The organism is Gilliamella mensalis (assembly GCF_900103085.1).
GTDB classification, from domain to species: Bacteria; Pseudomonadota; Gammaproteobacteria; order Enterobacterales; family Orbaceae; genus Gilliamella; species Gilliamella mensalis.
Genome location: NZ_FMWR01000003.1, coordinates 57,672 through 173,014 on the forward strand (window position 1 = coordinate 57,672; position 115,343 = coordinate 173,014).

At 34.8% G+C, this 115,343-nt stretch carries 96 protein-coding genes, 3 tRNA genes and 1 pseudogene (1 of these 100 only partly in view); 23 read left to right on the forward strand and 77 right to left on the reverse strand.

Translation table 11 applies throughout. From position 1 onward, the window contains the following. On the forward strand, positions 1-515 hold the 3' portion of the coding sequence (gene pntB, locus BQ5209_RS01710) for a Re/Si-specific NAD(P)(+) transhydrogenase subunit beta (RefSeq protein ID WP_085246850.1). Its footprint begins 880 nt before the window's first position; 515 of the gene's 1,395 nt are visible here — the last part of the coding sequence; its start codon lies off the left edge, out of view; it ends in the stop codon at positions 513-515. Between the two features lie 57 nt (positions 516-572). Here pntB and BQ5209_RS01715 read toward each other — a convergent pair whose 3' ends face one another. From BQ5209_RS01715 to oxyR, 3 genes are all read right to left on the reverse strand, one after another. After that, positions 573-1,601 carry an alpha/beta hydrolase family protein gene (locus BQ5209_RS01715; RefSeq protein ID WP_085246851.1) on the reverse strand — a complete coding sequence of 343 codons (1,029 nt, stop codon included), beginning with the start codon at positions 1,599-1,601 and terminating at the stop codon, positions 573-575. Between the two features lie 191 nt (positions 1,602-1,792). Beyond that, a complete protein-coding gene (gene fabR, locus BQ5209_RS01720; protein WP_085246852.1) occupies positions 1,793-2,437 on the reverse strand; it encodes an HTH-type transcriptional repressor FabR in 645 nt (214 codons plus the stop codon). A gap of 39 nt (positions 2,438-2,476) precedes the next feature. After that, complete coding sequence (oxyR, locus tag BQ5209_RS01725) at positions 2,477-3,403, reverse strand: DNA-binding transcriptional regulator OxyR (protein WP_085246853.1); 927 nt, start codon at positions 3,401-3,403, stop codon at positions 2,477-2,479. 433 nt (positions 3,404-3,836) lie between these two features. Here oxyR and pcnB point away from each other — a divergent pair, with 433 nt between their 5' ends. The 6 genes from pcnB (at position 3,837) to sppA (ending at position 12,478) form a co-directional block, all read left to right on the forward strand. Then, entirely contained in the window at positions 3,837-5,171 is a 1,335-nt protein-coding gene (pcnB, locus tag BQ5209_RS01730) for a polynucleotide adenylyltransferase PcnB (protein ID WP_085246939.1), read from the forward strand. 75 nt (positions 5,172-5,246) lie between these two features. Continuing rightward, on the forward strand, positions 5,247-7,613 hold the full coding sequence (gene lptD / locus BQ5209_RS01735) for an LPS assembly protein LptD (protein WP_085246854.1): 2,367 nt from the start codon (positions 5,247-5,249) through the stop codon (positions 7,611-7,613). A 78-nt stretch (positions 7,614-7,691) separates the two neighbouring features. Further along, complete coding sequence (surA, locus tag BQ5209_RS01740; RefSeq protein ID WP_085246855.1) at positions 7,692-9,005, forward strand: peptidylprolyl isomerase SurA; 1,314 nt, start codon at positions 7,692-7,694, stop codon at positions 9,003-9,005. Then, positions 8,998-9,795, forward strand: coding sequence for a 16S rRNA (adenine(1518)-N(6)/adenine(1519)-N(6))-dimethyltransferase RsmA (gene rsmA / locus BQ5209_RS01745; protein WP_085246856.1), 798 nt, complete (start codon positions 8,998-9,000; stop codon positions 9,793-9,795). Before surA ends, rsmA begins: the two co-directional genes overlap by 8 nt. 4 nt (positions 9,796-9,799) lie before the next feature. Next, the gene (apaH, locus tag BQ5209_RS01750; RefSeq protein ID WP_085246857.1) at positions 9,800-10,618 is read left to right on the forward strand and encodes a bis(5'-nucleosyl)-tetraphosphatase (symmetrical) ApaH; all 819 of its coding nucleotides are present in this window, start codon (positions 9,800-9,802) and stop codon (positions 10,616-10,618) included. 9 nt (positions 10,619-10,627) lie between these two features. After that, on the forward strand, positions 10,628-12,478 hold the full coding sequence (gene sppA, locus BQ5209_RS01755) for a signal peptide peptidase SppA (protein WP_208609914.1): 1,851 nt from the start codon (positions 10,628-10,630) through the stop codon (positions 12,476-12,478). Between the two features lie 62 nt (positions 12,479-12,540). Here the strand turns inward: sppA and BQ5209_RS01760 are convergent, their stop codons facing one another. From BQ5209_RS01760 to moaC, 5 genes are all read right to left on the reverse strand, one after another. Beyond that, the gene (locus BQ5209_RS01760) at positions 12,541-14,385 is read right to left on the reverse strand and encodes a sulfatase-like hydrolase/transferase (protein WP_085246858.1); all 1,845 of its coding nucleotides are present in this window, start codon (positions 14,383-14,385) and stop codon (positions 12,541-12,543) included. A gap of 174 nt (positions 14,386-14,559) precedes the next feature. Continuing rightward, positions 14,560-15,258, reverse strand: coding sequence for a Bax inhibitor-1/YccA family protein (locus tag BQ5209_RS01765; protein ID WP_085246859.1), 699 nt, complete (start codon positions 15,256-15,258; stop codon positions 14,560-14,562). A gap of 59 nt (positions 15,259-15,317) precedes the next feature. Beyond that, positions 15,318-15,764, reverse strand: coding sequence for a molybdopterin synthase catalytic subunit MoaE (gene moaE, locus BQ5209_RS01770; RefSeq protein WP_085246860.1), 447 nt, complete (start codon positions 15,762-15,764; stop codon positions 15,318-15,320). Position 15,765: 1 nt separating this feature from the next. Then, a complete protein-coding gene (moaD, locus tag BQ5209_RS01775; RefSeq protein ID WP_085246861.1) occupies positions 15,766-16,011 on the reverse strand; it encodes a molybdopterin synthase sulfur carrier subunit in 246 nt (81 codons plus the stop codon). Positions 16,012-16,021: 10 nt separating this feature from the next. Then, the gene (gene moaC, locus BQ5209_RS01780; RefSeq protein WP_085246862.1) at positions 16,022-16,507 is read right to left on the reverse strand and encodes a cyclic pyranopterin monophosphate synthase MoaC; all 486 of its coding nucleotides are present in this window, start codon (positions 16,505-16,507) and stop codon (positions 16,022-16,024) included. A gap of 216 nt (positions 16,508-16,723) precedes the next feature. Between moaC and priA the strand changes: the two genes are divergently transcribed. Beyond that, positions 16,724-18,892, forward strand: coding sequence for a primosomal protein N' (priA, locus tag BQ5209_RS01785; protein WP_085246941.1), 2,169 nt, complete (start codon positions 16,724-16,726; stop codon positions 18,890-18,892). Positions 18,893-18,935: 43 nt separating this feature from the next. Here priA and BQ5209_RS01790 read toward each other — a convergent pair whose 3' ends face one another. From BQ5209_RS01790 to accD, 21 genes are all read right to left on the reverse strand, one after another. Continuing rightward, positions 18,936-19,247 carry a ComEA family DNA-binding protein gene (locus BQ5209_RS01790; RefSeq protein WP_085246863.1) on the reverse strand — a complete coding sequence of 104 codons (312 nt, stop codon included), beginning with the start codon at positions 19,245-19,247 and terminating at the stop codon, positions 18,936-18,938. A 153-nt stretch (positions 19,248-19,400) separates the two neighbouring features. Then, positions 19,401-21,260 (reverse strand): SurA N-terminal domain-containing protein, encoded by a 1,860-nt coding sequence (locus BQ5209_RS01795; RefSeq protein ID WP_085246864.1) that lies wholly within the window; start codon positions 21,258-21,260, stop codon positions 19,401-19,403. A gap of 132 nt (positions 21,261-21,392) precedes the next feature. After that, on the reverse strand, positions 21,393-23,828 hold the full coding sequence (gene lon / locus BQ5209_RS01800) for an endopeptidase La (protein ID WP_085246865.1): 2,436 nt from the start codon (positions 23,826-23,828) through the stop codon (positions 21,393-21,395). 199 nt (positions 23,829-24,027) lie between these two features. Next, a complete protein-coding gene (gene clpX, locus BQ5209_RS01805; protein WP_085246866.1) occupies positions 24,028-25,299 on the reverse strand; it encodes an ATP-dependent protease ATP-binding subunit ClpX in 1,272 nt (423 codons plus the stop codon). 10 nt (positions 25,300-25,309) lie between these two features. After that, positions 25,310-25,912: an ATP-dependent Clp endopeptidase proteolytic subunit ClpP gene (gene clpP, locus BQ5209_RS01810; RefSeq protein ID WP_085246867.1), complete on the reverse strand. Its 603-nt coding sequence runs from the start codon at positions 25,910-25,912 to the stop codon at positions 25,310-25,312. 93 nt (positions 25,913-26,005) lie between these two features. Then, positions 26,006-27,307 carry a trigger factor gene (gene tig / locus BQ5209_RS01815; RefSeq protein WP_085246868.1) on the reverse strand — a complete coding sequence of 434 codons (1,302 nt, stop codon included), beginning with the start codon at positions 27,305-27,307 and terminating at the stop codon, positions 26,006-26,008. Between the two features lie 107 nt (positions 27,308-27,414). Beyond that, positions 27,415-28,443 carry a UDP-3-O-(3-hydroxymyristoyl)glucosamine N-acyltransferase gene (gene lpxD, locus BQ5209_RS01820; protein ID WP_085246869.1) on the reverse strand — a complete coding sequence of 343 codons (1,029 nt, stop codon included), beginning with the start codon at positions 28,441-28,443 and terminating at the stop codon, positions 27,415-27,417. Between the two features lie 2 nt (positions 28,444-28,445). Beyond that, positions 28,446-28,931 carry an OmpH/Skp family outer membrane protein gene (locus tag BQ5209_RS01825; protein WP_167370295.1) on the reverse strand — a complete coding sequence of 162 codons (486 nt, stop codon included), beginning with the start codon at positions 28,929-28,931 and terminating at the stop codon, positions 28,446-28,448. A 34-nt stretch (positions 28,932-28,965) separates the two neighbouring features. Continuing rightward, positions 28,966-31,389, reverse strand: coding sequence for an outer membrane protein assembly factor BamA (gene bamA, locus BQ5209_RS01830; RefSeq protein ID WP_085246871.1), 2,424 nt, complete (start codon positions 31,387-31,389; stop codon positions 28,966-28,968). A gap of 25 nt (positions 31,390-31,414) precedes the next feature. Further along, positions 31,415-32,734 carry an RIP metalloprotease RseP gene (gene rseP / locus BQ5209_RS01835; RefSeq protein WP_167370296.1) on the reverse strand — a complete coding sequence of 440 codons (1,320 nt, stop codon included), beginning with the start codon at positions 32,732-32,734 and terminating at the stop codon, positions 31,415-31,417. 13 nt (positions 32,735-32,747) lie between these two features. Further along, entirely contained in the window at positions 32,748-33,590 is an 843-nt protein-coding gene (locus BQ5209_RS01840; RefSeq protein WP_085246873.1) for a phosphatidate cytidylyltransferase, read from the reverse strand. After that, positions 33,584-34,315 (reverse strand): undecaprenyl pyrophosphate synthase, encoded by a 732-nt coding sequence (uppS, locus tag BQ5209_RS01845; RefSeq protein WP_085246874.1) that lies wholly within the window; start codon positions 34,313-34,315, stop codon positions 33,584-33,586. The genes BQ5209_RS01840 and uppS overlap by 7 nt, the downstream gene beginning before the upstream one ends. Positions 34,316-34,367: 52 nt before the next feature. Continuing rightward, complete coding sequence (gene crp, locus BQ5209_RS01850) at positions 34,368-34,997, reverse strand: cAMP-activated global transcriptional regulator CRP (RefSeq protein WP_065585730.1); 630 nt, start codon at positions 34,995-34,997, stop codon at positions 34,368-34,370. Between the two features lie 89 nt (positions 34,998-35,086). Then, positions 35,087-35,293, reverse strand: coding sequence for a YheU family protein (locus tag BQ5209_RS01855; RefSeq protein WP_085246875.1), 207 nt, complete (start codon positions 35,291-35,293; stop codon positions 35,087-35,089). Between the two features lie 141 nt (positions 35,294-35,434). Next, positions 35,435-36,487 (reverse strand): hypothetical protein, encoded by a 1,053-nt coding sequence (locus BQ5209_RS01860; protein WP_085246876.1) that lies wholly within the window; start codon positions 36,485-36,487, stop codon positions 35,435-35,437. A 140-nt stretch (positions 36,488-36,627) separates the two neighbouring features. Continuing rightward, entirely contained in the window at positions 36,628-39,306 is a 2,679-nt protein-coding gene (locus tag BQ5209_RS01865) for an inverse autotransporter beta domain-containing protein (protein WP_085246877.1), read from the reverse strand. 489 nt (positions 39,307-39,795) lie between these two features. Continuing rightward, the gene (gene purF, locus BQ5209_RS01870) at positions 39,796-41,313 is read right to left on the reverse strand and encodes an amidophosphoribosyltransferase (protein WP_085246878.1); all 1,518 of its coding nucleotides are present in this window, start codon (positions 41,311-41,313) and stop codon (positions 39,796-39,798) included. 18 nt (positions 41,314-41,331) lie between these two features. After that, positions 41,332-41,817, reverse strand: coding sequence for a CvpA family protein (locus BQ5209_RS01875; protein WP_085246942.1), 486 nt, complete (start codon positions 41,815-41,817; stop codon positions 41,332-41,334). Positions 41,818-41,878: 61 nt separating this feature from the next. Next, a complete protein-coding gene (locus tag BQ5209_RS01880; protein ID WP_085246879.1) occupies positions 41,879-42,463 on the reverse strand; it encodes an SPOR domain-containing protein in 585 nt (194 codons plus the stop codon). A 12-nt stretch (positions 42,464-42,475) separates the two neighbouring features. Beyond that, on the reverse strand, positions 42,476-43,747 hold the full coding sequence (folC, locus tag BQ5209_RS01885; RefSeq protein WP_085246943.1) for a bifunctional tetrahydrofolate synthase/dihydrofolate synthase: 1,272 nt from the start codon (positions 43,745-43,747) through the stop codon (positions 42,476-42,478). A gap of 6 nt (positions 43,748-43,753) precedes the next feature. After that, positions 43,754-44,644 carry an acetyl-CoA carboxylase, carboxyltransferase subunit beta gene (accD, locus tag BQ5209_RS01890; protein WP_085246880.1) on the reverse strand — a complete coding sequence of 297 codons (891 nt, stop codon included), beginning with the start codon at positions 44,642-44,644 and terminating at the stop codon, positions 43,754-43,756. A gap of 292 nt (positions 44,645-44,936) precedes the next feature. On the opposite strand from accD, the gene tmaR reads away from it, so the two are divergent. After that, the gene (tmaR, locus tag BQ5209_RS01895; protein WP_034910282.1) at positions 44,937-45,257 is read left to right on the forward strand and encodes a PTS system regulator TmaR; all 321 of its coding nucleotides are present in this window, start codon (positions 44,937-44,939) and stop codon (positions 45,255-45,257) included. A 59-nt stretch (positions 45,258-45,316) separates the two neighbouring features. Here tmaR and yciH read toward each other — a convergent pair whose 3' ends face one another. The 12 genes from yciH to BQ5209_RS10690 all read right to left on the reverse strand — a co-directional run bounded on the left by yciH (position 45,317) and on the right by BQ5209_RS10690 (position 55,659). Beyond that, complete coding sequence (gene yciH, locus BQ5209_RS01900) at positions 45,317-45,637, reverse strand: stress response translation initiation inhibitor YciH (RefSeq protein ID WP_085246881.1); 321 nt, start codon at positions 45,635-45,637, stop codon at positions 45,317-45,319. A 7-nt stretch (positions 45,638-45,644) separates the two neighbouring features. Beyond that, the gene (gene pyrF / locus BQ5209_RS01905) at positions 45,645-46,349 is read right to left on the reverse strand and encodes an orotidine-5'-phosphate decarboxylase (protein WP_085246882.1); all 705 of its coding nucleotides are present in this window, start codon (positions 46,347-46,349) and stop codon (positions 45,645-45,647) included. A 941-nt stretch (positions 46,350-47,290) separates the two neighbouring features. Next, positions 47,291-48,274, reverse strand: a complete 984-nt coding sequence (holB, locus tag BQ5209_RS01915; protein ID WP_085246884.1) for a DNA polymerase III subunit delta' — start codon at positions 48,272-48,274, stop codon at positions 47,291-47,293. Further along, complete coding sequence (gene tmk, locus BQ5209_RS01920; protein WP_085246885.1) at positions 48,271-48,912, reverse strand: dTMP kinase; 642 nt, start codon at positions 48,910-48,912, stop codon at positions 48,271-48,273. Before tmk ends, holB begins: the two co-directional genes overlap by 4 nt. A 618-nt stretch (positions 48,913-49,530) precedes the next feature. Beyond that, positions 49,531-49,824 (reverse strand): type I-E CRISPR-associated endoribonuclease Cas2e, encoded by a 294-nt coding sequence (cas2e, locus tag BQ5209_RS01925; RefSeq protein WP_085246886.1) that lies wholly within the window; start codon positions 49,822-49,824, stop codon positions 49,531-49,533. A 2-nt stretch (positions 49,825-49,826) separates the two neighbouring features. After that, positions 49,827-50,744, reverse strand: coding sequence for a type I-E CRISPR-associated endonuclease Cas1e (cas1e, locus tag BQ5209_RS01930; RefSeq protein ID WP_085246887.1), 918 nt, complete (start codon positions 50,742-50,744; stop codon positions 49,827-49,829). Between the two features lie 10 nt (positions 50,745-50,754). Then, positions 50,755-51,429, reverse strand: a complete 675-nt coding sequence (cas6e, locus tag BQ5209_RS01935) for a type I-E CRISPR-associated protein Cas6/Cse3/CasE (RefSeq protein ID WP_085246888.1) — start codon at positions 51,427-51,429, stop codon at positions 50,755-50,757. Continuing rightward, positions 51,430-52,173 (reverse strand): type I-E CRISPR-associated protein Cas5/CasD, encoded by a 744-nt coding sequence (gene cas5e / locus BQ5209_RS01940; protein WP_085246889.1) that lies wholly within the window; start codon positions 52,171-52,173, stop codon positions 51,430-51,432. A gap of 12 nt (positions 52,174-52,185) precedes the next feature. Then, positions 52,186-53,250 carry a type I-E CRISPR-associated protein Cas7/Cse4/CasC gene (gene cas7e / locus BQ5209_RS01945; RefSeq protein ID WP_085246890.1) on the reverse strand — a complete coding sequence of 355 codons (1,065 nt, stop codon included), beginning with the start codon at positions 53,248-53,250 and terminating at the stop codon, positions 52,186-52,188. A gap of 5 nt (positions 53,251-53,255) precedes the next feature. Then, positions 53,256-53,873, reverse strand: a complete 618-nt coding sequence (gene casB / locus BQ5209_RS01950) for a type I-E CRISPR-associated protein Cse2/CasB (protein WP_085246891.1) — start codon at positions 53,871-53,873, stop codon at positions 53,256-53,258. A 26-nt stretch (positions 53,874-53,899) separates the two neighbouring features. Beyond that, the gene (casA, locus tag BQ5209_RS01955; protein ID WP_085246892.1) at positions 53,900-55,417 is read right to left on the reverse strand and encodes a type I-E CRISPR-associated protein Cse1/CasA; all 1,518 of its coding nucleotides are present in this window, start codon (positions 55,415-55,417) and stop codon (positions 53,900-53,902) included. 71 nt (positions 55,418-55,488) lie between these two features. Further along, entirely contained in the window at positions 55,489-55,659 is a 171-nt protein-coding gene (locus tag BQ5209_RS10690) for a hypothetical protein (protein ID WP_167370297.1), read from the reverse strand. Positions 55,660-56,286: 627 nt separating this feature from the next. Between BQ5209_RS10690 and BQ5209_RS01960 the strand changes: the two genes are divergently transcribed. Both BQ5209_RS01960 and frdD read left to right on the forward strand, forming a co-directional pair. Next, complete coding sequence (locus BQ5209_RS01960) at positions 56,287-56,682, forward strand: succinate dehydrogenase/fumarate reductase transmembrane subunit (RefSeq protein WP_085246893.1); 396 nt, start codon at positions 56,287-56,289, stop codon at positions 56,680-56,682. Positions 56,683-56,696: 14 nt separating this feature from the next. Continuing rightward, positions 56,697-57,053, forward strand: a complete 357-nt coding sequence (gene frdD / locus BQ5209_RS01965; protein WP_085246894.1) for a fumarate reductase subunit FrdD — start codon at positions 56,697-56,699, stop codon at positions 57,051-57,053. Positions 57,054-57,121: 68 nt separating this feature from the next. On the opposite strand, the gene BQ5209_RS01970 is transcribed toward frdD, so the two are convergent. The 5 genes from BQ5209_RS01970 to BQ5209_RS01990 form a co-directional block, all read right to left on the reverse strand. Next, positions 57,122-57,985 (reverse strand): hypothetical protein, encoded by an 864-nt coding sequence (locus BQ5209_RS01970; protein WP_085246895.1) that lies wholly within the window; start codon positions 57,983-57,985, stop codon positions 57,122-57,124. Between the two features lie 83 nt (positions 57,986-58,068). Next, the gene (gene yejF / locus BQ5209_RS01975) at positions 58,069-59,814 is read right to left on the reverse strand and encodes a microcin C ABC transporter ATP-binding protein YejF (protein WP_143421826.1); all 1,746 of its coding nucleotides are present in this window, start codon (positions 59,812-59,814) and stop codon (positions 58,069-58,071) included. Further along, positions 59,814-60,842 (reverse strand): ABC transporter permease, encoded by a 1,029-nt coding sequence (locus tag BQ5209_RS01980; protein ID WP_085246897.1) that lies wholly within the window; start codon positions 60,840-60,842, stop codon positions 59,814-59,816. The genes yejF and BQ5209_RS01980 overlap by 1 nt, the downstream gene beginning before the upstream one ends. After that, positions 60,842-61,930: a microcin C ABC transporter permease YejB gene (locus BQ5209_RS01985; RefSeq protein ID WP_085246898.1), complete on the reverse strand. Its 1,089-nt coding sequence runs from the start codon at positions 61,928-61,930 to the stop codon at positions 60,842-60,844. The genes BQ5209_RS01980 and BQ5209_RS01985 overlap by 1 nt, the downstream gene beginning before the upstream one ends. 1 nt (position 61,931) lies before the next feature. Continuing rightward, positions 61,932-63,893: an extracellular solute-binding protein gene (locus BQ5209_RS01990; RefSeq protein ID WP_085246899.1), complete on the reverse strand. Its 1,962-nt coding sequence runs from the start codon at positions 63,891-63,893 to the stop codon at positions 61,932-61,934. A 309-nt stretch (positions 63,894-64,202) separates the two neighbouring features. Between BQ5209_RS01990 and BQ5209_RS01995 the strand changes: the two genes are divergently transcribed. Next, positions 64,203-66,908 (forward strand): CRISPR-associated helicase/endonuclease Cas3, encoded by a 2,706-nt coding sequence (locus BQ5209_RS01995; RefSeq protein WP_085246900.1) that lies wholly within the window; start codon positions 64,203-64,205, stop codon positions 66,906-66,908. A 320-nt stretch (positions 66,909-67,228) separates the two neighbouring features. Here BQ5209_RS01995 and BQ5209_RS02000 read toward each other — a convergent pair whose 3' ends face one another. The 12 genes from BQ5209_RS02000 to BQ5209_RS02055 form a co-directional block, all read right to left on the reverse strand. Next, the gene (locus BQ5209_RS02000) at positions 67,229-67,462 is read right to left on the reverse strand and encodes a Pathogenicity locus (protein WP_085246901.1); all 234 of its coding nucleotides are present in this window, start codon (positions 67,460-67,462) and stop codon (positions 67,229-67,231) included. 32 nt (positions 67,463-67,494) lie between these two features. After that, positions 67,495-68,010: a ClbS/DfsB family four-helix bundle protein gene (locus BQ5209_RS02005; protein WP_085246902.1), complete on the reverse strand. Its 516-nt coding sequence runs from the start codon at positions 68,008-68,010 to the stop codon at positions 67,495-67,497. A gap of 89 nt (positions 68,011-68,099) precedes the next feature. Next, the gene (locus BQ5209_RS02010) at positions 68,100-68,414 is read right to left on the reverse strand and encodes a chorismate mutase (protein WP_208609917.1); all 315 of its coding nucleotides are present in this window, start codon (positions 68,412-68,414) and stop codon (positions 68,100-68,102) included. Positions 68,415-68,739: 325 nt separating this feature from the next. Further along, positions 68,740-68,815: transfer RNA gene (locus BQ5209_RS02015), tRNA-Ala, on the reverse strand. Positions 68,816-68,941: 126 nt separating this feature from the next. Next, the gene (secF, locus tag BQ5209_RS02020) at positions 68,942-69,937 is read right to left on the reverse strand and encodes a protein translocase subunit SecF (RefSeq protein ID WP_085246945.1); all 996 of its coding nucleotides are present in this window, start codon (positions 69,935-69,937) and stop codon (positions 68,942-68,944) included. Between the two features lie 15 nt (positions 69,938-69,952). Next, positions 69,953-71,809, reverse strand: a complete 1,857-nt coding sequence (gene secD, locus BQ5209_RS02025; RefSeq protein WP_085246903.1) for a protein translocase subunit SecD — start codon at positions 71,807-71,809, stop codon at positions 69,953-69,955. 64 nt (positions 71,810-71,873) lie between these two features. Beyond that, entirely contained in the window at positions 71,874-72,203 is a 330-nt protein-coding gene (gene yajC, locus BQ5209_RS02030; protein WP_085246904.1) for a preprotein translocase subunit YajC, read from the reverse strand. A gap of 197 nt (positions 72,204-72,400) precedes the next feature. Continuing rightward, positions 72,401-74,203, reverse strand: coding sequence for an NADH-quinone oxidoreductase subunit N (locus BQ5209_RS02035; protein ID WP_085246905.1), 1,803 nt, complete (start codon positions 74,201-74,203; stop codon positions 72,401-72,403). Positions 74,204-74,209: 6 nt separating this feature from the next. Next, positions 74,210-75,754, reverse strand: coding sequence for a complex I subunit 4 family protein (locus BQ5209_RS02040; protein WP_085246906.1), 1,545 nt, complete (start codon positions 75,752-75,754; stop codon positions 74,210-74,212). A gap of 17 nt (positions 75,755-75,771) precedes the next feature. Then, positions 75,772-77,619, reverse strand: coding sequence for an NADH-quinone oxidoreductase subunit 5 family protein (locus BQ5209_RS02045; protein WP_085246907.1), 1,848 nt, complete (start codon positions 77,617-77,619; stop codon positions 75,772-75,774). Next, positions 77,616-77,918, reverse strand: a complete 303-nt coding sequence (gene nuoK / locus BQ5209_RS02050; protein WP_085246908.1) for an NADH-quinone oxidoreductase subunit NuoK — start codon at positions 77,916-77,918, stop codon at positions 77,616-77,618. Before nuoK ends, BQ5209_RS02045 begins: the two co-directional genes overlap by 4 nt. A 1-nt stretch (position 77,919) precedes the next feature. Beyond that, the gene (locus BQ5209_RS02055; RefSeq protein ID WP_085246909.1) at positions 77,920-78,411 is read right to left on the reverse strand and encodes an NADH-quinone oxidoreductase subunit J; all 492 of its coding nucleotides are present in this window, start codon (positions 78,409-78,411) and stop codon (positions 77,920-77,922) included. A 330-nt stretch (positions 78,412-78,741) separates the two neighbouring features. Here BQ5209_RS02055 and ppc point away from each other — a divergent pair, with 330 nt between their 5' ends. Next, on the forward strand, positions 78,742-81,387 hold the full coding sequence (gene ppc / locus BQ5209_RS02060; RefSeq protein ID WP_085246910.1) for a phosphoenolpyruvate carboxylase: 2,646 nt from the start codon (positions 78,742-78,744) through the stop codon (positions 81,385-81,387). 552 nt (positions 81,388-81,939) lie between these two features. Here the strand turns inward: ppc and BQ5209_RS02065 are convergent. The 5 genes from BQ5209_RS02065 to aspS form a co-directional block, all read right to left on the reverse strand. Next, the gene (locus BQ5209_RS02065; RefSeq protein WP_085246911.1) at positions 81,940-83,043 is read right to left on the reverse strand and encodes an SEL1-like repeat protein; all 1,104 of its coding nucleotides are present in this window, start codon (positions 83,041-83,043) and stop codon (positions 81,940-81,942) included. Between the two features lie 241 nt (positions 83,044-83,284). Then, the gene (ubiD, locus tag BQ5209_RS02070; RefSeq protein WP_085246912.1) at positions 83,285-84,748 is read right to left on the reverse strand and encodes a 4-hydroxy-3-polyprenylbenzoate decarboxylase; all 1,464 of its coding nucleotides are present in this window, start codon (positions 84,746-84,748) and stop codon (positions 83,285-83,287) included. Positions 84,749-84,840: 92 nt separating this feature from the next. Continuing rightward, entirely contained in the window at positions 84,841-85,257 is a 417-nt protein-coding gene (locus BQ5209_RS02075) for a hypothetical protein (RefSeq protein ID WP_085246913.1), read from the reverse strand. Between the two features lie 10 nt (positions 85,258-85,267). Continuing rightward, positions 85,268-85,720: a dihydroneopterin triphosphate diphosphatase gene (gene nudB / locus BQ5209_RS02080; protein ID WP_085246914.1), complete on the reverse strand. Its 453-nt coding sequence runs from the start codon at positions 85,718-85,720 to the stop codon at positions 85,268-85,270. 9 nt (positions 85,721-85,729) lie between these two features. Further along, complete coding sequence (gene aspS, locus BQ5209_RS02085) at positions 85,730-87,487, reverse strand: aspartate--tRNA ligase (protein ID WP_085246915.1); 1,758 nt, start codon at positions 87,485-87,487, stop codon at positions 85,730-85,732. Between the two features lie 277 nt (positions 87,488-87,764). Here aspS and BQ5209_RS02090 point away from each other — a divergent pair, with 277 nt between their 5' ends. From BQ5209_RS02090 to dusC, 5 genes are all read left to right on the forward strand, one after another. Next, entirely contained in the window at positions 87,765-88,556 is a 792-nt protein-coding gene (locus BQ5209_RS02090) for a DUF3100 domain-containing protein (protein ID WP_085246916.1), read from the forward strand. Beyond that, positions 88,553-89,002 carry a hypothetical protein gene (locus tag BQ5209_RS02095; protein WP_085246917.1) on the forward strand — a complete coding sequence of 150 codons (450 nt, stop codon included), beginning with the start codon at positions 88,553-88,555 and terminating at the stop codon, positions 89,000-89,002. The genes BQ5209_RS02090 and BQ5209_RS02095 overlap by 4 nt, the downstream gene beginning before the upstream one ends. A gap of 20 nt (positions 89,003-89,022) precedes the next feature. Then, positions 89,023-90,342, forward strand: coding sequence for an amidohydrolase (locus tag BQ5209_RS02100; protein WP_085246918.1), 1,320 nt, complete (start codon positions 89,023-89,025; stop codon positions 90,340-90,342). Between the two features lie 77 nt (positions 90,343-90,419). Continuing rightward, positions 90,420-91,181 carry a molybdopterin-synthase adenylyltransferase MoeB gene (locus tag BQ5209_RS02105; RefSeq protein ID WP_085246919.1) on the forward strand — a complete coding sequence of 254 codons (762 nt, stop codon included), beginning with the start codon at positions 90,420-90,422 and terminating at the stop codon, positions 91,179-91,181. A gap of 8 nt (positions 91,182-91,189) precedes the next feature. Next, entirely contained in the window at positions 91,190-92,146 is a 957-nt protein-coding gene (gene dusC, locus BQ5209_RS02110) for a tRNA dihydrouridine(16) synthase DusC (RefSeq protein ID WP_085246920.1), read from the forward strand. A 392-nt stretch (positions 92,147-92,538) separates the two neighbouring features. Here dusC and murJ read toward each other — a convergent pair whose 3' ends face one another. The 4 genes from murJ to BQ5209_RS02130 all read right to left on the reverse strand — a co-directional run bounded on the left by murJ (position 92,539) and on the right by BQ5209_RS02130 (position 99,146). After that, entirely contained in the window at positions 92,539-94,077 is a 1,539-nt protein-coding gene (murJ, locus tag BQ5209_RS02115; protein ID WP_085246946.1) for a murein biosynthesis integral membrane protein MurJ, read from the reverse strand. 141 nt (positions 94,078-94,218) lie between these two features. Continuing rightward, entirely contained in the window at positions 94,219-95,574 is a 1,356-nt protein-coding gene (locus tag BQ5209_RS02120; protein WP_085246921.1) for a citrate synthase, read from the reverse strand. Positions 95,575-95,592: 18 nt separating this feature from the next. After that, positions 95,593-96,855 carry an NADP-dependent isocitrate dehydrogenase gene (icd, locus tag BQ5209_RS02125; protein WP_085246922.1) on the reverse strand — a complete coding sequence of 421 codons (1,263 nt, stop codon included), beginning with the start codon at positions 96,853-96,855 and terminating at the stop codon, positions 95,593-95,595. A 26-nt stretch (positions 96,856-96,881) separates the two neighbouring features. Then, positions 96,882-99,146: an aconitate hydratase gene (locus tag BQ5209_RS02130; RefSeq protein ID WP_085246923.1), complete on the reverse strand. Its 2,265-nt coding sequence runs from the start codon at positions 99,144-99,146 to the stop codon at positions 96,882-96,884. 397 nt (positions 99,147-99,543) lie between these two features. Between BQ5209_RS02130 and BQ5209_RS02135 the strand changes: the two genes are divergently transcribed. Both BQ5209_RS02135 and pepT read left to right on the forward strand, forming a co-directional pair. Further along, a complete protein-coding gene (locus BQ5209_RS02135; RefSeq protein ID WP_085246924.1) occupies positions 99,544-101,103 on the forward strand; it encodes an AbgT family transporter in 1,560 nt (519 codons plus the stop codon). Between the two features lie 23 nt (positions 101,104-101,126). Further along, entirely contained in the window at positions 101,127-102,359 is a 1,233-nt protein-coding gene (gene pepT, locus BQ5209_RS02140; RefSeq protein ID WP_085246947.1) for a peptidase T, read from the forward strand. A 134-nt stretch (positions 102,360-102,493) separates the two neighbouring features. On the opposite strand, the gene BQ5209_RS02145 is transcribed toward pepT, so the two are convergent. The 8 genes and pseudogenes from BQ5209_RS02145 to znuA all read right to left on the reverse strand — a co-directional run bounded on the left by BQ5209_RS02145 (position 102,494) and on the right by znuA (position 111,460). Further along, positions 102,494-102,569: transfer RNA gene (locus BQ5209_RS02145), tRNA-Lys, on the reverse strand. Between the two features lie 132 nt (positions 102,570-102,701). Continuing rightward, the gene (gene ybgF / locus BQ5209_RS02150) at positions 102,702-103,439 is read right to left on the reverse strand and encodes a tol-pal system protein YbgF (protein ID WP_085246925.1); all 738 of its coding nucleotides are present in this window, start codon (positions 103,437-103,439) and stop codon (positions 102,702-102,704) included. Between the two features lie 69 nt (positions 103,440-103,508). Beyond that, positions 103,509-103,988, reverse strand: a complete 480-nt coding sequence (pal, locus tag BQ5209_RS02155) for a peptidoglycan-associated lipoprotein Pal (protein ID WP_085246926.1) — start codon at positions 103,986-103,988, stop codon at positions 103,509-103,511. Between the two features lie 160 nt (positions 103,989-104,148). Beyond that, a complete protein-coding gene (gene tolB, locus BQ5209_RS02160) occupies positions 104,149-105,444 on the reverse strand; it encodes a Tol-Pal system beta propeller repeat protein TolB (RefSeq protein ID WP_085246948.1) in 1,296 nt (431 codons plus the stop codon). Between the two features lie 415 nt (positions 105,445-105,859). Next, on the reverse strand, positions 105,860-106,669 hold the full coding sequence (gene mutM / locus BQ5209_RS02165) for a bifunctional DNA-formamidopyrimidine glycosylase/DNA-(apurinic or apyrimidinic site) lyase (RefSeq protein WP_085246927.1): 810 nt from the start codon (positions 106,667-106,669) through the stop codon (positions 105,860-105,862). Between the two features lie 11 nt (positions 106,670-106,680). Next, positions 106,681-108,969, reverse strand: a pseudogene (gene mrcB, locus BQ5209_RS02170) (bifunctional glycosyl transferase/transpeptidase); the annotation flags it as partial. Positions 108,970-109,140: 171 nt separating this feature from the next. Further along, positions 109,141-110,490: a murein DD-endopeptidase MepM gene (mepM, locus tag BQ5209_RS02175; protein ID WP_085246929.1), complete on the reverse strand. Its 1,350-nt coding sequence runs from the start codon at positions 110,488-110,490 to the stop codon at positions 109,141-109,143. Positions 110,491-110,518: 28 nt separating this feature from the next. Beyond that, positions 110,519-111,460, reverse strand: a complete 942-nt coding sequence (znuA, locus tag BQ5209_RS02180) for a zinc ABC transporter substrate-binding protein ZnuA (RefSeq protein ID WP_085246949.1) — start codon at positions 111,458-111,460, stop codon at positions 110,519-110,521. Positions 111,461-111,564: 104 nt separating this feature from the next. Here znuA and znuC point away from each other — a divergent pair, with 104 nt between their 5' ends. From znuC to BQ5209_RS02195, 3 genes are all read left to right on the forward strand, one after another. Further along, positions 111,565-112,347, forward strand: coding sequence for a zinc ABC transporter ATP-binding protein ZnuC (gene znuC / locus BQ5209_RS02185; RefSeq protein ID WP_085246930.1), 783 nt, complete (start codon positions 111,565-111,567; stop codon positions 112,345-112,347). After that, positions 112,340-113,140, forward strand: a complete 801-nt coding sequence (znuB, locus tag BQ5209_RS02190) for a zinc ABC transporter permease subunit ZnuB (protein WP_085246931.1) — start codon at positions 112,340-112,342, stop codon at positions 113,138-113,140. Before znuC ends, znuB begins: the two co-directional genes overlap by 8 nt. 123 nt (positions 113,141-113,263) lie before the next feature. Further along, the gene (locus BQ5209_RS02195; RefSeq protein ID WP_085246932.1) at positions 113,264-114,787 is read left to right on the forward strand and encodes a YifB family Mg chelatase-like AAA ATPase; all 1,524 of its coding nucleotides are present in this window, start codon (positions 113,264-113,266) and stop codon (positions 114,785-114,787) included. 5 nt (positions 114,788-114,792) lie between these two features. Here the strand turns inward: BQ5209_RS02195 and BQ5209_RS02200 are convergent, their stop codons facing one another. Then, entirely contained in the window at positions 114,793-115,131 is a 339-nt protein-coding gene (locus BQ5209_RS02200) for a MaoP family protein (protein ID WP_085246933.1), read from the reverse strand. 134 nt (positions 115,132-115,265) lie between these two features. Continuing rightward, a tRNA-Trp gene (locus BQ5209_RS02205) sits at positions 115,266-115,341 on the reverse strand. Positions 115,342-115,343 lie beyond the last annotated feature (2 nt).

Genomic DNA, 115,343 nt, shown 5'->3' on the forward strand with positions numbered 1-115,343 from the left:
GTGAAATGCAACCTGCTGAAGTTGCACAAACATTAAAAGAAGCTCGTTCAGTTATTATTGTTCCTGGATATGGTATGGCTGTTGCACAAGCCCAAGGTGCAGTAAGTAATATTACAGAAAAACTACGTGCAATGGATATTGAAGTGAGATTTGGTATTCACCCTGTTGCAGGACGTTTACCTGGGCATATGAACGTATTATTAGCTGAAGCGAAAGTGCCATATGATATCGTTCTTGAAATGGACGAAATCAATGATGACTTCCCAGAGACTGATGTTGTTTGGGTTATTGGTGCAAACGATACTGTTAACCCAGCGGCAGAAGAAGATCCAAATAGTCCAATTGCTGGCATGCCTGTTCTTGAAGTTTGGAAAGCAAAAACGGTTGTTATTTCTAAACGCTCAATGAATACTGGTTATGCAGGTGTACAAAACCCACTATTCTTTAAAGAAAATAGCTATATGTTATTTGGTGATGCTAAAGATAGTGTTGAAAAAGTATTACAAAACCTTTAATGATTAATTCATTAATATACTGCGGCTTCCGCCGCAGTATATTTCTAAAATAGGCACTTAATTTAAATTCGCTTTAGCTAAAAAATCGATTATTTGATCCGTTATTTCACGGTGTATCTCTGTCCTTGTGCGATTCCCACCATCTTTACAAATAATTGCTTCTCCTTTAGCATCTTGCTCTAAAATATCTATAGCGCCTGATTTACAAATTTGCATGAAACTAAAATGCATTGCATCAGGGATAACAATATAAGTTGATAATGATTTTGAAAGAAACTGTTGTAAATAACCAGATTCTAGCTCTACATTCGTATCACCAACATCAATACCAGCACCAATGATTAAAGAAGGAACAGTAATATTTTTCAAACTATCTGCAGTAAATCCTCTAACTAATCCAGCATCTAAAGAAATAAATGACTTTATTCTCGGATCTGACATGTTTTTATTTAATTGTGGGTTATCTAGTCCAAGTTCATTTACTAACTGGCAAGCTTTTAAATGTGAATGTATAGTGCAATCTTGTTTAAAAAGGTTCGTATCAAACCTTGCTCCGGCAAGTGCAGCTACTGTCCAACCGCCAAGAGAATGCCCAATAGATGAAATTTTATTCATATCAATATAGTTTGCCAAAATCTCATCTATTTGTAACGCATCAATAGTTTTACTTAGATCTTGAGGACGTAACCACAATTTAGTAGATTGAGTAATATCTTTATTAAAATAAGTAGTTCCAGGATGATTCGGTGCAGCAACAATATATCCTTTATCTGCCAGTTCATAAGCAAGCCAATTTAAATTTTGCCAACTTCCTCCATAACCATGCGAAATAACAATTAAAGGATGTTGACGATAATTTGAAATAGGTACAGCATCAGGAATAACTTTAGAACCATAAAAAATGGCATTATCGCCAATAGTTACTGCTCTTTGTTGAGCATTGGTCGGATACCATATTGCAATATTTAAAGGTCTACTGTCTTCTTTGTTATAATAGATTTCCTTAAATCCCACATTTGAATAAGCATAGTTGAAAAAGGGAAAGGACAAAATAAGCGAATAAAGAAAAAAGTATAGTTTAGTCATGAAATTAATTTCTATTTAACAATGTTTCTCTTTTTTTAATGCTATAGTATGAATGACAAAAACACAATAAATAGTAAAAATCAGTAATTAGTAGATATTCTTATTGAAAATAATTAATTGCTAAACAGCATAAAATTTTAATATTACGACCAAATTAGAATTTTGAAATTGGATTTGAGGTAGTATAACGATTAATGACTATCTTTTTTAATTTGTTCTTTATGATAAAGATAATAGGCACCACGTGAAACCATTCTTAATTGAAAAATAAGATCCTCAATTAATTTTTGACGTTGAATTATGTCAAAATCAATTGCTTCGGCACCGGCATTAAAAGCAATAGTAACCATTGCTTCTGCTTGAGCTTCGTTGTAATGATGAGGCATTTTATTAGCGTTATCAAGATAATCAACAAGTTCAAAAATAAAGTGTTGAATTTCACGAGCGATAGCAGAACGAAAAGCAGATGACGTTCCTGCTTTTTCGCGAAGAAGTAATAAAAAGACTTTGGGATTTTTATCAATAAATTCAATAAATGTGGTGACTGATGTCCGTAATACGCTACCGCCTTTTTCAATACGTTTACGTGCTTGGCGCAATAATTGGCGAAGAGTTAAACCGCTTTCGTCAACCATGGCTAAACCCAACTCATCCATATCTCGAAAATGGCGATAAAACGAAGTAGCCGCGATACCTGCTTCACGAGCTACTTCTCGTAGACTTAAACTAGCGAAACCTTGCTCAGCATTAAGTTGATTAAATGCTGCGTCGATTAAATTACGGCGAGTTCTCTCTTTCTGTTGAGCTCTAATGCCACCTGTCTTGATATTTTTCATTTGATAGCTTAATTCTAATATTTTATCCCTAACCTACCATTAATTAGCTACTTTTAATAATCGTTCTTTTTCTTCAAGTACTTTTGGCATATGTTCGCGGATAGTTTTCGCTATAGTTTCATAACGTGAACGCAATGGCGAGCCAGGGCGGTAAATTAAAGTAATACTTCGTGATGGTACTGGATCTGTACATGGAATATAGCAAATATTATCACGAATTCGTTCGTTTGGCGCAGCTAGCTCTGGAAATAAAGTGATACCACGACCGGCAGAAATCATACTCCGAAGCGTTTCTAAACTAGTTGCTTTGAACTGTTTATCTTCATCGATACCAACTTGAAAACAATACCCCATTGCATGATCACGTAAACAGTGACCGTCTTCTAACATTAAGAATTTTTGCCCTTTTAAACCGGATAATTTAATACTCTTTTTACTAGTTAGCTCGTTATTAGCAGGAACAGCCAAAAACATAGGCTCCTCAAATAAAGGCAATTCAATAAATTGAGCAGTCTCTTTAACTTGCGCAACAATAGCACAATCAAGTTTTCCACTTTCAAGCTGAGCAACAATATTAGCAGTTTGCGCTTCGTGCAAATAAAGTTCTAATTGAGGAAAAGACTCATGTAACACCGTAATAACATGAGGTAAAAGATAAGGAGCAATGGTGGGAATCAATCCTATATGCATTGGTCCTGACATCTCTTCACCTTGACGGCTTGCCATCTCTTTTAAAATTTGAATATTACGCAAAATCTCTTTGGCTTGCTCAACCAACATCATACCCGTTTGTGTAAATAATACTTTGCGGCTAGTACGTTCTAATAACATTACGCCTAATTCATCTTCTAATTTTCTAATTTGACCACTAAGAGTTGGTTGACTCACATTGCAAGCATCTGCTGCTTTACGAAAATGGCGAAATTCAGCTAACGAAACAAAATATTCCAAATCACGAATATTCATAATGTCCCCAATAAGTTATTAGTTAATAGTATATACTCAGACAACTTCTATATGTAACGTTATAACAAATAACATTAAAAAGCGCTTCATAATTTCTTAAACTACAATGCCTTATAAATTATATTCAGTGAAACAAATAAGTAAAGAGAAGTCCTAAGTATGTTTTATTATATTTTAATCAACTAGTTACAATCTAGCTAGAGCAAAATAGAATTTATTGTTTTTAATTAGATATTACTAATATTACTATATTGACTACTATTGTTGATAATTATATTAAAAAAATCAAATATAATATTAGGTCATCGTAGAAAAAGATGATCTCATCGATAAAAATATCCAATTTTAAGAAACATGGAAACTTATTATCAATTACGATATAATCGCACACTATGATTGTTATTAAGCCAAAAAACACTTTTTGAGGTGCGCTATTTTTAAACAAGTTTCACGTTTTTACCAAAAGTTTTTTCGTCGTGAAGGTCAACAAAAAATTGGTTATTTGTCCATTCCATGCAATGAACATAATATATCCCGTAAAGAAATTAGTGAAAACGCATTAAAAGTCCTTCATCGATTAAATAAACAAGGCTACGAAGCTTATTTAGTTGGTGGATGTATTAGAGATCTCATCTTAGGCAAAACGCCAAAGGACTTTGATATCACAACTAATGCAACACCAGAACAAGTTCAGAAAATTTTCCGTAACTGTCGCCTAGTTGGAAGACGATTTCGTCTTGCTCATATCATGTTTGGTAAAGAAATTATAGAAGTAGCGACTTTCCGTGGAGATCATGACTCACAAGACAAACAAAACAATATTTCTAAACGTTCACAATCAGGGATGTTGTTACGTGATAATGTTTACGGAACCATTGAACAAGATGCAATGCGTCGCGATTTCACCATGAATGCGCTTTATTATAATGTAAATAATTTTACCTTACGCGATTACTGCGGAGGATTGAAAGATTTACAAAAAGGTATTATTCGATTAATTGGCGATCCGCAAACACGTTATCGAGAAGATCCAGTTAGAATGCTAAGGACTGTCCGTTTTGCTGCAAAACTGAATATGAAAATTGAGCCAACTACTGCTGAGCCAATTAAAGATCTTGCGCCATTATTGAAAAATATACCTTCTGCTCGACTTTTTGATGAGTCTCTTAAATTATTACAAACTGGAAATGGTTATAAAACTTACAAGTTACTAAGAGAATATTGTCTTTTCGAACAACTATTTCCTATTATTGAGCATTTGTTTGTCAATAATCAAAACGGTTATTTAGAAAAAATCATTGAGCAAGTTTTAAAAAATACTGATTATCGTATTGCAAACAACAAGCGAGTCAATCCTGCATTTCTATTTGCTGCATTTTTCTGGTACCCAATTATTGAACAAACACAAGCAACATGTATCGAAAGTGGCTTACCATTTCATGATTCGTTTTCGATGGCAATTAACGAAGTGCTCAGTGAACAATGTAAAAGCATTGCCATACCTAGACGTTTAACCAGTGTAATGGCAGATATTTGGCGTTTGCAATTACGTCTAAAAAAACGAGATGGCAAACGAGCATTTGTTATTTTAGAACACCCGAAGTTTAGAGCTGCTTATGACCTTTTAGAAATGCGGGCTTCAATCGAAAAAGGAGAACTTTTAGAATTAGCTAAATGGTGGGATGAGTTTCAATATACTTCTGTTGAAAAAAGAGTCGTGATGGTAAAACAGCTTAATAAAATGAATAAACGCAAAGTGAAACGCTAATTTTTAATTCGCACTTTTATAAATAACCGCTATAATGCTGTAATTAAAATAATCATAATAACTTTTTAATCATTGATGAAAAAATTATCGCTTTCTCTCATTGCAATCGCCGTTACTTTTTCTTTGTATAATAGCTCTAGTTATGCTATAGCTTTACCTAAAGCGGAAGTTAGCAATAATCCTCAATGTCTTATAGACGTTCCCAGATTTGATCGCCCGTTAGTCAATGGAAATATAAATAACTTACCTGTCAATGCTGAAGCTAACCAATTCGAAGCAATCTATCCAAGTATTACTATCTATAAAGGTGAAGTATCAATAGAACAAGGTAACCGCACTGTTCAAGCCGATAAAGTAACAATTGATACTCATAATGATAATAATCGAACAGTAACATTAGAAGGCGACATTACTTATCAAGATAATTTAATAAAAATGAAAGGCGATAACGCATCAATGAATCTAAATAACAATGATGCAAATATGAGTCCAAGTCAGTATCAATTTGTCAATAGACTTGGTCGTGGTAACGCTGATCAGATGAGGCTTGAAAAAAATCGATATGTTATTTTAACAAATGGTAGTTTTACATCTTGCCCTATTAATGACAGTACATGGAATATTAAGGGAACAACGGTTATTCATGACAACCAGGAGCAATTATTAGAAGTTTGGAATGCTGTATTTAGTATTGGAAAAGTGCCAGTTTTGTACTCGCCTTATTTACAATTACCAACCAGTGATAAACGCCGTTCAGGATTATTAATGCCTAATTTAGGTTATGACAGTATTGATGGCATAGATTTTTCGATACCAATTTATTGGAATATTGCTCCAAATTATGATGCAACCTTTACACCAAGAATTTTGCAAAACCGTGGAATGCAATTACAAACAGAATTTCGTTATCTAAATGAAATAGGCTTGGGTACACTTGCATTTGACTGGTTACAACATGATAGAGAATATGATGAAGATAGAAAAAATCATTTTAATGGCAACAATTATGATGACAATTCCCATCGTTGGCTATTCCATTGGAAAAATGATGAATTAATTAACTATAATTGGCGTTTTTATACTGATACAACCCGAGTCAGCGACAATCAATATCTCACCAATCTAAACTCGAAATATGCTTCCCAAACCGCTGGGTATTTAACACAGTTTTATAAAATCGCTTATAATGACGAAAACTGGGATATTACATTAGGCTATAGACACTTTCAGCCATTTCACTCAGAATTAAAAGATTCGCTTTACCAAACTGAACCTCAGTTGGACATGAATTATTATAATAATGATTTCGGACCGTTCAAATTTAGAACATTTTCTCAAGTATCTCGCTTTTTAACATCAGGACAAAATAAACCTAAGGCATGGCGAGTTCATTTTGAACCAACGCTTAATTATACCTTAACCAATTCTTGGTCATCATTAGCCACTGAAACGGGATTTATGGCAACCCATTATAATCAAAATAATATTAAAAAGGATATTGAACAATATAAATATTTAGACAAAAATGTAAATCGTTTCATGCCTAAACTTAGTATTGATGGTAAAGTTATCTTTGAACGTGATATGCCTTTTATTAAGGACTATACACAAACTTTAGAACCACGAATAAAATACATTTATATTCCATACCGAAATCAATCCAATATTGGAGCCTATGATTCCACTATATTACAATCAGATTATATAGGTCTATTTAGAGATCAGCCTTATAGTGGTCTAGATAGAATTGCTTCAACCAACAAAATATCAACGGGAGTAACAACTCGATTTTATGATAATAATAAGGTTGAAAAATTTAATCTATCAATTGGACAAATCACTTATTTTTCAAAATCAAAAACAAGTCAACATAATAATGATTTAGACGAAAAATCTGATACTGGCAGTATTACTTGGGCATCAGATAATTTCTGGCGTATAAGTGAAGATATGCTATTTAGAAGTGGAGTTCAATACGATACTCGAATTGATACGATTTCATTAGCCAATGCTATATTTGAGTATCGATCATCGAGTGATAAATTAATGCAATTATCTTATCGCTATGCAAATCGTAACTATATTGACACTGTTGATAAAAATCCTTTTTATAGAGGCTATAGGCAAGATATATCTCAAGTAGGAATGATGACTGCTTGGCCACTATCGCAGACAGTCAGTACAGTAGGATCATATTATTATGATGTTAAATTAGGACAAACAACTGATGGTTTTGTTGGATTGCATTATAGTGATTGTTGCTGGGGAACAACGGTACAATATGGAAGGAAACTAACAGATTGGGATAATATTTCTCGCAAAAGTAAGTATGAAAATAAACTATCTATTAACTTCGAATTACAAGGATTAGGTAACAATCAAAATGCCACAGCTAAGATGCTAAACTTTGGAAAACTACCATATACTACAACATTTGAATAAGATATTTCTGTAAGATAGATTACCGATAAATTTATTGCATTCTGTCAATGCTTTAACAACAAAATGAGTTAAGTAAATATGAAATTATTAAAACTATTTATCGTTTTAAACCTAAGCGTAACTTTAGGCATGATAACTTCATTCTCTACAAATGCCACACCTAAAGTTGTAGAACAAGTTGCTGCAATTGTTAATAACAATGTCATTTTAGAAAGTGATGTTAATGATATGTTAAAAACGATTAAAGCAAGTACCGATTCCAAAAATTTACCTGCAGATAAAGTACTTAGACAACAAGTTATTGATCGCTTAATTATTGAAAATTTAATTTTACAAAAAGCAGCTAAGGCTAAAATTACCGTTAGTGATGATGAAGTTACCAGTGCCATTGATAGAATTGCTGCTGAAAATGGCATGACCATCGACCAGCTTCGAAGCAGGCTTTCGATCATGGGAATGAGTTATGAAGCCTATCGTGAAAGAATTCACAATGACATGATGATTGATAAAACTAGAATGCATGAAGTCAGATCTAGAGTCAGAGTTTCAGAAAAAGAAGTTGAAAACCTAGCCCAAAATATTGCTCGCCAGCCAACCAATAATATTGATGTAAAAATTAGGCATATTTTAATATCCGTTCCTGAAAAAGCATCTAAACAACAAATTGATAATGCAACAAATAAAGCGCAAGATATTATAAATCGAGCTCAAAGAGGTGAAAATTTTGCTAAATTAGCAACGTCATATTCAAACGACGATCTTGCTTTAAAAGGTGGCAATATGGGGTGGCATAAACTTAATGAATTACCCACTATCTTTGAAGAACGTTTAGTTCGTGCACCAAAAGGTAGTATTATTGGACCTATCCGTTCAGGTGTTGGTTTACATATTTTAAAAGTTGATGATACTCGTTCAGAAGCACCAAAAACTATCAAAATTAAAGAAGTTAATGCGCGCCATATCCTGATTAAAACAAACGTATTAATTACTGACCAAATTGCTAAACAAAAACTCATCGATATTCGTAAATCAATTACCAGTGGTGCAACAACCTTTGAAGCGGCGGCTAAAGCTAATTCTGAAGATACAGGTTCAGCAAGCAAAGGGGGCAACTTAGGTTGGAACCGTCCGGAAGTTTATGATAATGGTTTTCAAACTGCATTAACTCAGCTAAAAAAAGGTGAAGTGAGTTATCCTATCAAATCATCTTATGGATGGCATCTCATTCAACTAATCGATACAAGACAAACGGATGGAACTAATGCGGTGAATAAGGAACAAGCTTATAGACTTATTTTTAATCGTAAATTTTCTGAAGAAGCCCAGGTATGGATTCAAGAAATAAAAGGTGATGCTTATATTAAAATTACAGGTGAAAATAATCATGAATAGTCGTATTCACCAAGGGCATTTTGCCCGTAAGAGATTCGGACAAAATTTTTTACATGATGATTATATTATCGAAAGTATTGTTGCAGCTATTCAGCCAAAAACAGATCAAGCTCTAGTGGAAATTGGACCAGGACTTGCGGCATTAACAGTACCTGTAAGTAAACATGTCGATCATTTAACCGTTATAGAGATCGACAGAGATTTAGCCAGTAGATTGATCGAAAATCCATTTTTACATAATAAGCTAACCGTTATTGAACAAGATGCACTGACTTTTGACTTTAATCTGTTAGCCGAGCAATTAGATAAACCATTAAGAGTCTTTGGTAACTTACCATATAATATCTCTACCCCTTTGATGTTCCATTTATTTGAACATGCAAATATCATCACCGATATGCATTTTATGCTACAAAAAGAGGTAGTCACTCGCTTAGTTGCAGCCCCTAACAGTAAAGATTATGGTAGATTGAGCGTCATGGCTCAATATTATTGTCAAATCATTCCGGTTCTTGAAGTGCCGCCAACATCATTTAAACCTGCACCAAAAGTTGATTCGGCAGTAGTTAGATTAGTACCTTATAAAGAAAAACCTTATCTTGTTAATGACATAAAAACACTTTCTCGTGTAACTACAGAAGCATTTAACCAACGACGTAAAACAATCCGTAACAGCTTAAGTAATATGTTTACTGCTAAACAATTAGTTGAATTGAATATTGACCCAAATTTACGTGCTGAAAACTTAACAGTACAACAATACTGTCAACTAGCAAACGCATGGAATTAACAGCATGGCAAACTTACTTATTGGCGATATTCATGGTTGCTATGATGAGTTTATGAGAGTTCTTGAAAAAGCAAAATTCTCATCATCAGACACCTTATGGTTAACAGGGGATCTCGTTGCTAGAGGTCCAAAATCATTAGAAGTTCTGAGATTTGTTAAATATAATGCTAACCAAATTCGATTGGTCTTAGGTAATCACGACTTACATTTATTATCTATTCATGCCAACATTACACCACTTAAAAAAAAAGATAATCTTGAAAATGTTATTCATGCAACTGATGTTGATGAATTGATGGATTGGCTCCGTAAACAACCTTTGGTTCAAATTGATGAATCATTAAAGCTAATTATGACCCATGCTGGTATTTCACCGCAATGGGATCTTGAGACATTAAAAAAAAGCGCTCATGATCTTAACGTAATGTTATCGAGTAATTCCTATCTTCTATTTCTTGATAAAATGTATGGTAATTTTCCTGACGAATGGTTGCCAGAACTACAAGGCTTAGATAGGCTACGTTATATTGCTAATGCATTAACTCGTATGCGTTTTTGCTATGAGGATGGTCGGCTAGATTTTTATTATAAAAAATCACCAGAGCAAGCACCTTCAAAACTTAAACCTTGGTTTTTATTACCGAGTAAAATTCCAAGTGAATATAGCATCGCTTTTGGACATTGGGCGGCATTAAATGGCAAATATACGCCAGATAACGTTTATGCCCTTGATACAGGATGTTGTTGGGGGGGGAAATTAACATGCTTACGATTTGAAGACAAAAAATACTTTAAAAAGAAAAATATTGAAGCAAAAAATTAGATAACCATTATGAAAGGATCAATTATTATGTCTGCTTTATCTGCCATTAAATCAATATGGAAAGTGATTAACTTTATCAGAGAAATATTCCTTAACCTAATTTTTCTAATCATTGTTATTTTAATTTTTAGCTGCATTGCTTTGGTCAAAGAAGCACAAAAACAAGAAATTGTGCCACAATATGGTTCATTGGTTCTGGATATTGAAGGCGTGATTGTTGATAACACACTTTATAGTGATGAAATCTATGCTTTACAGAACAAAATTTATGGCAAGAAAGTAAATATCTCCCGTGAAAATAGTTTATTTGAATTAACTCAAAAAATAGCTCAAGCAACGATAGACCCCAACATCACAAGTATTATCCTTAAATTAGATCATTTCGTTGGTGCAGATATGAGCTCGCTACAATATATTGGCAAATATCTAACCAAATTTAGTGAGGCTAATAAACCAATTTATGCTTATGGTTCAAATTTCAATCAAAGCCAATATTATTTAGCGAGCTATGCCGATAAAATATATTTAACACCACTTGGATCTGTTAATGTATATGGATTAGCGGCTAACAACCTATATTATAAAACCTTACTTGATAACTTAAAAATTAACACTCACGTTTTTAGAGTAGGAACTTACAAATCTGCCATCGAACCATTCATCCGTGATGATATGTCTGAAGAAGCTAAAAGCAATACGACACGTTGGTTAACACTTATGTGGAATAACTATCTTGATGACATTTCAACACAACGAAAAAAAGCCAGTATACAATTAGTTCCGCCACCCCATACCATGTTGGCAGATTTAAAGACTGTTAATGGCAATATGGCTCAATATGCTATATCTAATGGATTAGTCGATGTCATTGCATCTAATTACCAATTTGAATCAGAACTTACTCATCAGCATCAAATCAGCATTTATGATTATCAACTTAAGTCAAAAGATAAAAATTTAGATAGTGCGAACAAAGACAACAAACCTGTAATTGCAGTTGTATTTGTCAACGGCACTATTACCGATGGTGAAAATAGTAGTAATGTAGCCGGTAGTCAAGACATTGTTGAACAGTTAAGAAAGATTCGTAAAAACTTAAATAAACATAACATACAAGCAATAGTTTTACGAGTAAATAGCCCAGGAGGGAGTGTAGATGCTTCAGAAGCAATTCGTAGTGAACTAGAAGCCCTACGTGGCTATCAGATTCCTATTGTTATCTCTATGGGAGGAATGGCGGCATCAGGCGGATACTGGATATCAACAGCATCAGATTACATAGTTGCAAGCCCAAATACCATTACTGGCTCAATTGGTATCTTTGGTATTATTCCAACATTTGAAGGCTCTTTATCTCATATTGGTGTTTATAGTGATGGCGTAACCACATCACCATTAGCAGATAATACTTCGACTAAAAATCTGCCTTTCGAAATGAATGAATTAATTCAAATGAACATTGACAATGGCTATCAAACATTTATTTCGTTAGTAGCAAAAGCACGAAATATGACAACCGAGCAAGTTGATAACATTGGACAAGGTCAAGTTTGGTTAGGTACAGAAGCAAGTAAAATTGGGCTTGTTGATAAATTAGGCGATTTTGATGATGCTATTGAAACTGCTGCAACATTAGCTCATTTAACTGATTATAAAATTGATTGGCAAAAACCAAAAGGAAATTGGTTTAATGCATTTTATTCGGATATGATAGCTATGTTACCTAAATCAACTGCAGAGATATTTTTTGAACAACTTCCGGAAGCAAAACAGCTTCAACAACATGTTTCTTTATGGAATAAATTTCAAGACCCGCAAAATCGCTATATTTATTGTCTAAATTGTGCCGATATACGTTAATATATAGATCATTATCCGCCATGCTCGGTAGATAATGATCCCTCTTTTCTTTCCTGCTTTAACTAATCGTTTTTATCTTTTAAGTTATTTTTTCCTGGTTGAGAAAAATAACGCATATGATTCATCGCTTCTTGAATATATTGATAATTTGGGGTTTCATCTGTTTCACGATTATATAAATCCATATAATGACTAATACCTAATCGATTCACAAAATAAATATTATTAGAAGTTCTAACTGCATAAGAGCTATAATTTGACATCAAAAGCCAGTTACGATTAGTGATAGGATTAAATAAATCATAGCCTGTCGAATAATCGCTTATATCATTTTTCACATATAAATAATGTTTCATTAAGGTAGGAATAACATCTTCATGGCTGGTCATTTTTGATCTATTATTTTTAAGATGTTCTAATTCACTTGCATCAATAATAATAAAAGGCACTTTTGTTTGTGCATCAGTATAATTACCATTATGCCCCCAAAAACCGAGTTTATTATCATTCATCTCTTGAGCATGATCACCTGTGATAATTAATATTGTATTATCTAATGAACCTGATTTAATTAGTTCATCATAGACATTTTGTAATAAATAATCATCATAATAAACGCTTTGTTTATAACGATTAAAAATAGGCAGAGGGTCAGTGTCATTACTCAATGTCATATAATTAAGATCACCAATAGGTTTAAATTTCACTGGCAAAGTGGCAGGAAAGTCATATGCATGGGGAGCATCATAAAATAAAAAAGAAAATGTCGGTCTAGATGTATCACGTACTTTATACCATGCAAGCCAATCTTCTGTGATTTGCTTATCACGACTAGATGCAGAACCATCTTTACTACTGATTCTTAAATTTTTGATAGTGACAAATGCTGTTCGATCAAATTCTGGAGCGGTAACTTTAGCTGAAGTAAAGATACCTATATTATAGTTTTCTTTCTGTAACGTTGTGATAAATAGTGAAGGAACACTATTTCGTAAAAAGGAATCCCAATACGTACCAGGAATACCATAAAACAATCCAAAAATACCAGTACGCGTGGCATTACCTGTTGAGTGATGGTTATCAAAAATCACACCATTATATTGCTTAACAAAATGAAATGTATTAGGAGAAATGTCTTCACTAAACGTATCATATCGCCAAGAATCTAATACAATAAACATAATATTTTTAAGTTTATTATTTTCTGGGTTAATCACCAATGGATTTTTGGGATAATAAACGCTAGCATTGCTATTATCCTTACTATACACAACTTTTCGTTGCCCTTTTTCATCAAAAAAACTCATGATTTTTTTCGACGTAAATGGCCGATAAAGTGGAATATATTCCTTCACTACCATAATAGGCGAATAAGCATAATAAAAGGCAATCATGTGCACAACATGACCAATTAAAAATGAGCTAAAAAGAAAAATTGTTGATACCAATACAATTCTCGATTTCTTGTGTGGTACAATCAATTTATTGTTGACTATGTAAAGAATAAAAAATTCAGCGCAAAACGAAACAGCAATAAGCACAAACATTAAAAAGTAAGTCAATACAGAGAAATCAACAACTTGTCCAGAAAAAACCATTGATAAAACAGACTGATTTATATGAAATCGATATTGCTGAAAAACAAGAGTATCAACATATAACCCTATTTGAAAAAAACTGAATAATATAGCAAGAATAATATTACGAATAAGTGGTTTAAACCAGAGCAAAGGAGCGCAAACAATTAAAAGCAATAGGTAGGCGGAAAAAAAATGCCCCAATACCGCAAATATTGAAAATACCACCCCAACCGAATTAAACGATGCTCCAGGAACAAGAAAGAATCGAATTGCTATTATTGATGAAATAAGGATATTAATTAGGACAAATAGGTATAATTTTTTCATAGTATTTGTTATTAAGTACATTTACTCTACATTATACGAATGTTACAGTATTTTATAGTTAAACGTAGTGCTTTCCTGAAATTTTTTAAAAAAGTAGCACAACAAAATAAAGCATTAATTAAATCTTAACAAAAAGGGCTCAATTTAGAGCCCTTTTACTTCAATTAAATAAAATTATCGACGATCTGCAAAGATTCTTAATAACATAATAAATAAGTTAATGAAATCAAGATAAAGGGTTAATGCGCCTAAAATAACAAATCGTCTAAACATATTAGGATCATCTTGTGATAATTGATTGCCTAATTCTTTAAGTTTTTGTGTATCATAAGCAGTTAATCCTGCAAAAACAAACACACCAATATAAGTAATAGCCCACATTAATGGCTCACTATGCATAAAAATATTGACAATTGAAGCAATGACGATACCAATTAACCCCATAAACAAGAAACGTCCAAAACCAGATAGATCTCGTTTAGTGGTATAACCATAAAAAGCCAAAGCAGCAAACATGCCAGCTGTAATAAAAAATACGCTTGCTATTGAAGATGAAGTGTAAACAATAAAATAAATCGAGAACGTACAACCATTTAAAACTGAATAAAGCATAAATAATGTGGTTGCAACAGAGCCAGATAGGCGATTAATCAAGCCAGAGATTACAAAAACTAAACCAAGCTCAGCAATAAGCAACACCCACATACCTTGATATAATACATTCAAAAGTTCAAGATTATTAGATGCATACCAAGCCACCAAAGCAGTTAATAATAATCCAACTGTCATCCAGCCATAAACATGGCTCATATATGTTTGAGTACGACTACCTGTTTGTTCAATAATTGAACCGCTAGGCGAATAATTGTTCATTGATTACCTCTCAATAAAAAGAATGATATAACTTTGTACTATTATAACCTAAATAATCGCTAATACCATTTTTTCAATGCTTCTATATCTGTTTTTTTTGCGTCAACCCAACTTTCTCCACGAGGCGTTCGTTCTTTCTTCCAAAAAGGCGCTTCGCTTTTTAAAATATCCATAATAAACTCTGTGGCTGCAAACGCATCTGAGCGATGTGCGCTACTCGCGCCCACAAAAACAATCTGTTCATTTGCATTAATTTCGCCCACCCGATGGATTATCGCAATTCGGCTTAATTGCCACCGCTCTCTAGCTTGAGCGATAATATTCGCCAACACTTTTTCAGTCATTCCGGCATAATATTCTAAAAAGAGGCTTATCGTTTGTGTTTCATTACGACGAACTTTGCCCATAAAAGAGACCACAGCACCATCTTGTGGTAATTGTGAAAGCCAATCGTTTAGCTTATTAACATTAATAGGTTCTTCACTGACTTTGATAAGATCCATCATATTACCCGCCTGTGACAGGAGGAAAGAATGCAATTTCATCACCGTCTTGAATAATATAATTAAGTTCAACCAATGTTTGGTTAACTGCGCATAAAACATTATTTTCCTTAAATGCTAACAACCACTTTTCCCCTCGTTCGCTTAACTGATCAATTAGGTGAGATACTGAAAGTTGCTTAGCATCTAACATAATATACTCACTTCCCACTAATTCTCGAATTTGAGCAAAAAAAATAATTTTATTCATCTTATCTCTATTAAACTTTCTTGGCTATAAAATTGCCCGACTTACCACCACTCTTGGTTAACAACCTTACTTGAGTAATCACCATATCTTTTTGCACTGCCTTGCACATGTCATAGATAGTTAAGGCTGCAACCGATGCAGCAACCATTGCTTCCATTTCAACACCTGTTTGCCCGTTTAAACGACAAAATGATTGAATTCGAACACAATTTTTTATTCTATCTGCTTCTATGTTAATCTCAATTTTACTTAAAAAAAGTGGATGACAAAGTGGAATAAGCTCCCAAGTTTTCTTAGCTGCTTGAATCCCTGCAATTCTTGCAGTTGCAAAAACATCACCTTTATGATGTTTACCTTCAATAATCATATTCAGTGTTTCAGAATTCATTAAGACCAATGACTCAGCGCTTGCTTCTCGCGTTGTTATCTGTTTATCTGAAACATCAACCATATGAGCATCACCATGCTGATTAATATGCGAAAATGATTTTTGCATCCTTAAATCCTCAACAATTTATAAATCATCAACTATAGCCAAGATAGCAAATTTTACCAATAGTTACCACTTTCGATTTTATTCTAATTAAGTGATACATACCGATGAGTAAACAAAATATTCTAGTAATAATAAATGGCATCTCATAGCTTTTGCGGGTTAAGTAAAAACTGCGTACAATATAGTTTTACATTCATTATTATTTGTGATTTTTTAATGCTTATCGCTCATATAGCCTTACCAGTACCACTTTACCAACTATTTGATTATAGCTTAACAAGACCGGCTCAAATTGGAATGCGGGTCAAAGTTCCTTTTGGCAAACGTGAGTCAATAGGAATTATTGTTAGCATTGATGATAAAACTAAGTTTGATATCAAAAACTTAAAAACAATTACGACAATTATTGATAAAGAACCAGTTTTTACGCCCTCTATTTGGAAGTTACTAAACTGGGCTGCCGACTATTACCATTATCCTATCGGTGAGGTTCTATTTCATGCTATGCCTATTTTACTAAGGCAAGGGCGTCAGGCAACCAAAGAAGAAACCAAACAATGGCAATTAACCAAGTTAGGAACACATATTGATTTGGAATCACTATCACGAGCTCCAAAACAAAAATTATTACTCTCATCATTTAGAAATAATACTATTTCTGACACTAGCGTAAGTAATACCGTCTATCACGAATTACAGAAAAAACAACTTATAGAGCAAGTCACCTATCAACCAAATGCGGTTCAATGGCAAACAAACTTTTCGACTAACTCTAGTTCAATTCAGTTAAATAAAGAGCAAAACTATGCTATAGAAGCCGTCAATAAACAAAATCACCAATTTGAGGTATTTTTGCTGGAGGGCGTCACTGGCTCAGGTAAAACAGAAGTTTATCTAAATATATTATCTAATATTTTAGCTGCTGGTAAGCAAGCATTAGTACTAGTTCCTGAAATTGGTTTAACACCACAAACAATTAAACGTTTTAAACAACGCTTTAATGCACCAATAGATATTTTACACTCAGGATTAACTGATAAAGAAAGACTCGCTGTTTGGCTAAAAAGTAAAAATGGAGAAAATGCTATTGTTGTTGGCACTCGCTCATCACTTTTTACTCCATTTAAAGACTTAGGCGTAATTATTATCGATGAAGAACATGATAGTTCTTATAAACAACAAGAAGGATGGCGATATCATGCTCGCGATTTAGCGATTATTCGAGCTAAATTTAACAATATTCCAATCATTTTAGGATCTGCAACACCATCGCTTGAAACACTCAATAATGCACAAAACCACAAGTACCACTTATTACAGTTAACCGAAAGAGCGGGTAATGCAACACTAGCAAAACAGTCGATTTTGGATTTGCGTGGGTTAGTACTTACTGCGGGTCTATCCCAGCCATTAATTGAGCAAATAAAAAAACATTTATCTAATAATAATCAGGTAATGTTATTTTTAAATCGCAGAGGGTTTTCACCATTATTAATATGCCATGATTGTGGTTGGATTGCTGAATGCCCTCGTTGCGATCGACCTTATACATTTCATCAAAAACAACAAAAATTGATTTGCCACTATTGTGATACACCTAGAATAATTCCAAAACAATGCCCAAAATGTGGTTCCACCCATTTAATACCGATTGGATTTGGGACAGAACAACTTGAACAACAGCTTGAGATTCTTTTTCCTAAGATCAAAATTAGTCGTATTGATCGCGATACAGTGAGTAAAAAAAACGCATTAGATAACTATCTAAAAAATATCCAACAAGGAGGTGCGCACATTTTAGTTGGTACACAAATTTTAGCCAAGGGGCATCACTTTCCCGATGTGACTTTGGTTGGAATTGTTGATGTTGATGGAGCTTTATTTTCAAGTGACTTTCGCGCTACTGAGAGATTTGCTCAAATTTATACTCAAGTATCAGGAAGAGCAGGTCGTGAAGCAAAGGCAGGTCAAGTTATTTTACAAACGTATCATCCAGATCATCCTTTACTCAACATTTTACTCACTGAAGGCTACCCAAAATTTGCTAAACAGGCTCTTCAAGAACGGCAACAAACACAATTACCACCATTTAGTTATCAAGCATTGATTCGTGCTGCAGATCGTAATAATCATCATGCTCCAGCATTTTTACATCATATTCATGATTGGTTAAAGGCCCATTGTGATCATGCATTATGGCAACTTGGACCAATACCTGCCAGTCAACCAAAGAAAGCGGGGTATCATCGTTGGCAATTACTTCTTCAACATACAAATAGGCAACAGTTACAGCAAATATTAGATCAACTATTAACGGTAATGAGTAAATGGAGTGAAACGTCAAAAGTAAGATGGAGTATTGATGTCGATCCAATTGATAATTAAATTGATATGATTTCCACCAATATTAATTGGTGGAAATCATAAATTATAATATTATTTTTCCAGCATTTTTATCTAATGTTGCCTGTCCAATACCTGCCACTTCTTTTAACTGCTCAACTGAAACAAAAGGTCCTAATTTTTCTCGATATTCAATAATCTTCTGGGCTTTGCTCATTCCAATCCCCGTTAATACTTTGGTTAATTCTTCTGCTGTTGCAGTATTGATATTGACTTGAACAATTTGTTTTTGTTCCTGTTTAACTGATCCTGACGTTGCAGAAACCGAATCAGCAAAACTCATGTTTGAAACAATAAAACTTGATAACAAAATACATAATAGTGAAAATAGTTTCATATGATTAACCTCTAAAAATAGTTACGCAAGTAAGTTTGCTTTATAACTATCTCACCTAATCAAATAAAAAAATTTCATTAATTATAAAAATGAGAAAAGCCACCTAGGTGGCTTTCCTTACTTTCAATGATTACTACTATTTTGGAAGTTAAATCACAAATTGGAATCAGGCATAATTTCAATCTTAGCCTTAGAACGTATATCTGCAGCAAGATAGTAATGCGTATCATTAATAAATAAAGGTAATAATTCAGATGAAATATCGTTATATTCCTTTGGCGTAACTACCTTAGTTAATGCAATAATATAAGCGTTTTTATCATCTAAAAACTCTGCACCATAAACAGGCTTCCTTGATACTGAAGGAGTTAAATTAAAAACCATATTAACAACTTTTTGATCAAGTTCTGTTGAATTTCGATTCAAAGTATATTGTTTTGCAAACTGTACATTTTTAGCATTTCCAGTTTCATTTAATTGAGTCAATATATTAGCTATACTCGATTCAAATTGGCTTTGAGCCATTTCTGCAAAGAGCTTTTTATGGATTATATCTTTAACCTCATCAAATGGAGCTATTCCTTCAGGGCGATAATCCACTGTTTGTATGACAAAATCATACTTTCCATAATTTCTGTCTACGGGTATTAAATCCGAAATTTTGTCTGTTGCTTTTCCATCAACTATCATTTCTTCACTAAAAATTACATCTCTCACTTCTGGATGAGAAGCAATTGAAAACTTATCATTGAAAGATATCCAATCAGAATTAATCACTTCAAGTCCAACTTTATCAGCAAGATCTTCAATATTCTTAGGAGAATCACTTAATGCAGTTTTAATTTTATTCTCTTCACTTTCAAGAGCTCGTTGTATTTTTTGTTTAGTGAGTTTTGAATCAATTTGATACTTAGCATAATCAAAATCCATAACCTTTTCAGGTTGAATTCCATCTAATTTTATTATTACATAACCACCTTCAACGGCAATTGGCGATGAAATTTTCCCTACTTTTTTCAATTTAGCATCTTTAAAAACTTGAGGTAAAGTGTCATCGTCAGCAAACCAACCTAATGAGCCATTTTTTCCATATGGAGAAATATCATTATTTTGATTAACAGTTTTAACAATATTTTCATAATCAGCCCCAGAAGATAATTCTTTGACAATCTCATTAGCTTGTTCTTTATCATTAACAAAAATTACACTATAAGCTTTCTTAGCTGGATATGAATAAGCTTTAATATTTTTATCATATTCATTTCTCACCTCGTCCTCAGTAACATGAACTGTTTTTGCTATCTTATCTTGAGAAGCCACAATATATTTAACTTTTGCTCGCTCATTTTTGAAAAATTCGTTTAAGTGCTCATTATAATATTTTTGTTCGTCTTCTAATGTTATATTTGCTTCATCAATATCACTTATCGAGGTATTAATCGAAGCAACATATAGGCTTCTAGTTTGATTTTTAAGTGAAGATATTTCTGAATCAATTGGCAAAACAAAACTGCTATTTGTTAGAGCATTAACCGTCTGTTGTTGCTGCAATACCGTTCTTATAATTTCAGCATAACTATCTGGAGTAAAATTATTTTCAGCAAGAAGGTTTAAGTATGTCTGATTATCAAATTTACCATTTTTAAAAAATTCTCTTTGCTTTTTAATAAATTTTTTAATCTGATCATTACTAATAACTACACCAATCTTTTTTGAAAATTTATAAGCTAAATAATTATCAATTTGGTAAGACAATACGCCCCGACGTAGCTGTTTAATAAAAGAGCTATCACCTCCAGCATTAGCAATTACCGTTCTAGCTTGGGCTTCAAATTCAGCTCGACTGATACCGTCACCATCAACTTTTGCGATGTATTGCTGTTGATCACGAGCGCTATTACCACCGGCAAAACCTAAAAATCCAACGCCAGTGAAAATAAAGCATAAAATAATTATTGCTAAGATACTTTTAACAACAATATTATTTGCCGCTGTTCGAATTGTTTCCATCATTTCTTGCCATTCTCCATATACCTAATGTTGAATCTCGAAAGTATAGCATATTTAACCAAATTGGCTATTGCCAGAATGTTAAGCCTAAAAAAAAGATCAACTGAAAGTTGATCTTTTCTTAAATTAAAAATATTAATTTAATCTGGCTGAACTTCCTGCTCTACTTTTTAATTTCTTAACATCCTTTTTAACATGTTGTTTTAATGCTACTTTTTTATCTATTGGTTCTATACCAAATGGATTATTCTGCAGTGCAATGGTTAACACTTCATCAATCCATTTGACTGGATGTATATCAATTTCAGCTTTCACATTCTCGGGAATTTCTTCCAAATCTTTAACATTATCTATTGGAATCAATACTGTTTTAATTCCACCTCGATGAGCTGCTAGTAACTTCTCTTTTAATCCGCCAATAGGTAAAACTTCTCCACGTAAGGTTATTTCACCTGTCATTGCAACATCTGAACGGACAGGATTACCCGTTAATGTTGAAATTAGTGAAGTACACATTGCAATACCAGCACTTGGTCCATCTTTCGGCGTTGCGCCATCAGGTACATGCACATGAATATCACGTTTTTCATAAAAATCAGTATTAATACCCAATTTTTCTGCACGAGATCGCACAACGGTTAATGCTGTTTGGATTGACTCTTGCATAACATCACCCAATGAACCAGTATAAGTTAATTTTCCTTTGCCTAGTACACTTACTGATTCAATAGTAAGTAAGTCTCCACCTACTTCTGTCCAAGCCAGACCAATAACCTGTCCTATTCGGTTTTCATTATCTGCTTTACCATAATCAAAACGCTGTATTCCCAAGAAATCTTTTAAGTTATCTTGTGTCACGGCTACTTTCTTTAATTTGCTATCTAACGCTAATCGTTTTACAACTTTACGGCAGATCTTTGCAATTTCTCTTTCTAGGCTTCGAACGCCAGCTTCCCGAGTATAATAACGAATAATACCGATAATAGCAGAATCATCAATACTAATTTCTTTTGATTTTAAACCGTTATTTTCTAACTGTTTAGTAATCAAATGTTGCTTAGCTATATTCAATTTTTCGTCTTCTGTATAACCAGAAAGACGAATAACTTCCATTCTATCCAATAATGGTGCAGGAATATTCATAGAGTTAGCAGTTGCAACAAACATCACATCAGACAAATCGTAATCAACTTCTAAATAATGATCACTAAAGGCATTATTTTGCTCTGGATCCAGTACTTCTAATAGTGCTGACGCAGGATCACCACGCATGTCAGATGCCATCTTATCAATTTCATCTAATAAGAATAATGGGTTTTTAACGCCTACTTTTGCCATACGCTGAATCAATTTGCCCGGCATTGAGCCAATATAAGTACGTCTATGCCCACGAATCTCAGCCTCATCTCGCACACCACCTAGAGCCATACGAATATACTGGCGTCCTGTTGCTTTAGCTATCGATTGACCTAGCGACGTTTTACCCACACCAGGAGGCCCAACCAAACATAAAATAGGACCTTTAACTTTATTAACACGGTCTTGAACTGCCAAATATTCTAAAATTCTATCTTTTACACGTTCAAGTCCATAATGGTCTTTATCTAAAACTTTTTGCGCACCTTCAATATCCTTTTTAACCTTACTACGCTTATACCAAGGAACTTGAATCATCCAATCAATATAACTTCGGACAACTGTCGCTTCAGCTGACATTGCTTGCATCATTTTTAATTTGTTAAGTTCAGCTAATGCTTTGTCCATAGCCTCTTTTGGCATTTTAGCTTTAATAATTTTTTCTTTTAACTCTTCATATTCATCAGGTTTATTGTCTATATCCCCTAACTCTTTATGAATAGCTTTAATTTGCTCGTTGAGATAATACTCTTTTTGAGCCTTTTCCATTTGCTGTTTAACACGTTGTCGAATATTTTTTTCAACTTGTAATAAATCAATTTCTGATTCCATCAATGAAATAAGTAATTCAAAACGTTTTACAAGGTTAGCTGTTACTAAAATCTCTTGTTTTTGTTCAACTTTTAAAAATAGAGTAGCGGCAATTGAATCAGCTAAACGTGACGGATCTTTAAGTAAGCGAATAGAATCAACAACTTCCTGACTTACTTTTTTGTTAAGCTTTGAGTATTCATCAAAGTTAGATAAAGTTAAGCGAATCATTGCTTCACTTATATCTGTGGCCTTTTTTACTTCGCTTAATGGTTTTACCTCTGCAATAAAAAATTCATTGCTTTCGTGCTCAACCTCATCAATCATTTTAGCCCTTTCAACACCTTCAACGAGTACCTTTACTGTTCCATCCGGTAATTGAAGTAACTGTAAAACATTAGCTATGGTACCGACTTGATATAAATCATCTATAGCTGGATCATCTTGTGAAGGATTTTTTTGGGTTACAAGAAAGACTTGCTTATCCATTTCCATTGCACTTTCTAGGCAACGTATTGATTTACTTCGACCAACAAAGAGAGGGATTACCATATGAGGAAATACAACAACATCACGTAATGGTAAAATAGGCATAATCATGTGTTTAGTTCGTTTTATTTTCATTTTATTCTCTTTCATAGTACAAACCCATTGGATCAATATTGGGATAATTTTTAGATATTCAAGCCTATCTTCTTTGTTTTAAACATGCACTGCTTGTGACATATCTTGACAGTATTTGACAACTTTACTTTAAAATTAACTTGGTATTATAGTATTGTTATAGTTCTTGCCATCATATTTATGATAGCAAGCTTGTATTTTAAGCAGAAAGTTCATCATCACAATGTACTAATTTCGGCGGTAGAGAGCTTTCAACAGTTTCTTTTTCTACAATTACTTGTTTGATAGTCTTCATTGATGGTAAATCGTACATTGTATCTAATAATATATTTTCAACAATTGAACGTAAACCACGCGCTCCTGTTTTGCGTTGCATTGCTTTTATAGCAATAGCATCTAAGGCTTCTTTGGTAAACTCAAGTTTAACCCCATCTAACTCAATCAAAGTTTGAAATTGCTTAGTTAAAGCATTTTTAGGCTCTGTTAGAATATTAATTAAGGCATTTTTATCCAATTCAGATAAGGTACTAATAACGGGTAATCTTCCAATAAACTCGGGAATTAAACCAAATTTAACTAAATCTTCAGCCTCAATTTGTGTTAATAATTCTGATTCAGATAATCTATTTTTAGTACTTTTTACATCAGCACCAAAACCTATTCCTGAATTAGTTGACACTCGATTTTCGATGACTTTATCCAAACCACTAAATGCACCACCACAAATAAACAAAATCTTTGAAGTATCAACTTGTAAAAATTCCTGCTGCGGGTGCTTACGCCCACCTTTTGGCGGAACAGAAGCAATAGTACCCTCAATAATTTTCAATAAAGCCTGTTGAACCCCTTCGCCGGATACATCTCGAGTAATAGAAGGATTATCCGATTTTCGTGAAATTTTATCAATTTCATCAACGTAAATAATGCCTCGCTGAGCTTTTTCAACATCATAATCACAATTCTGCAATAATTTTTGAATAATATTCTCTACATCTTCACCAACATAACCAGCTTCAGTTAGAGTTGTTGCATCTGCTATTGCAAAAGGCACATCTAAAAAACGAGCTAATGTTTCCGCTAATAACGTTTTACCACTACCTGTTGGTCCTATGAGCAAAATATTACTTTTGCCTAATTCAACATCACTGCGACGAGCATAATTGCGCAATCGTTTGTAATGATTATACACAGCGACAGATAAAACTTTTTTTGCGCGTTCTTGACCAATTACATAATCATCAAGATGCTGTTTAATTTCATGTGGTGTTGGCAATGGTTGATTGATAAACTCTTCATGAGAAAGAAAACTTTTTGTCTCTTCTTTTAGAATATCATTGCATAATCCTATGCATTCGTTGCAAATATAAATAGATGATGGCCCAGCAATGAGTTTACGAACTTCATGCTCACTTTTTCCACAAAAAGTACAATAGAGTAATTTTTCAGAACTTTCTTTATTCACTTTTATCACCTACCTAATATTAAGATCGTTTACTATATATGGCATCGACTAAACCATATTCAACTGCTTTTTCGGCAGACATAAAATTATCACGATCGGTATCTTTTTCAATTACACTTATATCTTGACCTGTATGCATTGCTAAAATGTTATTTAAACGATGTTTTACTTGTAAAATCTCTTGTGCATGTATTTGAATATCTGAAGCCTGTCCTTGGAAACCACCTAATGGTTGGTGAATCATGACACGCGCATTTGGTAGGCAATAACGTTTACCTTTAGCGCCAGCAGTTAAAAGTAATGACCCCATTGAGCATGCCTGACCTAAACAAATAGTACTGACATCTGGTTTTATAAATTGCATTGTGTCATAAATAGCCATACCAGCTGTCACAACCCCACCGGGTGAATTAATATATAAATAGATATCTTTATCAGGATTTTCAGCTTCTAGAAATAACATTTGAGCGATAATAAGATTTGCCATATTATCTTCAACTTGTCCAGTCAAAAATATAACTCGTTCTTTTAATAATCGTGAGTAAATATCGTAAGCTCGCTCACCACGAGAACTTTGCTCAACAACCATTGGAATAACACCCATACTTGATTCTAAAGGCATTTTTATCTCCTAATTAAACAAAACAGCCCAAACAGATAATCCTTATTTGGGCTTTAAAGTGATCTTGTTAGATTAAATGAAAAAACTAATAGACTAAGCTAGTTGTTGATTCATTAGTTCAGAAAACGAAAAATTCTTTTCTGTTACTTTGGCACTAGCCAATAATAGATCAACAACTTGATCTTCTAATGCTACCGCTCGAATATTCTCCATGGCTTTTTTATCTTTGCGATAATATTCTAAAACTTCTTTTGGATCTTCATATGCAGTTGCAATTTCATCAATTAATGCTTGAACACGCGCTTCATCCGCAGTTAGTTTATTACTTTCAATAATTTGACTAAATAATAAACCAGTAGCCACTCGTTTTTTTGCCTCGGCTTCAAATAGTTCTTTAGGTAACTCCATACCTGGTTTTACATTACCACCAAAACGAGATAAAGCTTGCTTACGTAATACATCAACTTCGCGGTCAATTAATGCCACAGGTATATCAATTTCATTATTTTTAACTAAACCGTCAATAGCTTGTGTTTTGACTTTGTTACGAATTGTTGTATTGAGCTCTCTAGTCATGTTCTTACGAACTTCAGCTCGTAGGCTTTCAACAGTACCATCAACAATACCAAAGCGTTTAATCACATCTTCTGTAAGCTCTGGTAATTCAAGCTCTTCAACTTTTTTAAGTGTTGCTGTAAATATAGCTGGTTTACCTTTTAAATTTTCAGCATGATAATCTTCTGGGAAAGTCACATTAATATCAAATTGATCACCTACTTGATGACCAATAATTGCATCTTCAAAACCAGGAATCATACGACCTTGACCTAATACCAATACAAAGTCATCAGCCTTTCCACCTTCGAATTCGGCACCATCAACTTGACCAACAAAATCCAAAGTAACGCGATATTGCTCTTTAGCTGCTTGTTTGACTTCTTTCCATGCACCTTGTTGTTTGCGTAAAGTTTCAATCATTGTATCAATATCAGCATCTACAACTTCTGCAACGGGTTTTTCAACTTCAATTTTATCTAAATTTTCAACGTTGATTTCTGGGTAAACTTCAAATTCAACAGTAAAGGTATAGTCCTGACCATCTTTATATTCTTGTGGAGTATAAGTTGGGGCTCCTGCTGGATTTAATTTTTCTTGAATAATTGCTTCAATAAAATTTCGTTGCATTAAATCGCTTAATGCGTCGTGTAAAATAGAAGCTCCATAACGTTGTTCAACAATCTTTAAAGGTACTTTTCCTTTACGAAAACCATCAATACGTACTTTTTTTGCTGTATTAATTAGTTCTTTATCAACCGCTTTTTTGATGTCTTCTGATTTAATTGTAATTGATAAACGTCGACCTAAACCTTGTGTTGTTTCTACCGAAACTTGCATCTTTATACCTCGAAATTATTGAATGTTATCTACTCTTAATTATATAAAAACGATAACTGAGCTAAAAAAATTTAAAAATAGGCATGCATTATACCGACCGTAATTGTCTACGTCGAGACATTTAATAGTTTCTTCTCAAGCGTTTTTAAGCGTTTATTCATTCCATCAATATGTAAAACTAACGAAGCTGTTTTCCGCCATACTTTATTTTCTTGCAATGGAATACCTGATGAATAAACACCCGGCTGCGTAATTGGGCGCATCACCATGCCCATACCTGTTATGGTGACTTGATCACATATTTCCATATGCCCATTAATGACACTTGCTCCACCAATTAAGCAGTGGCGACCAATAGTTAAACTTCCGGCCATAATAACACCACCAGCAACCGCTGTATGATCTCCGATAATATCGTTATGAGCTATTTGGCATTGATTATCAATAATCACACCATTACCTATAACAGTATCGTCTAACGCACCACGATCGATTGTTGTTGAGGCGCCAATTTCAACATTATTACCAATAACAACACGACCTAATTGAGGAATCTTAATCCATTTTCCTTTATCATTTGCATAACCAAATCCATCAGCACCAATCACAGTTCCTGATTGAACTAAGCAATTTTCACCAATAACGCAATTATGATAAACTGAAACATTTGCCCATAATTTTGTACCGGCGCCTATTGTAGTATTTTTGCCAATAAAACAACCAGCACCAATAATACAATTATCACCTAATACAACACCACTTTCGATAACTGCGTTAGCACCAATGGAAATATTGCTACCTAGCTGAGCAGTTTCATCAATTACTGCTGTCGGTGCGATATCTTTTGCTGGCATTGGCGTAGTATCAAGAATTTGCGCTAATTTTGCGTATGCAAGATAAGGATTTTTTACAATAAGAGCAGCACCACTCCAATGTTCAAGGCTCTCTTCAGTCATCACGACAGCAGAAGCTTTACACGCTAATAAATTACTTTGTAATTTTTTATCAGACAAAAAAGTAATTTGCCCAAATACCGCACTTTTCATCGATGCTATACCTGTGATAGTTAAATCACCATCACCATGTAACTTAGCATCAAGTTGCGCAGCTAGTTGCTCTAAACGAAAAGCAGACATTATTATTTAACCTTTTCCAATACTTTATCAGAAATATCAACCGCATCTGACGCTGATAACGTCGCTTCGGCTTTTAAGATAATATCGTATTTTTCTGTTGCAACGATATCTTTGACAGCTTCTTGGATTTTAGTTAATAATTTTCCAGCTTCTTCAGTTTCACGTTTACGATAATCCGCAGAAAACGCCTTCGCTTTATTTTCAAAATCAGAAATTGTCTTATTTAATTTGGTTTTTTCAGAAGAAGATAGGGTTAAACCATCTTTTTTTAGACGAGCTGCAGCTTCGCCTGCCTTCTTTTCTTCTGCTTGTAATGATTTGGCTCTCGCTTCAAATTCACTATCCAATGCTTTACCAACTGATTCGCGTTGTGGCATACGTTGTAATACGGACATAACATCAACAACACCAATTTTAACTTCAGCATTTGCAAAACCTGCAAAAAACAATGCTATACTAACAACAAGAACAGATATAATTTTTTTCACTTTAATCACCTATGTTTTTATTTATAACATGAAATTACCATGTAGAGCCTATATTAAATTGAAACTGTTGCGATGAGTCACCATCATATTTCTTAAACGGTTGCGCATAAGAAAAGACCAAAGGACCCAACGGGGACATCCACTGTACAGCAATACCTGCAGACATTCTAATATCCGATGGAGAACTATAATCAGGGATATCATGCCCTTTTAAGCCCCACTCAGTATCCCATACAGTACCTGCATCAAAAAATAGCGATGTTCTAATATTATCGGCGTATTTTTCGCTAGCAAATGGAGTTGGAACAATCAGCTCTGTACTGGCAAAAGCGATGGCGTTACCACCTACAGCATCTTTTGATTTTGTGCATCCGAGTGTATTATCTAAACTATCACAAACACCACTTTTATTAAGGTATATCGCTTTAGGACCAACAGTATTTGATTTAAAGCCGCGTAATACTGACGCCCCACCAGCATAGAAGTTTTCGTAAAATGGTAACTCTTTACCACCGAAACCACCACCATAGCCAAATCGAGCTCGAGTTAAGACGACCCAATTATGATCATTGTCAATTGGGTAATAATAAGATGCATCTGAAACTAGTTTATAGAAACGATTATCAAACACTGGCACAGTGACTTTAGCACTAGCAGTCATTTTTAAACCATCAGTTGGGAAGAACCCACGATCTAAAGAGTTATATGTCCAATAAGCATTTAACAATAAGTCATTGGTATCGAAAGAAATAGAATTTCTATTCTGCACATTTTCGCCCATGGATTTAAAATAACGCCACATGCCATATTGCGCTTGCATATCTGATAGCTTATGATTAGCATATTCAGTACCAAAGCGAACAAAATTATTTTCACTAATAGGAAAACCTAAATTCGCTGATGCACCCCAGGTTTTACTTGAGTATTCTGACTCATCATCTTTATTGTCATTTTTATAGGTATTATAATAAATGCTACCACCGAGGCTTACACCATCCACCGTAAAATAAGGATCAACGATAGAAATAGACGCAGTCTTATCAGTATCAGTAGTATTAATATCAAATGAGACACTATTACCTGTGCCTAACCAGTTATCTTGAGAAATACCAGCATTGAAACTAAGACCACTGTCAGATCCGATACCGATACCAAATTTGATACTACCTGTATTACGTTCAACAACCTTATAAATAATATCAACTTGATCATCTACGCCTGACACGCGTTCTGTATTGGTTTCAACTGTATCAAAAAAGCCAAGCCGATTTAAACGTTCTTTCCCCAATTCGACTAATCCATTACTTAACCAAGCTCCTTCCATTTGTCGAAGTTCACGACGAATTACGCTTTCACTTGTTACGGTATTGCCTACAATTTTAATATTGCGAACATAAAAACGCTCACCTACATCAACAAGAACAACTAATTTAACTGTATGTGCTGCATCATCCATTTCTGGTTGAATTGAAACCCTCGGGTATGCATAACCAAAATTAGCAAGTAAACGTTTAATATCATCTTCAATTTCAGTAATTTTTTTACCATTATAGAGATCACCAACTGTTACTTTTTCATTAGCAATTTTTGCAATCGCCTCTTTGTGCCCTGCAAAATTACCCATAAATTCAAGTTGAGATAACTTATACTGCTCACCTTCATGAATATTAATTGTTACGTAAATCCCTTTTTTGTCTGGGGTTAAACTGACTTGCGTTGACTCAATATTAAAACGAGCATAACCCCGATTTAAATAAAAACTTTGCAATTCATCTAAATCTGAAGATAATTTTTGTTTTTGATATTTGCGATCGCCAAACATGCTCCACCAAGGCACTTCATCACGCAAAGTAAAACGCGAAATAAGTTCTTCTGATGAAAAAGCTTTAGCTCCTACAATATTGATCTGATCAATTAATGCAGATTTACCCTCAGCAACAACTATTTTTAAATCAACGCGATTACGAGATAGAGGAGTTACAACAGCTTTAATTTGAGCATTATATTTACCAACACTGTAGTAAAAATCTTCTAAGCCCTTTTCTATAGCTGAAAGCATAGTACGATCTAACGCCTCACCCTCACGAATACCAGAGCTATCCAAATTTTTCTTTAGCATGTCATCTTTAACAGACTTATTACCAGAAAAAGTTATATTAGCTATAGTGGGGCGTTCTTGCACATGCACAATTAATATATCACCATCACGAGAAACCGTAATATTATCAAAGTTGCCGCTAGCGTAAAGTGATTTGATAATGTGACCTAAATCAGCTTCATTCACATAGTCACCAATTTGGATTGGCATTTCGAGTAATGCAGCTCCCGCTGTCACACGTTGCAAACCTTCAAATTTAATATCTTTTACCACAAAATCATCAACACAAAATGCATTGGAACTATATACCGCTGTAGTACTAAACAGCAAAGATGCTATAAGTAATTTATTTATTTTCATCGTAAATATTTATAACCTCATCCCATTACAATCGTAAAATATCATTAAATAGCGCAATTCCCATTATTATCATTAATAAAACAAACCCAACACGGAAAAAAAACTGTTGTGTCTTATCAGATAAGGCTTTTCCTCTTATCTTTTCAAATAATAAAATGACAAGATGTCCACCATCTAATATCGGTAATGGGACAAGATTGATAACCCCCAAACTTATACTAATAAAGGCTAGAAAATATAAGTAAAAGGTAAAACCATAACTTACTGTTTGCCCTGCGCTTTTTGCTATTGTTATTGGTCCAGATAAATGTTTTAAACCAATAACACCAGTTACTAACTGATAAAGAGAGCGAACAGTTAACTGTGTCGTTAATGCTGTTTGTGCTATACCTTTACCAAATCCTTCTATAAAACCGTAATACTTAATTGTTGCATTAGATGTAGGGTATAAACCTGCAACACCTTCACCATTTTTTTGAACAGTTGGCTTAAGTTTTAGATAAACATCTTTATTTTCTCTTTTAATTTTTAATATCATTGGCTCTGCTTTTTTAATTTCAGCAGAAAAATCATTCCAATTTGTGTAAGACTTATTATTATAACAGATGATTTCATCACCTACTTGCAATCCAGCTTCTTCAGCAGCCGATTTTGGTACAATCTTACTAACAATAGGATAAATTTCTAGCGCTTTAGGAACAAGACCAAATGCAGTAATAGCTGATTCATTTTCAATATCAAAATGCCAGTGATTAATATCAACAATTTTTTCTACTTCTTGTGTACTATTATTACCATTTGAATCTAAATATGATAAAGATAAGTGAGTTTTTCCCATAATCGATATCAACGCTAAATTTACATCATTCCAACTTTCAACTCTGATATTATTGATTTTTTTTAACTCTACATCAGCAGGAATATTTATCGTAGAAGCAGGTGTATTGGGTATGGTTTCTTTCACTTTTATGGGATAAACCATCACCCCATTCAAAGAAATAATCCAATAAATAATCGTAGCCAACACAAAATTAGCAAATGGACCAGCAAAAATAATTGCAGCTCGTTGCCAAATCTTCTTTCTATCAAATGCAAATTTTTCATTATCGCTAGATAGCGTGGTTACTCGACCGTCGAGCATTTTTACATAACCACCAAGAGGAATCATTGCAATTACCAATTCGGTTCCACTTGAAAGTTTATGTGACCATAATTTTTTACCAAAACCAATCGCAAAACATTCAACACGCACTCTACATAGACGGGCAACAAAAAAATGACCCGATTCATGTACAATGACTAATATACTAATAGTAATGATAAATAACAACAGCGACAAAAACAAAATCTATAGCCTTTTACAACAAATGAAAATAGAATGCTACAAAAACTGGAACTGCAGCAGTTAAACTATCAATGCGATCTAAAATACCACCATGCCCAGGAATTAAGTGACCACTGTCTTTAATACCGGCTTCACGCTTAAACATACTTTCAGTTAAGTCCCCTAAAACTGAAACTAAAATTGCTAACAAAGAGCTAATAAAAAATGCGCTAAATTCAATTTTGAATAAATTGAACAAGTAAACAGTTACACTAATTGCAATTGACACACTAACACCACCAATAAACCCTTCAACGGTTTTACCTGGTGAGACTTTAGCTGCTAATTTTCGTTTACCAAATGATCGCCCTGCAAAATAAGCTCCTGTATCTGTCGCCCATACTAACACAAAGATATAAAGCAACCAAATTGCACCAGTATAAGAATTAGAATTATAGTTAATTGATCTTAATTCAATCATACTAATAAAAAATGGCACTATGGTAAAAAAAGCAAATAACAACTTTATAAAAATTGAATGACACCAATATTTAGTTGTCGCTGGATAGCTAAGAACTAAAAACAAAGCAATAATCCACCATATAATTGATAAAAATAAAATAGCGCTATATAGTTTTATTTCGAATATAACTAAATTTGGACTCAAATACAGTATGCTTAATAAAAGAACACTGGAAAGAGTAAAAATTAACTTTGGAGTTTTTTTAGTAATACAGAGAAACTGAGCCCACTCCCATGCCGCTAATCCACAAACTAAAATAATAATTGAAGAAAATAGAGACAATGGAACCAAAAAAAGAACCACTATCACAAGTGGAATAAGCACAATTGCAGCAAGTATACGATGGATTAACATGATTGTTCCTTATTATCAATTCCGCCAAAGCGTCGTTCTCTGGCATTAAATGCATTGATGGCTTCATCAAATAAGCGTTGGTTAAAATCAGGCCATAAGGTATCAGTAAAGTAAAGTTCAGAATATGCAATTTGCCATAACAAAAAATTACTGATGCGATATTCACCACCAGTACGAATAACTAAATCAACCTCTGGAAATTCCCCCATACTCATAGTTGAAGCAAAATGATCTTCCGTCACTTCATCTAACGTGATTTCACCTTTTGTAACTTGCATAGCTATTTTTTTTGCTGATTGCAAAATATCCCAACGCCCTCCATAATTGGCTGCAATATTCAGTACTAGACCAGAATTACTTCTAGTTAAATTTTGCGCATAAATAATCCTATTTTGCAAATGATCACTAAAACGCGAAATATCACCAATAATATTTAAGCGAACATTATTTTTATGCAAACTATTTATCTCTCGATTTAATGCATAAATAAAAAGAGAAATTAAAGCAGAGACCTCATTGGGCGGGCGCTTCCAGTTCTCACTACTAAAAGCATATAAAGTAAGCACTTTTACCTTTAAGTTTGCCGCATAAGTCACAATTTTTCGCGCAGTTTTTAAACCCGCGCGATGCCCCATAGCACGCAACTGATTACGTTGCTGAGCCCAGCGACCATTTCCATCCATAATTATAGCCACATGACTTGGAATACATCTTTCTTGAGTCATGTAATATCTCGTATTGTATCAATCATTGCATTAATAATATTATTTTGACCAATTAACGTGTACCATAAACAACAATGGTTTTACCATGAGCTGAAATCAAATGCTGGTCTTCAAGCATTTTTAAAATTCTACCAACTGTTTCACGGGAACAACCAACAATTTGGCCTATTTCTTGACGTGTAATTTTGATTTGCATCCCATCAGGATGTGTCATTGCATCGGGCTGTTTAGCTAGGTTTAAAAGAGTTTGAGCAATACGTCCAGCAACATCTAAGAAAGCTAAATTACTGACTTTTTCAGATGTTACTTGTAATCTACTTGCCATTTGGCTTGCAAGATGCATTAAAATATCTGGATTAACTTGAACAAGTTGTTTAAATTTTTTGTATGAAATTTCAGCAACCTCACAACTTGTTTTAGCTTTAACCCAAGCACTTCGCTCGGTACCTTCTTCAAAAAGACCTAATTCACCCAAAAATTGATTTTGATTTAAATAAGATAAAATCATTTCATTACCTTCATCATCCTTAATCAATACAGCTACAGAACCTTTTAGAATATAATAGAGAGTTTCTGCTTTTTCTCCTTGATGTATCAGGGTACTCTTAGCTGGATACTTATGAATATGGCAATGAGATAAAAACCATTCTAACGTTGTATCCGATTGTTGCTTACCAATCATTACGCCTACCTCTCCATTTAATTTACAACTAAGACACTATAACAAAGTTACACAATAAATCATATAGTAACCAACAATCATTTTAGCCATTATTTAATTAGTTTAATATCCATTGTTTCATGTAATTCGGACCAAAAGATTGTTGCTGTCCCATTTGCTAATTGAAGCTTTACATCATCAACCTTTTCTTGTAGTGATTTCTCTTGTAAACCGTAGTCAGTGCCTTCACGTAATACAAAATATTCAATTAGGTTATTTAATGTTTGTGGATCAAGGTCTTGCCAAGGAATAATCATATTTTATAAGGGTGAATTAAAAATTGTGATTATTTTATAACAAAGCTTAAATAATATGAAGCATCATAAAGTAATGTTTTATATTTAATAAAAAACCACTCCGAGGAGTGGTTTTTACGCTGCATATAACTAAATTTAGAATTAGTTAGTTTCAACTTTAAGACTATATCCTTGAGCACCAGCTTTGTAGGCTTCTGCGTACAGGCTATTATGCTTAACAGAACCATCAGCCGAACCTAAGGTAATAAGACTATTAGTTGCTTCACCGCTTTCTACACCTGCAGTTAACTCAGCACCATCAGCCTCTACACCTTCATAAGCGCCAGCTAGATGCCATACAAAAGAGTAATTAGTTGTGATTTCAGTTTCGTCATTATCAATTAGACCATTACTGTCAGCATCTTCCCATGCTACCGCCGCAAATTTCTCGCCATATAATGGAGCTGGAGCGCCATTCGTAGCATAGTTTACTGACTTATCGATTACACCATTAGTATCAACTTTGAAGATACCAACTGCTTCAAGACCAGTCACAATTGGACCGTGACCATTATCAGCATGAGTATCACCAGGACCATGAGGATCAGTACTTGGATCAGCAGCACCTGGATCAGCAGGACCTGAATTTGTTGGATCATCAGGGTTACTTGGATTTACAACATTTGGACCTTCATTTCTAGCCCAAATATCGTTTACTTGTAACCATTTACCAGTATATGGAAGACCAAAGTCTGTTCTTTCTAAAAGTCTAAAACCGATGAACTTCGCACCGCTGAATTGAGAGTCAATTTTAAAAGAGATTTGACCTTTTTCACCATCATTTGTTGCTACTAAATCGGTAAGAGTTCCAATATCAGTCCAAGAATCGCTTGCATTTTTCTTAGTAAAAACTTTTAATGTATCTTTGATTTTACCTGTATCTAGATCACCATCTTTATCTTCAACATTAAATTTAATAACGATATAGTCACCTACTTTTGCTGCTCGGTTACCGATTAGGGTGTCACCATTCGCATCTGTACTTACGCGAACAGTTAGAGTATGATCTTTTGCGTCATTAGCAACTGCTTTTAACAATGGTGCATTACCACTGATAGCCGCACTAGTTCTTGCATCTAATGCAAATGCGCTACTTGCTGCATAACCAGCTAAAAATAAGCCTAACGCTACTTTTTTTACTGTTAAATTTTTCATTTTTAACTTCCTATTTATCTATAAATTAACACATTATATTTATGTAAATATAACACTTCTGTTGCTTCAGACTATCGAAAGTATTCGTTAGCCTAGAACTTGTACAATATTTTTTACTATCAATTATTTTTTACTCTCAACTAGTGAACAACGACTTGTAGTTTAAATCCTTGATCCCCTGCACATGCTGGTGGCAATGCATTTATTGGATTTAGGTCTAAATTCGTTGGTGCACCAGCAATACCATCAATACTTGTACCTGATGATGCATAACTATTTGTTCTTGAACTTCTTATTGTATAGCGAGCGCCTACCCCCATTGCAACGTTAAACCATGGACCATTAGCATTTGATAGTGCATCAGGCAATTCAGCGGTTGTCGCTTGACCAGGACATGCGCTTTCATTTGAGCCTACCAATGACCAGATAATGAAAGGATTTGCAATTTCGGTTCCATCAGTCGCATATGCCTTAACATAATATTCACTATCAACTTTCCATTCTTGCGGACCTGAAGTATCAAATACAAGTGAATTACCTATTTGCGTAGCAACTAATGTACCATCACCCCGATAGACTTTTACCGTTCCAGCTTTACCACCAGAAAAATTGATTGTCGCTTTATTAAATGATGCACCAAACTGATCCATCTCGATAGAAAAGTCAACACTACCGTCAATGTTTGAGGCAACATCCAAAATATAACTGTCACCAATTACTTCAAGACCTGCGGCAGTAGATGCTTTATCAGACACTTTTTGACCCATTTTTACTTTTTCAAAAGATTTAACAATCACACAAGGTTCTTGTGTTGGGCAAGCATTTACATTGCCTGATGTACCATCAATCAATGCTATTTTTTTACCATTACTTGTTGCAGTCCAGCTTTTTAACACTGATTCAAACGTATTTGGTATACGATTCATTAGATCTTCATCACTAAAACCATCTACATCTTGCATTGAGGTAATAGAAGCATTTAATACCTTAGGTTTTACCAATGTAGCCAATACTGTCATTGAACTTACACCGTCGGCCGAATTTGACGCCATCGCTGTTGTTTGCCCATCTTTATCAATTGCCCACACACCAACTTTACGCATAATAGGGTTAGGCAAAACTTCAAAAAGAACAGCATTAGATGTCGCGGTTTTACCTCTAGCATCTTTTATCGTTAAAGATAAAGTATATTGACCATTGGTGTTTGCTGCACGACGATGACCATTTTTGTCAACATAACTAGGAGCAACAATTTGCCAGTTATTAGTATCCACTGGTGGATTAAGCCACGATGAAGAAGAACATATTCCTGTTGTCGCACATAAAAAACCACCGCCTGCATCGATTTCTAGCATATCACCAGACCATGCTAAACTTGATAAGTTCTTAGCATTATGCACACTAATACTTAATGGGTAAGATAGCCCTTCGATTAACTGAGTTTGTTCAAGACCCAAATCGACAGACATTTTCTTTTCTTTATATTCAAGAACAATATAGTTATTACGGTCAACTAAATCATAACGGCTACCTTTTAAAGAACGAGCAGACTGAACCATATCTGGATCCAATTGATCTTTTAATGGTGTACCTATACGATAGTTCATTGTTAATTCAGCTTTCGTTGCCTTTTTATTATCTTGACCTCGTTTATGATCAGCCTTAATAGTAAAAAGTGGAACTGGCGTATAATCAAGACCTACCGTAATTGCTCTTGGATCTTTTTGTAAATTATCTTTACCAAATAAAGCAACTTTATCACCATAGTATTGTTCATACATAAGTGATCCACCTAAATGCGGATATTGCGGTAAATAACCTTGGAATCGAATATCAAAACCTCTGGCTGCACGTTCTAAGTAATCATCGAAATCTTTGGATTCTTTCCAATCCGATAAAGGATGATAATAGTTAGCAGCAAATTTCATGTAATCAGTCCACGCTTCGGCACCAATACCTAAACGGTTATGATCGCGCTGGAAATCATGGTCAAGAAAGACGTTATAACCCAGTAACCAGTTTTTATCGGCTACATCCCAACGTTGACCGATACCTACGTTACCTATACGACGATTATGTTCATACTCTTGGAAAGATATTTGACTAAATATTAATGTATTTTCAGTATCATACCATGGGCTAAATAATTTCAGATTAACGTTATTAAATTGACCTTTATCACTCAAATCAAATTGTAATTGAGCAGTACCAAAACGACCTAAAAAGTCCTGAACAGCATTACGAACCGGATCAACAACTTGGTTTTTAACACCATTACGCACATAACTTTCTGCGTAATCTTTACCTCTATTCTTTAAATGCCCAGATATACCACCATTTTCTGACGAGGTTATTTGTTTCCAATCCTGACTAGCTAAAGTTTGTAATGTTGAAGCAACTTGGGTTGAAAGCGCGTCTTTATCTTTTTTAACATCATAATTCTCATCTGAGCCCAATTGAGGTAAATTGGAATACCTATCTTTTTCATCATCTTTTAAACCAATGGCAGGCAATAATGGTGAATTTTCAGGTAGAACTATACGCTCACCAACCTCAACAACATCTTTTTTATCAAAACGCCCTGCATTCATTGCGCGCAATTCTGAAATAGAAATGCTGCTTAAAAGTGCAATTTGATAAAGACTACGTTGTTGATTGTTAATCATTTCCCGAGCTATCGAGCCGTCTTTCAATTTAATTATCTTATTGCTATCTACAGAATCTTGAGATACCGGAGGATTAGCAGCAAAAGCAGATTGCCATCCTAATGTGGCGATTACAAATGCGGAGATAATTTTTAAATTAAGATTCTTTTTCACCTTAATATTCCTTATATTTCACTGAGAAAGCATATAACATAAAACCTATAGCTAATATTAATTTAGTTCATTAAATATCAACATGATCACTAATTAACTTCTAGAGCAATATATATTTTTACAAATTTGCTTATTTTTATACTTTAATTTTTTTTACAAATTTTTTTTTGTTTTTTTAATTTTATTACAAAAAAGTCATTTATCAAAGTAATTTATTACTTTTTTTTAATTTTTTTTTAAAATTTGACATTTGTCATATTTTTCAATCGGTTATTTTACACTAAGTAATGTATATTTTATGACAAATTATATTTTTAGAATATATGGGATGAAATTGAATAATATGACGATTGATGATGATAGTTTAGAAGTGTTGCATATGACGAGCTAAATAAAAATTACTATCAATATAATAAAAAGACCTAAATTTTGAATTTTAGGTCTATAAATCTATATATTATTTTTATCTTTTACAATAATTATTGATGTTTACTGACCTTCATTATAAATCTCCAGATTTTCTGACTCTTTAGAAACAGGATATTTCTTACTTTCAGTTCTTTTTTGTTCTAATAATGACAAATAATTATCATCAACACCTTCAGTCACATATTTTCCATCAAAAACCGAACACTCTAAATGATGAATGTGCGGATTTTGCTCTGTAATTGAATTAATTAAATCAGATAAATCTTGAAAAATAAGCTTATCAGCGCCAATATCTTTCGCTATTTCATCAACTGTTTTATTGTAGGCAATAAGTTCGCTGGCAACCGCCATATCAATACCATAAACATTAGGATGCCTAATTTCTGGTGCAGCAGAAGCCAAGTAAACTTTTTTAGCACCAACTGAACGAACCATATCCAGAATTTCTTTTGAAGTGGTGCCTCGTACAATGGAGTCATCCACTAATAATACATTTTTCCCATCAAATTCAATACGGTTAGCATTAAGTTTTCTTCTTACTGATAATTTACGAGCTCTTTGGCCTGGCATGATAAAGGTGCGACCAACATAGCGATTTTTAACGAATCCCTGCCGGTAAGGTTTATTTAAAATACGTGCTATTTCAAGCGCAGCATCACATGATGTTTCGGGGATAGGAATGACGACATCAATCTCTGCACCCTTCCACTCTCTTGCTATTTTCTGCCCTAGCTTTTGCCCCATTAAAATACGTGATTGATAAACCGATACACCATTCATTAATGAATCTGGTCTTGCAAAATAAACATATTCAAAAATACATGGATAATATTGAGGATTATTTGAACATTGCTGAGAATATAACTGTCCATCTTGAGTAATATAGATCGCTTCGCCAGGCTGAACATCGCGTATCAATTCAAAATCGAGAATATCTAAAGCTACGCTTTCAGATGCAACCATGTACTCAATTTTTTGATTCTCAAGTACCCGTTTACCAATGACTAAAGGGCGAATCCCATAAGGATCACGAAAGGCGACAAGACCGTGTCCAATAATCATAGCAACACAAGCATATGCGCCTTTAATTATGTTATGAACATTATGTATTGCTGTAAAAATATTATCGGCGGTTAATGGATAAGTTGGAAACTTATCAAGTTCATTGGCAAAAATGTTGAGTAACACTTCTGAATCAGAATTTGTATTAATATGACGTCTTGCAAGTTCAAATACTTTATTTCGTAACTTATCGGTATTGGTTAAATTACCATTGTGGGCAAGAGCAATACCATAAGGAGAATTGACATAAAATGGTTGCGCTTCAGACGGACTGGAACTACCTGCGGTAGGATAACGAACATGTCCTATACCTAAATTACCTTGTAAACGTTGCATGTGATGTTCTTGAAACACATCTTTGACCAAGCCGTTGGCTTTGCGTAAACGAAAACGATTTTGATGATCAATTGTTACAATACCTGCAGCATCTTGCCCTCGATGTTGCAAAACAGTCAATGCATCATAAATAGATTGATTAACAGTACTACATCCTACAATACCAACGACACCACACATACTATGGTTACCTCAAATTTACTGTACTAAAAACGAAGAAGACTGTTGTATAAAATCAAAAAACCAGCGAATGATAAAGTTGAAATGCGGAATTAGTTGTGATTGAGTCCAATATAGTGATTGTGATGACCGTGTAAAAGTATCAACAAAAAAGAGCACAGCAGCAACAACTAAAATCCCCCGTAACACACCAAAACAGATACCTAATATACGATCAGTAGCTGATAAGCCTGTTTTTTGGACTAATTGACCAATAATATAGGACACTATCGCACAGACCAATAAGGTAGCAAAAAAGAGCATAACAATTGCGACTGCAATACGTATAATATCGCTATCAAAATAAGTTAAATAACCGGTAATATAAATATAAAATCGGCTGGAAATAAAAAACGCCAAAATCCAGCTAATGAGTGATAATGCTTCACGTACAAAACCCCGTACAATGCTAATTATTGCAGAAAAAGCAATCACACCTATAATCGTAAAATCAACCCAATTCATCATCATAATTCACAATTTTATATTCATTACTGTTTACAAAATAAAACCAATACAATAGCAATTAATTAGCAACAACAATACCTTTTAATTTTGTTAGGTTATTTAAATTAATAATGACTTGTTCTGCTTGCTCTTTTTTGGCATAAGGACCAACCTGTAACTTAATTAACTCATTAGGCTCAGGCTTTTGCGGTATGGTTCTAACGCTATAATTATTTAACCTTAATAATGCAACCAACTCTTCTATTTTTTGTCTATTTTTTAATGCTATAAGCTGAATCATATAGGGTTTGAATTCTTGTTGTGAAGTTGTATGTTTAGCTGTAATTATTGATTCATCGGCATCATCATCAATATCTGGTGAAACAGATAAACTTGGATTTTGATCTAAATCAGGGATGTAAGGCATTTCTGATATATTGCCGGTTAAATTTTCATCAATATCATTAGGTGACGCTATGTCCTGATTTTGTTGAGTAACTACTTCTGGTTGCAAAATAGGTGTTGTTGAAGTTCGTAAATTAGATTTATCCGTTAAAATCCATGGTGCAAATGCAGCAATAATAAGTAGCAATGTAGCAAGACCTACCAGACGGTTTCTTACTCTATTTTGATTTTTGATATTAGTTTGTTGATTATTCGCCATGATTAATTTCGCTTAACGCTCAGTTTCAGCTAAAACATCAGATACGGTATGAAATGAACCACATACCACAATAATATCACCTTCTTTTGAATCTTGCATTGCCTTTTGATAAGCCTTAGAAACCGTATCAAATGTTGATACATTAAGCTCCCCTTTATCAAGTAAGTCTTGTTTTAACACTTCTGCACTACAACCTCGCTCACCATAAAGTGATGCACAATACCATTTGTCGCCTTTTAAGACAGATAAAGTACTTTTAATATCTTTATCTTTAAGCATTCCAACAACAAATCTAACTTTACCTATGTTCAAATATTCTGCTTTTAGTTTTTCTAATTGTTGTGTTAAATAAGCTGCTGCATGTGGATTATGAGCTACATCAAGGATCACAAGCGGCGATTGTTGAATAATTTGAAAACGCCCTATCAGGTTGGCATTTTCCAATCCTTGAGTTATTTGGTCTTGTGTTATTTTAAGTGATGAAAAACTTAACGCAGCAATTGCAGTTGCGGCATTCGCTAAGGGGACATTGGTAATAGGTAAGCTGTTATATTGTGTTGTTGGCGATTTAAACGACCATGAATCTTTGTTAACTTGTTGATAATGCCAATCACAATTTACCGCATAAATAGGACAGTTGACTGAGTTAGCCACATTTAAAATTGATTTGGGCATGTCTGGCTCACCAACAATGGCAATACTTTTAGATTTAAAAATACCTGCTTTTTCACGTCCGATGCTTTCACGGGTATCACCTAAATAATCAACATGATCGATACCAATAGTTGTCACGATAGCAATGTCGGCATCAACAATATTAGTTGCATCAAGCCGCCCGCCAAGGCCAACTTCTAATATCACAACCTCTAATTTTGCTTGTTTAAATTGGTAGAGTGCAGCAAGTGTTGCGTATTCAAAATAAGTAAGCGATATATCGCCTCTAATTTTTTCTATTTCTACAAAGGCTTTTACTGTTTCTTGTTCCGTCGATTCTTGATTATTAATCCGTACCCGTTCAGTAAAACGTAATAAATGAGGAGAACTATAAACACCAACTTTTAAGTTCGCTGCAAGCAATATCATTTCAAGTGTGCGACAAGTTGTGCCTTTGCCATTGGTACCTGCAACGGTAAAAACATAAGGTGCTGGTTGTAATAAATCAAGGCGCTGAGCTACAGTCCTTACTCGTTCTAAACCTAGGTCGATAGTGGTAGGATGTAATTGCTCTAAATAACAAAGCCATGTCTTTAAATCTGACATGGCATTGGGTTGTTGATTTTGCATACTCAATTAAGCGGTCTCATTGAGAGTAACATCATTAAACGGATCGGGTAGTTTCATTAATTTTGTTATTAAACTGGCAATTTTAGAACGCATATCTTTGCGATGAATGATCATATCAATTGCGCCTTTCTCAAGTAAAAACTCACTACGTTGAAACCCTTCGGGTAATGTTTCACGAACAGTTTGCTGAATTACTCGTGGTCCAGCAAAACCAATTAATGCTTTAGGTTCAGCAATATTAATATCGCCTAGCATTGCTAAACTTGCTGATACGCCACCCATGGTAGGATCGGTCATTACTGAAATATAGGGTAAACCTTCATCTTGCATTTTAGCAAGAATAGCGCTGGTTTTTGCCATTTGCATTAATGAAAATAGCGCTTCTTGCATTCGCGCGCCACCACTTGTTGAAAAACAAATTAAAGGACATCCATCGGCAATAGCCTGTTCTGCTGCACGTGTAAATAATGCACCAACAACAGAAGACATCGATCCCCCTATGAACGCAAACTCAAAACAAGCTACAACCACAGGAATGCCAAGTAATGTACCTTTCATTACAACCATTGCTTCTTTTTCGTGAGTCATTTTTTGCGCGGCAACTAAACGATCTTTATATTTTTTAGTATCTTTAAATTTTAAGATATCTTTAGGCATCAAATCTGAACCTATTTCGATATCCGACCCTTCGTCTAAAAAGCGGTATAAACGCACACGTGCAGGGATATGCATGTGATGATCACATTTAGGACAAACCTCTAAATTAAGCTCTAGTTCAGCTTGGTACAGGACTTGATCACAGTTGCTACATTTTGTCCACACACCACCTGGAATATTCGCCTTTTTGTGATCTGACGATATATTATTTTTACTAAGAATTTTTTCAATCCAGCTCATTATGATTCTCTCATTCTGGCACTCTTTACAAACTTGGCGCTATTGTACAATACTTTGTACTAATTCTTAATAGCTGTTTTTATTTTTATCTGATTTTGTGACTAAATATCTAGAAAAACATGAAGTTTAAATAAAATAAAATTTAAAAATCAAATTTAAACAATGAATTAAATAAAATATTAATGCCAACAATATCATTTATGTTTAATATATAATTAATATGACCTTAAAAAATTATTGGTATATAATTGATGAAAATTTATTTTCCATTTTTTGAAATAAGGGGTTATAGATGGACAAGGAAAAATCAACCGCACCATCGTTTCAAGATGTACTAGAATACATTCGTTTATCACGTCGTTTAAATAAATTAAAACGTGAAATTTCAGATAACGAGAAAAAAATTCGTGACAACCAAAAACGCGTACTCTTACTTGAAAACTTAAGCGAATATATTAAACCAGATATGACTTACGAAGAGCTTCAAGCGATTATTGCTAATATGAAAAGTGATTACGATGATCGTGTTGATGATTATATTATCAAAAATGCTGAGATTTCGAAAGAACGTCGAGAAATTAGCAAAAAAATGCGCAGTTATCGCTCTAACTAAAATCTATTCTTTTTAAATAGCGTCCATTTTTATTGTGGACGCTATTTTCATAGACTAAATCAGCCTCCTGCTAGTTTTACTTTAAAGCCTTTGTCTTCTAACAATGACTTTAATAAATCGCGTTTATCACCTTGAATTTCAATGCAGCCATCTTTGACTGCCCCTCCACAACCACAACGCTTTTTTAATTCTGCTGCTAACTGTTGTAATTGAATATCATCGATATCAAATCCGGTAATAACACAAACACCTTTACCTTTTCGACCTGACGTTTGTCGTTGAATTCGAATAATACCATCCCCCTTCGGGCGTGAGATGACTGTTTCAGTAGGTTTAATTCGACCTTTATCAGTTGAATACACAAGTGGATTACTAGACATAATGTAACTAGCCCTGACTTGAATCAAGCGTTGCTAAAATATTTTGTAGCGCTTTGGCTGGATCTTCTGCTTGGGTAATAGGACGCCCAATGACTAAATAATCAGAACCTGCCGCTTGAGCTCGTTGAGGCGTCATAATACGGCGTTGATCATCCGGATTAGTACCAGCAGGTCTAATACCTGGTGTGACCAATTTAAAATCCGCCCCCAAACGTGTTCTAAAACTTTGTACTTCTTTTGCTGAACATACTACGCCATCAAGCCCACAGTTTTTAGCAAGTATTGCTAATCGAGTCGCTTGTTCTAAAGGCGATACATTGATACCAATTTCTTGAAGATCGGTTGATTCCATACTGGTCAATACTGTCACAGCGATCAAAATTGGCGCATCTTTACCATATGAATAAAGAGCATCTTTAGCAGCACTCATCATGCGCGAACCACCACTAGCATGAACATTTGTCATCCAAACACCAAGATCAGCTGCAGCTGCAATTGCTTTTGCGACAGTATTTGGAATATCATGAAATTTAAGATCCAAAAAAACATCAAAACCTTTTTGCATAATCTGCTTGATAAAATCAGGTCCAGCATGTGTAAAAAGCTCCTTGCCGACTTTAAGGCGACAATGTTTGGGATCAACACGATCGATAAAATTCCATGCCGATTTCACATCCGCAAAATCAACTGCAACAATAATTGGAGATGACATAACTCATTTATTCCTTTTAATCAAATTTTTAGCTATTTTTTCTAACAAATTCATTGAAACTCGCACAAAAAATACAGGCATTTCCTTTATATATGCCTAATAAAGTTTCAATTTGATACACAAATCTAGGCGAAAAAGCTCTCGTGTTCGCCACCGTTTAATTGAAAACTTACCAATCCAAATTTAAATATTGACCTAATCTTCACTTAGCTGAGCAATAAAACCCTCAATAGCTGAATCAAAATTACTTAGAGTTCTGCTACTTAATATATCTAAATTTTCAAATTTGCATATCACAGCGGCACGGCTTGCTATTTTATACAGCTTAAATAGCATGTTTTTAACATATGATGCAATAGCTTGTATTAAACAATTACTGGCAAAAAACATTTCATTATAACTTTTTAATACAATAGATAAACTCTCACAACCAATCAATATTTACCTATTTTTTAATTTTTTCCGATATTTTCTATTCAGCAATTTATGATATGACCGTTTTCAATTTACTTTTTTATATATCATCATAATTAAATATTATAATTAAAAATTGGCGTAAATAAAGTTTGGCATATCTGATGGTACAATATAAATAACCATCAAATAAAAATTAAAAAGTAAGGTTGATCGACATAACTCTAAAATTAGCCATACGTTACATAACATTCCCGCATAAATAAGCAATTAAAAAACAGATAATGTAATAATGAATAAAAACATACGCGCAAATTTTCTGCTATAACTGCAAACAACAAGATAATTTGATACTAAAAGTAGGATATTTTGTACGTTAAGTGATAGACAATAACCAAAATAAAAGGCAAAGAAAGCGATAAAAATAACTACATTCAATAGATAGATAACTCACTATAAACTTTTTTCTCTAACTGTATACTTTCTTGAAACTTTTGGTCATTTCTTTATAAGAACCTTAACTTGTTTTAGCTAATTAATTCGGATTGAGCAAGCACATTATAAACAATAAGTTCCTTATTTAATCCAGTAATTGTTAACAACTGATTTCTTGCTTGCAACCATAGATGATAAAGTGCAAAAATTTTTTCATTACTTTTAGTTGCAAATAACCGAACTAATGGAACTTGATCCCGATTCACAATAAAGCGCCCGACTTTTTGCTTCGCTTTCAGCGCATCGCTTAATAATGCACAAAACCAAATAATTCGTTCAATAAAATCTTCATTATCAAAGGTTTTAGCTAGTTGCCAATAATTATTTTGTGGTACCAGCTCTAATAGCTGATCACAAAATGCTTTTCGCTGTTGCCACTTTTCTGGTGCTAATAGTGTAGCGGCTTTTAGTGGTGCGTTTTCGCTCAATAATAACGCTGCGGCAAGCTCATTATCGCTATATTGCTGGTTTTGTTTGCTTTTTAGCCATTCAATGGACTGCTCTAATTTAGGAACAGGTAAAAAATAAGAAAAACAACGGCTATAGATCGTTGGTAATAATTGGCTGTTATGTTCATCACTTAAAATAAAATAGGTGCTTTCTGGCGGTTCTTCTAGCGTTTTTAGTAATGCATTGGCGGCCGCTTCAGTCATTAAAGCTGCCCGTTTTACCCAAATGACTTTATTACCACCTTGTTGGGATTTTTCGTAAACCTTGTTTGATATATTACGTATTTGATCAATACCTATTGACTGTTTACCTTGTTCATTGGTTATCACATAATAATCAGGATGGTGGTGAGACAAAAACAGTTGACAACTATGGCATTTTAAGCACGGTTCCAATTGTTGTGAACATTGACATAATAAGCGGTTTGCAAGCTTTAAAACAAGCTCATCTTCACCACTACCTTGGACATAATTAATTAATAAAGCATGATGAGCCCGTTTATGCATAATGCCAGTAGCTAATTGCTGATAAGGTAATGAAAGCCAAGGATAGTCATTAAAGATCATTCAATATTAACCTTTTTTGTTAACCATGTTGTTAAAATTTGTTCAATTTGTTTAGTCACATTGTCGAGTGATTTTGCTGCATCAACAGTAATGATATTTTTATCTTGCTCAGCAAGTTCTAAATAGCGTTGACGAATTCTTTTAAAAAATGGTAATGATTGTTGCTCAATGCGATCAAGTTCACCTCGAGATCTTGCTCGCATTAAACCAATTTCAGGATCGATATCCAAATATAAGGTAAGATCAGGTTTAAAATGACCTAATACTTGCTCCTTTAATGTCGCCATAAAGACTTTATCTAACTGTCGCCCACCACCTTGATAAGCTTGCGTGGATAAATCATGGCGATCGCCAATCACCCATTTACTTGCTTTAAGTGCAGGTTTAATGACATTATCAATCAGCTGAATACGAGCAGCATATAACATCAGCAATTCGGCTTTATCAGTCAAAGGTTCGTTATCTAAACCATTTTTAATAATATTACGTAATGCTTCAGCAATCGGCGTTCCACCTGGTTCACGCGTAAATTGCAAATCGCTAATATTGTGTTGATTCAAAATCCGGGCAACGGTATTAATAGCCGTTGTTTTACCTGCCCCTTCAAGTCCTTCGATGACAATAAATTTGCCTGTCATACTAAATTCCTAAACTATTTATGATAAAACTGTATTAAATATTGCGCTATTGTACGCTATTTTTGCCAATTATTTTAACCAGCATTATTAATACTTTCTTTTAGCTTTACAATAAATAAAAATATTCGATAGTTATCAAAGTACTCATCACAATGAAAACTATCTCTTTATGCTATTATTTAATTGATTGATAGTTTCAAAAAATAGAGTTGATAATACAAGTTGGAATTAATACTAGTTTTGAAAGCAGCATTAAGTGGCTTTCAAAACTCCACTGTGTTTAATAGACTTAATCAGCTTTTTATTAATTATAGAATTATCATCTTGTATTATAATCTTATTTCCTTTCTCTACTTCATATTCACATAAGAATCGATTAATTTATTTCAACCAGATTGTTTTTTCGTTTCCTTTGTTATCAATTAATTTAGCAAATGCTGACTACGATTTATCCCTGTGTGTACAGGGAACACCATTATCAAATTGCGCATCGTCCCGATTTTTACGGTTTATCCCTGTGTGTACAGGGAACACTCTAAATATATATATTTGTTTTATTTAAATTTATATGAGTTTTGAAATTCTACCAAGTTTTTTTTATTTTTAAATAAAATTAACTTATTGATTTTTAAAAGGTAAAAAAGAGACTAACCGTAGTCGATCTAGATCTACCGGAACTCTTCTATTTGTACCATAAGTTTGGAAGTCAAATCCGGATTCGGTATTCGTTGCCCAAGCAAGTACTACATTGCCTTCTTCTGCTAATTCCATTATCTGTTGCCATACCATTTCTCTAATTGGTCTAGAGATATCACCAATGTAAACTCCTGCTCTAACTTCTAGCAACCAAATAGCTAAACGCCCCCTTAGTCTGGGCGGTACATTTTCGGTCACAACCACACACATACTCATAATTAGTGACTCCTAAAGCCACTATCGGCAAGCGATTTAGGTTCAGGGATAGCTGGAGGCTGAACATCATCAGGAGGTAATGGCGGCTCAATTCCTCCGGCTGATAAGACATCTTCAATCAGTGGGATTAATTTAGCTAATGTTTTTTGACTTCTAAAAATTTCACGGCATGCAATACGTACTTCGCGATCAGGATCAGGGATTTTTTTAGCGGCTATTTCAAATGCTTTGGGCACAACCGTATCAAATTTAATAATATCTGCTATGTCATAAACAAAAGAGAGTGGCTTTCCGCTATGCACAAAACCAATCGCTGGCGCATAGCCGGCAGCCAAAACCGCAGCTTCAGTGATACCATATAAGCAAGATGTTGCGGCACTAATGCACTGATTGACTTTATCGCCTTTTTCCCAATCTTTAGGATCATACTTTCGACCATGCCATTTCACATGATAGCGTTTAGCTAATAATGAATAGGTTTCGCGTACACGTGCTCCTTCTATACCTCGGAGCTGATCAACCGAACGTCTAGTTGGTGCTGGCTCGCCAAAACGTAGTTCAAACATCCTTTTGACGACTTTTAAACGTAAATCATCATCTAACGCTAATTTTGCTTGATAAAGTAGTTTATCCGATCTCGCTCCGCCGGGCTGTCCAGATGAATACATTCGAACACCGGCTTCACCAACCCAAACAAGCAATGTTCCTACCGTTGCCGCTAATTTGACAGCAGCATGAGAGATCCTTGTGCCAGGTTCGAGCATAATACAAGCAATAGAACCAACGGGAATATGGGTTCTAACGCCTGTTTTATCAATTAATACAAATGCACCATCTAACACATCAATTTGTCCATATTGTAAAAATATCATTGATGTTCTATTTTTGAGAGGGATGGGATTAAGCGGAACATATACCATGTTATTTTCCCTATTGATGCCGTTTAATCAAGAATAATCCACAACCAAACCCTTTACTTTTACCAATTCCTTGATAGAGCGTATCTAAAAACAGTTCAGGATGAGTAACCGTTAAAACGCCTTGAAAATCAACACTACTAAAAGTAATAGGTTTAGCATCTACTTTCTTTTTAAATCGATGTTGATAATAACCAATAATATTACATTTAGGTTCCTTCCCTGTATTTTGCATAAGTGAAAATCCTCTTTTTTCACCTTGATTAACTAACCAATTTAATGCGGCTTGATTCTGTAAACCGTTTATCTCTATTGCCGAGGATAGTCCTTGCTGTTTTGCCAAAAATTTGGCATTCATCATCACATCACTGCGTTTACCATTTTTAAAAATAATAGGATTAGCACGCAGTGAAAACATTAAATTCATACCGATGGTTAATTGTGGTGCATAGGGTTTTGTTTCAACAATAAATAATTGATGATCTTTTATCGGTGCAACCTCAGATAACAGATAGTAGTATCTACTTTGTCTTATTGCTTCTTCGCGAAACAAAAATGTCCGTTTTTCTTGATTAGGAAAAAGTTGCCATAACCATTGATGAATCGCATATTGACCAGCATATTGCATCTTTTGCTGCATGACATAAGGGAGGCGATCTAGTTTTAGGGTAACTCGAGAAAAATACATCTATTCGCTCCTTTTTAAATATCCTGAATATTGCAGGCGTGGTTCAAAATACCAATGATTACGGTTTATTGGTTGATCTTGCCGGCGCTGAATTTTTATTATTTCAAAATCGGCATTTTGATCTTTATGTTCCCAATAATATTCATCAGCAACACTGTTTAACAAATCGCTAATGACAGGATCGCGTTGATGATATTGTTGATAATGTTTATCAGCAAAAATAAATGCATCACAAAGCGTTCCTTCATAGAGAACAGGGGATAAAGGCAGTGCCAATGGCGAGTTTTTTCTACCTACATATAATGGAAAAACTGGCGTTAATAATGCTTGTTGTATTTGCTGCACACTGTAGGGAGCACCTTTGGTTTCTGTCATCACAATTTGATAATAAATGTCGTTATAATATTCACGCTGTGAAAGTAGGGTTTCTAACTCATTAGGATTACGACGAATTTCATCAAAACGGGTATATAATAACTGCTTTTTATTTGCTCTGGGGACTTGGACGGTTTGAAAATCGCTAAACCAACTGCTGTTTGCTTTAAATGGGCGTATCGCAAAATTATAGTGTTGATTAAACGTATCGAGTTTATTGTCTTCACGCCGAATACCTAATGCTGCCGCCACTAGCCCTAATAAAGCCGAGCGAGAAGGAATATCATTACTATGGCGAATCTCGCCAATAGCATGCTCTCCCCACGATGTCAATGGTGCATAAATCTGAAAGATAAGATGTTTTATCATCTCGACGGCTCCTTATTTTTGGGCAACAAAATCTAATGCAGCGGTTAAGGTTCCTTTTCCTGTTTCAGTATTGAGTACGTAGCGACTATCGGCACATTGACCATATACCTTATCAAATTTATCAAGCTGTTGTTCTAAACGCGCAATCGCATCATTAACCATATCGTCGCTACGAATTGGATTAAAATAAGCAACAGCTAACGAGCGTGGTTGTTGAACCCCTTTTTCAATCAATAAGTAAGAGGTATAAGCCCGTGATGCAAAACTATTTTGCATACCGGTTGGTGCCACTTTAGTCGCAGCTTCGGTTAAGGCTTTTAATGTTTTTTCAACCAATGCCTCATCGCCATTTAGGTTTTCTAACAATAACTCACGACTAATACAGATGTAAGTATAAAAAAGAGCTGAAGCAAAACCACGTTCACCTAAATGCGCAGAGCCGGCATCTTCCTCATTATTATTTAAATCATCCACTGCGGTAAAAAAGTCATCTTCAATGGTGACAGTACTAACTCCTAAAGCATGAGATACTTGGCAAGCAGCTTCAACATTAAATGCAGGACTATTAGCTAACATTCGTCCAAACAAAGCAATATCAATGCAGCTATTTTCTTTACGGAGTAATTTAACCTCGGCATCGGTCGGCTCACGATTTTCATTAATTAACACGTCTACTAATTGATCAATGGCTTGTTTTTCATTGCTACTAATATGCACCAATTGTTCAATATCTAAATTAGCCAGAGGATCTTTCGGTGATTTTTCATTTTTTACTTTGCCAAATTGTGCAGCAATTTTAATGGCGCTCGCTTTCGCAATTTTTTCGGAAATGCCTTGATCAAGCATATTTTTATAAACCCAATCTCGTGCAAATCGACGCGAACGTACGCCTATATTGTCACTTAATGATTGATAGAAATAATCCGAAGTTCGCCATGCTCTTTTTAAACTTTGCGATGAAATACGTAATCGGTCACTGTTGCCCATTTTTGCAGTTTTTGGTCGACCAAGTTCATCACGGTTCAAATTAGATGGCGCATAAGCAGTCAATAAGTGTAATTGAATAAATGTTGTCATTGTCGTTATTCCTTAGGTAATTTATTAGTCGAGTAGTAATCCATCGCCCAACGAACAGAAAGGCGTTCAAACGGATTGATAGTTGGAGATAAATTTTGTAGTCGATTATGCCACTCTCGCACCCACAAAAAAATGCCATCAGCAAGTGAAAAAAGGTTTACTCCCTGTTCACCACGTAATTTGACGGCACGAATTAATCGTCGACAAAACTCTTCAGGTGTTTCACTGGTTTGTAATTGCTCAAAACGTAAAGGAGACATAATATTACGCTGTCCGCCTTTTGCCTTTTCGCTTAATTGTGCAGCAAAAGGGGCTTTCTCATTATTAGCGCTCGCAAAAGCAGCAACCGCAACAAATATTGCTAATGCCTGCTGATGAACAGGGGTTGGTGTTAATCTGTGAGTATCGTTAAATAGTACGTTGGCTAAACAAAAATACCCTTCATGTAACATAACCCCAAAAGGTAATGTCGCTCGACGTAGTTCAGCTCGTAATTTTCGCCCATTATAAGTACCGCCATAAAAAGGATATGATCTTTGTTGCAGCATTGAAAACCATTCATTAATACATTTTTTGTGGCTTTCATTTAATATAATTGTCTTTTTAATAAGATTGTTTGACATACTGTTCTCCCTATCCAAAAACAAGGCTATTTGGTGTTTTTTATCTTTTTTATATACTTTAGTTTATTAAAATCAATGAGTAACTTTTCTCTAGCACTGATTTTTTCGGATGTAACCAACTGTTCATCAGGATTAGCAAACGCCGCTTTATCATAGGTTTGAGTAATATAATGTAGTAAAGTATTTGCCCAATTTGCTAACAAATGGAATCGACCTTCGGGATTATCTTTTTGGTCTATTAGTTGTTTTACAAATTGGTAAAATGCTGGTTCGGTCTCTTTCCAATAAGCGATGTCTAACACACTAGATTGTTTATTTATCGCTGTCATAGCTTTACGCAGTATTGGCAAGGTCTCTTTACTTAATTCTAATGCCAGTGCAATAAGCTCTTCTAGGTCGCTGTCAGGATCAGCTAAAGCGGGATATACAGGAAAAGTGTGTTCATGCCAGCAACGTGCTTTCATATTGTCAAAATCATAACCAAAGCACCATAAGCGATAGTGTTCGTTATCTTTTAGCCTACGCGCTTCATGGATAAAGACCACTTTTGCCGCTTCAACATTATCATGTTTTGTTAGCATGCCTAGCCAATCGCGATAAATTAAACCACCGGGTTGACCTTTAATCGCTAATGGTGCGCCTGTTTTACTATCGATTCGATATGGCGTTAAAGGATGTCGCCAATGTTGATATTGAATACCATAATTTTTAGTTTGATATTGCGTAATTAATTGTGACGAGGTTGCGCCACACAGATCACATTTCCCTTGCTTAGTCTGTTCAAAATCAAGTTCTATTCGTCGTGGCATTCCCCAAAAAGCTTGGCAATAACTGGCTTGTTGAGGAAATAGACTCAAATTCTTCGGTGGTTCACTGGTTTTAGTCGTATTGAGCCATGGAAAGACAGATTCATCAAATTGGCGTGGTTTATCATCATCTAATGGTATTACGTTTAACCATAATTTCTTCCATAATGGTGTTGGTTTATTTAGTTCTGGCATAATCAACGTCGTTATCGGCCCACCACCACGCAAACTAACTCGATATCCTTGTCCACCAGATGGTGCATTAGTTTGTAAAGTAAATAGTGCTATTGCTGCACAGTGTGGGCAAATTTCCTTGACAAAATCACGTTTGATAAAGTGGTCGGTGTTCTTCTTTAATGCGTTTTCACCTGGTGCTTCAACTAATAAACCTGATATTGGTAAAGCATTGCCGTCTAATTTCGTGAAATCTTGCATAAAGGCGGGTTTATTTGCACCAAATTGCATAGCCGATTTAATTTGATCAAATGCTTTATCTAAATCAGATTGCGAAATGCCATCATCCCAGTAGTCAAACCACTCCTCATTATCTTCTGGAGAAAAGGTGGTTTGCAACAAACCGATAAGAAACTGATAGGCAGCACCTTGAAAATCAGCTCTAAAATAGGCTAAATCAGAAATAGTTTCATCAGCGATTTGACTAGGTTTAATCTTACTAACATGACCATCAAAATGGATAACCGGAATCCATTTTTCGTCTAACAGCGAGAAAGAAGACAAACTATACTCCTTATTTAGAATTTTAATGTAAGCGGAAAGTTAGTTATTCCGCTTATCGGTATTAACTTAAATTATTTAAGTGTTCGAGGGGTTTGTTTATTGATCTCAATACTTAAACAATAAGATCGAGTTTCTTGATCATCTATTTTCTGTTTGATTTCAACAGCCCAAACTTTCTTACAAAATTGGCTACTTTTTTGCATTGCTCTTTGTAAATGAATAAAATACTTTATAAAGTTCACAATTAATTACCTCTAAATTGATGATTGATAATTTTAGCAATGCATGTATAATCAAGGTTTCTCATTCCTGTGGCTATTACATACAATGCTAAAAGCTAGGTTGTTCTAGCCATTATCAATTTAGCATAGTGGCACTTGTCGGTCAACAAAAATAAAAGATAGTAAGACTTAATTAAATAATAAAAAGAGCTAACTATTAAATTACAATTAATAAAAAATACTATTTATATGATATAATCAAGGATCTATCATAAAATAGTTCCTTATATTAATAGGGATAAACCAATAGTAAGCCTGAATTATATCTAGTTCCCCACACCTAGTGGGGTTTTCCATCTAAGTATACTACTTAAACAAAACTTTTTATTTCTAGCTACTATTTATTGTCAAAAATGAGATCCGCATTTAATCTTTTTCAAAATATAAAAATAATTTCACGAAATGGACTATATTTAAGACCTGATAGTTAAAGCTCTTCGAGGCACATTATGCGAAGCATCATATTAATAAAAGCCTATATCATAACCAGCCATAAATGGGCGACATAGTACTGGTTAGCCAGTATAATAACGAAATAAAAATTACCCCAACAAATCATTACAAATATAATGCAATCTAGAGAGATTTATGAATCAACAAAATAACAATAATTACCTTGATACTGTTCAGACTGATGTAAAGCCCCCTTTTATAATTGCTATAATGCATAAATTAGTTCCCTTTTCAATGATTTGGGTCAGTTTAGTGTTAATGTACGCTGTGATCTGTATGTACACAAATACCGTTGGGCAAGATGAGTTTTACCGTTTTATCTTCTTTTTGCGTAGTCCTGTTGTTGTTGTGCTTAATTGTTTTGCGTTATTGGTTAGCATTTTCCATTCAATAATTTGGTTCAATTTAGTGCCTAAAACGATATTTTCATACCGAACTGATAAAAAATCACAATCCTATTTATTCATTGTGGGACTGTGGCTGGTGACAATTTTTGTTTCAGCTTATCTATTGTTCTTTATATTAAAATAAATGGTATTTAGTCAATGAAAAATAAACACATTCAAGCCCAAAATGCTAATGGAAAAATAATAAAAGGTTTATTTGCGTTAGGTGGCACATGGGTAGCTATTTTTTCACCCATTATACTGGTGATTATGGCTTTTATCATCCCTTTTGGCGATGCAACAACACGTTCTTATGTGCTAAAAATAGTCACGACAGAAATCGGCAAAGTTTTTTTAGTTTTGATGATTTCATTACCTATCTGGTGTGGGCTGCAACTAATTTTAACTATTTTGCACGAGCATAAAATCTATCCAAAGCGTGAAAAGTTACTTTTTTTGGGCTTAGCATTAGCATGGACACTACATGCTATTTATATATTGTTTATTCGAATATAGCTGACATTTTCGGATTGTGAAAATACAAAAAGCATTATTAGTAATAATGCTTTTTGTATTTTTGGAAATTAATAATAAGTCAATTCGCGAATAATATTAGTTTGTTTATTGCTCTGATGATTTTTAACTTTATTTGCTGTAAGCCAATCGTTTTTTTCATTAAAAGTTAAAAACTTAGTTGTATAATGTGCTGCTTCTTTTCCTGCTGATAAGTAAGAAGATTCTATGATAGTTAATCGATGATGAGCGTTATCATATTGATACGAAAAATCACGCTCGTTTTTCATATTATTGCTAAATTGGTACAACACTTTAGCTAATAGTTGTTCTTGGTATCCAAACGTATAGATCGAAGCCCCTTTCTGGTCTGCGCCAGTATATTTACCGTTCTCATCAATTTCTTTAAGTTGCCATTGTACACTTTTATTGATAAGGCAATGATTACTGTCGTACATGTAATTATCGGTTTCAAAAAAAATAAAATTGACAGATTTTTTAGTTTGCAGGGATGCTACGATCCTGCCTTGTTCATCGGTATTAAATTGGATAATACTATTGGTTTTATCTTCTATATCTTCAATAATATTTTCCCAACCGGATTTATTTTTTTGTAGGTGTTCAGAATAAATTCGCAATTTTTTGCCTGAATGAAGATCATAATGGCTTTGCATAATAAGCCCATTGGCGTCATATTCTAGTGTGTGTTTTGCAGTCAAATGATTAGTATCAGTATCCAATTTGGTGGTTGAGGTTCTAACCTCTTGCTTGATGCCTTTTACTGGTGAATCAATATAATCAAGAAGGTGAAAGATATAGTTATTTGCCTGAACTATATTTTGAGTAGGATTATCACTACAGGTTAACGCCATAACATTTATTGAAATGAGTAACAGACTGGGCGTCAATAAAAAAGGGAGTATTCGTGTTTGCATTATGAACCTGCTATATAGATTGGTTGATGGATTTATTAGCAATGGTTTTATATAAACGATTGTTAATAAATTGTTCTGTAAATTTATTTTTTACGCATTAACAATGCATCTTCCCAGTTAACCTTTTTTTCTTGCTTTTTATTTTGCAGTTGTTCTTGTTGAGTATTATCTTTATGAGCAAATTTTTCTATTTTTTCAGCTTTATCTGCATAAATTAGAGTTTTATTCGCTTTACGAGGTGGTTTATCTAAAAATGAAAGTAACGCCTTGGTGTATTGATCTTCAGGAGAATAGAAGATTTTTTCACGTGAACCTTGTTCAATAATGTTACCCTCTTTCATAACAACAACTTGATGGCACATAGAGTAAACCAAAGCTAAGTCATGACTAATAAATAAATAACTAAGCTTATGCTTTTGTTGTAATAACTTAAGTAAATTAATAATTTGCTTTTGGATAGTGTGATCTAACGATGAAGTTGGCTCATCTAAGATCAATAATTCCGGCTTCAAAATTAAGGCTCGAGCAATGGCTATTCGTTGACGTTGTCCACCTGAAAACTCGGTTGGATAGCGATAACGCATATCCGGCGCAAGGCCAACTTCTTGCATAATATCAATTACTGCTTGCTCGCGTCGAGCTTTACTTAGTTTTTTGTGCGTCATTAATCCTTCACTAATCACTTGCTCAACATTAAAACGTGGGTTAAGTGATGAGAACGGATCTTGGAACACAACTTGAATACGGCTTCGAAATGGTAATAGTTTTTTGCCAGTTAGATTTTGTATAGAATGGCTATCAAATATAATGTTACCTTGTGATTTAATCAAGCGTAAAATGGCTAGTGCTGCGGTCGTTTTTCCCGATCCTGATTCACCAACAATCCCAACAGTTTCACCTTGATGCACAGTAAAACCAATATTATTAACTATTTGTTTTTTTTGACTGCTAAATAAACGCTTTTTGGCAATAACCTCAACACTCAGATGATTTACATTAAGCAGTATTCCAGGAGTATCAGGCAAAGGTGCCGGATCACCATTTGGCTGTGAATTTAATAGTGTTTGAGTATATTTATGTTCTGGACGTAAAAAGATGCGCTGCTTATTATTATATTCAACAATTTCGCCTTTTTGCATAACAGCTACTTTATCGGCGAGTTTTTTAACAATGCTAAGATTATGCGAAATAAATAGCATGCTCATATTCAGTTCGTTTTTTAACTCTTTTAATAACTGAATAATTTGTGCCTGCACTGACACATCTAAAGCAGTGGTTGGTTCGTCTGCTATTAATAATTTAGGATGAGTTAAAATTGCCATAGCGATCATAACACGCTGCCTTTCGCCACCCGATAGCTGGTGAGGGTAAGCCGACAATTTACTTTTTGGCTCTTTAATACCTACACGATCAAGATATTGCAAAATCTCGCAACGCGCATCATTGTGGTGCATACCACGATGTAATGCCAATACTTCATAAAGTTGTTTTTCAACCGTATGTAGAGGGTTTAATGACACCATTGGTTCTTGAAAGATCATGCTAATTTGATTACCGCGTACCTGACGAAGCGCTTTTTCTGACGCATGCAATAAAGAGGTTTCTTCAAACAGAATATCACCAGTAGGATAGAGTACTTGCTCTTTACGTAACAAACGCAGGATAGACAAAGCAGTAACACTTTTACCTGAACCTGACTCACCAACCAGTGCCAATGTCTCTTGCTGATGAATATCAAAGCTAATATCACTCACTACTTGTGATATCTTTTTTGCACCACATTTAAAAGCGATACTTAAATTCTGAACAGATAATAAAGGAGAACTCATCAATACGCCCCTTTGTTTGGATCGAATGCATCCCTTACTGCCTCACCAATAAAAATAAGTAGTGAAAGTAAAGTTGCAATAATTAAAAATGAACTGATACCTAGCCAAGGTGCTTGCAAATTATTTTTACCTTGTAGCAACAGGCGACCTAAAGACGGCGAATCAATCGGTAGACCAAAACCCAAAAAGTCTAGTGACGTTAAAGTGGTAATTGATCCACACAGAATAAAAGGCAAAAAAGTTAATGTTGCAGCCATTGCATTAGGTAAGATGTGGTGGAACATAATTTTATAGTCATTCACGCCCATTGCTCTAGCCGCTCGGATATAATCAAAATTACGAGTCCGTAAAAATTCAGTTCGCACAATTCCTGCTAATCCCATCCAACCAAATAAAACAGTAATACCTAGCAACCACCAAAAATCAAGTGGCAAAATGCTGGCTAATAAAATAATCACAAATAAACCCGGCAAGCCACACCAAATTTCAATAAATCGTTGCCCTATCAGGTCTACAGTTCCTCCATAATAACCTTGGATTGCGCCAATAATTACACCAATGACTAAGGTAAACAATGTCAAAAAAATTGCAAAAAACATCGAAATACGAAAACCATATAAGATGTTGGCCAGTACATCAAAACCCGCATCGGTTGTACCTAACCAATGTGACACAGAAGGCGGTGTTGGGAAGGTGTTTGGCGTATCATAAATTAAGGTATTATAACTGTAGCGAAATGGCGGCCATAACATCCAACCATTAGTTTTTATTTTATTTTGAACGACTGGATCAAGGTAATTGGTTTGTGTATTAAATTTCCCACCAAATTCTGTTTCTGGATAAAAATGAAAAATTGGTGAATAGTAACTATTTTGATATTTAATAAAAATAGGTCTATCGTTAACAATAAAATCCGCAAATAAACTAATCACAAAAAAAATCGAAAATAACCAGAGTGAATAATAACCACGGCGATTATGTTTAAATCGTTGCCAACGTTGCTGATTAATAGAGTAGTTGCTGGTCATCAATTGTGCGCCTCAAAGTCAATACGTGGATCAATCATCATATAAGATAAATCGGATAATAGTTTAGTAATAAGCCCTATTAACGTAAAAATATACAGAGAGCCAAAAATGACGGGGTAATCACGTTGAATAATTGCTTCATAACCCAATAAACCTATCCCATTAAGCGAAAAAATAATTTCAATTAGTAACGAACCAGTAAATAAAATACTCACGAAAGCAGCAGGAAAGCCTGATACAATCAGTAGCGTTGCATTACGAAAAACATGTTTATACATAATTTTTCTTTCGCTTAATCCTTTAGCACGTGCGGTTATGACATACTGTTTACGGATTTCATCTAAAAATGAATTCTTGGTCAGCATAGTGAGTGAAGCAAAACCGCCAATGACCATCGCAATCGTGGGTAAACAAATATGCCATGCGTAGTCTTTCACTTTGCCCCAAAAATCAAGTTGTTCAAAATGATTTGAAACCAATCCTCGTAGTGGAAAAATATCCCAATAACTACCACCAGCAAACAGCACAATTAACAATACAGCTAATAAAAAAGATGGTATAGCATAACCAATTATAATCAACGTACTAGACCAAAAATCAAATATTGAACCATCTTTTACTGCTTTGCGAATACCTAAGGGGATTGAAATCAGATAAACAATTAACGTACTCCATAACCCCAATGAAATTGAAACAGGCAAACTTTTGACAATCAAGCCTAATACCGATTCACTTTTAAAAAAACTATTACCAAAATCAAATAAAATATAGTGTTTGAGCGTTTCAACATAACGTTCAAATAGGGGTTTATCAAAACCATACTGTTTTTCAATCATCGCGACAACTTGCGGATCAAGCCCACGAGATCCACGATAGTTTGACTCATTTTTATACTGCTGTACTGATGTAGATGAACCACTACTACCTGGCAATACCCCTTGCCCAGCTTGCGGTCCACTTTCAATCATAGCAAGCGCCTGATCGACAGGTCCGCCCGGTGCCACTTGCACAATAAAAAAGTTGATTGTTAAAATTACAAATAATGTTGGAATAATCAGTAGTAATCGACGAATAAGATAATTTAGCATATTAATGTTCCTGATTCTTAGGCAGGCTAGCTGCTTTGTCTGCATCATACCACCAACTATCAATCCCTATCGCATAAGTTGGCTGTATAGCTGGTTGCCCAAATTTGTTCCAGTAAGCATAATATGTTTTACTGTTATACCACATAGGAATCATTGGATATTCTTGCGTTAAAATACGATCAAGTGCTCGCCCAAGTGGCACGAGCTCATCTTGATTATCCACATTCTTAGTTATTTCAGCAATAATGGCATCAATAGCCTGATTATGTAGCCCTGAAGCATTCCACGATGAGTTAAGATACTCACTTCCCCAAAGCACTAGCAAACTCGAACTTGGGTAATTTACGGCATAATAATCACGTGCAACCATATCATAATCACGTTCACGAACGCGCCGTAATTGTTGTGCTGAATCCAACAAAGTAATTTTCATAGTGATTCCCAATCGGGCTAAATTTTGTTGAAAAGGAATGGCGTATTTAATATCGCTACCAAGATAACTGATCAGTTCAAATTCAAATGGTTGCTGTGTTTTAGTGTTAATTAAGTTGCCGTTTTTGATTGCCCATCCGGCTTGTTTTAATAATTCAGCAGCTTTTAATAAATTATCACGATTAAAGCCTTTACCATCACTTTTGGGAATAGAATAAGCATTCTTAAAAACGGCTTCTGGAATAATATGTTTATAAGGATTTAACCACTTCAATTCTTGCTCTGTTGGCTTGCCTTTTGCCGCATAAATAGTGTTTTCAAAAAAACTATAAGGTCTTTTGTAACTATCATAATAAAATGCATGATTCAACCATTCAAAATCAAATGCCAATGTGATAGCTTCACGCACTTTGATATCTTTAAATAGATCTTTTTGCAAATTAAATGCTAACCACTTAGTATCAGTTGCCGTTTGAATGGGTTGTTCTTGTTTAATAATATGCTTAGAATCAAAATATTTACCTTGGTATTGAGTAAACCAGTTTTTAGGCTGATCTTCCGCGCGCAAATCATATTCACCCGCTTTAAATGCCTCTAACGAAACATTATTATCCATATAGTAATCAATACGTTTTTCGTCAAAATTATCTAAACCTTTATTTATAGGCAAATCGCGCGCCCAATAATTTGGATTACGCCGATAAACAACATATTGTCCTAATTTATATTCACTAATATAGTAAGAACCACTACCAACGGGCGGTATACTTAATGGTTCAGAAAGATCATGATTTTGCCAAAAATGTCTAGGAATAACTCGCATACTACCAACAAATGAAAACAGTTTTTCACGATCGGAAGCGGGTATATCAACACGCACACGGTAATCATCTATCGCTTTAACTGTGATTCCTTTGTTATAAACACGATATTGAGGTACCCCTTCGGTCATAAATTTATCAAAGGTAAACTCAACATCATGGGCTGTTATGGGTTGATCGTCTTGAAAACGAGCCTTGGGATTAATTATGACTTCTGCCCAGCGATAACTATCAGAATAGGTGATTGATGTCGCAATTAGTGGATAAAAACTGGTAATATCATCAGCTGTATTGGTAAAAAGCGTATCATATAGCAGTCCTGAGTTTCGCTCAGGAGCGCCACGGCTAGCAAAACGATTCAAATTATCAAAAGACCCTACTTCAGCCAGTTTAATTACACCACCTTTAGGTGCATTAGGATTGACATAATCAAGATGCTTAAAATGCTCAGGATACTTGGGCTGGCCTGACAGTGAAAACACCGTTTTATGATAAATTTTCTCATAATGTTGGCTAGGACCAACAAGATCAATTTGCTGATCTTCAAGTAACTGAGCTGGGCTATTAGTATCCGCTTCTATCTCAGTTTGAGTTTGATGTACAATTTGTTGCTCTTCATCGGCAAAAGCAGGTGCACAACAAATGACTATGCCACTTAGGCAACTCAAGATGAATAATGTTTTTATAGGTTGTTTAACTCGACTAATCATCCTCATCCCTTTCCTGCTTTTTTAACAACTGCATCTGTATGTTACTTTCGATTACTAACATATCTAAATCATTTAAGGTGATAACATTCCCCCCTCAACTAAGTTCTATATTTTGCCAAACTTCAACTAAATGAGCAAAAACTAATTAATAAAGTGAACTTAAAATGATATGCAACCTAAATATACCTTTATTTTTATATTAAACAAGCTATATTAAATTAATTATAAATAATGAGTATGGTTATATAATTAAAAAAACTTACGTAGTACAGCATCTATTTCCAAATAGTAAAAAAGGAATAAAACTCAATGGCTGAATCGTTTTATCAATATTGGGGAAAATGTCGCCAGAGCGCTAATAACGATAATTATCACTTGCTGGCTTATCATAACTTAGATGTTGCCGCTTGTGGCTATCAAATAATTAAACATAATTATTTCAATGCCGCTGAATTGTTTGAACAGATAGGTTTTTCCAAAGATACTAACGAAAAAACAGCCCTCTGGTTTGCCTATTTTTTGGCTTGGCATGATATAGGTAAATTCGCCAATGGGTTCCAACAGTTGTTTAAGCACAACAATCCGCAACTCGTTGCTGCTGATCCGGCAAAAAGATACATGTCCAGACATGATTCTCTTGGATTTTGGTTATGGGGTACTTTTCTTAAGAATAAAACTGAAATTCAGTTATCTAACTATAATAGAAAGATAGAGCATTTTTTGGATATATGGTTACTCATCATGACAGGCCATCATGGCAAGCCACCAGAATTGCGAGTAAATGGCAACTTATCATTTAATCAACAAGATAAACAAGCAGCATTAGATTATATAAAAGCAATTAATGAGTTTTTTATTAGCGAACATAAATTAGCAGACTATTGCTCTTTCTTTTTTGATAAAGCATTGCAAAAAAAACTTAATCAAATAAGTTGGTTAATTGCTGGTTTAACCGTTATTAGTGATTGGCTAGGATCTAACGAATCGTTTTTTCCTTTTTGTTCCCAAGTAATACCTCTTGCTGAATATTGGCATAAGCATGCTATTATTCAAGCAGAAAAAGCGATATCTACTTTACCCAAAACATCGCCTATTGCCCCTTTTATTGATATCAAAAATTTATTTCCATTTATTGAAAAGCCCACACCACTGCAACAACAAGCACTATCATGCCAATTGGCTAATGACGGTCCAGAATTATTTATTATGGAAGATGTTACAGGGGCTGGGAAAACCGAAGCCTCAATGGTTTTAGCACATAGACTAATGACAGCTAAAAAAGCTCAAGGTATTTATATTGGCTTACCAACCCAAGCAACAGCAAATGCCATTTATCAACGTACAGCGACAATTTATGGGCAACTCTATCAGGCCGATAGTCACCCTTCACTAGTATTAGCACATGGTGCTAGCTATATGAACCCTCATTTTAATCAATCAATTATCAGCAGCGAGGATAGCTGCGAGCAACAATATCCTACAGGCGAACAGACCATTAGTGCGGAGTGTCAGGAATGGTTTGTTGATACTCGGAAAAAGGCGCTATTGGCTGAAGTTGGTGTCGGTACCTTGGATCAAGCATTAATGGCGGTTATGCCATTTAAACATCAATCATTACGATTATTAGGTCTAAGACATAAGTTACTCATATTAGATGAAGTTCATGCTTATGATAGTTACATGGTTAAATTATTAGAATCGTTATTGCATTATCACGCCTTACAAGGTGGTAGTGCTATTATTCTTACCGCCACCCTACCCCATTTTTTACGTGAAAAGTTACTCAATGCATTTTATACAGGCTTAACAAATCATCCTCAAGATCTACTTTTAAACCATAACTTACCTTTCCCTCTCATAACACAGCTTAATCATAATGGTTTAGTAGAACAAGCAATAGACACTCGGGATGAAGTCAAGCGTCAAGTAAACATTGAATGGATAGATGATATTGATGCAGGTATAAATAAAATCCGCCACACGATAGCACAAGGTAAAATTATTTGCTGGATCAAAAACAGTATTGACGATGCAATTAGTTTGTATCAACAATTGCAATTAAAATTAGAGATAGATAGCAATAATATATTACTTTTTCATAGTCGTTTTGCTTTTTGTGATCGCCTTGAAATTGAACAAAAAACACTAAAATGGGCAGGTAAAACATCTAACCGTAATACTCGCCACGCAAAAGTGATTATTGCAACTCAAGTTATTGAACAATCATTAGATCTTGATTTTGACGAGATGATTAGTGATATTGCCCCAATTGATTTATTGATACAACGTGCCGGCCGTTTAAGACGCCATGTACGAGATCAACAAGGTAATGTTAAACCTTTTGATGAAAAAACTCAGCCTTATGATGATCGTGGACAACCCATTTTAACTGTACTTGCGCCACATTGGCAGGACAATCCCCAAAAAGATTGGCTTGATAATCCAACCTTTCGCAATACCAGTTATGTCTACCCTAACCATGCTTATTTATGGTTTACCCAAAAAATATTACTGACTCAACGCGTTATCAAAATGCCTGAAGATGCCCGATTGTTAATTGAGTCAGTTTATGCACAAGACATTGAACCACCAACGGGATTACAAGAAGCCTTTTACTCTGCACAAGGAAAATCACTTGGCCAAGCTTCGATCGCAAATCAAAGTTTATTACAGCTTAATGATGGATATAATCGAACCTCTTGCAACGGATGGGAAAAGAATATTGAACTATCAACCCGACTATCAGAAGATAACGTCGATCTGTATTTAGCTTATAAGCTGGAAGATAACATAATACCTTATTGCACCAATAGTGAATATGCGTGGGCACAAAGTCGTGTTCCGCTAAGCATTTCAAAATGGGAAAAAATAAAAAAGAATATCCCACAACTTGATCAACAAAGCTTAGAAAAGATTAGACTGCAAATACATAGACCTCAAGCCATTATTATCTTAATTGAACAAGGTAAAGAATCAACTTTTTACTCAAAAGAGATAGGATTTTATGCAAGTTAATTACGTATATATTTACTAATAATATGATTAAAAATCAAACTAAAGATTTGGTGGAATTTTACTTTTTTATTTTAATTATAGAACTATTAGCGATAATTAGTCTGCTCCCTATACGTGTTGCAATAAACTGAGTTAGAAAACGGTATTTCCATCGAAATGCCGTTGTTCCTTGAACACTAGAGATAATTAATTTTTGTAAAAAGGTTTCAGGTAACTATACGTTTCAGTATAAATATCTTAAAAATAGATAAGAAACCCAAAAATTGATTATCATTGTTCAATTGAACGGTTGGATGCACTTACCGCCTATACAAGGAATATTAAGTATTGTTAACTAAACTCAAAATATTACTTATTGCCGTTTTTGCTTGATGACTGTTTTTCCAACAAGTTGAACCTGTTAATAACGCACCTTTATTAAGGATTTCATCTAAACCAACATTACGCAATTTATCGAAAGAATCGAAGTTCATCTCTTCAAGTCTTTCAATAATTTTGGCACCCACGAATTTAAGTTCCATCAATTGCTGTCGTTCTGTTTCTGTAAAGGCCATATTATTCTCCTTACATTATATTGAATATAATTTTAAACTGATGCATTTAGCTTTTTCCACTTTCTGATTTTTGCTCTAAACGATTTAAAAGGCGCCACAGAATTAATATGGATAAATCGAGCAACAGTCCAAGATTCAGGATAAGGTGTAGTCCAATTACGGCTATCTTTTATAAACAAAGTGTCTTCGTTCAAAGATTGAATCCAATCATTCCAAATGGTGATTTGCTGATTAAATGCTTGAATTAATGCCTGTAATGATAGGTATTGATATGTTTTATAAAATTGTTGATACAAATTACCCAATTGATTCCATTTGTATCCAGAAGCCGGTAATTCAGGTGTTTTACCAGCAAGTTCATCATCATCCCAAGATTTCACCAAATTAAGCCAACCGAGTTGATAAGCAATCATTTGTGCAGGAGTACGATCAACGCCCTCTACCAAAGAGTCTTTTTGTGATTCAGATAAAACTATAAACTCATCAATAAATAGCTTGGCCGTTTTGTTTATTTCATCTAATAACTGCTGTTTAGTTGCATAAGCCATGTCACCTACTTCTTATGAGATCATTCATATCTTTAAATATAACATAAAATCAATATATTATCTAAATATTTTTAATGAAATCTCTGTTTTTATTTTTCTTTGTTTTTGAAATATTCCAATTCTTCATCGATAAAATATCGTACTAGATTTGCATATAGATCTTTGATGATTTCGCCATTAAGTCCTAATTCATTCGACCATTGTTTTCGTTGCTCTAGCATACTGTCAAAACGTTCTTTGGCTTGTACATCAGTGGTATTTTTTTTGAACTTACTGGCAGCTTTGACGTATTCAAAGCGTGTAGCAAGCAATTTAATTATGGAATGGTCAATCTGATCTATTTCGGCACGAATGTGGTTCATATTCTCACATTTGTTTGGCGCTTGGGTAGGTTTATAAGTCACGATTTTATACCTTTTGTTTATTTAACTTTTTATATCCTATCACTATTAGATTATGCACAAAAGTATCACTTAGTAGATGTCATCGTTGCACTATATTTATATATACAAAATTGATTGTGCACTTTTAATAGAATTGAGTTTAATATTTGGAGATATTCAATAATTAATTGATTTTTTTATTTATTAAATCAATTTCGTTTTTCATTGATAACCACTGAATAACACAATAATATAACTAAAAATTTTGGTCATGCATCTGCTAACAAATACTTCGAGAATTTTATATACTTTAAGTGGGTTTTAAAGAATCTTACAGAATATTGATTGGTGGAGCCAAGGGGGATCGAACCCCTGACCTCAACGCTGCCAGCGTTGCGCTCTCCCAGCTGAGCTATGGCCCCAAATAGAAAGGGATAAAACTGTGGCTAATAATATGCAACTAAATAATAAGTGTCAATCGATTTGATATTATTTGTTTAAAAAACAGGCTAATAAAACTCTGCCTATTGATGGCAGAGTTTACATAATTAACGCAATATTGAAGGTTGATCTGCGCCTTCTGCTTCAATTTTAGGTGGCATAAAGTGTTCACGTTTTACGCCCAATTTAAGTGACATATACGCAGCCACATAAATTGATGAAATTGTACCAAGTACAATACCAACGCCTAATGTTTCAGAAAAACCTTTTAACATTGAACCACCAAAAATATACAGAATAATCACCACAACAAGGGTTGTACCTGATGTCATTAAAGTACGATGCAAAGTTTGTGTTAACGAAATATTAATAACATCGTAAGGCTCTGCTCGACGAATCTTTCTAAAATTTTCACGAATTCTATCAAAAACAACAATGGTATCGTTAAGTGAATAACCAATAATTGATAGCATCGCTGCAATGATAGTTAAATCAAGTTCTCGTTCAAATAGTGATAGATAACCTGCAGTAATAACAACATCATGTGCTAAGGCAACAACCGCACCCGTACCAAATCGCCACTCAAAGCGAAAGGCAATATAGATTAAAATACACACTAATGCGGCACATATAGCCAAAACACCATCTTGAGCAAGTTCAGCTCCAACTGTTGGACCGACAAATTCAATCCGTTTAATTTGGGCATTGGCATCAATATCTTTATGGACTAAATTAGAAATTTTTGTGCCTAGTGCATTATCAATAGCAGATGAGGCACTACCGTCTTCTTGCTTAGCCGAAGGTAATCTAATGATGATATCTTTACTACTACCGTAATATTGTACTATCGGTTCATGATAGCCAGCATTGCGTAAGCTGTTACGAAGGTCATCAAGGTTAACAGCTTTTGTTACGGTGAGCTCAACTGTCGTCCCTCCGGTGAAATCTTGTCCTAGATTAAATCCTTTAACAAAAATAACCACAAAAGAGGCAACAACTAATAACATTGAAATAACAAAAGCAATAAAGCCAAATTTTAAAAAGTCGAGGACTCTGCGACCATGATTCAATTCTCTAACATCATGATTTTGTTTTTTAGTAATACTCACAATAAACCTCTAAATTGATAACTTATTAACGCGACGACCGCCATAAATAAGATTGGCTAGTGCACGAGTACCAACAATTGATGTAAACATTGATGTTACAATACCGATACCTAATGTAATAGCAAAGCCTTTAATTGAGCCTGTACCGACTGCATAAAGAATAACTGCAGTAATTAAAGTGGTAAGGTTAGCATCAAAAATACTGCTCCAAGCACCAGCATACCCTTCATTAATTGCATGTTGTACACCACGTCCATTACTAAGCTCTTCTTTTATTCGTTCGTTAATCAGTACATTGGCATCAACAGCCATACCCACAGTTAACACAATACCTGCGATACCAGGCATGCTTAGCGTTGCCCCAGGAAGTAAAGACATTACACCAACAATTAATATTAAGTTTGCAACTAATGCAAGGCTTGCAAACACACCAAACAAACGATACATCACTAGCATAAAAATGACAGAAATCAATAAACCCCATGCGCAAGATTCTAAGCCTTGGGTTATATTTTCTTGCCCCATTGATGGTCCAACTGTTCGTTCTTCAATAATCTGAATCGGTGCAATTAATGCTCCTGCTCTTAATAATAATGATAAATTTTTAGCTTCATCAATGCTACTAATCCCGGTTACTTGGAAGCGATCACTAAAAATACCTTGAATAGTTGCCACGTTGATAACCCGTTCTTGTTTTTCAAGGATCGGTTTGTCGTTTTCATCACGCTTACCGGTATCTTTGTATTCAACAAATAGGGTTGCCATCGCTTTATGAAGATTTTTTTGGGTAAAATCAAACATTCTTTTACCCCCCGAACCATCAAGTGTAATAGCAACTTCGGGTTGACCATATTGATTAGCACGATATGAAGAATCGGTAATATGATCGCCAGTTAATACAATACGTTTATAAAGTAGTACTGGGCGACCGTTTTCCATATACTGAATTTCTGAACCATACGGTATTCGCATATCGCCATTGATGATAGCAGGTAAATTAGGTGTGCTCTCTTCGTTAACTTGTCTAAACTCTAGTGTTGCCGTTGCCCCCAAAATACGTTTGGCTAATGCTGTGTCTTGTATGCCTGGTAATTCAACAACAATACGATCTGCACCTTGACGTTGGACAATTGGCTCAGCAACACCTAGTTGATTGACACGGTTACGCAAAATTGTGGTATTTTGTTGCACTGCGTCATTTTTCGCTTGTTGTAAACGTCGTTCGCTGACATTGATTACAACACTGTTCTCACTTTGAGAAATAACTCTGAAATCTTGTAACCCATTGATCTTAGTGATAGCTTTATTGCGTTCTTCTGTATTATCAAATTGTAATACAATTTGCTGATTACTATTTTTGCTGATCTTTTTATAATTTAATTTGCTATTAGCAAATTCAGCTTTTATGTTTTCAATAGATTGCTCAGTGAGTTTACTTAATGCGGTGGTCATATCAACCTCCATCAGAAAGTGAACACCACCACGTAAATCAAGCCCCAGTTTCATAGGTTCTGCACCTAACACAGTAAGCCACGATGGAGTTGCAGGTGCTAAATTTAATGCAACTATATACTGTTCACCTAACGCGTCTGATATGAGTTCTTTGGCTTTAAGTTGTGTGTCATTATCACCAACACGAATCAAAATCGACTTATTTTCATAAACTAATGATTTCGTTTCGATGTGATTATCAGCCAAAAGTTTTTTAATCTTATCTTGCGTAGCAACATTAATTTCGGCTGTGTTTGAGCCTGAAATTTGTATAGCGGGATCTTCACCATAAATATTTGGAAGTGCATAAAGTAGGCCGAGGCAAATTACAACGACCAACATAATGTACTTCCACAAAGGATAGCGATTTAACACGACATATTCTCTTGTGGGTTAGGTTAGGTAATTCATACAATGAACGATAATAGATAACTCTCTATTATAGTGATTTCATTGTTCCTTTTGGTAAAACTGAAGTGATAAAGTCACGCTTGATCACAACTTCAGTGGTATCATTTAACTCTAGCACTAGGTAACCATTTTCGTTAACTTTTGCTACACGACCAATAAGCCCACCACTAGTTAAAACTTCATCACCTCTTGAAATTGATGCCATTAAATCACGATGAGCTTTAACACGTTTTTGTTGTGGACGCATAATCATAAAATAGAAAAATAAACCAAATACAACTAACATAATTGGCATAAAATAATCACTACCTGGTTGACTACCATCTGCTGCATAAGCACTAGAGATAAAAAAATTCATACTAATCCTCTTGATTCAAATTAAATTTTTAAAGGTCAGAATTATAACACAATAAATAAATCTATTATTAACTATTTCTTGTCAAAAAGTTTCAGGAAAGTATGTGTCTAAGTATAAAAACAAAGCATTTTAGGCTACTTAAGCTAATATGAATCCGCCACAAAAACGATAAAACAATAAAAGCGAATTATCATTAATTACGTAGTCAAATATTGTGCCATGCTAACTAAGTTAAATAGCCATTTAGGGTAAATTCCACAAAGTAGCGTCAATAATGCACATAACACAATAATTAACTCGCTTATTCGAATATTAATCCATTTTAATTTAATTGAAGATCCGCTTGAAATTTGATCGTCACCAAAAGTTGGTCTTATATAAAGATTAATAATTAAGCGAGCATAAAAATAAAGCCCCAATGCACTACCCATAACAACGGCAGCAACTAACCACCATAATTCAGCCGTTACGCCTAATAACACCAATAAAAATCGTCCAACAAAGCCTGCTGTTAATGGTGTACCTGCCAATGATAAAAGCCCTACCCCCATCGCTAATGCTAGAATTGGTCTTCGCCAAAATAGTCCTAACAGGTCAATTTCATCTTCATGATCTTTAAGTTCATTAGAATGAGAATCTAAACTTATCGTCCCTAAAATACAGATATTAGCTAAAATATAGCCAATTAAATAAACACCAATCGTTTCTAATGCAAGCACTTGATATTGAACAGCAATTAAAGCTGTTAAGAGATAACCGAAATGTGCTATTGATGAATAAGCAAGTAATCGTTTTAAGCTACTTTGCATTAGCGCCAATAAATTGCCCCATAAAATAGAACAAAAAGCCATAATAACTAAAATAATCCGAATGGTTTCGTTGTTAACAATGGGTGCTAATAGAAATAGTCTTGCGATAGCACAAAAAATCGCAACTTTTCCAACTGTTGATAGCAATAAAGCAACAACTGTTGGTGCGCCTTGATAAACATCAGGCAACCAAAGTTGAAATGGCACCAATGATAATTTAAAACCAATACCAACCAACATTAAGCAAACACCCATCAGTAATAATATACTTAGAGAAGGCATTGTTGAGAGTTGATAACTAAGGCCGCTAAAAGTCAACTCTCCGGTCGTGGCATAATAAAAAGCGATACCCATCAATAAAAATACGCTGGCAACAGCAGATAAAATCATATACTTAACGGCAGCTTCTAATGAATGAGTCTGTGTATATTGATAACCAATTAAGCCAACAAATGGAATAGATAACAGTTCAATCCCAATAAAAAATGAGATTAAATGGCTGGCATATACGAGTGTTACACCACCTAATGCCATAAAAAGTAAGATTAAATAAAATAACCCGTGCTGAAGTTTCTCTTGTTTAAACCAACGATATGCGAAACAAGAAACGGCAATGGATATAATCAAAATCAAGCTGGTATAAAGTAATCCGTAGCCATCACAGGTGAAAAGCGCGGTGATATGACGTGCCAGCCATTCATCCGTTAAATGAAAATCGATGAGAAAATTATCATCAACATTAGTATTAGTATTAGTATTAGTATTAGTATTAGTATTAGTATTAGTATTAGTATTAGTATTAGTATTAGTATTAGTATTAGTATTAGTATTAGTAGACTGACCGCTTTCGATATTACCGTCAATACTTATATTGTCACGTTCATTCGATGGCCCCACAATTTCAGAAGATACAGTATCAATTGCAATTGTTTCTTCGCTCGATGGATTTGGCTCTTTAGTAGAAGCAGAAACTGACGCCGATATTTGCATATTGTCATTGCTAATATCGGTTATATGTTGTGTACTAAACGAAATTTTATAGCCAATCATCACAGAGCAGATCAATGCACCAGTTAATCCACACACAGTTAAAATAGCACATCCTTTAGTGCCTACTTTAAAAATAAATAGGGAACATAACAAAACAATGATGGCAAAGCTTAATACAAAAATAGGCGATAAAGCTATCATAGATTATTACTCTCCAACTCGCTCGGTAGTTATGTATTGTTGCGTTTGATTAACGACAGAATAAGACATATCTAAAACCACTTGAGGATACAAACCAATAACAATAAGAACAATTAAAATGCTTGATAATAACAATAAATCTTTTTTACTAAGTAAATGTTTTATTGCAACACCATTATCAACTGCACCATAAAAAATAGGCTGCATACGTACAATAAATGAAATAGACAGTAATAGTAAGCCAATTATTAATAAGATAGTATAAAAGGAAAAAACTGAATAACTACCAAATAACATCATATAATTTCCAACAAAATTAGCCGTGCCAGGAATACCTAATACAGCTAATATAAAATACAAAGTAAATGAAGATAGATAAGGTACGCGTTCTTTAAGTCCAACAAATTGGTTTATATTTCGAGTTGAATAACATTCCCCCAATAATCCACTAATTATAAACATGCCAACTATTGCTAAATTGATAGCTATCATTTGAATAACCACACCTTGATAAGCAACAACAGAACCACTATAAATAATGGCCGTAACAAATCCCATTAACGCAATATGAATATAAGCAATGAGTTTTTTAATATCTGTTTGATTAAATGCTAGTAATGCTGCATAAAACACCGTGAATAGAGCAAGAACTAACATAAGTGGCATAATAATGATTGAAGCATTAGGAAATAGAGGTATAACAAAACGTAATAAACCAAATGCTGCAGTATTAAGTAACAATCCACTGATCATCATCGAGCCAGTTGTTGAAGATTCCATATGAGCTTCAATAAACCAGCCATGAAAGGGAACAAAAGGAATACGCACGATAAAAGCAGCTAAAAATCCCAGCATGAGTAAAAATTCGGTATAACTTGAAATGGGCGTTTTTGTTAATACCTGATAATCAAACGTCCAATGCCCTGTTAAGTTCCAGTTGGTCAAGGCTAATGACACAATTGAAATTAGCATAAGTAAACTGCTCAATTGAGTATAAATTAAAAATTTGCTGGCACCGTTAAAACGCAATTGTGAGCTTGAATCTCGTCGTCCCCATAGCGAAATTAAAAAATAGATAGGAATTGCGACCGCTTCCCAAAAGAAGAACATTAAAAATAAATCAGTGATTACAAATAACATCATAATAGCTGATGTCATAAATAATAGGCATAAGTAAAATAGACCAAGATTGTTGAGGCTCTCTTTACTAGAATAGACAATCGTCAATAACACAATAAATAGAGTTGCGGTGATAACGACCATAGATAGACCATCTAAGACAAGATGAAAATGAATGCCTAACAAAGGGATCCATTCTAGATTAACTTCCTGTACCCAATTTGCCCCCTTATTTAACACATCAACGGCATCTACCCATACTACTATTACCATCAATAATGTAATACAAATAGTAGTAAAGGCTACAATTATTGGTAATTTTGACCAACGCATCTGTACATTGGCAGAAACAACGCCTCTTTGTAAACATACATAGCATAACCAACCAATAAATCCGCCTATCACAGGTAAAAAAACAAGCCATAACAACATGAGTGATTACACCTTTATTAAATAAAAATCAGTAACATTAATACGATAATGCTACCTATAACCATCGAAACCATATACCACCGAATTTGTCCATTTTCTAGGTCAACGATGAATGAATTTAATTTTCTGATTCCCCACATTATCCAATAATCCCATAAGGCTAAAGGATCTTTTTTTAACAATTTAGCTAGATAGACATAAGGTTTAACAAATAGAGTATTCAATAAGTAATCATAATGCCAGTCACTATTACATAAACGTAAAAAGAATTTAATCATTGGTGTATTAAGCACTTCTTGCACTTCGCTATTTGGTCGTGCATATAAAATATAAGCAATAAGAAAACTCAATCCGCTCACCGCAGCTAATAATAGCTGAAAGGAGATCTGTCCATTCGTATCTAACTCCGCGATTGGGATAATGCCTTGAATCGGTAATGGAAAATAAATGAACAACGCAGTAGTAAATATCAATAATATAAAAATTGGACAATAACTTATCCATTTAGTTTTTGTAAAATCATACCGTTTTTGTTTTTGATAAAATACCATCAAAATTAAACGCCATATTCCTAAGCTCGAAAATAAAATCCCCATCAAACCAATGGTTCCGGATATCAATCTATCTTTAGCCATTAATCCCCAAATGATATCCCCTTTAACATAAAATGATGCCGAAATCCAAGGCATGGCACTAAGTGACAACATAATTAACAAAAATACTACATGTAACACAGGAAAAGATTTGATTAAACCGCCCAATTTACTTATATCACGCTCACCTTGACATTTTTTGATTAAAATTGATGAGGCTAAAATCAGCAATGTACTTGTTACTGTATAATTAATTAAGCAATTAAGAGACAAACTCCAACTTTGCGTTGAAAACGCATAAAATAGATAGCTAATTTGTGCTAAATTGATATAGGTGATAATTCGTTTAATATCATACTGAACTAAGGCGATAGTACTAGCAAATAATATGGTTAACGATGACATTATTGATATAATAGCAAGCACATCATTTGACATCATAAACAAATTACTAAGCCTTAAAACTAAATATACTCCAGCTAAAATCACCGTTGAAGATTGTAATAAAGCTACCGCAGGCATTGGCGCTAATGTTGTTTGAGCAAACCATGAATGCATAGGAAATAGCGCAGACTTACTCATTGCACCAAGGAACAGCATTAAAGTTATCCAAAATATGATGTCTGAATCGACCGCTAAATTATCATGTGCTTGCGTCAAAACATCACGAATATTTAATGTCCCTAAATTTTGGTATAGTAAAAATATACCAATAATAAAAAAAATATCAGTTAAATGCATAATGATAAATGCCTTTACTGCTGCATAACCATTACGAGCCTGTTTATAGTAAATACCGATAAGTAAGTAAGTACTTATGCTCACACCTTCCCAGCCAATTAACATAACAAATAGATTATCAACTAATACAACGGTTAATATACTGGCAATTAATAAATTACTGTAAGCATAAAAATTATAAATATCCTTTCTTGAAGTTAAATAACAAGCTGCAAAAAAATAGATAAAAAAACCAAAAAATGAGATTAAAACTAAAAAGGTTAGTGATAAGCCATCTAAGGTTAAAGAAATAGGCACAGTAAAATCACCCACTGAAAACCAATTCCATAATGGTCTGGTATAAACTAAGATCATATCAGGTACTGTATTAGAACTAAAATCAATGCAAGCAAATACAGTAATTAGTGTAATTACTAGCATAGTACTAATACCAATAATCATCACATTAATTGATCGAATATGTCTCCCTAGACACACTAATATTAGAAAAGAGAGTAAGGGAACAATAATAGTTAAATAAAGTAAATTCATCCTTTCATTTCACTCAATGAATCAATATTAAAAATTTTTCGACGGTAGAATAGTTTCATCATCAATGCAAGCCCCACACACACTTCAGTTAAGGCTATTATAACTGCTAATATTGCCAGTACTTGACCATCGGATTGTTGCCAATAGCTACTTGCCGCAAATAATGCAACTATTGCACCATTATTCATAATAATAAGGCTAAGTAATAAAAAATAGAGATGGCGCCGAATCATTACCCCTAGTAAACCAATCACAAATAAAATAGACGCAAATATAAGACAATACATGAGAGGAATCATATTATTTCTCCGACAGAAGCCGATGCATGAAATGATAAGCAATGACAACTGCACCCAATAATAAAAAAAAGGCTAATTCAGCCATCAAAATGTAGGCATATACAGACATCTCATGCATTAACTCATGGGATTCTTTCAGTTCTGAATAGTTAGTATTCACTACGCCATAAATAAGGGCTACGAGTAAAATAAAGGCTAATATTAATGGCCCTAACCAAATTTTTGGGCTGATACCCCGTTTATTGTTTTCTACATTATCAACGCTAATTTTCAAAATCGATGCGACAAGTAAAAAAAGCGTTACCGAGCCACCAATGAATAATAGGATATATAAAACAGCAGAAAAATATGTCTCAAGTAGAATAAATATCAGTGCTGAGGCAAAAAGGGAAATAATAAGATATAAGATTGCTTTATCAATCCGTAAGCTACTAATCACTTTTACACTGGCAACAATAGCAATAATCGACGCGATATAAAAAACAGCGATCATTAAATAATCCAATATGTATTGATAATGCTGTTAGTATATACCCAAATGATATCAAGATACAGTTTACCACTGCGTTCATCGCAAAATAATCTTGTTAAATAAATCTTCTGATGCACATTTTTAGTTGCTGATTTTTCATGGTAGATATAATTAAAACAATTAAAAAAAATAAAAACCATAAAATTTTATTATTTAAATTCAAAGCAACATTGTTATAAAGTATATAAGTTATCCACATTAACCAATAATTATACCTATCCCATTAATTGTCATTTGGGGGCATGCATCTTAAAAATGCTTAGGCATAATAAAATCGAAGATGAGAAAATCATGAATAACCAATATTCCTCAATGCGAAGTAATGTCAATATGTTAGGCACTTTACTAGGCAATGCAATAAAACGCGCCACAGGCAATGAAACATTTGATTTAGTCGAAAAAATAAGAAAATTATCAAAATCAGCTCAACAAGGAAATCCCAAAGCACATAATGATCTGCTCACGTTAATTGAAAACCTTAATGATGATGATTTATTACATATTGCACGCGCATTTAATCAGTTTTTAAACTTAGTCAATACAGCTGCTGAGTATTATGGTATTTCACCCCATGGGGAAGCATCTAGTAGTCCTAAAAAAATGACCGAATTATTTAGTACTCTTAAAAGTCTCAATTTTTCAAATAAAACCATTACAAAAGCAATTAATGATTTGTCGATTGAATTAGTGCTAACTGCGCATCCAACTGAAATTAATCGCCGGACAATGATCAATACTTATACTTCTATTAATAACTGTTTATCTCAACTGGATCATGATGATTTAGCCGACTATGAAATTGAGCGAATTATGCGCCGCTTAAAACAGTTAGTTTGTCAGGCATGGTATACCGATGAAATCCGCAAAAAACGCCCAACGCCACTTGATGAAGCAAAATGGGGGTTTTCAGTCATTGAAGATAGCTTATGGGAAGGTGTGCCGCTATTTTTGCGTGAGCTTAATGACCAGTTAGTCGATGCCTTTGATGAGCAATTATCAGTTGATCATGTGCCAATTAAATTCACCTCATGGATGGGGGGCGATCGTGATGGTAACCCAAATGTGACAGCTAAAGTGACCGAAAAGGTCATGTTACAAGCTAGATTAAAGGCAATCGAATTATTTTTAGCCGATATTCAAATACTGGTACGTGAACTTTCAATGACAGAATGTAGTGATTCAGTTATTGATCTGTTAGAAAAAAACAACAAAACCGCTTCCGAACCTTATCGAGCTGTAATGAAGCAATTACGAACACGCTTAATTAACACTCACAACTATATTGAAGCTTTGCTGAACAATGAACGAGTATTACCGCCCAGTGATATTTTAATTAAAAATGAACAGCTATGGATGCCACTTTATATCTGTTATGAGTCATTAATTGATCATGGTATGTCAACTATAGCCCATGGTCCATTACTTGATACTTTACGACGCATAAAAAGTTTTGGTTTACAATTAGTCCGATTAGACATTCGACAAGACAGCTCTATGCACACTGAGGCGCTTGACGCATTAACCAAAGAGCTTAATTTAGGTAGCTATGCAAAATGGACGGAGCAAGAAAAACAAGCATTTTTATTAACTGAATTACAATCTAATCGTCCATTATTACCTTATAATTGGCAACCCCATGAAATGGTTCAAGAAGTATTAGATACTTGTCGTGTAATAAAAAAAGCGGGCGAAGAAGCAATCGCCTCTTACGTAATATCAATGGCTAAAGCTCCTTCTGATATTTTAGCCGTTTACCTATTATTAAAAATCGTTGATTGTCAAAAATATATTCCAATAGTGCCATTATTTGAAACATTAGAAGATTTAAATAACGCTAAATCGGTCATGCAAAAACTACTAGATATTCCTTGGTATCGTGACAAAATTCAAGGAAAGCAAATGGTAATGATAGGTTATTCTGATTCGGCTAAAGATGCGGGAACACTCGCAGCATCTTGGGCACAGTATCGGTCACAAGAGGAGTTAGTTAACTTATTTGAAAAATATGATACTAATTTAGTGTTATTCCATGGGCGAGGCGGCTCAATCGGTCGAGGTGGAGCACCAGCACATGCCGCCCTGCTTTCACAGCCACCTGGCTCATTAAAAGGCGGACTTAGAGTTACCGAACAAGGTGAAATGATCCGTTTTAAACTTGGTCTACCCGAAGTTGCACTTAGTAGTCTAATGCTCTATGCGTCGGCTATTTTACAAGCTAACTTATTGCCACCGCCAGCACCAAAACAAGTCTGGCGCAATATCATGGATGAAATGTCTGAAATTTCGTGCAATTGCTATCGCAGTTATGTACGAGAACGAGCAGAATTTGTTGATTATTTTAGAGCAGTAACGCCAGAGGCGGAATTAGGTAGATTACCACTTGGTTCAAGACCACAAAAACGTCGAACTGGCGGTGGTATCGAAAGTTTACGTGCTATTCCATGGATTTTTGCTTGGACACAAAACCGTTTAATGGTGCCATCTTGGCTCGGTGCTGGTAGTGCACTTAGAGTAGCTATTGAAGAGGGTAAACAAAATCTTCTTAAAGAGATGTATCACAATTGGCCATTTTTTAATGCTCGATTAGGTATGCTTGAAATGGTTTATGCCAAAGCAGCACCGAATATTCATGAATATTACGAGCAACGTTTAGTCGATCCTGCTCTATGGCCATTAGGTGAAGAGCTAAGAAATTTGTTAACCCAAGATATAAATACCGTGCTAACCATTACCGATGATATTAGCTTAATGGCTGATTTACCTTGGATAGCACAGTCAGTGGCATTGCGTAATACTTATATTGAACCATTAAATTTGCTACAAGCAGAGTTATTAAGTCGTTCACGAAAATCAAATGGTAACGAAAATATTATAGTAGAACAGGGATTAATGATTACTATTTCAGGAATTGCAGCTGGTATGAGAAACTCGGGATGAAAAAGATCAATACTTTTTCTGCAGTCAACAAAGAACTCGCTTTTTAACGAGTTCTTTGATCTCATTGATGTATAAAATAGACCAAGTTATCGCTCAATGCCGAAAAACTCAAATGTTCTAAATCCAAACACATCAAATATAAGTGCGCTCCGCCTAACAAAAAGTGAACTTATTTTCAATAAAAAATACTCAGGAAACTTATTGATTTTATTGAACTTTTTTTGTAAAAATCATTTAATTATGTAATATGGGGTCCAAAAACAAGTTCAGATAGTAGATTGATAGATCAAAAGGGAAACCAAAAGGAAATGTATTTATAATAGCCCCAAAAGCACCAATATTTTTACTGCTAGGGCAGGTATAAATTGATAAAATAACTATCCAAAAATATCGCCATTATTACTAATCAAATACAGTGCGTTATTATCACAATGAACAAAAATATATGCTAGCTGATAGTATATTTTTAAGTATTTTTGATAGCATCCCAATAAAAAATAAACCCCGAATGATATCGAGGTTTGTCAACAATCTAAAAAGGACAATGCTTTTTTATTTTTTAGGTAATAACTGTTCTAAATAAGCTTTAGCGTCTTGATCGCCTTGTTCGCTAGCTTTAGTAAACCAATAGATAGCACGCTCTTGATCTTTATCAATACCTTCGCCTTCCAGATATTTAACGCCCAAATTATATTGAGCATCAACGCTACCTTGCTCTGCCGCTTTTTGATACCATTCAATGGCTTTTTTAACATCTTTAGGCACCCCACCGCCTACATCATACATCACACCAATATTATACTGTGCATCAACGTTACCCGCCTCAGCAGCTTTAGTAAACCAATAGGCAGCTTGTGTGTTGTCGGGTTTCGTGCCTGTACCTGTTGCATACATAACGGCTAAATTGTACATAGCTAGCACATGTCCGCGCTCTGCCGCTTGTGTATAAAAAAAACTAGCTGCCATATAATCTTGGGTCAAACCATCGCCATTTTCTGACATTAGCCCTAAATAGTATTGCGCCTCTGGAATATTATCTTTAGCAGCTTTACTAAACCAATCAGCTGCAGTCATACGATCTTCTTGTATACCATCACCAAAAAAATAGATCATACCAAGGTTTAAATAAGCGTCATAAAGACCTTCATCACCCGCTTGTGTAAAGTAGTCAATTGCAGTTAATGTGTTTTTTTCTACCCCTTTACCCTCTTGATACATTAAAGCTAAATTATATTTAGCCAATGCATAATTTTGATCTGCCGCCAATTTAAAATATTTAACCGCTTCATTTAAATCACGATTGGTTCCCAATCCACTTTGATACATAAACGCTAAATTATTTTGTGCTTTGGCAAGTCCTTGTTCTGCTGCTTTTTTATACCAGAAAAAAGCACGAACATCACTAGCTTCAACTCCCACCCCTTGTTTATAGATATTTCCTAATGAGTACTGAGCTTCTGCGTTTCCTGTTTCGGCAGATAAACGTAAAGAAGGAAGTAATGAATCGGACTGTTTAAGCTTTAATTGCGTATCGTCTGATTGGGTCTTATAATTTGTAGCCATTGCACTATAAGAAACAGATAACAATAGCATTAATAATATTTGAATTTTTTTCATATTTTTAAAATTATTATGACACTGCCAATAATTATACATAAATGCAATCCCAGGGAATAGTTTTTGTTTAATACTTATATGAGTTATTTTATTTATATAATAAAAATCAGATAAAATACAATTTTATTAATCAATCCGTTCGGTATGTCTGTTGTACAACACTAACAACAATAATTTGGTAAGTATTGAACAACTATATCCTCACAATTACCATCAGGTTTTCGGTATTACCACTGTTAATTTATTTATTTTTTCTAATAAACAATATTCTTCACATATGTTATAAACCAAGTTCATCCCAAATTTCATCAATCCGAGCAACAACTTTAGGATCTTTCTTGATAATTTTTCCCCACTCGCGATTGGTTTCACCTGGCCATTTATTAGTCGCATCCAACCCCATTTTAGAACCCAATCCTGAAACCGGCGACGCAAAGTCTAAATAGTCGATAGGTGTATTATCAATAAAAGTAGTATCACGCTGTGGATCCATACGTGTCGAAATAGCCCACATAACATCTTTCCAGTCACGGGCATTAATATCATCATCACAGACAATCACAAATTTTGTATACATAAATTGCCTTAGATAAGACCAAATCCCCATCATGACTCGTTTAGCATGGCCTGGATACTGTTTTTTAATTGTCACAATCGCAATACGGTATGAGCATCCTTCGGGCGGTAAATAAAAATCGACAATTTCAGGAAATTGTTTTTGTAAAATTGGTATAAAGACCTCATTCAACGCAAGCCCCATTACCGCAGGTTCATCTGGCGGTCTACCAGTATAGGTTGAATGATAAATCGCATCTTTACGACGAGTTAAATGTGTCACGGTAAATACGGCAAATTGCTCAACTTCATTATAATAACCGGTGTGATCACCATACGGACCTTCTGATGCTAACTCATTAGGATCAATATAACCTTCAAGCACGATTTCTGCACTAGCTGGAACCTCTAAATCGTTTGATAACGATTTCACCACTTCGGTTCGACTACCGCGTAATAATCCAGAAAAAGCATATTCGGGTAAGGTGTCTGGTACGGGTGTCACTGCACCTAAAATAGTTGCCGGATCAGCGCCAATCACAACACTAACGGGGAATTTTTGGTTAGGATTTACTTGTTGCCACTCGGCAAAATCAAGTGCCCCACCACGATGTGAAAGCCAGCGCATAATTAATTTATTTTTGCCTAAAAGCTGCAAGCGATAAATACCCACATTTTGTCGATCTTTATAAGGACCTTTAGTAATAGTCAGTCCCCAAGATAACAGCGGTGCCACATCATCGGGCCAGCAATGCATAATAGGTAAACGCGTCAAATCCACTTCATCATCCTTAAAAATCACCTCTTGACAAGGGGCGGATGAACGATGTTTGACTGGCATATTTAGTACTTGTTTATATTTAGGCAATACATTAAAAAATTGCCGTATGCCTTTGGGTGGTTCGGGTTCACGCAAAAATGCCAATAACTCACCAATTTCACGCAAAGCTAAAGTATCTTCACGCCCCATACCCATCGCAACGCGCTTAGCTGTGCCAAATAGATTACATAAAACAGGCATATCATAACCAATCGGGTTTTCAAATAATAAGGCAGGACCTTCGCTGCGTAATACGCGATCAGCAATTTCGGTCATTTCAAGATAAGGATTAACAGGAAAAGTAATTCTTTTTAATTCACCTTGCTGTTCAAGATAATCTAAAAAATCTCTAAAATTTGAAAAATTCATTTATTATTACTCTCTGTTACTAACTCATATTGAGTTGACCAAATACAAAAGGGGGGGGTTAACCTTTGATTAAAACATATCGTTGAATTTTATTAATCTGCATCGATGTTTTCACTGTATATTGGCACTTGTTTATTGTAATTACATGCCACAATTTTAGGTAATAGAGTTTCAAACTGTTTATTGTCGATTTCAATAAATTCATCCTGATCAACTTGATAAAATAAATATTGCTCAGATTCATCATCAAACCGGAACAAGGCTAGCCAGTCATTGCGATCCTCACTATTTTCATTAGCAAATATCTTAATCATGGTATGTTCACGTTTTTCGGGTTGATCATGTAATTTATAATCAATAATCGTTTCAGCAATTTTAGTATCATATTCATCAAAAATAATATAATCACTTTGATTAGCTTGGCACTTTTTTATACTTATTTCAGCATGACTGCTTGGTATAAAAAAACATAAAAAGGAAAACACAAGAGCAGATAAGCTCAATTTCATTTTCGACCTCTTAATTAGATTTAAGCAAACTATGAATTTTACTAATAGCCTCACTATTATTTGGCGATAAAGTAAGACTAGTGGACTCATCAATCGTTAGCCATTGATAAGCTAAATGCTCAGTAAGCATAGGTGTTATCTCATTGATAAGTGGTAGATAAAACCAATGCTCTTTATTTATCTTAACATCTGGCGCATATCTATGCCTAAATTGAGGAAAGATTTCAAATTCAACAGCATGCTTTGCATCAATTAACTCAAGATTTTTCCCTACAATATCAATGCCTGTTTCTTCATATACTTCACGAATTGCAGTGTCTAATGGCGATTCATTAGCTTCCATGCTACCTGTTACTGATTGCCAAAAACAAGGATCATCTTGACGCTGCAACATAAGGCAGCGATTTGTTGTCTGGCAGAAAATCACCACCAGAACAGATTCAGGATTTTTGAATTTTTGCATTAAATATCGCTATTTTTTACTTACTTCAATACCCAATTCAGTTAATGCAGCCGCATTTGCTGGACTTGGCGCATCGGTTAATAAACATGCGGCCGCAGTTGTTTTAGGAAATGCTATCACATCACGGATATTATCTGTTCCACTTAATAACATGCTTAGTCTATCTAATCCAAATGCTAATCCTGCATGAGGTGGTGTGCCGTATTTTAATGCATCGAGTAAAAAGCCGAATTTTTCACGTTGCTCGTGTTCATTAATACCTAGAATTGAAAAAACTGCTTGCTGCATTTCACTGCGATGAATACGAACCGATCCACCCCCAACTTCATAACCATTTATAACCATATCATAAGCATTCGCAACGGCATTTTCAGGGTTTTTGATAAGCTCTTCTGGTGTATAATCTTTTGGTGAGGTAAATGGATGATGCATTGCACTTAGTCCTTCGTCTGTTTCTTCAAACATAGGAAAATCAATAACCCAAAGTACCGCCCATTTACTTTCATCAGTTAAGCTTAAGTCCTTACCAACTTTTAAACGTAATGCGCCAAGTGCATCACTTACAACTTTATAACTATCGGCACCAAATAATAAAATATCGCCATCTTTAGCATTGGCTCGATTAAGTAGTGCTTCCATTTGTGATTCATTAAAGAATTTTGCTACAGGACTTTGTACGCCCTCTAGCCCTTTATGGCGTTCATTAACCTTAATCCATGCCATACCTTTAGCACCATAAACTGAAATGAATTGTGTATATTCATCTAACTGCTTACGCGTTAATTGGGCACCATTTGGTACACAAAGTAAAGCTACGCGACCTTTAGGATCATTGGCTGGAGTTGAAAACACTTTAAAATCAACATCTTTAACAATATCAGCCACGTCAATAATTTCGAGCGGATTACGTAAATCAGGTTTATCGCTACCAAAACGACGCATCGCCTCAGCAAAAGTCATGATAGGGAACTGGCCTAAATCGACATTTTTAACATGCAACCAAAGTTCACGAATCATTTTTTCCATAACCTCACGCACTTGTTCGGCCGTCATAAATGACGTTTCAACATCGATTTGGGTAAATTCAGGTTGACGATCAGCTCTCAAATCTTCATCTCGAAAACATTTTACAATTTGATAATAGCGATCAAATCCTGACATCATCAGCAATTGCTTAAATAACTGTGGTGATTGTGGAAGGGCATAAAATTCACCTTTATGAATCCGGCTTGGTACTAAATAGTCTCGAGCTCCCTCTGGTGTTGCTTTGGTTAACATGGGTGTTTCAATATCTAAAAAACCATGCTCGTTCATAAATGAACGAACAAACGCAGTAATTTTGGCTCGAGTTTTAAAAATCGTTGCCATTTCAGGGCGACGAAGATCAATATAACGATATTTTAAACGCTGTTCTTCACTATTGTTTTGATTGAAATCAAGAGGTAAAACATCACTACGGTTAAATATAGTCAGCTCAGAGGCCAAAATTTCAACCTCACCAGTTGCCATATCTTTGTTGATTTGACCGTCAGGTCGAGCTCTTACTTTCCCTTTGATTTGAATACAAAATTCATTACGTAACTCACCCGCAAGTTGATACGCTTGTTGATAATCAGGGTCGAAAAACACCTGAACCATGCCTTCACGATCGCGCATATCAATAAAAATCATACCGCCTAAATCCCGACGTTTATTGACCCATCCACACAATGTTACTTCTTGATTAATATGAGATGCCGTTAACTGACCGCAATAAATTGAACGCATAAAATACCCTGTTTAAATATCATTCTAAAAAATAGTGTTCATTATAAAACAAATAAAACCCTTATAAAGGCATTTATTGAGATTTATTCTCTATTTATTTAAATATTTTTAATACGTCATCAAAATTATTAACTATATTTATAATAACAATATGATTGTTGACGCTAATAAGCTAGGTTGGGTATAGTGATTACTTAATAACACTGCTGGTTATCATTTAGAGATAGCATTGATAGTGTATAACCATACCAACAATATAAATAAGGAATCTTTAAGCATGGATATTTTAAAAGACTATAGAGTGCATTTACTTGCTCTAGTCGTTGTTTTAATATGTGAGTTCATTGGTAGACAATCGCTCTGGATTATATCTGTGTACCCGATGCTATATGCCATGATTATTGGCGGAATAATTAGCCTTCCCAAATTAAAAATATTAAAACTAAAAAATATGAATCATGCCAGTACCATCATGATTGTTACTTTAATGCTGCTTGTTGCCAAGCTTGGCGTTTCGGTTGGTCCTAAAATTGATATGATTTTAGAAGATGCGAAATTAGCCTTAGTTTTTCAAGAGTTAGGTCATTTTGCCGGCACGATTTTATTAGGCTTACCACTGGCAATGATATTAGGCATGAAACGCGAAGCGGTGGGCGCAACTTATTCAGTTGCTCGCGAACCCAATATTGCGATCGTTGCCGACAAATATGGATTAGATTCTGCTGAAGGTCGTGGTGTTATGGCGATGTATGTGTGTGGCACGCTTTATGGCGCTATTTGGATGAGCATACTTGCTAGCGTAATGGCAAAATTAGATATCCTCCATCCTTATGCGTTAGCGATGGGGGCTGGGGTTGGAAGTGGTAGTATGATGGCGGCATCACTTGCACCAATAAGTGACCTTTATCCTCAAATGGCAAGTGAAATCAAAGCCTATGCAACAACAGCAAATTTAATATCAAGTATTGTTGGTATTTATATTTATACACTATTTTCGTTACCTTTTGCCTCTTTCTTATATAACCTTTTTGCCCGCTTGCGACGTAACAAAGAAGGAGCGTTATCATGAAATGCCTAGAAACAATATTTTTACTGATCTTAGTTGCCATTATTATGGCCGCCGGCAATACTGTAGGTTACAAAATTGATTTTAAGCTGTCACTACAAGCATTATCAATCTTGGTTGCTATCTCAATAATCGGCTATTTTGTTGGTAAAATTCCACTATTAAACAAATTTCCAGTTATTTTATGGGTATCAGTCGTAGCCGCAGTTGCTTCATCACCAATATTTCCTTATCACGAACATGTTGTTTCAATTACTGATCAAGTTTCTTTATTGGCTGTTTGTACCCCAGTGCTTGCTTATGCAGGACTAGCTATTGGCAAAGATTTAGCATTATTTAAAAGTATCTCTTGGCGAATCATTCCTGTTTCTTTAGCCGTGTTTTCAGGTACCTTTATTTTTGCGGCAATCATTGCACAAATCACCTTACATTGGGAAGGTGTTATCTAATTTGAATTAGGACTTTACGTATGACAAAAGAAGAACTTAAAAAAAAGGTTTGTAACGCAATAACAAACCGTAAAGCTGACATCAAAGCGATTGCTCAGTCAATTTGGGCAGAACCTGAACTTGGTTATAAAGAACACAAGACGGCTAAAAAAGTCGAAGAAGCCTTTGAAAAATTGGGTGTACCATTTAAAAATAAATTAGCTCTAACTGGCGTAAAAGGTCGCTTAAAAGGCGGAAAAGGTAGTAAGTACAGCATTGCTGTTATTGGCGAGCTTGATGCCATTATTTGTGCTGATCACCCTGCTGCTGACGAAACATCTGGTGCTGCGCACTGTTGTGGGCATAATGCGCAAATTGCCAATATGATGGCAGTTACGATGGGATTAATTGATGCAGGAGCTATGCAATTTTTAGCGGGCGATGTCGTACCTTTTGCGGTGCCTGCTGAAGAATATGTTGAAATCACTTATCGAAATCGCTTAATTGAAGAAGGTAAAATCAAATATATTGGTGGCAAACCAGAGCTAATTTCGCGGGGTGAATTTGATGATGTTGATATGGCACTGCAAATACACTTAACTAGCGTACCCAATGACCGACAAGATGGTTTTATCGAAATATCAACTACCAGTAATGGTTTTATCGGTAAATTGATTAAATATAAAGGCGAAGCGTCACACGCGGCTGCTGCACCACATGCAGGTGTCAATGCCTTAAATGCAGCGATGATGGGAATGATGGGTGTACACGCGATTCGCGAAACATTTCAAGAAAAAGACTATATTCGATTCCATCCGATTATTACCCAAGGTGGTGATTTAGTTAATGTAGTTCCAAGCGATGTAAGAATGGAAAGTTATGTACGAGCTGGCAATGTGCCTGCCATGATTGATGCCAATGAACGAATTAATCAAGCGTTAAAAGCAGGTGCTATGGCAGTTGGTGCCACCTGTGAAATTAAGGACTTGCCTGGCTATTTACCATTAAATAACAATCCAACGCTTAACGAGCTTTTAAAACATAATGCCGAAACGTTAATTGGTGAAGAAAATGTTTCAGTTGCCCCTCATATGACAGGAAGCACCGATACTGGCGATCTATCCCACATTATGCCTGTTAGCCACCCATGGATTGGTTCGGTTCGGGGTGTTTTACACGGTAAAGATTATACCGTATTTGATGAAGAGATGGCTTATATCCGTCCTGCGCAAATGATGGCCTGTACAATTATCGATTTACTTTATGACGATGCCAAAGCTGCACAAACGCTGATGTCAGAATATAAGCCACTTATGACCAAAGAAGAATATTTAACATTCCTATCTGGCTTTGACAAATAATCTTAATCGCTTGGCACATTGTTGTGCCAAGTTTCTGTTATAATGCTTTTTCATAATTAACCCAATAATCATCCACTATGCAAGAACTGACTGATCAAGAACTGTTTCGTTATGATAGACAAATCACATTGCGTGGTTTTGATATTGATAAACAACAAATATTGAAAAACAGTTCAGCACTGATCGTCGGTTTAGGCGGACTTGGCTGTGCGGCATCACTCTATTTGGCTGCATCAGGTTTAGGCAAATTAACGTTAGTTGATTTTGACACCATATCAAAATCCAACTTAAATCGACAAATTTTATATACCGAAACAGCCATCAATCAATACAAAGTCGAGGTCGCAAAAAAAGCCTTAACCAATATTAATGCCAATACGTTAATTGAAACAGTGCATCAGCAACTTGACGATGACAAGCTCATTTCGCTTATCAAACAGCATAATATTGTCATCGACTGTACTGATAACTTAGTGACACGAGAGCAAATTAACCGTTGTTGTTTTCATGTAAAAAGACCGCTAGTTTCTGGTGCAGCTATCCGTATGGAGGGGTTATTAAGCGTATTTACTTATCAGCCTAATGAGCCTTGTTATCACTGTTTGAGCCGCTTATTTGGTCAAGATCAACTCACATGTGTTGAAGCAGGTGTCATGGCGCCGCTTGTTGGCATGTTTGGCACCATGCAAGCCTTAGAAGCCATCAAAGTGCTAACCCAATATGGAAAACCATTAATTGGTCGTGTACTAATGATTGATACAATGACAATGGAATTTAACCAAGTTAAATTTACCAAACAACTTAACTGTCGCATTTGTGGAAACAGTCATATTAATTAGGTTTCGCAATGAAAATTAATCGCATTATTTTAGCGCCCATGGAGGGTGTGCTTGATTATCAAGTCAGACAACTTTTAACTGAAATTAACCAATTTGATTATTGTGTGACTGAATTTATTAGAGTAACCCATCATAAATTATCTAATCGGACCTTTTATCGCCTATGTCCTGAGCTTTACCATAACGGAAAAACTAAATCTGGCACGCCAGTTCGAGTGCAAATCCTTGGCCAGTCTCCAGAGTGGATGGCAGAAAATGCCGTTAAAGCCATTGAATTAGGCTCTTATGGTATCGATATCAATTTTGGTTGCCCTGCCAAAACGGTCGTTGGTAGTCACGGAGGCGCTTATTTATTACAATATCCCGAGCAGATATTTAATATTGTCAGCCAAGTAAGGCAAGCAATTGGGGCAACGCATAGATTATCAGTCAAAATTCGCTTAGGATGGGATAATAAATCACATTGCCATGACATCGCCAGCGCGATTGAACTTGCCGGTGCCAATGAAATTGCCATTCATGGTCGAACCAAAGAAGACGGCTATAAAGCCGAAAAAATAGATTGGCAAACAATAGGTCAAATCAAGCAATTTCTAAATATTCCCGTTATTGCTAATGGTGAAATTTTTTCTATTGAGGATGCACAAAATTGCATAAACCAAAGCCAAACTAACGACATTATGCTGGGCCGTGGTATTTTAACAATTCCTAACTTAGCCAATATGATTCGAACTGAACAATCACCATTCAATTGGCAACAAGTAATGGAAATATTGATCCACTATGCAACATCCTCCATTGATGACGTTAAACCGCTTTATCATTCTGCACGCATCAAACAGTGGCTTGCTTACTTAAAACAGCACTATGTTCAAGCAGCAGAAGTTCTACAAAATATTCGAATACTCAAGTCACAGCAAGATATCTGTGATTTTTTAGCGAGTGGCGACAAATATAATACTTAAAGGTCGAAAGTATTTATCCAACGAATAATGTCCATAAATACAATCAAGCAAACATAGGGGGAATATCATCCAATATTAGGGTTAATCATTAATAGTTATATATTGCTGTTGTGTTGGTAAGTATGCCATCAAAAAAAATCCAAGTAAATTATTGATTTTATTTGATTTTTACAAATACATAATAAATCGATTTATTATATAATTTGGTAACAGCATTCACTGTTACCTTTAAAGAGCCAATACTCAAAATATAAAATGTGCTCACCAGTCATGGAGAAAAGTAAAAAGATATTTTATTCAGCCAATTTTCCTATTAATTTTATATTAAAACATACCTGTTATGTGACTCTTTTTTACAAATTTCAATTGTTCTCTATCAGCTTTTTTTAGTGTTAATCAATTCGTTTAATAAAGTGTTTGATCTTAAATCCCATAGCAATCAACGACGCAAAATAGACAACGATTCCAACAATTACCAATGCAAATAATCGCCCAATACGAACCAACATTGAGCCGGTTGACCAGTCAGGTAATAAGTGTGAACCAGACCATAATGCCGCAGACATTAAAATTACCGCTATGATGATTTTGATTAAAAATCCATACCAACCGGATTGCGGTTGATAAAGTTGTTTTTTACGTAATTGCCAATACAATAATCCAGCATTAAAGCAAGCGGCTAAACCAATGGATAGTGAAAGGCCTGCATGCTGTAATGGCCCAATAAAAACGAGATTCATTAGCTGTGTTAAAATTAACGTGACAATTGCAATTTTGACGGGGGTTTTAATGTCCTGACGCGAATAAAATGCGGGTGCTAACACTTTAATTAAAATCAATCCAAGTAGACCGATAGAATAAGCCACTAAGGCTCGCTGTGTCATCAATGTATCATTTAAGGTAAATTGGCCATATTCAAATAAAGTTGATATAAGCGGTCGAGAAATAACACCTAATGCAATCGTGCTTGGTAAAGCCAATAAAAAGCAGAGGCGCAATCCCCAATCTAACAACTCTGAATATTGTTTATGATCGCCTTTAGAAAAGCTTTTAGCTAACGAAGGCAATAAAATGGTGCCTAATGCCACACCAAGTACACCGGCGGGAAATTCCATTAATCGATCCGCATAATACATCCACGAAACCGAGCCAGAAACAAGAAATGATGCAAAAATCGTATTAATAATTAATGATATTTGCCCAACAGATACCCCTAAAATTGCTGGTCCCATCTGTTTTAAAACCCGCCAAACACCACTATCTTTAAAATTAAGACGAGGTAGCACCAGCATGCCAATCTTTTTTAAATAAGGCAGCTGATAGAGTAATTGTAAAATTCCACCGACACCAACCGATACGGCAAGCGCTAATACCGGAGGGTTAAAGTAAGGTGTTAAAAATAGCGTGAATATAATCATACTCACATTAAGTAGTGTTGGCACAAAAGCGGGAACAGAGAAACGATTCCATGTGTTGAGTATAGCGCCAACAAGTGAAGCCAGTGATATAAAAAAGATATAAGGAAAGGTTATACGCAACATGGTCGTTGCAAGTTCAAATTTTTCGGTTGACTCTTGCATAAATCCTGGTGCAGTTAACATAATGACAAAAGGTGCGCTGACAACGCCAATTAAGGTAACAATAGCTAATACTAGCGTTAATAAACCTGCAATATAAGCAACAAAGGTACGCGTTGCTTCAATCCCTTGCTGATTTTTATATTCAGCTAAAATAGGCACAAAGGCTTGCGAAAAAGCACCTTCCGCAAAAATACGCCGCAGCAAATTAGGGAGTTTAAAGGCTACAAAAAAAGCGTCAGTTGCCATACCAGCGCCAAAAAACCGCGCAATAACGGCATCACGAACAAAACCTAATACGCGCGATACCATCGTCATTGAACTTACAGTGGCTAAAGATTTTAAAAGATTCATATCTAATTTATATAAAAAGTATACAGCTGAAAACTGATAAGGAAGCATAGTCTACAAACTATTACTTTAAATCACCACGCTTTTTTCAATAAATAATGGTTTTTATTCATGCCGCCAGCATAATACTGACGGATGATAAGTTTAACGATCTTTTAATGGAATAAACGGCATGAATTGCCCAATATTTTTATAAGCAGGGCGAATAATTCGGCGATCATCAAAATTAAGCTCTTCAATTCGATGAGCACACCAACCAACAATACGTGACATTGCAAATAATGGCGTATAAACCTCTCGAGGCAAGCCAATCATGTCATAAACAAAGCCAGAATAGAAATCGACATTGGCGCAAACTTGTTTTTTTGTTCTGGCATTTTTTCGATTCAAAATAGCATGGATAGCGCGTTCTTCAAGCAAATTTAAAAAATTATACTCTTCTTCTCGCCCTTTTTCTTTGGCTAGTTCATACGCCATTTCTTTGAGTAACACAGCTCTTGGATCTGATACTGTATAAACCGCATGCCCAATACCATAAATTAGACCCTTTCTATCAAATACATCTTTATTTAAAATACGTTGTAAATAAGCATCAATTTCATTTACATCACTCCAATTTTTAATTTCTTTAGCTAGGTGCTTAAGCATTTTACCCACTTGTAAATTAGCACCACCGTGTAATGGACCTTTTAACGATCCAATACCTGCCGCAATTGATGAGTAAGTATCAGTGCCTGTAGAACTAGTCACTCGTACCGTAAATGTTGAATTATTTCCGCCGCCGTGTTCTGCATGGATAATCATAGCCAAATCAAGCACTCGCACATCAAGTTCAGTATATCCTTCAGATCCTTTCATCATGTATAAAAAGTTTTCAGCAATGGAAAAATCCTCATTTGGGTGGCGGATATGTAATGATTTGCCTTTAGCGCTGTGACTTAACATATTATAAGCATAGGCAATAATGGCAGGAAATTTTGCAATGAGGTCTATGGATTGCCGCATTAAATTATCACGAGACGTATCATCTGCTTTAGAATCATAAGTATACATTTCAAGCACTGTTCTTGCTAAAATATTCATCACGTCATGACCTTCAAGTTCCATGATAGCAATCTTAGTTTGCTTTTCCAGTGCCATTGATTCACAAAGTAATCGTGAAAAATCGTATAACTCTTCTTTATCTGGTAAAGAACCTGATAATAGTAGATAGATCGTTTCTTCAAATCCTGTTCGTTGCTCTTTTTGTGCATTATGTACAAGATCTTCAATATCAATGCCTCGATATAATAATTTTCCTGGAATAGGTTTTAATGAACCACCTTCTAAATGTTCATAACCTAGCACATCTCCAATTTTGGTTAAACCAACTAATACGCCAGTGTGATCAGCGTTACGTAACCCACGTTTTACATTAAAATTTTCAAATAATTGTGATTCAATTTTACTAGTGTTTTTTATCGTTTCTGATAATTTATAAACTAAAAATTTTTCTTTCATTTATTATTTCCTCTTGTGTTATAAATTATCGATTACTGCTTGAGTAAATTCAGTCGTAGATAACGATTGTCCATTTTGCATAAAACGAGCTAAATCGGTTGTTGCCTTACCTTCTTGAAATAAGCTTTGCATTGCATGGGTAATTAATTGCCCAACTTCATACCAACCAAGATAATCAAACATCATCACACCAGATAGCAATAATGATGATGGATTTGCTTGATTTTGTCCTGCAATATCAGGCGCAGTGCCATGTGTTGCTTCAAAAATAGCATGACCTGTCAGATAGTTAATATTTGCGCCAGGTGCAATACCAATGCCTCCGACCATCGCAGCAAGTTGATCTGAAACATAATCACCATTAAGGTTTAATGTTGCAACAACAGAATAATCTTCTGGTTTTAACAAAGTGTTTTGTAAAAATGCATCACAAATCACATCTTTAATAATTAATTTTGACGAAGATTGAGCATTCTTTAATGCTTGTTCTGCCGCTAATGTGCCAGCCGTTTTTTGGATTTTTGCATATTGATTCATAGTAAAAACAGCATCAGCAAATTCTTTCTCTGCTAGTGCATATCCCCACTGTTTAAATCCCCCTTCAGTAAACTTCATAATATTACCTTTATGTACTAAGGTAACAGAGGGTAATTTATGGTGGAGAGCATATTTAATTGCAGCTCTAATTAAACGTTCTGATCCTTCAATTGAAACAGGTTTGACACCAAATGACGAAGTTTTAGGAAAACGAACTTTACTAACGCCCATTTGTTGTGATAAAAATTGATAAAATTTTTCAGCTTCCTGTGTACCTTGTAGCCATTCAATACCAGCATAAATATCTTCAGTATTTTCTCTGAAAATAGTCATGCTCACTTTTTCGGGATGTTTTATTGGTGATTCAACCCCTTTGAACCAACGAACAGGACGCAGACATACATAAAGATCTAACTCTTGGCGAAGAGCAACATTGAGTGAACGAATCCCGTCCCCCACTGGCGTAGTTAAAGGGCCTTTGATACCAATAAGATATTGTTTAAAAGCATTCATGGTTTCTTTGGGTAACCATTCACCATTCAAGTTGAATGACTTTTCACCAGCAAGTACTTCTTGCCATTTAATGCTACGTTTATCTTGATAAGCTTTTTCAATCGCTTTATCAAAAATTGTTCGAGCAGCATTCCAAATCTCTTTACCCACACCATCACCTTCAATAAAAGGAATAGTTGGATGATTTGGGACAATTAATTGTCCATTTTCAATTGAAACTTGCTGATTCATATTATATCTTCCCCCTCTTTTTTCAGTTAGTTAAATCCTTCCTTCAACTTATTTAAAGCACTACCTGCTTTAAACCATTCTATTTGAGATTGGTTATAAGTGTGTGCAACAGCAAAAGAGTCCGTGCTTCCATCTTGATGATGAAGTATCAGTGTCAGCTCTTTATCTGGTGCAAAATCGACTAACCCAATAATGCTAATTTTGTCATCCTCACGAATTTTGTCATAATCGTCTTTATTAACAAATGTTAAAGCTAACATTCCTTGTTTTTTAAGGTTCGTTTCATGTATTCGTGCAAATGATTTAACCACAATGGCTTTAACATTTAAAAAGCGAGGCTCCATTGCAGCATGCTCCCGTGATGAGCCTTCACCATAATTTTCTTCAGCTACAACAATTGAGCCTAGTCCTTGAGCTTTTAACTGACGAGCTAATATGGGTACTTCAACATAATTACCTGTTTGCGGATCTAAAACTGAGTTGGTTTTTTGATTAAAGGCATTAACTGCGCCAATTAACATATTATTAGAAATATTATCTAGATGTCCTCGAAATTTTAGCCATTTACCCGCCATTGAAATATGATCGGTAGTACATTTACCCGTTGCTTTAATGAGTAAGGGTTGCGAAGTAATGTCTTTTCCATCCCAAGGTAAAAAAGGTGAAAGTTGTTGTAGCCGCTCTGAGTGACTTGAAATATGAACTTCAACCGCACTGCCATTGGCAATTGGTGCTATATAACCAGCATCATCAACAACAAACCCTTGCTTAGGCAACTCGTCCCCTATTGGTTCAGATAGTTTCACTTTCTGACCTTTATCATTGATTAAACTATCAGTGAGTGGATTAAAGCTAAGTTTACCTGCAATTGATAATGCAGCTACAATTTCAGGAGAGCATATAAATGCATAAGTATTTGGACTACCATCATTACGTTTAACAAAGTTACGATTAAAAGATGTCACAATCGAATTTTTATGTTCATCAGCTACTTCATCACGGCGCCATTGCCCAATACAAGGTCCGCAAGCATTAGCCATAATAGCTGCACCGGCTTGCTCAAAGCGACTTAAAATGCCATCTTCCGTTGAGGTGTATTTCACTTGCTTTGAGCCAGGGTTAATGATTAATTTTGCTTTTACCTTTAGTCCTAATTGATTTGCATTATCAATCACAGAAGCCGCACGCATCAAGTCCTGATAAGAAGAGTTCGTACATGAACCAATCAAGCCTACCTCCATGTTATCTGGGTAATTATGTTCTTTGACAGCAGTAGCAAGTTGTGAAATAGGATAAGCTAAATCAGGTGTAAAAGGCCCATTAACATAAGGCTCCAATTCAGATAGATTAATTTCTATTACTTGATCATAGTATGTTTCTGGTTGTACTAAAACAGCCTCATCAGGATTGAAACAATCCGTTAACATATTTGCTAAATCAACCACTTCTTGACGCCCTGTCATCGTTAAATAATCAGCCGACTTTTTACTATAAGGGAATATTGATGTTGTTGCTCCGACTTCGGCCCCCATATTACAGATAGTTGCTTTTCCTGTTGCTGATAAAGTTGAAGTCCCTTCACCAAAATATTCAATCACTGAATTGGTGCCACCTTTAACTGTTAAAATGCCTGCTAGTTTTAAAATAATATCTTTTGGTGATACCCAACCTGATAGATTACCAATCAATTTTACGCCAATGATTTTTGGCATTTTCAATTCCCAAGGCATACCAGCCATAACATCAACGGCATCTGCACCACCAACCCCTATTGCGAGCATTGAAAGTCCACCAGCATTTGGCGTATGAGAATCAGTGCCGATCATCATACCTCCAGGAAATGCATAATTTTCAAGCACGACTTGATGAATAATACCTGCATCGGGCTTCCAAAACCCAATACCATATTTATTCGATACATCACGTAGAAATTGATAAACTTCTTGATTATGACTTTCTGCAACAATTAAATCATCATGAGCATTTTTATAGGCTTGAATAAGGTGATCACAATGCACTGTTGAGGGCACAGCAACGCTTTTACGACCTGAGTTCATTAGCTGTAAAAGCGCCATTTGAGCAGTTGCATCTTGCATAGCAACGCGATCGGGTGAAAAATTAACATAGTCCTCCCCCCGTTTATAAGCCTTAATCTCTTCACCTTCTGCTAGATGTGCATAAAGGATTTTTTCCGTCAAGGTTAACGGTTTTCCAATTTTTTGGCGGATCAGATCAATCTTTTGTGGATAACTTTGGTAAATTCGTTTAATTAAATCAATATCAAAAACCATAATTAAGCTCCTATTGCATATATTATCCTTTTAGATTTCACTTAAAATTAAAATGAATATTTATTCTCTTTTTATGAATTAATATTCACTACAATATACTAATAATTTTTTTATGCAATCTTGTATTAAAATCTTTTATGAAGCGCGCTTTTTGATAATTAATTAAAATTATGTAGGACAAGTACGATCGATAGTGTGATTTTTACACTATCGAAATATTAAATATTATGCACATTAACGAAAATTCAAAATTACGTGATCATATAAATAAAAATAATATAAAAAAGTTGCAAGTTAAGTGACAATCTGAACAAAACAATAGCTAAAAGCCATGTTTGCCTGCATGATCGATCTATGCTACATTGTTTTTCCGAACAATATTTAAGCTAATTTTATTATGAATCAAACAACTAATCCGTCACCAATAAGAACGGGTGGCTTTCTAAATACTATTGAACGAATTGGAAATAAGATCCCCGATGTAACCACACTGTTTTTTTATGCTTTAATCATCTGTTTTGTTGCTTCTTCATTACTCTCTTTTGTCAGCTTTAATTTTATTAATCCTGTTACGCAAGGCAAACTGGTTGTTGTCAATATGCTGGCCCCCGATCATCTTGTCACTTTTTTTACCAAGATGGTGCCAAATTTTGTCTCTTTTCCACCACTTGGCATCACAATTGTGGCAACATTAGGTATTGGTATTGCTGAAAGTAGTGGTTATATCCATGTGTTACTTAAAAAATTACTAGCTATCACCCCTAAAAAATTAGTCACACCATCGGTTATTTTTGTCAGTATGGTTTGCCATATTGCGGCTGACTCTGCTTATGTGATTTTAATGCCTGTATCAGCAATGATGTTTTATGCAATCGGGCGCCATCCACTAGCAGGGATTGCGGCTTCATTTGCAGGCTTAGCTGGGGGATTTAGTTCAAGTTATACGCCATCAATTATCGATCCAATTATGCAAGGATTTACCCAAAGTGCTGCACAAATTATCGATCCTGCTTATCAAGTCAATGTACTTTGTAACTATTTCTTGAGCTTTGGTGGTACCTTTTTTGTATTGTTAGCTTGCTGGTTTGTTACCGATAAAATCGTCGAACCTCGTTTAAATGCAACCATGCCTTTAAATAATGATTTAAAGTTAGATAATATTGCCAATTCGCCAGCGATCACACCGGTTGAGAACCGTGCATTTAAAGTCGCTTCAATTGTCTTTTTAGCAATTGCTATTGGTTTGGTTTTATTATTATTACCAGAAAACTCTTTATTACGTGCGCCTGATGGAAGTATGACAAGCAATAAAGCACCAATTATGCAAATTATTGTGCCACTATTGTTTGTATTTTTCGCCATTCCTGGTTTAATACACGGTTTTATAACCGGAGCATTTAAATCATCACGCGATATTGTCAAAGCGATGGAGAACATCACTAAATCTCTTATTCCATTTATTGTTTTTGCGTTCTTTTGTGCACAATTTCTATATGTCTTTTCTCACTCACAAATTGGAACATTAATTGCGATTGGCGGCGCGGAGTTTTTAAAAGCATTGCATCTGCCTTCAGTAGTCACAATCTTTGGAGTGATAATTATAACGAGCATGTTAAATGTGTTAATTACCTCTGCATCGTCTAAATGGGCCATATTAGCACCGATTTTTGTACCCATGCTTATGTCAGTTGGCATCTCACCAGAATTAACGCAAGCAGCTTACCGTATCAGTTCAGCAGTCAATGTCAGTACACCTATGTTTGCTTTTTATCCTTTGATTATTGCTTATTGCCAACAATACTGTAAAAACACTGGAGTGGGGACATTAAGTTCGATGATGATTCCTTATACCATTGCACTGCTTATTGCATTAACGGTCAATTTATTACTCTTTTGGTTCTTAGGTTTACCAATCGGTTTTGACAGTGGTTATGTCTATCCACCTGTAAATTATTAGTCACCATAAGGAGTCAAAGTATGATGAATATTACCGAACAATTAGTTGAGCGTTTTTTACGTTATGTAAGTATACCAAGTCAAAGTGCTCTTGGATGTGCGCATGTCCCATCAACCCCAGGGCAAACAGAATTAGCCAAATTACTCAAACAAGAGTTGATCGAACTTAATTTACAAGATGTTCACCTTGATGAGCATAGTATTGTAACAGCTAAACTACCAGGCAATAATCCAAATGCACCGAAAATTGGTTATGTTGCCCATCTTGATACGGTCGATGTTGCCTTATCAGATCAAATTAACCCACAGAGAGTGACCTTTACCGGTCAAGATATCCTGTTGAATAAAGATAAAAATATCTGGTTTAAAGTTGATGAACATCCCGAATTGAATAAGTATCTTAATGATGAATTGATTGTGACGGATGGTACAAGTGTTCTTGGGGCTGATAATAAAGCCGCCATTGCAATTGTAATGACCATGTTAGATCAATTACAACAACAAAATTGTACTCATGGCGATATTTATGTGGCATTTGTACCTGATGAAGAAGTAGGCTTAAATGGTGCTAAAAAACTTGATTTAAATCGTTTTAAACCTGATTTTGCTTATACAATCGATTGTTGTGAACTAGGTGAAGTCGTTTATGAAACTTTCAATGCTGGCTCTGCAACCATTGAGATTACAGGTGTATCGGCTCATCCAATGTCGGCAAAAAATGTTTTAATCAACCCTATCTGTGTAGCTAATGATATTATTAACTGTTTTGATAGTTTCGAAACACCTGAACATACCGAAGGTAAAGAAGGTTATTTTTGGTTTAATGATATTGTTGGCAATCAAAGTACCACAACATTAAAAATGAGTATTCGTGACTTTGATTTAACTAAATATGAAGCACGTAAAGCTTATATTCAAGAAGTTGTGAGCTTTATTAGTCGAAAATATCCAAGGGCTAAAATTAAGTGTAAAATTACTGATATTTATAGCAATATAGCTAACTATCTAGGTAATGATCGTCGCTGTATTGATTTAATTTATCAATCATTTGAGCAACTTAATATTCAGCCAAATACGATAGCTATGCGGGGAGGAACAGATGGTTCAGCACTTTCTGCTAGAGGTCTTACCACCCCAAATTACTTTACTGGTGCACATAACTTTCATTCGTGTTTTGAGTTTTTACCATTATCATCATTTCTTAAATCTTTTGAAGTAACGATGAAAATTATCGAATTAGCTGCCAAAGTTAAATAACATTAAAAAATGGGGAGATATCTCCCTTTTCTTCCTTTGAAGCATACTGATAAATGTAATAATTTACTTTGTCATGGTTCAAACGTTAAAATATTATTAGCTAAAAATGAAGTAGTGAAGATTTATGATATAAATGGTGGGTCGTGAGCGATTCGAACGCTCGACCAACGGATTAAAAGTCCGCTGCTCTACCGACTGAGCTAACGACCCATTTGATAAGAATCGCTATACTCTTAACAATCAAAGCTACAAGCGATTTCGGGTTGGTATAATACTTATAATTAGAGCACTACGCAACCCTTTTATTGTCATTTTTATTTAACAGCTGGTTATTTATACACTTTACTTTAATGATGCTAATTTTTTATTAGCAAGAGCAACTGCATTCTTATCTTTTGGATATTTATTTATCACTTGTTGGAAAACAGTTTTAGCTTTTTTAGTATCTCCTTTATCAAGTAAAATTAATCCTACTTTATAAAGGCTATCAGCAGCTTTCGGAGATGATGGAAAATCTTTTACTACAGTTGCGTAATAAAATGAGGCATCGTCTTTTCTGTTTTGTTTATATGAAAGTTGACCAAGCCAATAATTAGCATTAGCTCGGTACTTAGACTTTGGGTAGTTTTTTAGATACTTTTGAAACGCAGCAATAGTCTCATTATTTTTTGTACTGTCATTAATAAACTGCATTATAAAATTATAATCGGCTTTATCATCACCTGAAGTTGTCCATCCAGACAAATTTGAGGAAGATGCTGACGGCGTAGTATCAACAGATTGGGATAAACTATCTTGTTGTGAATCAAAACGAGTAGTTGATGAAAATCCAGAACCGTTGCCCATTTGTTGAAAAATCATTTTTTGGCGTTCAATTGTCTGATTAAGTTGATATCTTGTTTCTTCTAGCTGACCGCGTAGGGTATCGACATCCGCTTGTAAATCACTAATTTTTTGTTGGTTTTCAATCAATAATTGTCCTTGAGCCTGAACTGTACGATCTATTTCAGAACTACCTGCAGCACAACCATAACCAGCCAATGTAAGAAATAAGAACAATGTGAGTATTTTTTTATGCATATTATTAGACTCGGCGTGAACTTTAGAAAATAAAAAAACGGCTGAATAATCAGCCGTTATAAAATGCCATTAATATCCAGCATAGGTTACTATTGCGCGACGATTTTTAGCGTAAGCTTCTTCGTCATGACCTAATACAGCTGGTTTTTCTTTACCATAAGAAACAATTTCCATTTGGCTTGCAGAAACACCATTACCTTGTAGGTATGATTTTACTGCAGCAGCACGACGTTCACCTAATGCGATATTATATTCTGGAGTACCACGTTCATCGGCATGACCTTCGATAATAACTTTTACGTTATTTGCACGAATAAATACAGCGTGCGCATTTAATAATGTTTCATATTCAGATTTAACATTATATTTATCAAAATCAAAATATACTGTATTGGTTTGTTGTAATTTTTGAATTTGCTCTAAAGCTTCTTTTGATAAAGTACCATTTAAATTACCGCCGATGTTACTGCTGCTGTTAGAAGAACATGCAGTTACAGCAATTAACGGTAAAGCAACCGCAGCTACTTTAAGAAATTTAGAAAATTGCATTGTATTAACTCCTTTTTTCTAATAAATTATAACCTATATATCTAACCATCTTCAAAGTAACGCAAGTTACCACCACGAAAGATTAGAGGTATATATTATAACGACCCGATGCTTTACACAATTTTAATCATTACAATATTGCATAAATTTCAATCTCTTATTATAAATATGGCGACCATGCTGGGAATTTCACTTGTCCATCAGTTGCAGGCAACCTTGCTTTAAAATTACCGTCGGTAGATACAAGGTTCAAAATTGTACCTAATCCTTGTGATGAACTATAAATGATCATCGTACCGTTTGGTGCAATACTTGGCGTTTCATCTAAGAAAGTATCAGTTAAACGTTGATAGGTTTTTGTATCCATATCATATCGAGTAATATGTTGTTCACCATTGTTAGTTGAGATCATAGCAATAAAAGAACCATCTGGTGCTACTCGAGCATTCTGATTTTGCGTATTATCCCAAGTCACTCTCTGTGATTCACCAGTATTGATGTTGATACTATATAATTGTGGACGACCCGCTTGATCAGATGTGTAAACAATAGTTTGATTATCCGGCATCCAAGACGGTTCTGTATCATTACTACGACTAGAAGTAATTTGTGTAATTTTTTTGCTACTTAACTCCATCATATATAAATTTAAGCTTCCACCTTTAGATAAAGCAAAAGCTAATTTACTACCGTCTGGAGAAAATGCCGGAGCGCCATTATGTTGAGGAAAAGCAGCAATTGTTTGAACCGCACCACTCTCTAATGTTTTTAAAACCAATGCAGAGTGACCTCCCTCAAAAGTCACATAGGCCAACTTTTTACCATCTGGAGACCAAGTAGGAGACATTAACGGTTCTTTAGAACGGTGAACAGTGATTTGATCATAACCATCATAATCAGATACTCTTAATTCGTGCGAAAAAGGACCGGAGGTTGTTTTAACAACATAAGCAATTCGGGTTCTAAATGCACCTTTAATACCTGTTAGTGATTCAAAGATTTCATCACTAGCAGTATGCGCCGCATAACGAACCCAGCGTTTTTCAATAGAAAATTGGTTTTGTGCCAGAACGGTACCAGGACGGTTGACTGTATCAACTAATTGATAATTTATAAGGTATTTTCCGGATGCATCGGGTTGAATTGAACCAACTACAACAGCTGAAACACCAAGATTGTTCCATACAGAAGGGGTCACCTCTGAAGCAGTGGTCGGTTTTTGAGGCATTTGATTAACATCAATAGGATTGAACTTACCGCTATTACGTAAATCAGAAGCAATTATATCTTCAATGATTTGTGGTGGCTCTCCACCGCCAGTCCACTTAAAAGGAGTAACAGCTATAGGTTTAGCCGAATTCACGCCATCGGTAATAATAATTCTGACTTCAGAATTCGCCATCGTAGTAAACAATAAAATAAAACAAGTTGTCAAAAAGCGAGAAGCAAATTTGATCATCTTAAATTCCTTAATAAAAACAAGACACATTGAATTGAACTAAACATAAACTCATACATACCAGAAAATAAAGCATTTAAAAATTAACATACTGTCGCTAATTAACCTCATATATTAAATTCTACAAGACATAAATAATTTTACAGCGAAAAAGATAGCCGATATACGGTAACAAGTCTATAGTCTTTAAAATAAAAAATTTTCGTAATATTAATGGTTTTATTATATAAATAATCCAAGTGGTAATAAAATAATTATCCTAAATATAGCTACTTATACTAATCCTATTTAAATAAGGTTTAAAGAGTTTCATAAGATATTTTTTACCCAAGATATGGATGAGATATATTCAAGATATTAAAAAGTTTTTAGCGACTAACCAAAAGTAATAAGTTTGGCTAAATAGTTATCACTATTTTTGGCAATATTCACAATAAAAAGTATTACGCTGTCCTATTTTTTGTGATTTTATTTCTGTACCACAACTTAGGCATTGTTCACCGCCCCGCCCATAAACTTGTAGCTCCTGCGCAAAATATCCTGGTTTACCATTAGACTGAAGAAAATCTTTGAGTGTAGTTCCACCTTGTTCAATTGATTTGGTAAGAACTTGCTTAATAGAAGCAACCAATCTTTCAAATTCATTTAATTGTAAGGAGTTTACTTTACGATTAGGGTTGATTTTTGCCATAAATAACGATTCAGAAGCGTAAATATTACCGACTCCAACCACAATATGGTTATCCATAATCCAGCTTTTAATAGGAACTTGTCGATTTCTGGCTTTTTCAAACAGATATTTCGCTGAAAATTCATTACTTAAAGGCTCTGGTCCCAAATGTTGTAATTGAGATATTTCGTCTAATGAATTTGCCCAAAGCCAAGATCCAAAACGTCTAGGATCGGTATAACGTAAAATAACACCATTTTCTAAGATTAGATCAATATGATCATGTTTCTCTGCTTTTTGTGGATTTTGTAAAATACGTAAACTACCTGACATGCCTAGATGAATCACGATCCAATTATTAGATAACTGTAATAATAAATATTTTGCACGCCGTTTTATATCTACAATAACTTGCCCGTTCACATTACTTATAGCACTATCAACTGGCCAGCGTAATTTAGGCTGTCGAACAATAATTTTATCTATAATCTGTCCCTTTAAATACGGTAAAATACCTCGACGACTTGTTTCAACTTCCGGTAATTCAGGCATATTCTTCTCTCCTAATTATTCAATAGGTCTGTAACCCAAGTTGGTGCTTGCCGAGCAGGCACTGACTTATTGCCAGCACATAAACTTTGAGGATTAATCGTCCATACAGGTAAAGATCGAATACCACTTCCATCACATTGCCACTGCCCATCACTATCAATAGGTACCATAAAAATATTTTGAGGTAGAGGCAGTACTAATTTCTTTGGAGGATTATTTTGTAAATATTCGCTATAAATTTTTAAGGCGCCAGTTGCACCGGTCAATTTCATTGGGGAATGATCATCTAAACCAATCCAAATAACAGCAACATTTTTACCGTCAATCCCTGCAAACCAACTATCACGAGAATCATTACTTGTTCCAGTCTTAGCCGCTAAATTAAACGCACCATATTTAGCTTTTAATGAACGAGATGTCCCTGAATTAACCACTTGTTGCATAGCATAAGTAGTTAAATAAGCTGATTGTTGAGATACTGCCTGAAGCTGTTGTGGATAACTTTGATAAACTAGCTCACCTTTATCCGTCAATACATATCTTAAAATAGAAAGTGGAGAACGTTGACCCTTATTAGTTATCGTTTGAAACATCTGTGCGGTCTCTAATGGTGTTAATTCTAAAGCACCAAGTAGCCTTGATGGTAAATTAGGTATCCGCTCTGTGGGTACGCCCAATGCTTGTAACGTATTCTTTGTTGCATCAAGACCCAATGCCATACCTAAATTAACAGTAGGTACATTAAGTGAAAGCGCCAAGGCGTCCACTAGCATAACCCGATCGCGAAATTTACGATCATAGTTTTTCGGTTCCCAATAACCCCCACCATCAAGCTTAATTGATAAAGGATTATCATTAAGCCAAGTATTAAGTTGGTAATGATCAGGTTGTCCAAGTGCGGTTAAATAAGTTGACGGTTTAGCTAATGAACCAATAGCTCGTTGAGTTAACCAAGCTCGGTTATAACCTGGATAACGAGGTTCAGCGCTACCAATAATTGAGCGAATTTCCCCAGTTTCACGACTGACAATCACCATTGCTGTCTGTAATTCTTTATTGGTTGAAGTACGCAGTTTCTCAATCTCGTTAGTGACCGCTTGCTCCGCAGCGGATTGAGCCACAGGATCAAAGGTAGTAAAAATTTTCATACCAGACAGATGATCTGCTTTATCACCTAACTGTTTTCGAAGTTCACTACGCACAACTTGCATAAATGCTGGTTGTGGTGAAATCACCCCCCCTTTGGGTAAAACTGATAGTGAGCGCTGACTTAATAAGTTATACAACTCATTATCAATAATACCTTGCTGCTGAGCAAGTTTTAAAACCACATTACGACGTTCAATAACTTGTTTTGGCTGTGTCCAAGGATTATATAACGAAGCACCTTTTACCATACCAACTAGTACTGCTTGCTGATCCAATGTAAGTTCATTCACTGGACGACCAAAATAGTAAAGACTAGCTAATGGAAAACCATGAATCTCTTCACTACCTGCTTGTCCTAAATAAACTTCATTTAAATACAATTCTAAAATACGTTCTTTGCTATAACGAGCATCCAAAATCAATGCCATATAAGCTTCACGTATTTTTCGTCTCAAACTTCGTTCATTAGTTAAAAAAAGATTTTTGACCGTTTGCTGAGTTAAAGTACTGCCACCTTCGGTACGACCTGTTGTTAAATTAACAAAAATAGCGCGTCCTATAGAATATAGGCTTACACCATGATGATCATAAAAACGTTTGTCTTCCGTTGCAACTAATGTTTGTAACAACGAATCGGGAAACTCCTTTAATGGAACAAATAACCGTTGCTCGCCATTTGGAGAATGCATCATAGTAATTAATTTAGGATCAATTTTAAGCAATCCAAAATCACGTCCCGTCTCTAGATTAGTAATACGATCGATACGATTTTCATAAAAAGTGATTCTGACTCTAAACGCTTGCTCTTCACCATCAGGAAAAGTAAAAGGCCGACGATAAACTTCAACCGTATCATTACTTACAATAAATTCACCTGGTCGAGTCGCTTTAGTATCTTGCTGACGATATTGCGCACCAACTAACAGTGTCACTACATCATTTAAGCTATATTCACTATCGGGCTCCAGATCTATAATTTGTCCATAAACTGCAGCGGGCAACTCCCACACATTCCCATCAATCCGCTCTTTGATTTGTTGATCAAGATAGACACCATAAATAATGGTTACAGATGCAAAGACAAGAAATAACTTAAATAGTAATGTCAAAAATCTTCGACAAAGTGTAGGCTTTTTATTTTTTTTAGTCCTTTTAGAAGATCGTTTTTTGACTGTTTTAGTTGATGTTTTCAAACTGCACCTAACATTTATTATTCAATAAAATTAACTTATGATAACATAATTTCTTTAAGGAACCTCGCCCTTCTTTTTGTAAAAAAGTTTCAGGTAAGTAGGTGTTTAACTATAGAAAAATATATAAATTTAAAAATTTAGCTGTGAGCTAATACTTTTAACTTTTGATAAGAATGCTTTTTTCGACTTACCAGTTAATCCTTCCGAGATAGGCAAGCTTGCCGTTAACGGATTAACAGGCTTATTATTAATGTGTAATTCAAAGTGCAAATGAGGCCCAGTAGAACGTCCTGTATTTCCTGATAGCCCAATTTGATCGCCTTGCTTAACTTGTTGCCCTGGTTTGACTAAAATTTTATCCAAGTGCATATAAGTGGTCATATACTGACGACCATGCCTGATAGCAATATAGTTACCTGCCGAACCACTATACTTTGCAATTACCACTTCACCATTACCAACTGATAATACAGGTGTTCCACGCGATACTGCAAAATCAACACCATTATGAGGGGCTATTTGTCCTGTAACCGGGTGCAAACGACGTGGATTAAATTCAGAAGAAACACGTGCTTTTTTTGCTAAAGGATAACGGAAAAAGCTTTGGGATAAGCTATTACCGTCAATGTCATAATATGTACCATCATCAGCTAAAATAGCATAATAATCTTTGGTTCCATTTTTAACACGAACACCTAGTAACTGACTATTGGATAAACTTTTACCATGCATTTCTCGTGTTAAAACAACTGAAAATTTATCCCCAACTTGTAATCGACGAAAATCTAAACGCCACTGTAAAGCACGAGTAATAATACCAATTTCATTACTGGTCAGCCCACTTTTGCGAGCATCAGCCACAAAACTAGATTTAATGTCCCCTTTTATAACAATATTTTGTGGCACAACTTCAGCTATTTCGGAACTTTCTACAAATTCAACGCCTGATTTTTCATAGATTCGAATATTATTGCTTGATATTGTCCAACTAAAAGTTTGCAAATTATGATTATCATCAGTTGTCCAACTAATCTGTTGACCTATTCTTAAATTTGCCAGTTGTTTAAATTTAGTCGTTAACTGATAAATATCATTTCGATTAACATTATAGCGTATTAAGATATCATGCAAAGTATCACCACGCACAATAGTATATTGTACGGTATTGTCTTTATCATCAACGATGTCATCTAATTCATCTTTAACAATCTCATCTTCAGGAACATCTGATGATTCAGTAACGGTAGCTGTTTTTCCATTGACTATCTCCACTCTGCCATCATCAGCAAGGGAATTGGAGTTATTATTTACAGTAGTTTCAACCTGAGGAGTTAAAGGGACATAAACAGTGCGATCCAAATTTAGTGGACGCCATAAAATGGTAAATAAAATAACAACAAAAAGAACACCTAATATTGAAAAATAGGGAATGTTAAAATTATTTTTTTCAATATCAGGGGATTTTATTTGTCTTGCCAAAATTAACCTTAACTATTTATTACTAAAACTAATTTTTATCTAAACAATCCAACAGTTGCTGTGTTAATTTTAATAAAAATTGTGAATATGAATCTTTTGAAAGAACGATACCTGTTCCTAATGGATTTAATTCACCAATTCGAACATCTGTTCCATCCACTAATTTTTCGATAACTGCAGGGCTAAACTGTGGCTCACGAAATACGCATACTGCTTTGTGTTCTTTGAGCTCTTGTTGAATCGCATAAACCTTTTGAACACCAGGCTGAACTGCTGGATTTATAGTAAAACTTCCTAGTTTTTTTAATCCGAACTGTGTTTCAAAGTAGCCATAAGCATCATGAAACACAAAATAACCTCTATTTTGTACGGTAATTAGTTTTTTTGCAATGTTTTGTTCTGTTTCTGCAAGTTTAATGTTGAATTCGCGCAAATTTTGATCAATCAATGCACTTTTGTCTGGATATAGTGTAATAAGTCTATCATGAATTGACTGCGCAATAATCTTAGCAATTTTGGGGGAAAGCCAAATATGCTCATCATATTCACCATGCTGGTGATGATCTTGAATAGACTCATCATGAGAATGGTTATCTTCATCCTCATGGCTAGTACGAAGCAATCCTTTAATCTCTGGTATTGTCATTAATTCGATTTGCTTTTGCTTATCAATATTTTTTAGGATTGTTGGCATAAAAGCTTCCATATCTTCACCAACCCAAATCACAAGTACAGCAGCTTTAAGTTTAGCTAAATCAGATGGCTTTAAATAATAGGTGTGAGGGGATGCACCATCAGGAAGTAAAATATCAGTATCGCTCACTCCTGAAGCAATTGCTTCAGCGATAAACCCTATTGGTTTTACAGACGAAATAATTTTTGCGTTAGCATAATTAACGATACTCTGAATAAAAATTAGTAAACAAAATAACATTAAAAAAGAAGCTAATTGTTGACTATTTCGTATAATATATTTTTTCACACCATTATCCTATATTTATAAAATATGATAGAATAGAACTAATTATTGTTATAATATAACATAACATATTTATGGGCAAGGCTTTTGACAATATGACACCTCTAATTTCGCTTGATAATATTTCGGTGGAAAGTGACCATCAAAAAATATTATATGACATTTCATTAGCAATACATCTTAATCAAATCATTACATTACTTGGACCTAATGGTGCCGGTAAATCAACCTTAGTAAAAGTCATTTTGGGATTAATTCCGTATACTTCAGGAACAATCAAGCGTTCACCCAATTTAACAATTGGCTATGTGCCACAATCAATCAACTTAAATTCAACACTACCTATTACAGTTAAACGTTTTATGCGCTTAAATAAGCAATTAAATAACGAAGATATACTTAATATATTATCTATGGTAAAAGCTGAATATTTGCTCAATAAATCGATGCATCAATTATCGGGAGGTGAATTACAGCGTGTTTTACTAGCTCAAGCCTTAGCAAAGAAACCTCAATTATTGATTCTTGATGAACCAACTCAAGGCGTAGATGTCAATGGCCAAGTACTGTTATATGATTTAATTACTGATGCAAAAAATCAGTTTAATTGTGGTGTATTAATGGTATCTCATGATCTTCATTTGGTCATGGCAAAAACAGATGAAGTAATCTGTTTAAATCATCATATCTGTTGTTCTGGTACGCCAGCAATTGTTTCTAATGACCCCGAGTTTATTTCTCTTTTTGGTCAATACGGGGCATCACAAATTGCTGTTTATAAACACCATCACACTCACCAACATGATTGTTGCAAATCCCCTATTGAGCAAAATAAGGCTATTGTTTTACCTGGTTATGGAAGGAAAAATAATGATTGAGTTACTATTACCATCTTTATTAGCTGGATTATGCTTAACTAGCATAACAGGCCCTTTAGGTACTTTCGTTGTTTGGCGTAGAATGTCTTATTTTGGCGATACATTATCTCATGCCGCTTTACTTGGTATCGCATTTGGTTTTTTACTAAATATCAATTTATTTTATGCTGTCATTTTTATGACTTTGTTACTCGCTTTAGGATTAATTTGGTTAGAAGCTCAAAAACAACTTCCCATTGATACTTTACTTGGTATTTTAGCTCATAGTGCATTATCACTTGGCTTAGTAGTAATTAGTTTAATGAACAATATTCGGATTGATTTAATGGGATACTTATTTGGTGATCTGTTATCAGTAACATACTCAGATCTTTATCAAATTACTATTGGTGTAGCACTTATTGGCTCTTTACTGTGTTGGCAATGGAATAACATTTTATTCATTACTGTGAGTGAAGAATTAGCTTTTAGCCATGGTATTAATATACAGATCATAAGATTACTTTTGACGCTATTGTTAGCGTTAACAATAGGTCTATCGATGAAATTTGTCGGAGCCCTGATTATTACATCTTTGCTTATTATTCCAGCCGCAACAGCCAAATATTATTCGAAAAACCCCGAAACAATGGCATTAGTTGCAATAATAATAGGTATGTTATCAGTTATTGCTGGATTGATATTTTCATTTATTTACGACACGCCAACTGGTCCATCAATAGTATTAAGTAATACTTGTCTGTTTTTTATATCACTACTTATTTCAAAACTAATTTTAAATAAAAAGAATTGAAATCATTGCAAAATTGAATTATTTATTGCGTTTTGTATCCCATTAATAAAATGGTATTAATGGGTTGCTCGATATTTTCTAATATTATAAGAATACAAATCAACATGTTAATAATTAGAAATTATGTCACTTGCAATTATTTATACGCGAGCATCTATTGGAATACAAGCGCCCTTAATAAACGTTGAAGTTCATATTAGTAATGGCTTGCCAGGCTTTGTCTTAGTTGGCCTGCCTGAAGCAACTGTTAAAGAGGCTAAAGATCGAGTTAGAAGTGCCATTATTAATAGCGGTTTTACCTTTCCAGCTAAAAAGATAACAGTTAACTTATCTCCAGCAGATCTACCCAAAGAAGGAAGCCGCTTTGATTTACCAATAGCGATTGCTATTCTTGCTGCAACAGAACAAATTCCAACAGATAATTTATTGCATTATGAATTTTTGGGTGAATTAGCCTTGTCAGGAAATATCAGAGCGGTAAAAGGCGCTATTCCTGCTGCAATTTCTTCTAAAAAGAAAAAGCGTACCTTAATAATTTCGGCTGAAAACCAATCTGAGATATCTTTAATTAATCAAAATAATACATTGATTACTAGTAGCTTATTAGAGTTATGTCAGTATTTATCCAAAGAAATTGATTTACCAACAGTTCAATATCGTGAATATTATGATATTGATAATAATTCGGCTAATCTACAAGATATAATCGGACAGGAACATGCAAAACGAGCATTAGAAATTGCAGCTGCAGGTGGTCATAATTTATTATTAATTGGTCCTCCTGGCACAGGAAAAACGATGTTAGCAACTCGCTTAACATCTTTATTACCCCAACTGTCTGATGAAGAGGCACTTGAAAGTGCTGCAATAACTAGTTTAGTTAGTCCAAATGGCTCAATTAAAAACTGGCGCAAAAGACCTTTTAGATCTCCTCACCATAGTGCATCAACCGCTGCACTGGTTGGCGGAGGATCGATACCTAAACCGGGAGAAATTTCACTAGCACATAATGGGGTATTATTTTTAGATGAATTACCTGAATTTAATCGAAAGGTATTAGATGCTTTGAGAGAACCGATTGAATCGGGTGAAATTATCATTTCTAGAGCAAACGCAAAAATAAAATTTCCTGCAAAGTTTCAATTAATAGCTGCAATGAATCCAAGTCCAACAGGGCATTATCAAGGAACACATAATAGAACAACACCGCAACAAACAATACGCTATTTAAATCGACTTTCAGGACCGTTTCTTGATAGGTTCGATATTTCTATTGAAGTACCTTTATTACCTAAAGGTACACTGAGTCAAAATGCCACTCAATCAGAATCAACTGAAACAGTAAAACAACGAGTTTTACAGGCGAGAAAAATTCAATTTAAAAGAAACAATAAATTAAATAGTCAGTTAAGTACAAAAGAAATTCAATGCTATTGTCAGTTATCAAATGAAAATAACGAATATTTAGAGCAAGCGTTAATAAAATTAGGACTCTCTGCTAGGGCATGGCATCGAATATTGAAAGTATCACGCACAATTGCTGATTTAGATTTGTCAAAAAACATAGAACGAAAACACATTTCAGAAGCATTGAGTTATCGCTCTATGGATCGATTACTAATTCAATTACACAAAAATATCGGTTAAAAGAATTAGTCATCACTATCTACAAAATCATCAGTCACATCAACTTGTGGTTTTCCGCCTGATAATGTATGAAACCGTTTTGGTTTATTTATACGAGAAAGATACTTCAACCATGTTTTTTCAAAATCTGTAGATGGTTCTTTTTTACCTTTGCAAACAGCTACAAATGATTTTTCTTCTGCAGTAGATGGAGTTCTGGTTTCTGCATCAAGATCTTTAAAAGCACAACCATGTTTTTCTAAAATCAAAGCTTCTTTAATAGTAAAATCCCCATGGCGGGAAAATCCTCTTGGATAATTTTTATTATCAAAAAAACGTTGTTGACTTACAAAACTCTCAGCCATGTTCTATCCTCTAGATTGTAAAAGTATTCGGGCGAGAATTATAATTGACTAAGTTAATCTGTAAACAAAATTCTTTTATTTATATAGATGAAAATGGCTAAATGACTAAAATTAGAACAAATTATCATTTTTTTTGGCAGGGGCGGAGAGTCTCGAACTCCCAACACCCGGTTTTGGAGACCGGTGCTCTACCAATTGAACTACGCCCCTAA

Coding starts and splice junctions, on each gene's coding strand:
- BQ5209_RS01715 (WP_085246851.1), bottom strand. CDS start 1,601: ATGACTAAACTATACTTTTTTCTTTATTCGCTTATTTTGTCCTTTCCC.
- fabR (WP_085246852.1), bottom strand. CDS start 2,437: ATGAAAAATATCAAGACAGGTGGCATTAGAGCTCAACAGAAAGAGAGA.
- oxyR (WP_085246853.1), bottom strand. CDS start 3,403: ATGAATATTCGTGATTTGGAATATTTTGTTTCGTTAGCTGAATTTCGC.
- lptD (WP_085246854.1), top strand. CDS start 5,247: ATGAAAAAATTATCGCTTTCTCTCATTGCAATCGCCGTTACTTTTTCT.
- surA (WP_085246855.1), top strand. CDS start 7,692: ATGAAATTATTAAAACTATTTATCGTTTTAAACCTAAGCGTAACTTTA.
- rsmA (WP_085246856.1), top strand. CDS start 8,998: ATGAATAGTCGTATTCACCAAGGGCATTTTGCCCGTAAGAGATTCGGA.
- apaH (WP_085246857.1), top strand. CDS start 9,800: ATGGCAAACTTACTTATTGGCGATATTCATGGTTGCTATGATGAGTTT.
- sppA (WP_208609914.1), top strand. CDS start 10,628: ATGAAAGGATCAATTATTATGTCTGCTTTATCTGCCATTAAATCAATA.
- BQ5209_RS01760 (WP_085246858.1), bottom strand. CDS start 14,385: ATGAAAAAATTATACCTATTTGTCCTAATTAATATCCTTATTTCATCA.
- BQ5209_RS01765 (WP_085246859.1), bottom strand. CDS start 15,258: ATGAACAATTATTCGCCTAGCGGTTCAATTATTGAACAAACAGGTAGT.
- moaE (WP_085246860.1), bottom strand. CDS start 15,764: ATGATGGATCTTATCAAAGTCAGTGAAGAACCTATTAATGTTAATAAG.
- moaD (WP_085246861.1), bottom strand. CDS start 16,011: ATGAATAAAATTATTTTTTTTGCTCAAATTCGAGAATTAGTGGGAAGT.
- moaC (WP_085246862.1), bottom strand. CDS start 16,507: ATGCAAAAATCATTTTCGCATATTAATCAGCATGGTGATGCTCATATG.
- priA (WP_085246941.1), top strand. CDS start 16,724: ATGCTTATCGCTCATATAGCCTTACCAGTACCACTTTACCAACTATTT.
- BQ5209_RS01790 (WP_085246863.1), bottom strand. CDS start 19,247: ATGAAACTATTTTCACTATTATGTATTTTGTTATCAAGTTTTATTGTT.
- BQ5209_RS01795 (WP_085246864.1), bottom strand. CDS start 21,260: ATGATGGAAACAATTCGAACAGCGGCAAATAATATTGTTGTTAAAAGT.
- lon (WP_085246865.1), bottom strand. CDS start 23,828: ATGAAAATAAAACGAACTAAACACATGATTATGCCTATTTTACCATTA.
- clpP (WP_085246867.1), bottom strand. CDS start 25,912: ATGCCTTTAGAATCAAGTATGGGTGTTATTCCAATGGTTGTTGAGCAA.
- tig (WP_085246868.1), bottom strand. CDS start 27,307: ATGCAAGTTTCGGTAGAAACAACACAAGGTTTAGGTCGACGTTTATCA.
- lpxD (WP_085246869.1), bottom strand. CDS start 28,443: ATGTCTGCTTTTCGTTTAGAGCAACTAGCTGCGCAACTTGATGCTAAG.
- bamA (WP_085246871.1), bottom strand. CDS start 31,389: ATGAAAATAAATAAATTACTTATAGCATCTTTGCTGTTTAGTACTACA.
- BQ5209_RS01840 (WP_085246873.1), bottom strand. CDS start 33,590: ATGTTAATCCATCGTATACTTGCTGCAATTGTGCTTATTCCACTTGTG.
- uppS (WP_085246874.1), bottom strand. CDS start 34,315: ATGACTCAAGAAAGATGTATTCCAAGTCATGTGGCTATAATTATGGAT.
- crp (WP_065585730.1), bottom strand. CDS start 34,997: ATGATTGGTAAGCAACAATCGGATACAACGTTAGAATGGTTTTTATCT.
- BQ5209_RS01855 (WP_085246875.1), bottom strand. CDS start 35,293: ATGATTATTCCTTGGCAAGACCTTGATCCACAAACATTAAATAACCTA.
- BQ5209_RS01860 (WP_085246876.1), bottom strand. CDS start 36,487: ATGAAAAATTTAACAGTAAAAAAAGTAGCGTTAGGCTTATTTTTAGCT.
- purF (WP_085246878.1), bottom strand. CDS start 41,313: ATGTGTGGTGTCGTTGGTATTGTAGGATGTAGTACTGTTAATCAATCT.
- BQ5209_RS01875 (WP_085246942.1), bottom strand. CDS start 41,817: ATGAATTGGGTTGATTTTACGATTATAGGTGTGATTGCTTTTTCTGCA.
- BQ5209_RS01880 (WP_085246879.1), bottom strand. CDS start 42,463: ATGGCGAATAATCAACAAACTAATATCAAAAATCAAAATAGAGTAAGA.
- folC (WP_085246943.1), bottom strand. CDS start 43,747: ATGCAAAATCAACAACCCAATGCCATGTCAGATTTAAAGACATGGCTT.
- accD (WP_085246880.1), bottom strand. CDS start 44,644: ATGAGCTGGATTGAAAAAATTCTTAGTAAAAATAATATATCGTCAGAT.
- tmaR (WP_034910282.1), top strand. CDS start 44,937: ATGGACAAGGAAAAATCAACCGCACCATCGTTTCAAGATGTACTAGAA.
- yciH (WP_085246881.1), bottom strand. CDS start 45,637: ATGTCTAGTAATCCACTTGTGTATTCAACTGATAAAGGTCGAATTAAA.
- pyrF (WP_085246882.1), bottom strand. CDS start 46,349: ATGTCATCTCCAATTATTGTTGCAGTTGATTTTGCGGATGTGAAATCG.
- holB (WP_085246884.1), bottom strand. CDS start 48,274: ATGATCTTTAATGACTATCCTTGGCTTTCATTACCTTATCAGCAATTA.
- tmk (WP_085246885.1), bottom strand. CDS start 48,912: ATGACAGGCAAATTTATTGTCATCGAAGGACTTGAAGGGGCAGGTAAA.
- cas2e (WP_085246886.1), bottom strand. CDS start 49,824: ATGAGTATGTGTGTGGTTGTGACCGAAAATGTACCGCCCAGACTAAGG.
- cas1e (WP_085246887.1), bottom strand. CDS start 50,744: ATGGTATATGTTCCGCTTAATCCCATCCCTCTCAAAAATAGAACATCA.
- cas6e (WP_085246888.1), bottom strand. CDS start 51,429: ATGTATTTTTCTCGAGTTACCCTAAAACTAGATCGCCTCCCTTATGTC.
- cas5e (WP_085246889.1), bottom strand. CDS start 52,173: ATGATAAAACATCTTATCTTTCAGATTTATGCACCATTGACATCGTGG.
- cas7e (WP_085246890.1), bottom strand. CDS start 53,250: ATGACAACATTTATTCAATTACACTTATTGACTGCTTATGCGCCATCT.
- casB (WP_085246891.1), bottom strand. CDS start 53,873: ATGTCAAACAATCTTATTAAAAAGACAATTATATTAAATGAAAGCCAC.
- BQ5209_RS01960 (WP_085246893.1), top strand. CDS start 56,287: ATGAATCAACAAAATAACAATAATTACCTTGATACTGTTCAGACTGAT.
- frdD (WP_085246894.1), top strand. CDS start 56,697: ATGAAAAATAAACACATTCAAGCCCAAAATGCTAATGGAAAAATAATA.
- BQ5209_RS01970 (WP_085246895.1), bottom strand. CDS start 57,985: ATGCAAACACGAATACTCCCTTTTTTATTGACGCCCAGTCTGTTACTC.
- yejF (WP_143421826.1), bottom strand. CDS start 59,814: ATGAGTTCTCCTTTATTATCTGTTCAGAATTTAAGTATCGCTTTTAAA.
- BQ5209_RS01980 (WP_085246897.1), bottom strand. CDS start 60,842: ATGACCAGCAACTACTCTATTAATCAGCAACGTTGGCAACGATTTAAA.
- BQ5209_RS01985 (WP_085246898.1), bottom strand. CDS start 61,930: ATGCTAAATTATCTTATTCGTCGATTACTACTGATTATTCCAACATTA.
- BQ5209_RS01990 (WP_085246899.1), bottom strand. CDS start 63,893: ATGATTAGTCGAGTTAAACAACCTATAAAAACATTATTCATCTTGAGT.
- BQ5209_RS01995 (WP_085246900.1), top strand. CDS start 64,203: ATGGCTGAATCGTTTTATCAATATTGGGGAAAATGTCGCCAGAGCGCT.
- BQ5209_RS02000 (WP_085246901.1), bottom strand. CDS start 67,462: ATGGCCTTTACAGAAACAGAACGACAGCAATTGATGGAACTTAAATTC.
- BQ5209_RS02005 (WP_085246902.1), bottom strand. CDS start 68,010: ATGGCTTATGCAACTAAACAGCAGTTATTAGATGAAATAAACAAAACG.
- yajC (WP_085246904.1), bottom strand. CDS start 72,203: ATGAATTTTTTTATCTCTAGTGCTTATGCAGCAGATGGTAGTCAACCA.
- BQ5209_RS02035 (WP_085246905.1), bottom strand. CDS start 74,203: ATGATAGCTTTATCGCCTATTTTTGTATTAAGCTTTGCCATCATTGTT.
- BQ5209_RS02040 (WP_085246906.1), bottom strand. CDS start 75,754: ATGTTGTTATGGCTTGTTTTTTTACCTGTGATAGGCGGATTTATTGGT.
- BQ5209_RS02045 (WP_085246907.1), bottom strand. CDS start 77,619: ATGAATTTACTTTATTTAACTATTATTGTTCCCTTACTCTCTTTTCTA.
- nuoK (WP_085246908.1), bottom strand. CDS start 77,918: ATGATTCCTCTCATGTATTGTCTTATATTTGCGTCTATTTTATTTGTG.
- BQ5209_RS02055 (WP_085246909.1), bottom strand. CDS start 78,411: ATGATCGCTGTTTTTTATATCGCGTCGATTATTGCTATTGTTGCCAGT.
- ppc (WP_085246910.1), top strand. CDS start 78,742: ATGAATAACCAATATTCCTCAATGCGAAGTAATGTCAATATGTTAGGC.
- BQ5209_RS02065 (WP_085246911.1), bottom strand. CDS start 83,043: ATGTATAATTATTGGCAGTGTCATAATAATTTTAAAAATATGAAAAAA.
- ubiD (WP_085246912.1), bottom strand. CDS start 84,748: ATGAATTTTTCAAATTTTAGAGATTTTTTAGATTATCTTGAACAGCAA.
- BQ5209_RS02075 (WP_085246913.1), bottom strand. CDS start 85,257: ATGAAATTGAGCTTATCTGCTCTTGTGTTTTCCTTTTTATGTTTTTTT.
- nudB (WP_085246914.1), bottom strand. CDS start 85,720: ATGCAAAAATTCAAAAATCCTGAATCTGTTCTGGTGGTGATTTTCTGC.
- aspS (WP_085246915.1), bottom strand. CDS start 87,487: ATGCGTTCAATTTATTGCGGTCAGTTAACGGCATCTCATATTAATCAA.
- BQ5209_RS02090 (WP_085246916.1), top strand. CDS start 87,765: ATGGATATTTTAAAAGACTATAGAGTGCATTTACTTGCTCTAGTCGTT.
- BQ5209_RS02095 (WP_085246917.1), top strand. CDS start 88,553: ATGAAATGCCTAGAAACAATATTTTTACTGATCTTAGTTGCCATTATT.
- BQ5209_RS02100 (WP_085246918.1), top strand. CDS start 89,023: ATGACAAAAGAAGAACTTAAAAAAAAGGTTTGTAACGCAATAACAAAC.
- BQ5209_RS02105 (WP_085246919.1), top strand. CDS start 90,420: ATGCAAGAACTGACTGATCAAGAACTGTTTCGTTATGATAGACAAATC.
- dusC (WP_085246920.1), top strand. CDS start 91,190: ATGAAAATTAATCGCATTATTTTAGCGCCCATGGAGGGTGTGCTTGAT.
- murJ (WP_085246946.1), bottom strand. CDS start 94,077: ATGAATCTTTTAAAATCTTTAGCCACTGTAAGTTCAATGACGATGGTA.
- BQ5209_RS02120 (WP_085246921.1), bottom strand. CDS start 95,574: ATGAAAGAAAAATTTTTAGTTTATAAATTATCAGAAACGATAAAAAAC.
- icd (WP_085246922.1), bottom strand. CDS start 96,855: ATGAATCAGCAAGTTTCAATTGAAAATGGACAATTAATTGTCCCAAAT.
- BQ5209_RS02130 (WP_085246923.1), bottom strand. CDS start 99,146: ATGGTTTTTGATATTGATTTAATTAAACGAATTTACCAAAGTTATCCA.
- BQ5209_RS02135 (WP_085246924.1), top strand. CDS start 99,544: ATGAATCAAACAACTAATCCGTCACCAATAAGAACGGGTGGCTTTCTA.
- pepT (WP_085246947.1), top strand. CDS start 101,127: ATGAATATTACCGAACAATTAGTTGAGCGTTTTTTACGTTATGTAAGT.
- ybgF (WP_085246925.1), bottom strand. CDS start 103,439: ATGCATAAAAAAATACTCACATTGTTCTTATTTCTTACATTGGCTGGT.
- pal (WP_085246926.1), bottom strand. CDS start 103,988: ATGCAATTTTCTAAATTTCTTAAAGTAGCTGCGGTTGCTTTACCGTTA.
- mutM (WP_085246927.1), bottom strand. CDS start 106,669: ATGCCTGAATTACCGGAAGTTGAAACAAGTCGTCGAGGTATTTTACCG.
- znuC (WP_085246930.1), top strand. CDS start 111,565: ATGACACCTCTAATTTCGCTTGATAATATTTCGGTGGAAAGTGACCAT.
- znuB (WP_085246931.1), top strand. CDS start 112,340: ATGATTGAGTTACTATTACCATCTTTATTAGCTGGATTATGCTTAACT.
- BQ5209_RS02195 (WP_085246932.1), top strand. CDS start 113,264: ATGTCACTTGCAATTATTTATACGCGAGCATCTATTGGAATACAAGCG.
- BQ5209_RS02200 (WP_085246933.1), bottom strand. CDS start 115,131: ATGGCTGAGAGTTTTGTAAGTCAACAACGTTTTTTTGATAATAAAAAT.